Source organism: Bifidobacterium sp. LH_743 (genome assembly GCF_056355775.1).
In genome coordinates, this window is record NZ_JBKESZ010000002.1 from 228,142 (window position 1) to 343,484 (window position 115,343).

A 115,343-nucleotide genomic window follows, 5' to 3' on the forward strand; every position below is an offset into this window, starting at 1 on the left:
GTCCTTTTCGCTCTCCGACGTGCCGACCCGGAACCGGTCGTAGCGTTTGCGGAGGAACAGCGCGTAGGTCTTTTCCTTGGTGTACGGCGCGAACGCGAACTTCGGCAGCGATATGACCGCCTGGATCTCGCAGGTGAGCATCAATTCCTCGCGGAAGCTTTTGAACGTGGGATTCTCCAGGACTCCGTCAGGAGTCACGATGCACGCCTTCCCGCCTATCTTCAGAAGGTCGATGACACGGCAGATGGCGGCGACCTCCATTCGCTTGCTGGTGACGAACACCGTATCGGCCGGAATGGTTCCCTGCCCGTAGGGAGGATTGGTGATGACGTAATCGTAGGAGTCGTCCATGAGTATTCTCTTCCCCTCGGCCTTGCGGGGAACGAGGGAGTCGTCGCTGTAGATGTGGTTGTGGCCATCGCCGACGAGGAACATGTTCAGTTTGGATCGAGAGGCGTTCTCGCTTCTCAGATCCACTCCGTAGAAGCATTTGCGGGACAGGAAGTCCCTTGCCTTGCCATCGTAGGTGCCGCTGTCCCTGTAGTTGCCGCGCAGCACCTTGTATGCTTCGGTGAGCATTCCTCCCGTACCGCAGAACGGGTCGATGATGGTGAACTCGCGGGCCTCGTCGTAGATGTCCCTGCCTTTGAGCAGCAGCTTGGCGAAGATGTGCGTGTAATGGCGGCGGGTGAAGTATTCGCCGAAATCCTTCTTCTCCTTGGAGTTGGCGAACGCCTCGTACACGGCGCCGAACAGGTCGAAGCCCGTGCCGTGCAGGGGTCTCATCGAGTCGATCACCCCGTAGACCTCTTTGAGCTGTTCGGGCTTGACCAGCGGGTTGACTCCGCGGATGCTGGATTCGACCACTTTCACGGGTTCGGAGAATTCCTTGAAGTCGGAGGCGTCATCGACGAGACGGCTGATGTAGGCCAGCATGTCGCCCGCGACCTGCGCTCCGGATTTCTCGCTTCTGGCCTTGGACCACCAGACGAGGTTTTCGTCGTAGGTGTTGTCCATGATGGCTTTTTCCTCATAGTATTCCATGGAGATCAAACCGATGGTGAAATCGATCTTCCTCATGTTGTTCTCGAAGTCGATGCCCCGGTAGATGTTCTTCAACTGCCAGAGCTTGGCGTTGAACACCGCTTCGCTGACCGCGGTCAGCGAATCCACACCCATGTCGATGTCGGTCGTGGCGTGGTTCTCGTCGGTCGCCCGCTTCATGATGCGCATGACGTCCATGGTCTGGAATTCCGTGATGGGGTTCCCGTTCAGGGAGAGCCGTTGCCCGTCGAGGTTGTAGAAGTATGTGATGGAGCAGTTCGTCACCGCGAAATACGCCAACCCAAGCTTGGGCGCTTTCTCTTGGCCTTGCCGGATGGCGTCCTTCCAGTCGGCGTCGCCCACTTTGCAGCTGATATCCTTGGCCTCGGCATAGCAGATGAGGTTGTTGATGAAATCCTCTTCGTTCCGCATGTCGCCGGGATTGTTCAGATAGGCGGCATTGGAAATGAGGATGTCCGGTCTCCGGGAATCCGTGTAACGGCTGAAGGCCGCGTCGTTGACGATGTTATGGGATGGAATGCCCAGTGTTTGCACCAACACTTCGTTGATGAGACGCTGGACGGAAAGCGCTTCCTTGCGTTGCCTCGATTTCCTGTTCCTGCCTGCCATGTCCTTCTCCTTGCGTTCGGTTCCGTCCGGCCGGTCCCATCCTCACATCGGACGGCGCCTTTCTCCGGCCTTGACAGAGCCATCTTATATGGAGTCGGCCGGTCCCTCTGCCTGGGTTTTCATAAGAATGGCGGGCTGCCGTTTCGCAAGCGGGATGGACGGTACGGCCGAGAACGTGCACGGATGGATTCGTCCATGGTCCGTGAATAGGATCGCATGGACCTTGAAACCCGACCCCGTTTTGGTCGTGGGCGGGGTTTCGGGTCCGGAACAGATGGCATGCTGCCGCAGGCGTCCGATGACGATGGCCGCGTCATCCGCGATAGCGGGACGTCTCGTCCAGCGGCTGGACCAGATGGCCGGAACGGGCCGAAGCCGTTCATCCTCCCTGACAAGGGGTGCGTCAAGTCACGCAGAAGACTGTAAAAAGACTTGCCGTCCGCTTCCGAAGGGGCGTTGGTTCGACGCCCCTTCTTTTTTCGCGGGAGGGTCGGGCTTGAACGTCGCCAAGGAGAAGGAGCGCATGCATGGCGTCCCGCGACTCCTGTTTTCCATCCACAACCGTTTCCCGGATTCCGAACTCCACGGGCGGACGTTCCTTCCGGGCCGCCAGACCGAAAACCCATGACTCTCCCCTGCCGATATTGTCAGGGGGTTATGTGGGTAGTATGAGCATATCGGAAAGACATCAAGGAGAACCATCATGGAAGAGAAGAACACTGTCCCGGCCGCCATCCCGCCGGCCGGCACGGACGACAATCCGGCCAGGAGGAACCGTAGGCCGGTCGTGATCGGCGTGGCCGCGGCGGCCGCCGTCGTATTGGCCGTGGGCGGCGTGTGCGCCCACCGGGCGTACGAGGGCCATCGGGTGTCGGTGGCGCGCCAGGCATGCCAGTCGGCCGTGGCGGACCAGTCGAAAGCCGTGAAAGCGTACGGGGCGCTGCTCGCCGCGGATGATACCGTGGCCGCGTTGAAAACGGACGCCAAGACCGTGAAGGATTTGAGGACCGTCGATGCGCTGTCCAGGGCGTCCAAGGCGGACCTGCCGGCCATGGCCGAGTGCGACGCGTCGAAGGCCGCCGACCTGGACGCGGCCGCCGCCAGGGCGTCCAAGGCGGCCAAGGACGTCAAGTCGGATACGAAGGCGTTGGAGGCGGCGGTCAAGGCGGTCGAAACGTCGAAGCTCGACAAGACCGTCGATGATGCGGACGCGTTGTACAAGGCGACGGACGGGAAGGTCCAGGACAATAAGACCCGCGAGGCGTTGGCGAAGGCCGTCAAGGCCCGCGACGCCGACGCGATCGCCAAGGCCGTGAAGGCGGTGGACGAGTCGAAGACGGCGAAGGAGAAGGCGGACGCCGAGGCCGCCGCGAAGGCGAAGGCCGAACAGGAGGCCCAGGCGCAGGCCGCCGCGGCGGCGGCGCAGGCGCAACAGCAGGCGCAGTCGTACACGTACACGCCGTCCTATTCGGGCGCCCGGTCGTCGGGTTCGGCGGGTGGCTACTCGTATTCCAACACGGGTTCGGGCTCGGCCGGCGTGTCCTCGGGTTCGGTGGGCTCCTCGTCCGGCGCATCGTCCGGTGGGTCCGGCTGGTCGGGGCCGGTCAGCGGCGGACACGGTGATCCAGGCGCCTGTAGCTTGGAGGATTGTTCCATCCCGATCCAGCATTAAGCCAGTCGGCTCCTTTTCTTCTTTCAGGGCCGTTCCGCGAACATCCGTGGGACGGCCTCTTTTCATGCCTCCGGCACCCCCGAGTCCATATCGTCCATTGTTCCGGGCCGTGCGCGTGAAGGACTCGGACGGTGAGCGAACGCGCGTTCCCACGGTCCCGTCCCCAGTCCGCATAGGCAGGGGGCGTATCTGCAGGCAGAATCTCTGAAAGGAGAGGAACATTGGGTTCCACCAATAACAAACGGAGGAAGGCGTTGGCGCTGCTGACGGCCGCGGCCACGTTGGCCGGCGGGCTGACCGCCGGCACCGCGTACGCCGGCGGCGAGGGCGGCAACAGGCCCGGCATCGACGGTGGCAGCGGCGCGGCCCTGCAATTCTGGCAGTACAAGGATTCGGCGGACGGTTCATGGGGTCCGGCGACCAAGATCGCCAGCGTGAGCGCGGCCATGGCCGCGGCGGGCGTGACGATGGACGATTCGGACGGCAAGGCCGCGGGAGCGTTGAAGGACGCGAACGACCGGTGCGAGGCTGGATTCAAGCAGCGCCATCCGGGCGAGGGCGACGGCGACTGCCGCGTCGTCGCGGTCGGCGCGGTCGCGGGCAACGGCACGACCACCAGCGTGTGGGACGGGTCCGGCCACTACAGCAAGAGCGTGTGGAAGGACAACTGGAACAAGTACGTCGCACCAGGTGACTACAACTACGCCGGATCTCGTCACTATAAGACCTCCACCGCGTTTGACGACGATCCGTCCATGAGCGTGGACAAGATCATGGAGAATTATATTTCCGACACGGCCAGCATCGTGGTCATCGCGCTCGACAAGTACCAGCCCGCGCCGCCGAACTACAAGCTGACCGTGACCACGCAGCAGCAGTCCGCGAAACTCGTGGACGGCAGCACCGACCCGGTCCACGACACCGTTAAGGCCGACAATGGCGGTAGCGGCATCAGCGAGAACCTGAACGCGACCGTGATCCTCAACTACGACGGGCATCCCGACGGATACCTGCCCTCCAAGAGCGCGTCCAAGACGTTCACCATGAAGAACAACGGCGACACGGACACCCCGGAGTTCAAGCCCTCCGACCTGGGCATGGACCACTGGCAGCACGGCAACTACTGGTTCGACATCAAGGTCGCCAAGCAGGGCGGCCTGTCCGACGCGGTCGACACGACCGACCGCGAGGCGTCCGAGACGATCACCGTGCCCGACACTCCGCCGACCCCGCCGAAGAAATCCATCGACAAGGGCACCAGCGCGTCCCGCATGGTCAACAGGACCGTCATCACGTCCGGCACCGGCAAGGGCGGCTGGGAGATGACGTTCAAGGACACCATCACCCCGAACGGCGTGAACTACGAGGTGTCCAACTACAAGCTCGTCGACAAGACCGACGGCAGGGACGTGAGCGGCGAGTTCACCGTCAACTGGGACAAGACCGCGAACACCGTCACCGCGGTGCGCACCGCCGACAAGGGCGAAATGCCTTTGGACCACGAGTACGAGTTCAGCTTCGATATCACCGTGAACAGGCCCGACTTCAGCAAGATCCACGACGAGGCCACGGTCTGGTGGAACAAGACCGAGCAGAAGACCGACGGCCATGACTTCCCGACCTGGCGTCCGAACCCGGACAAGAGCTGGATCATCAAGGGCGCGGACGGCAAGTGGTCAGCGGTCGTCGACCCGGAACGCACCAACCGTACCGGAGCCGACACCATGACGTTCCTCGACCACAGCGCCGTCGCGTCCGTGGTCAACGGCACCATCGCCGCGGACCTGGTCCAGGCTCCGACCAAGGTCGAACTGACCGACGACTGGGCCAAGGCCGACTACCTGTTCGACGCGACCAGCGACAAGAGCGAGATCCGCGTCTACCAGAAGGACGTCGCCACCGAACGGCAGACCAGCGCGAACGACATCGCCAACACCGGCAAGGACGTGACCGACCAGTTCGACATCACGCTCAACGGCACCACCGCGACCGCGACCGCCAAGGCCTCCTATCTGAAGACCCTCAAGGGCTTGAAGAGCGCACGCCAGATCACCATGCTCATCCCCGGCGAGACGAACTTCGCCAACGGCAAGGGCGCGGGCCAGGTCCGTGAGGACTTCAAGAAGGCCGCGGGCGACGAGCTCACGTTCTGCGACGACCCGTCCTCCGGCGTGAAGCTCACCAACTCCGGCGCGGAGACCGTCAACGACCACAGGATCGACACGAACGAGCCGTACATCTGCGGTTACGTGCCGCCGGTCAAGAAGGACGTCGTGTCCGAGGCCAGCCAGGGCGGCGATCAGGACAGCGTGCAGGGCAAGGTCGTGTTCCCCGGCCAGAAGGTCGAATACCAGCTGACCACCCAGCCGAAACTGCCCGAGAACCTCGCGTACGACGTGACCGACGTGGCCGTGACCGACACGTTCGACAAGTACCTCGAGCCGGACAAGCAGACCCTCGAGGTCCGCGACCTGTCGACCGGCAAGACCATCTCGAAGAAGCGGTACACGACCAAGTGGGACGACGAATCCCACGCCTTCCGTCTCGACTTCGATGACGAGTACGTGAAGGCGAACTGGGGCAAGGGCACGAACCCGAGCGTTCTGGTCCGCTTCGAGGGCACCGTCTCCAAGCAGGCGCCGACCGACCACAAGGTCGGCAACCAGTGGGGCCTGACCCTGAACAATTCGCTCACCCCGTCCAACAGGGTGTACAACACGCCGCCGGAACTCACCCCGAAGAAGGAGGACGTGTCCAGCAAGGACCGCACCGTCTCCATCGACGGCAGGACCCTCCTGCTCGGCGACACCGGCAGCTACGTCATCACCCTGGACGCTAAGAACATCTCCAAGGACTCCACCGCCTACAAGGTGCAGCGTCTCGGCATCGTCGACGACTTCGACGAGGAATACCTCGACATCGACGAGTCCAAGATCGAAGTGCTCGACTCCAAGGGCCAGGACGTGACCGGCAAGTTCAACGTCCAGATCAGGGATGGTGTCGCCTACATCTTCGCGAAGACCGTGGATACCGAGATTCCGGCGACCGGCGAGACCGTGAAGGGCGACCCGCAGCCGGCCGACCTCAAGGAATACTCCACCCGCACGCTCGACCCGCTCAAGGATCCGAGCATCGACCAGAACCTTCTCGGCCAGGAATACCAGGTCGTCATGCCGTACAAGGTCTCCAAGGTCGAGGACGGCTACACGGTCAAGAACAAGGCCATCCAGATCACCAACGACCTGACCCGGGAGACCAACGAGGTGTCCAACCCGTTGAAGCCGATCAACCCCGCCAAGGACGTGACCATCAAGGTCGCCGGCGACAGCATCGACGGCAAGAGCGTGTACCAGGGCCGCACGTTCCTGTACCAGCTCGACAGCTCCATCATCCCGGCCAACCGCGCCTACCCCGAGGTCGACCAGTGGAGGATCGTGGACCCGCTGAACACCGAGTTCGACCAGTACACCGGCCAGTGGGCGGTCTACGCCTCCCGCGACCTGTACAAGGACGGCCAGGTGCTCGCCGCGAAGGGCGACAAGCTCGCCGGCAACGGCTTCGACTCCACCACGTTCGGCGGCGACCTGTTCACCGCGGCCGCGGACGAGAACGGCCAGGTTACCATCGAGGCGACCGACCTGTACCGCGGTCTCGTGTCCGCGGACAACGAGCATGAGAACGGCTGGCGCGCGTACATCCAGTGCAAGCGCCTCAAGGTCGGCGAGAGGATCGAGAACCAGTTCACCGAATACTTCAACGACAAGGAACTGCCGTCCAACATCGTGTGGACCCGCACCCCGGACATGACCCCGTCGATCCACATCGAGAAGTACGACGTGGCCTCCGGCGAACAGGCCGGCGACCGCGACGATCCGAAGGACGCGTTGAAGATGCTCGGCGACAGCCAGGAGATCGCGTTCAAGATCACCAACACCAGCAAGGTCGACTCCTCGACCGGTGAGGGCGCGTACTACCTCGCCAAGGACCTCAAGATGATCGACAAGACCATCGCGGGCGAAGGCGACGTCGTGGACCTGAAGTATCCGGACAACTGGGACACCCTCGTCCTCAAGCCCGGCGACTCCACCATCATCACCGGCACCCTCAAGGGCGTGTCCATGGGCGGCAAGCACACCGACCGCGTGAAGGTCACCGGCACGCCACTCGTCGAATGCCCCGTCACCGACCAGCTCGGCGACCAGCAGCCCGCCGACGGCGATCAGACCGGTGACGGCCAGACCGCCACCGACGGCACGGCCGACGGTGATACGAAGACCGACGGCGACGCCGACGACACGACCGGCCTGAAGCAGGTCCAGGTCGGCGACAGGACCCTATGCGAGGACACCACCGTCGAATCCAACACCGACGACTGGAACGGCTACCGCGAGACCCTCGCCAAGACCGGCGCGACCATCGCGGGCATCCTGCTCGCCGTCATCGCGCTCGGCAGTGTCGGAGTGGCCCTCATGGGCGCACGCCGCAGGACCGCGGCCGGCACCCACGCCGCGCACTCCGGCAAGTGATCCCACCGATCCGGCATGACCGCCGGACCGGCTCATGACAGGAACGGGCGGACGGGCCAGGGAGGAACATCGAATCCTCCAGCCCGCCCGCCCGTCCTCATTTCCCACGACCAATCGAAAAAACACAAGGAACAACACCAATGAGAATCAGCAGACCAATGGCCGGCATGCTCGCCGCCATCACACTCGCCACGCCCGCCATCACGCTCACGGCACAGACCGCCCTCGCGGACGACGCCACCACGGCCACCACATCCACATCCACAGACGCGCCCACCAGCACGACGGACATTCCCGCCGACGTGCGCGACCTGCTCGACGCGTCCACGCTCACCATCAACGGCCAGCGGACCGACCTGGCCTCCATGATCCACGTGGACGGCAGCCACCGGTACGACGGGCGGGACTGGTACGGCCTCTCCTGGACGGGACCGGCCATCCCCGACAACGCGCGGCTCGAGACATCCGGCCGACTCCAATACGCACAGGACGACTGGACGATCCTGACCCTGGAAAACGACAAAACCAGGATCGACCTGGATCTGACCTGCGAACGCGACGGGAACCTCAACCGCTCCTTCTCCGCGAAGGGACTGGAAATCTCCGGTAACATGCTCTTCAAGGACGCGACTGGCCGAACCCTCATCAACGGCGGAACCATCACCAAGGGCGACGCGTACGTCATGTACGGCACGTTCGACGGGAAGGCCACGGACAAGTCCTCCTTCGTGAACGTCTCCCGGTACGACGGCCTGATCGTGAGCTACCACCATTCGGACGACGGATCGGCCGCATGCTACGACGTGACCGACCCGCATAGCGGCATGCGCGCCACGGTCCTGTTCGTCGCCTCCACGAAGGACGAGGTCACGAGCGGGGGCAAGGCCCTCATCGACGACCGGATCGACTCCCACACGCGTGACTTCGGCGGCGTCGACGTGCACGAGCTCACCGCTCCCACCGACAGGCCATCCATCCCTTCGACCCCATCCGACGGCGCGGACACGCCGGCCACTCCGGCCGCTCCATCCGGCGCGACCGGCACCGGCCAATCCACACCGTCGGCAGACACCGGAACAGCCGCGTCCACGGCGACGGCCGCGACGGCCCCCGCATCCGCGTCCGACGGCACCGGCCGGTCCGACACCCTCGCCACGACCGGCGTGGACGTTGAAAGCCTCATCGCCTGCATGACGGCCGTCGGCATCGCGGGACTCGCCATGGGCCTGCGCCGCGTCCGGCATTAGACGGGAACGCACCGAGACAGGGAGTGGACGCATGCTCGGCCGACAACAGGGGGCCGGACCCGCGTCCGCTCCCTGTCTTTCATTCCCACATACCCCCATTCTGGTATCCGGCATTATCTCTCCCGCTCCACGTGGGTATGGGGACGGGACCGAACGGTCTTGGTCCGATATTCCCCTCCCGGCTGGGACCGGGGATATCGGAACGGGCCGTACCGGATTCCGGGGACGCGTCCCCGCTGGGAGGAAGGCCCAGGCCGACAAGGCCCAGGCCGACGAGCGTGTCAGCATCCTGACCGACGCGGAGAACGCACTGTCCGCCGCCCAGAACGACCTCGACGCGAAGACCGAGGCGTACCGGCAGGCCGCCACGGCCCGCGATGACGCCGCCAAGCAGGTCGAACAGGCCAAGAGCGACGTCAAGAACGCCGAACAGGCGTTGACGGCCGCGAAGGCCAAGCTCGAACAGGCCCGGAAGGACGCGAAGGACACCGACGCGGTCAAGACGGCGCAGGCCGCCGTCGACAAGGCACAAGCCGACCTCGACGCCGCCAAGCAGGCGTTGGCGGACGCGCAGGCCAAGCTCGCCGACGCGAAGACCACGCAGGCGAAGGCCAAGAGCGACTACGACAAGGCGCAGGCCGCGCTGGCCGCCGCGATCAAAAACACGTCCGGCAAGACCGACGGCACCGGTTCGACCGGCGCCGTCTCCGGCCCACAGGTCGAGCAGACCGGCCTGAAGACCAGCGAGAAGGCCACGTCGGACGCCGCCGCCAAGGCCGACAAGGTCATGGCGTCCACCGGCGCCAACACGAACGGCATGCTCCTCGCGGCCGTGGCCCTCACCGGCATCGGCTGGACCGTGCTCGACATGAAGCGCCGCCGTATGGACGTGACCGCACGCCACGGCACGCGCTGACCCGATTCCCCCTCCAAACAAACAGGCGGCCGGAACAGGACGACGGAAACCCATACAAGGTTTCCCGACCCTGCTCCGGCCGTTTTTTCGTCCCTCATCCTCATATCCCATAACTTGCGTCCCGCATGTTTCCCGTCCAATGACGGTCGGGAACTGAAAAGGAAAGCTGTCCCCACACGGCCGCGCACCCTCACAATCACCCCCGTAACGGTATCGGACGGGGTGCATGTGGAAAGAACGGCACAGGGAACGAGAATCCCCGATGCAAGGAGGGAACACGATGGGCGTAATCATCATCATCGCCGTCTTCTGGCTCCTCGGCCTGCTGATGGCATGGAGCATGTGCGTCGGCGCGGCACGCGCCGACCGGAGTATGGAAGAAATCCGCCATACCCGCACGGACACGGATATCAGCCGGCCTGCCGACACCCGCCATGTGGAATAGCGGGGACGTCTCCCCGCCCGTCATCACCGTCGTCTTCCATATCAACGACGGCGGCACCGGCATGGGCACGCCAATCCCCCTGTCTGATATCGCAGTCATGTCATGTGGATTATCCGGGAACGGATTTCCTGTAAGAGATTTCGTTCCCGGACATGTCCGAATTTAGGGAGGATTTATGGCTGCAACTCTTTGCATCCTCGTGCTGATGGTCCTCGCCGCCTCATGCCTGTACGAGGCTGTCGTGTATCTGGCCGTCAAGCAGAAAAGCACCTTCGTGGGCCGTAGGACCAAGGACAAGGTGATCGCCATGGGACGTAAGGCCCGTCAAGGCAAGGCCACCCTGTTCATCGTGCTCGCCATCGTCTGCTTCGCGCTGATGATCGTGGCCGGCATCCTGATGGCCCACGCTGGTTACAGCGTGTGATCCGGAAGACCATCTCCCGTTTCACCAGCGGACGGCGTGTCCGGCCTGTCGCCGGCCGCCGTCCGCTTCATTTCCCTGCGTTTTTTGGTTTGGAGTGAGCAGCATGCCGGTCGAGGACACCGAAGACGAGTATTTGGACGATGACGTCCCGTCGGACGGGCGGGATGACACGGACCCGTTCGTCCCGTTGCTGGAGGACGACGGGCACAGGCTCGGCCGTCCGGCCCGCCGTGGCGTCGGCGTGGTGGGTTTCGTGCCCGCGCCGACCAGACTGTCCATTCCAGAACTCGATTGGCTCATGCGTGTGCGTGACGGCGCGGAACGCACGGTGCGTGTCCCCCGCCACCGGTATTCACGTTCCGACCGCGACGCGGTCGAGCAGGCGCGCCAACGCCTGTATTCGCTGGCGTCGAAGCAGGTCGAGCAGACGAAACGCCTGTACAAGGCCCGCCAGCGTGACGAGGAAGGCATGCTGCCGTTGGGCTCGGCCTCCCCGTTGGACATGATCACCAAGGATTTCGCCGAACGTCCCCTGATTCCATGGCATCAGACCAGCACGGGACGGGCTGGCGTGCTCACCACGTTCGTGGCCGGTTCCGGCGCCCAGTTGATTCCCGGACCGCCCATCGGCATCGACGCGCTCTCCCGCGAACTGTTCCAATTCGACTGCTGGGGCACGTACGACGCGCACATGACCACCAGCCCCGACCTGTTCTTCAGTGGCCTGCGCGGCCAGGGCAAAAGCTATTGCGCGAAGACCATCGCGGTCCGTGAGATCGGTTTCGGACGCAACATCATCGTCCAATCGGACCGGCAGGGCGAATGGAAGGCCATCGCCCAGGCCATTCCCGGCGGCCAGGTCGTCTCCCCCGGCAAAGGCAATTACCTGAACCCGTTCGCCATGCCCGACATGTCCCACCTCACATCCGAGGAGGATCGCCGCGCGTTGCGCCAGGAGGTCCTCTCGGGCAGGAAAAGCGCCATGATGGCCTTGGCCGAGGCCGTGAAGGAGCCGGACCGTCCGTTCCCGTTGGACAAGGACATGCTCTCCCTGATCGACCAGCTCATCGCCTCGTACGACACCGGCCCGATGACGTTGGAGAAGGCCGTGGCCCGTCTGTCCGACTGGGATTGGGTCGATGGCGTGTACCGGAACATCCATGGTTTCGAACATTACCGTGATCTCGCGCGCGAGAAGGCCAGCGAGGCCGCACGCGTGTTCTCCCCCATGGTCGAGGGAGGCACCATGAGCGGCATGTTCGACAAGGAGTCCACGATCACGTTGGATCCGGCCGCCCCGATCATCGTGTTCGACACGTCCGGTCCCGTGTTCCAGGATCCCACGTTGAAACGCGTGTACACCGCGGCGGTCAGTTCGTGGATCGACCGCCTGCTGCAGGCGCGTGACGGACTGCGCCGCATCATCGTGTGCGAGGAGGCGTGGGATCTGCTGTCGAACCCGCAATTGGTCGACTCGTTGCAGACCCGGCAGCGTTCCGCGGGCCATTGGGGGTGCGCCACATGGCTGATCGTGCATGGCGTCGCGGACATGACCCAGGTGTTCACCGCCGGTTCCGGACTGCGTGGCAAGGTCGAACAGCTGATGAATCTGATGGAGACCAAGATCATCTACCGTCAGGGCGGTGAGAACATCCCCCTGTTGAACCGTCTCATCCCCGATCTGAGCGAGGACGAGCTCGACCAGATCCCACGCCTGGGCCAGGGTTTCGGCATCTGGCGCATCGGACACGAGCATCCACGCCTGATCCGTCCCATCGCCGGGCCCATGTGGGCGGACGTGTTCGACACGTCGAGCCTGCGCAAGGCCTCCTGAACAATCCAATCGAAAGGAGAACGTATGTCGGAACACCGGATCACGGCCCGCCGCGGCTACGACCGTGAGGAACTCAACGCGGACAACCGCAGCCAGGTCATGGGCGTGTGGCGGAGATTCGAATCGTCGAAGACGGGCGAATGGCTCGCCCGCCACACGAACCTGCTGGAACGGTTGAGCGACGAGGAAAGCCATCTCGTGGTCCGTGCGGGCGCGCTCGTATGCGTGCTCGCGTTGATCCTGTCGATGGTCATGTTCCTCGCCGCCAGGGGCGACATGCTCGCCTGGACGCTGCTCACCCTGCCCGTATTCGCCGTCGCGTTCCTGCTCGTCATGGTCCTGTGGATCTTCTGGGACGCGTACCGTGATTCCGAGGAACGCGCCGCCGACTGGATCTCCACCCGTCCGGGCATCGCATCCTGGCGTCAGATCGCCGCCGGCTACGGGCCGCGGGCCATCAACCGTGACGTGGTCCCATCCGTCCTGCCGCGCATGCTGGCGGATTTCCGCGACCGGAAGCCGGGCGCCGTCCACCCGCGCGCATGGCATGCCGCCTGGTATGTGGGCAAGTCATGGAACATGGAGGTGTGGCTCGGTTCGGAACGCCACATCTACGTGCTGGGGCCGACCCGTTCCGGCAAGACCGTGAGCGTCGTCATCCCCGCCGTGGTCGAGGCGCCGGGCTTCGTGCTCGCGACCTCCACGCGAGGCGACATCATCAAAGCGACCCGTTATCTGCGCGAATGCGGTGTGAAGGACCGTGTCCGCGGCGCGGCGTTCGGTAATCGCGGGCCGGGAACGACGCACATCTTCGATCCCGAAGGCGTCGCGGAGAACGATCCGGACACGCGGCACAACATGCGTTGGACGCCATTGCAGGGTTGCGACGATCCGGCCGTCGCGATGCGCCGCGCGCAGACCATGGTCGCGATCGGCGGCATGGGAAGCGGCTCGAACAACCAGGAGTGGGGCGTCTCCGCCGCGCAGTACGTGCAGGCCATGCTGTACGCGGCGGCCATCGCCGACCGGACCATCAACGACTGCTACCGCTGGAGCCTGTCGCCGGAGGCCGCGCAGGAGGCCGCCGACCTGATCCGCAAGTACACGCCGGAACGCGAGATGGACCGTTGGGCCGCGACGTTGAACGCCCTGCCCCACGTCGATCCACGCCAGAAAGGCTCGGAATGGTTCGGCGTGAAGAACGCGTTCAGCATCCTCGCCGACCCGAACGTGAGGGCGCGCATGAACCTGAGCCCCTCCGACCCGCGACTGATCGACCCGAAACGCATGGTGCTGCGCGGCGACACCGTGTACGTGCTGTCCAAGCCCCGCCGTGACGGCGGCGTCGCCGGCAACGCGGGCATCTTCGTGAGCCTCCTGCTCGACACGTTCCAGGAGGCGTGCCAGGACCTCGCGTTCGACAAGGCCTCCGGCTCGCGCGGCAAGATCGAGCCTCCCGCACGGTTCGTGCTCGACGAACTGTCGAACATCGAGAAATGGCCCGGCCTGCGCAACGCCATCACCCAGGGCGGCGGCAACGGCTACCAGCTGATCATCGTGGAACAGTCCCGCCAGCAGATGGCCGACGAGAAGGACGGGTACGGCAAGGCCGTGGAGCAGACCGTCTGGGAGAACTGCCATCGGATCATGCTCAAGGGCGTGTCCGACGACGAGACGCTGAAATGGTGGATCAGCCAGATCGGCACGCACCACCATACCCGCCGCGAATCCTCCTGGAATCCGGGACAGGGACCATTGGGCGGTCTGACCACACGCCACGAACGCGAGGAATCCGTCACCCAACAGGAACTGAGCCTCCTGCCCGTCGGATACGCGCTCGTGGAACCATTGGGCCAGGCGCCCGCCCTGGTGCACATGATCATGTTCCACGACCGCGACTGGTGGCGCGAGGGATTGGAGGACCTGCGCCCCTCCGCGGGCCAGGCATGGCATGAGACGGAAGGAGCGACCGCATGAGCGACGACGCCGTGGACAAGTTCTTCGACGAGATGGTCTCCCCCGCGTCCACGCCGACGGAATCCACCCCGCCGGACGAGGCCGACAAGCCCGGGGAACCGGATGCGGTCATGGACGACGCCACGGGACGGGACGAGCCGGAGTATGGGCCGTCCACCCCGGGTGGCGTGACGGACGGTTTGGAACGGCCGTCGTTCTGGACCGACGACATGGAACGCGACTTCCAGGAGGAAGTCAGGACCATGTTCGACGACATGGTGAACAGGCAGCGTGGCGAACTGTCCGTCAGGGAGCAATGCGAGCACGCGTACGAACAGCTGACCGCCGCCGTGAACGGCAAATACAAGGAGCTGACCGGCAGGGACCTGCCGTCCTCCATGGCGCGCAACCTGGACCAGCTGCTCACGCAGATCACCATGGCCCCGCTCAACGAGCCGGAGCATGGTCCCGGCCTGTGGGCCAAACTTCCGCAGAACTCCCTCGCCACCATGGTAGAGGCCCGCCCGTTGGACCTGACCGGCTCTCCCACGCGCATGGACATCGATCTGATGATGCTGCACACCATCCGCATGGGCCGGTTCCTCACCACGCATTACGTGGATTGGGCGCGCACCCTGCCATCCTGTTGGATCCGCCACGACGACGTGGTCCAGGAGGTCTACTCGCTCAAATGCTACATGGACATGATCGTCGCGAGCCCGAACGGCGGCCTGTACGCGCCGACATTGCAATCGTTGATCCACTCGTCGTTGGAACGCGTCAAGGGATACCTGTCCTCGGCCGACACGTCCAGCGCGGACCACAAGCACCACCTGTCCATGGCGGACGACCGTAAACGCGAACAGGCGCGATGCGACGAGTACAGGCATTGGTTCGAACGCGACGGCGGTTGGGCCGGAGAGCCCGGCTTCGGACCGTCCTGGCGGTTCGCGAACGCGTCCGAGGGATTGGACGCGGTATGCGATCTGATGACACCCACCCGCGTCGATGACGAGGATGATCGGGACGACAAGGCATTGTCCGACCAGGTCGACAAGTGGCGCGCCGGATTGGAAGGCCTGCGCGGCAACTATGCCATGGACCACAAGCCGGAGCATCTGGCCGCCGCGAGGAATGACGAGGAACGGATCCGTCGCGCCCTCCTGGACTACACGACACGTGAACGGTCGAGCCGTGACCGGCTCGACCGTGCTGTCACGGCCGCCGTCAGACTCACGCGCGGCCAGGAACGCTCCATGCTCATGACGGACGAGGACCGCCGCGAGCTCGCCGATCTGATCAACCAAGGACGGAGTATCCTCCGCGAATACGGAAGCAGCCAGTTCGACGACGCCTACCAGCCATGCTCCATCGACATGCAGGACGATCTGACCGAACGGTTGAACCGGCTTGTGGACGGTGATCCAGCCAACGTGTTCGACCGTTGCGACCGTATGCTCGACCAGTTCGACGACGTGTTCGAACGTGGAAAGGACGGACGATGAGCAGCGAACAGCCCAGCCTGTTCGACCAGTTGACGCCGTCGGACTCGCTGCGTGACGACCTCGCATGGATCGACTCCCTGCAGGAAGACACGCAGGAGGACGGCAAGCCCGCCAGGCAGGAACGCAAGCCACGCAGACGCCGCGGCCGGAAGAACATTCCAACCGAGCACGAGCCTGAACAGCCCACTCCCCCGCCACCGCCGGCCAAGCCCGAGCATGAGCCTGAACAGCCCATGCTCATCGTGCCCGACATGATCCAAACGGATGAGCCCATCCCACCGGCCGGATTGGAGGTTCCGACCACCGTGATCGACCAGCCCGACCCGGAAACGCCGGATGGGAGTCCGGCCGAAACCACCGTGATCGGACCGGAACCCGAATCCGAAACGACCATCCTTCCGGAAGAGGTGTTGGAGGACGTGGCCGACCCCGACTCGCCCTCCGGCGACCCGAAGGCCATGACCTGGGTCAAACGCGGTCTGATCATCGCGGGCGCCGCCATCGTGCTGCTCATCATCCTCGCCCTGGCGGGCTCCCACTCGACGGCCGTCAAGGAGAAAAACGCCTATGAGCGCGTGCAAGCGTCCATGAGCCAACTGGCCGCATGCAACGGCAAGGCGAAAACCACGGTCGGCGACGCCGACAAGGCCGGCGTGGACGATAAGGACGTGGACACGCTACGTGACCTCGTCGCATCGAACGGCAAACTCATCCGGTCCAAACGCGCCGGCCTGTCCATCAGCGAGTCCGAACGGCTCTCCACCAAGGCCGACAAGGCCACGAAACGAACCCGCACACTGGCCGGCAAGGTCGACCGGCTCGTCAAAGCCAAGCCGTTGACGGACGCGAGGAGGAAATGCCGGGACGCGTTGGACAAGGCCGTGAAAACGTCGACGGACGCGAAACCATCGGATGATGCGACCCGCGCCGCGAAGGCCACGTTGGACAAGCTGATCGGCCAGGCCCGCAAGCTCGATGCGAAAACCACCGTCGACACGTGGAACGACATGGCATCCAAGCTCGACAAGGCGCGCGGGAACCTCTCCCAGGCGTTGGACGCGAAAGCCAAAGCCGACGAGGAAGCCAGACGGCAGGCCGAAGCGCAGGCGCAAGCCCAACAGCAAGCCCCGCAACAGCAACAGCAGACGATGCCCTCGCCGACGCCGCAGTACCGCCGCTCTTCCGGCTCAGGCTCCACCAGCGTGCCGCAAGGCAACGGCGGAGGAACCACGAACAACAACAATGGCGGAACATCCAACGGCAACTCCGGCGGATGGTACGTGCCACCGGAAACCAACGACAACAGTCTGCCGAGCAACGACTCAAGCCTCTGACAAACGGGAAAGGAGCACACAATGGGAAAGAACAAACATCGTCAGGCGTCCACGCCCGAATCGAAGAAGCAGGCGGCCGTCTGGTGCGCGATCGCCATCATCGCCATCACCGTCATGGTCCTGGTCGCCAACCCATGGAAACAGCAGACGTCCGCGACGTCCACGCCGCAATCCAGCCAATCCGCGCAGACACGATCCCACAAACAGAACAAGAAAAAGAAGACGACGAAACCGTCCGGCACCCTGCAACAGCAGGCACAATCCATGTTCATCGGCGACGCGGAACAGATCGCCGACGACGTGCGCGACCTGTTGAACGCGCCGGAGAACTCGAACGTCGACACGCTCGGCAACCTGCTGTACCGGCACGACCGGCAGGACCTCGCCGAAGCGACGGACCTGTACGACGCGATCGGACAGCAGAAGGACATCGACACGATCCGCAGCCTCGCACGCGAATGGTATCCGCAAGCCATGCAGGCCGGCATCGAGGCGAGACGTGACGACCTCTCGTCCGGATTGGACAACACCGCGCGCGAGGTCGCCACCATCGAACGGGACGACCTGTCCGGCACGCAAGGCTGCGGCGATCTCAAAGCCGCGTACGAGACCGCGAGACGACTCGTGGACTCCAAGTCGGATGATTACGACGCTTTGACCAAAGCCCAGCAGAATCTGACCACGGCGATGAGCGGCTGCGCGACCAACCTCGATCCGACGGACCGGGAGAAAGTGTTCGGCCAGCCGCAGGGAACCCTCAAGGAAGACAAGGAGTAGGAGAACATGGCCACCAAGAACAACCGCTCCTGGAAGGCGCTGCTGCCACGGAATGGCGGCCTTGGAGTCTGCCCGCAGATCGGCAGGGTGAAGATCCCGCCCGTCTGCCCACGTCCCATACTCAACCTCACCGGTGGCAGACGTATCAAAACCGTCCGCGCCTGCTGGTTCGAAGGCGGCGAGGCGCGTTTCGTCTCCCTCATGCCGTCGACCGGCCGCATGCGCAAGGAACTGGAATCATTGAAGGGCGGCGAGACGGTCGAATTCATCGGACGTCCCTGCGAATGGCATGACATGTCTGGACAGAACTACTACATCGTCATCGTCACCGACATGGACGTCATCGAACCGGAAAGCTTCGGAAACATGTCCAAAGCTTAAATATGGATGGGCTCGTCTCCGCACGTAACGCGGGACGAGCCCAATCTCAGAATGTTGGAACTGGTTCAACGGAGACAATAAGTAAATATACCTTTACTTGTTAAGTAAATAGGTGTAGACTATTTTATGGAATGCGAGGCATCATCCGACGTCCTGAAAGGAACCGAAATGAGAGGACCAATGAACGTGACCGCCGCAGCCGAACGTTCCGGTGGCCGGTGGTCCGTGGAGGTGCCGGAGATTCCCGGACTGTTCACGCAGGCCCGGCGACTCGACCAGGTTGACGCGATGGTGCGCGATGCCGCCGGCATGCTCGGCTGCGAGATTGGCACCGTCACCGTGGAGCCGAAGCTTCCCGAACGGGATGAGCGCATGCTCGCCGAGCTGCTGGACGCACGCAAGCGGGCCAGCGAGGCGCAGTCGCGCGCGTCCTCGCTCACCCGCGACGTCGTGGATGCTCTACGGGCCCAAGGCATGACCGTGCGCGACGTAGCCGCCGTCATCGGCGTCACCCCGCAGCGGGTCAGCGCCCTCGCCAACACCTGAAGCCAAGAAACCGAAAGGAACGTATCATGACAGCGATAGAATCCCTACCCGCATACAGGGAAGCCGAGGTCGCGGCGAAACGCCGTGGAGAGAATCTTGGCTCCCTCATCGACGCGTTCCTGGCCGGCTACGCCAGGGGCGCCTCGACGAACAGCCTCGCCGCGACACCGCAGCCCGGAGACACCGTGCTGCGCGACGAAGCGGACTGGCGCATGCTGCGCGACGAGATGCACGGGGAAAAGCTATGAGTCTGACCATCGCCTTCTCATCCGAAGCCAAGCGCGATCTGAAAAGGCTCTACAGGCGTCATCCGAGCTATGCGGACGAACTGCTCGACATGCTCCACGACGAGGTGCGAGTCCAGGGACGCGTGCCCGACGCCTACGACCCTCACATACTGGACAATCCGCGGGCGGCATACAGCGGAGCCCTCGAATTCCACTTCATGGACGACGTTCTCGTGATCTGCTCTCCACCCACGCCGCGCGAGTTCCTGCGCATACTGCATATCTGCACCCATGCCGAGCTTAAAGCCGGGCGATGCTCGGACGAATGGCCTCGTGGCTGACAGCCGATCATCATCCCCATGACGGTCCCCTCACCAATACGAACAGTCTAGGTGTGGGACCGTTCCATGCTTGACAACTTGCCCCACGATCTCTTCCGTTCCTTTCATACTCCGTATTGAAATTGGTTCATTGTAGCTGTAAAAACCATGGTAGCGCCCGCGATAATGCCCATAAAGGCTCTTCCCCTTCAATCATGAAGGATTCTATCTTCCATCATCCCGATCCCACTCTTCCAGCAGGTAATAATTACGGACAAGTGTTTCTTGGTCCAGATTATCCATTTCTCTTGTAGCGCCATCAAGCTCATCGTATAGAGAGCCCAGATAGCGGTCCCCGCGTTTGATGGCGTCGACGAGGTCGTTGATGGCTTCGGCGGTGATTTCGGGAATCGGGAATGGCCAGTCTTTCGGCCTGCGAATGAATGGTATTTGTTCCATATGGGGCTTCTTTCCGGTGTAGCTGCTTGATATCGTCTCAATCATATTCATGTGGTGACGTGTAATCCTCCAGTTGTTGCAGGAACCACTGTCTTTCCTCCAGCTTCCGCTGGAGGTCTGCGATATCCCGCTTCTCCTTTTCGACCTCCTCCGACGTCCGGTCTATGATGTCACGCACCGTAAGCGTCTTGTCATGGGAAGCGGATACCGAATCGGCCCGTTCCAACGACGGAAGTGCGGCATCGTTCCCGGAGATCAACGCCCGGTCGACCGAATCATCGGAGGAAACGTGCTCGGCGGTCCAAATGAAACCGCAGAACACCCTTGTGACGATCGACGCAATTACGAGCTTGGGGCGTGCCCTCGATCGTCCCGTCTCCCTACACCAGTCGGCGGCGTCTCTGACACTGTCGAACTCACGGTCGGGCAGTCCGCCGCCTTTTCTTTTCACGATGCAGGCTTTATTGTTGGCTCTAACGTGATCAATCATGATGTCTCCCCTATGATCCCTAAGCGAGTGGCCCACGGCGGATCCCATTCGCACCGGTAGACGTGGATTCGACGACCAGCGGGCAGGCTATCTCCATCACGTAGAAGACCGCGCAGAATCCCAGGAATGCGAATACAGCGGGAATCCACTGGCCGAGACGCGCCAGTATCACCGCCAACGGCAGTAGTCCAAGAAGCAGAAAGCCCTGCCACACGCCTTCCGGACTCCGAACCTCCGGGAAAACCCGCACGATGAGAGCCGCTGCGGGAAGGATGGCGAGGGATCCACCCGCGCACACCCTGAGTGCCATGGTGGGAATCTTGATGTCGAGGAAACGGAACGAGCCGAAAATGAGCCAATTGAATAATCCGTATGCAAAATCAAAAAGGCAGAAGCAGAACGGGATGACCTCACTGGTGTAGGCGAGGATTTCACCTGCGGCAATGTCCGAAAGGACGTTCCAGTGTTTCGCCAAGCGGCAGAAGAGCAGTGGTACGACGACGCCCATCAGACAGCCACAGCAGAGTCCTATCAAATCCTTCATCATTCATCCCTTCCGGTGGTCTTCAATGCCTTGCCGTTCGCCTTGTATAGGCCAACCTTGCTGCCTTTGATGCGGATCCCATTCGCACCGGTGGACATGGATTCGACGACGATGCGGCCTCCGAGTGCGTTGACGACCTTGACGATGGTGCGGAAGCTCGGATTACCTTCCCTGTTGAGGCTTTTGTAGAGGCTTTCGCGGCCGACGCCGGCCTCTTTGGCGATTTGTCCCATGCCGCGCGCCTTGGCTATGTCTCCTATGGCCGCCTGCATAAGAGATGGATCGCCGGTTTCCGCCGCAGCGTTGAGATACGCAATGGCGTCCTCCTCACTTTCAATGTATTCGCTGGCATCGAATTCGCTGATGTTTACCATTGTCCCTCCCTGACTAGTGATGCGAGCATCTCCTGTGCCTCCTTTATGGACTGTCCTGCCCGGTTTTGTCTCCACCGGCGAGCAGGAGCATGATCCGGTCGCCTTTCTGGGCGAAGTAGACGCGGTAGCCGGGACCGAAGAAGAAATGCAGTTCATTGATGCCCTTACCTCATACCAATCATTGTATCCTATAAGATACAGCAATACAAATGCTGTCCTTAAAACCAGCAGCACTCTGCAATGTGTTTTGGGTTATGGCCTCTATCGTATTAGACGAAAAAACAGGGCCGATTTGGATTTCTCGACCCTGTCTTCTTTTCGGTTTTTGGACGATGTCACTCGCCCGGCTGGTTTTGCCCGGACTGTGCCGGAGCCTGAGTCTGCTGCTCGGCTTGCGTCTGCTGGTTGGCGAGCATCTGCTGCTGGATGAGCACGCTGTTGGCCTGTGCGGTGTACTGCTTCTCGGCCATGTGCATGCTTTCCTCATGACGCAACTGGTCGGCGTCCGTGAACACGCGGGTCTGGATCTCCTGGGCGAGACTCATGAGCTTGTCCTTCTCGAGGATGCTCACGGTGATGGCGTTCGCCCCGCCGGACGGATCATGGAAGGTCAGGGTGGCGCTCATCACGTTCGCGAAGTTCGCGACGGCGACAAGCAGGCACACGATGGCGACCAGGGCGTTGGAGTCAAACATGCCGAAGCCGACGAACAGGAAGATCAAACCCCAGACGAGGCTGCCAAGGTTGAATCTCGTGTTCGTATCGACGCTGGCGATGTTGCGCAGCGGGATGGTCTTGGTGGCCGCGCCCAACGGGATCAGCCCGAACAGGGTGTTCGGCGCCTTGTACTGCACGCGCGTGCTGGATGCGGCGATCGAGGTTTTGAGCCAGAAGATGATCACGCTCGGACTGAAACGGTCTCCGACGATGTTCTTCTCGCCGGGCGCGTAAGTGAATTCGGTCATGGTCTGTGCGGTTTCGGCCATGTTCTTCTCCTTTGCTTTTCATTGTGTTTTTCTGCCCCTCTCTCTTTCTCCCGTATGGGCGTCGGAGAGAGGGAACGGTCTGGTTGGTTCCGCCGTGCGAACCTATTGGCGGATGATGGCGGCGGATCTGAGTTTCTCGAAGTCCCGCCGGCTCACGTGTCGTTTCGCCCGGGTCCAGAATTCTCTGAGCTCCCTGCCATCGGATGCCTTACGTCGGTTTCCGCTTGTTTCGTTTGTTCTCATGGTTCAAGTCCTGGATTGTCCGGTCCGTTCGCCGCCGCGTCCTGGTCGATGGCCGGGTCCGGCAGCGGAACATTCGATTGGATGCTTGGGAATTCCAGAAGTTCCCGCTTCGGAACGGGAGTCTCCTCCGAATCGACGCCGAGCCGGTAGATTCGTTCGAATCTCTTGCCCAGATAGGTGCCGTCCGTCGTTTCCTCCAAAACGGTGCAGTGCAGTAGGTCCGGGAGGAACACCTCGCTTTCGTTGGACACGTCTCCCCTGCTGCCGACCATCGGCACTCCCTGGGAGGCGCCCTCGATTACGAGGAGGATTCCCCCGCCCCCGAGCCAATGCGGGGTGGTGACCGTCGTGGACAAGCCCGGTCCCATGGTCACCCGGTCTCCCACGTTGAAATCCATCAGGGCGAGATAGTCGTTCGTTTCCGGGGTGTCATGGCCCTTGCAGCTTCCCGTGGCGAGCGTGCGCAATAGTCTCAACCGTGGGTCGAGCTGTCGGACCTGATGCTGCCGGTATGCCTCCTCGGCGGCTTTCCTGCCCCATGGGGTGGGTGGCAGCATGCCTTTGGGATTGTCTTGCGGAACGAGACGCATGTACGACATCCCATCGGTCACTCCGGCTTGTTTCCTGACGTTTTCCCTGTACTCCGGATCGGTGTCCAGGGATTGTTCGACCAGGTCGAGGACCAGTTCCAGGGAGTTGGTGGAGGTTGCTTTGTCGGCGATGATGTTGACGTCCTCGAACAGTCGTTCCGTGAGATGGTTCAGATCGTATCTGTCACGCGACATCGACGTTTGCTCGTCTTCGATCTCCGTATGCAGCCGGTTATGCCTGCGCATCTTCATGAAGGACCATGGATGTTCCGGCGTCTCCGACCGCATTTCCTCTTCCAGGTCCTTGATCGTCCGGTCTTGTTCGGCCAGACGGTCGGATAAGTCTTTGATGGTTTCTATCCGTGATCGGATTTCCTCGGCTTCGGCCATTTTGGATGGAAATACCTTTCTGTTCGTTCCATCCGGTTCACGTGCGGGCATGCCGATATCGGAGAAGGACCGGAAAGGATTGGTTCCCTTTCCGGTCCTTCTTCTCTGGATGCCGTCCGGGCGGACGTCACATGCACAGTCCCGACATGCCTGTGCCACCGTTGCACGGATCGACGCATGGATCGGGCATCGGAACGTCGGTCGTCTCCACTGTCGCGGGGAAAGTGGCCGGACCGGATGGGCCGGATTCCGCGGCTACGTGCGAGGTCTGGGGTTCCTTCGGCCCGTCGGAGTGGAACGAGGCCTCGGCGAGATCGGCCTGCCCGTCCTCTCCGGCCGACGTCGTGTCCTGGCCGTGTTTGATTTCCAGGTTCATTTTTGCGATCTGGTCGGTGAGGTCGTCGTACTCCTTCTGGCCTTCCCATGGCTGGTTCAACGCGTTCCACGCGCTTTCCAGGCTGGCTTTCGCATTGCCGAGTTTGACGCCGAGGCTTTGCGCGGTGTTGGTGTTGTTGGAGATGATCCGGTCGAGCTGTCTGATGACGCTGTCGGCGCTGTTGTTGATGTCCGGCGCGCTGGTGCTGGCCCAATGCTCATGCTCGCCTTTCAATCCCACGAACGGGCGGAACACGTTGAGTCCGTTGACGGCCATGTTCCGTGATGCGACCATGACGGTCAGACCGCAGTATTCGCCCACTTCCCGCGTTTCGCCGCGGTCGAGCCCGCGCGCGATGCCGACGAGGTCGTGGATGGCCTGTCTGCGGTCCGCGATCGGGCCGTCGCCGAGATCGAGGCCGCATATTCCCCGGGTGAGATGCCGGCCGCGGATCTCGACGGCTTCGCGGAATTTCGGCTCGTCGTCCAACGCCTCGTCGTGGAGTCTTTCGAGATTGTCCACGGTCGGCTGCAGTTGCATGTCGATCTTGAACCGGATCGATCTCTGCTGGTCCGCGTGGGCGCGTTTGAGCAGCTTCATCTGGGTGAGCTGGTTCTCGAGTTCCATACGTTTGGCGATGTTCGGGTCTCCTGTGGCGATGGCCTTCATGTCTGCGAGGCTGAGCACCGTGGCGTCCACGTCGGACGCTTCGCGTGACGGCGAGCCGGAGCTCATGATCTGGCTGATGAACCGCGCCTTGCGCTCGACCGTCTGGAACATGTAGCTGTCGAACGTGCCGACGGTGACGTACCGGTAGTCCTGCACGTTGTCGAACATGTTGCCCTGCCTGCGGACACGGCCCTGGCGTTGTTCGAGTTCGGCGGGTTTCCAAGGGCAGTCAAGGTCGTGGATGGCGAAGAGCCTGTCCTGCACGTTCGTACCGGTGCCCAGGGTGCCGGTCGAACCGATGAGCACGCGCACCTCGCCTTTGCGGACTTTTTCGAACAGGGCCTGTTTCTTCTGTGGATCCTTTTCCTGCGCGGCGAACATGATCTCGTCTTCCGGAATTCCCAGGTCGACGAGCCGTCGTTTCAGATCGGATTGGATGTTCCACTTTCCGGACGCCGTGGTCGACGAGTCGCAGAACACGAGCTGTGTGGCCTTCTCCTCGGCATGCTCCCGCCAGATCTCGTGGATCTTCTCGGCGCAGACCTGCACCTTGCCGCCTTCCATGGGCTGGATGTCCGGATCGGACACGTCGAGCAGTTTCGGATCGAGACTGACCTTCCTGCCGTCGTTCGTGATGTTGAGCATGTTGTCGTCCGACGGGTCCACGGCTCCGTCGCGCACCAGTTCGGCCCGTTCCACCAGCGCGTCGACGGCCTGTTTCTGCGCTTCGGTGGCTTCGACCGCGACGGACACCACCTCGCAGTCCGGCACGTCGAGGTCGAGCTGGTCGGCGGTCAGCAGGTCCGCGTAGTCGTGGAACGTGCTCATCAGCTCGGGAAGGTTATGGAATTTCGCGAACCGTTGCTTGATCTGGTATCCGCTGCCTTCCGGCTTGACTTCGACGCTTTCGACGATGCTGCCGTACGTGTTGGCCCAGCTGGTGAACGCCTCCACGCCCTGCGCCCTGAGCAGGTCGGGAGCGAGGTAGCGTTGCATGTTGTACAACTCGGCCATGGAATTGGATACCGGCGTGCCGGTCGCGAACACGATGTTGCTTCCATGTCCTGCCTCGCGCAGGTACTCGCACTTGTCGAACAGGTCCTCGCATTTCTGCGCGGCCGCGACGTCCACGCCGGGCACGCTGATCGTGGTGGCGATGGCGAGGTTCTTGTATTGGTGGGCTTCGTCGACGAACAGCATGTCCACGCCGAGGTCCTCGAAGTCGATCCACTCCTTGCTTTCCCCGCTGTCGCGCAGCGCCTGGAGTTTGCCGTCGACGCGCATGCGGTCCTTCTCGGCCTGTTTGACGGTTTTGCCGAGGTTCTTCTCCATTTTGCCGATCTCGTCCTTCAGCTTCTTCGCGGAGAAGTCGTTGCCGTCCGACTTCGCGGTCTCGATGCTGTCGAGCATCTCCGCCTTACGCTGTTCGAAATACTTCTCACGGCGTTCGGGACTGACGTGCATGCGTTGGAACGTGTCCTGCCGGACGATGACCGCGTCCCAGTCGCCGGCGGCGACTTTGGCCCAGAAGCGTGCCGCGCCCTTGCCGGTGCCGTCGGCCTCCGTCATGGACAGGATGTTCGCGTCCGGGTAGAGCGTCAGATAGTCCTTCGCCCATTGTTCGGTCAGATGGTTCGGGACGACGATCATCGGCTTGGTGGCCCGGCCGAGGCGTTTCGCCTCGTGGCAGGCGGCCACGCCGGTGAAGGTCTTGCCCGCTCCCACGACGTGCGCGACGAGTGTGCCCTCCTCGGATTGCAGGATCCTCGCGACGGCCTTGCGCTGGTGAGGATACAGGTCGATGTCGGCGCTGATGCCGGGGAATGTGAGATAGGAGCCGTCGTATTCGCGCGGGTGGATGCGGTTGAACCGTTCGTTGTACACGTTCTCCAGCATGCGGGTGCGGTCCGGGTCGGTCCACACCCATTCGGCGAACGCCTGTTCGACGGTGTGGCGCTTCTGGTACAGCAGCGCGGTGGCCTGCGGGTCGCGGATCCTTCTCTTCCCGGTCGGGTCGTTCGGGTCGGGTTTGGTGAGGTTGCTGGTGGTCGCGTTGAGCGCTCCGGACACGACCTCGAACGGGTTGCGTCCCGCTCCGGTGCCCAGACCGTATTTCCGGATGGTTTCCTCGTCGAGTTTCGATCCGAGCGACGCGTTGACCTGCCAGTTGCCGGTCGTCTCGTCATGGCTGACCGTGAGGCTGCGCAGGCCGCCGTCGGTGATGTTGGGTTGGGTGTCAAGCCCGAACGTGTCGACCATGAAGTCGCGGATCACTCCGGTCGGGATCCACGCGGAGCCGAGTTTCGCGGTGATGTCGTCATGGGTGAGGCGGGCGGGCAGCGATCGTGCGAGTCGTTCGCGCAGGGATTGCAGGCTCTTCACACGGTCCATGTCGGCCGGTTCGGCCGGATGGGAGTCCATCCATGCGTTCCGGCGGCTTCTCCACTGTTCCAGGCCTTCCATGCTGGCCATCTCGTCCAATGGTTTGAACGTCTTCTGGTCCCATGAATTGTAGCGTCCGTATTGTTTCTCGATGGTCGGATGGTTCAACCGGTCCACATCCATCGCGTACAGGTATTCGCAGGTTTCCGGATGTGCGCGCAGTTCCTTGGCCAAGGCGAGGAAATCGCACTTGGTTTCCTTGTAGTAGCCGTGGTCCTCCACCTCCCACAGGCTTGGATCGGTGATTTTTCTCAACGCGTCGCATGCCGGACCTCGTTTGAAGCTGCCGGCGTTGAGGATCGTGGCGATGACCTTGTCGTCGATGACCTCGGGATCGGCCGAAACGGCCTTGTACAGCATGCGCATGGCACTGTTGGACGCTCCTTCGTCATCGCTTGACCAGCCGTTGTCGAAGACCGTGTCGAACAGGTCGTTGCCCGTGGGTTGTTGCGCGTTCCAGTTTTTGCCGAGCAGGTTCACTCCGGGCTTGCAGCCATCCAGGAACATGGCGGCGAAGGCCCTCTGCTGGCCGTGTCCGTGTTCTTTGAGCACGTTGGAGAACCAGGGGGCTTCAACCACGGACTTGTTCGCGTGGATCGGGTCGGTGGCGCTCTGCCATGCCCCGGTTTGGGTGAGTTCCGTCCGGCATCGTTCGACGGACACGGGCGGTGCCACGTCCTCGAGCCCGTTGTCGGCGAGCCATTCCCTCACGCGCGCATGTTCGGGCTGGTCGACCAGGTCCCGGAGCAGTCCGTCGACGTGGTCGAGTTTTCCTCCCACGTCGCCGGACAGGTATTCGTCCGCGGGCAACGGCATCCCGGTGTCCGGATCCATAACGATGAGGTCGCCGAGTTTTTCAATGGTTTCGATGTCGTCCCGGGTGTTGAGCAGTCGTCCGATGAGGTCGAGATCCACATGTCCCACACGGTCGAGGCTGACGGCCATCGCGTCGACGGGTTCATCCACGTGTTCGGGCATCGGAGGCACCGGCGTGACGACCCTCTTGGAAAGCATGTCTCCTTTGGCTTCGAACCCGTTGGGGCCGATCTTCTCCAAACTGTAGAGCTGGTTGAGGCTCGGATCGGAGTTGTTCGGGTCGAACACGCGCAGGTTCTCTTTGGAATTGAGCCTGCCGTAGGATGCGACGAACCGGTCGTACTCCCCATCGAGGTCCCTGATGCCTTGGGCGACCGCGTCGTCCGCGGCGTTCGGGTCGCGTTCGATAGCGAGCAGGCGTTCCGTCCGGTCGCGCAGGCGCAGCATGGCGGCCATGCGCTCGTCCCCTCCCTTGGCGACGCGGGAGTGGACTGGGACGAGCTGGCCGTTCATGTCGCCGTACCAGATGTGGTTGTTGGCGTCGATCGTGTAGCGCATGGCCGTCCGCTGGGTCTTGTCAGGCGCGACGATCGGCTCGTTGGCGCGTTCACCGAGTCCGTCGTGCAGGTCGATGCCATGTTCTTCGAGCTGGCCGGCGAGTATGCGTTCGACCTGTCCGCCCAATTGGGCGATGTCGCTGGTTCCGGTGACGTCGATCTGCGGGCCGAACGGTCCCGAGCCGATGGTCATGGTTCCCGCGACGTATTCGGGATGGTCGACGAACAGTCTGTTGGCGTTGACTCCGTCGCGGAATTCGGTGGTGTTCTCCCATTCGGCGTCCGCGTCGGCCAGCGGCTCGTCGCGTTTGCGCAGGATCAGGATGTCGGAGACCACTTCGGTGCCGGCCTGTCTGCCGAACGTCTCCCTGGGCAGACGGCATGCGGCTACGAGTTCGGCTTTGCGGGCAAGTTCGCGGCGCATGTTCGACGTGTTCTTGTCGAGCGTGTACCGGCTGGTGAGCACGGCGACGAGGCCGCCGGGGCGGACCGTGTCGAGACTGTGCCGGATGAACCAGTCGTGGATGACGGTGCCGTCGATCCTGATCGCGTCGCTGTATGGCACGTTGCCTATCGCGAGGTCGAACGCGTCCGTGGGCAGGCCGGTCCGTTCCATCCTGTTGTTGATGATGTCGTCGTCCGGGCACAGGTAACGTGCGATGCCGGCGCTGATCGGGTCGGCTTCGATGCCGGTGAACGCGTAGGAGGATCCGGCCGGGGTGGATCGGATGAAGTTGCCGGTTCCGCAGCCCGGCTCCAGCACCATGTCCGGGTGCTTCGGATCCCTGCCGAAACCGGCCTTGTCGAGCGCCTGCCACATCGCGTCCGCGACGGGCCTTGGCGTGTAGAAGGCCGTGAGCGTGCTGCTGCGCGCGTCCGCGTATTCGGAGTCGGTGAGCAGTTCGCGCAGACGCGTGTTGATCCCGCTCCATGCCGGATCGGCTCCATCCTCCTCGAACGCCTTCTGGGCGCCGCCCCATCCCGCGTACGCGGCGAGGGCGCGGATGTCGTCGTCGGTGGGTTCGCGGCCGCTGTCGTCGAGGTCGCGCAGCACCTCGATGGCATGCACGTTCGCGCGCGCACGTTCGAGACTGGATCCCGTGGCCTGCAGGTCCGGGTCGAGCAGACCGCGCTCGATGTGGGTCAGAGGGCTTCGATCACGTTCCTGATGGCGATCTCCTCGGCCTGATGCTCCGCCATCTTGAGTCCCTTGAACCACGGATCCCAGTTGCCCGGCTGCTTGAGATGCTGGTGTGTCCTGTCCCAATGGTTGACGTACTCGGTGATCGTCCGTCCGTAGTCCTTCTGGACCTGGTCCATGTAGGCGTCCAGCGCCGGCATCCCTTGCCTCTTGAGTTCCCTGAGTTGTTCCGGCAGATGCTCCGCCATGAACAGGTACCTCATCTTCTTGATCCCCTGGTACGGGCAGTATTTGACCGTCATTTCGGGTCGTCTCCTTTCTCGCATCGTTTTCTTCCGTTTCGTGGGAAGAGCCCGAATTAGACACTATGTCTAATTTCGTTTGGCTATTATTCTCCTCCTGGTTTCGAGGGGAGTCAAGTTCGCCCGGCATGTCATCGAGGTCGAAGGCCAGCTGCTCCGCCTCGATGGTGGCCGCGACCGTCGGCCGGGTCGGCTCATCCGTATCCGTGGACTTCGCAGCTTCCTCCGGCGTCGGTTCGTCCGCACCGTCGGAAACACCCTTTCCTTCCTTGGCGTCGGGTTCCGTTGCGATGTCCGTTTCGGCCGCGTATCCATGCTCGCGCTCGGCGGCCGTCCCGTCCTCCGTCGTTTCCGCCGTATCGGATTCCCTTCCGGCTCCGGCCGACGCCGCCAAAGCTTCTGTGTCCATCTCGTCGCGTGCTATCCGGTCGAGTTCCTCGTCGGAGAAGTGTTCGCGAACCTCCTGGCGAGTGCCGCCCTCCTGCATGATGACCTCCGCTGCGAGCTCGCGCTCCGGTGAGCCGAAATCCACGTTGGGCTCAATGTCGCCGGAGGTCTCCTCCGTTTCGGTCTTGGCATGGGCGCCGTACGTGGATCCGGATCCGGCGGTTGTGTCCTTCGGGCTGTCCTCCAGGGTTTCCGCGGTTGCGGAATCGTCGTTGGATTCCAGGTATGCCGCAAGTCCGTCGATGTCGTAGCGTCTGTTTCCGGCGATGAGGTCGTAGACCTGCCCGGCGATCTGGTCGACTGCGTCGGGGCCGCTGATGGCTTCCGTGAGACCGTCGGACTCTCTGCCCGCCATGGACGTGAGCGCCGTGGCGACGGCGGCGCGCAGACGGCCTTCGTCCAGCACGGTCTTCTTATTGTTGCCGGGGTTCGTTATCAGAGCGTTCGTCGCAGAGTCCGCGGCGACGATGTCGCTCACGGCGTTGACGGCGCGGGCCTTCGCGACGGGATCGTCCTCTCCGATCCGGATGCGGTTCAGACGCTCGACGGTTTCCTCCATGTCGTAGCCTGTGATGTCCGGAGCGTCGGAGTCCGTGGACGTCGCCGGCGTCTCCCCCATCTTGTCCGTTTCGACGGTCTCGGTGTCATCGCCTTTCGTTTGGATGTTCGCGATCCTGCGGTACACGGTCTGGGCGAATCGTCCGTCCGTCACGTATCCATCTTCGGCCATGCGCGCCATGTCGGGATTCTCGTGCGAGACGACGTCGATCTCATCGTCGATCAGCTGTCCCAGTCCGGCTTCCGCAGCATCCTCCTCCGACGTCGTCTCCTTCATGATGGTCCGGACGTTCGGATTGTCGGCGAGACGGTCGGACACCCGGGTGATGAGTTCCAACATCGATTGGAACTCGTCCGGCGTCCACAGGGTCTCGGTCGTTCCGGTGACGGCGCGGCCGGACGTGTCGAACCGGCGTCCATCGTGGACCATGTCGTAGATGAGGTCCGCAAGCCGGTCGTCGTCCATGAGATGTTCGATTCGCGGCTGGTCTCCGATGGCGTCCTTGAGACCTGTTTCGAAATCATGGCTGCCGATGGCGATGAACCTGTCGGCCTCGCGGATGACGGCTCTCAGACGCGGGTTGGAGGCCATGCGGCCGGCGATGGCGTTCACCGTGGCGAACGATTCGCCATCGCCGCCGAGCATGTCCTCGATGTCGTGGCGCATGCGCGCGCTTTTCGTGCCGAGCAGGGTCGGATTGAGGCTCTTGCGGTGCAGCCACGCGTCGTAGATGTCCGAATATTCGCAGTCGAGGCGACTGGACAGTTCCTCGAACACGCGCCCGCGTACGATGGAGTCCGTCGCGCCGGTGGTTGCGTAGAAGTCATGGCCGTCGCCCATGGGGAACGATTCGACGGCCTCGCGGAACGTGGTCTGCGGGTCGATGCTTTCACCTTCCGGGTCATCCGGGAATTCGTGAACGTACCAGTCGCGGATGCCTGCGTTGAGGCCATCCACCCCGTTCCAGTCGAAAGGTTCCGCCACCGCGTCCGTGTCCGTGGCCGTGTCGGATATTTCCGGCTCTTCGGTTCCGACTGCGGTGGCGTCGTGTCGTTCCGTCCGGTCGGTGGCGGCCATGATCTCGTCGGCGTCCACCTGGTGGCTTCCGTCGTTCGTGACCATGGTGACGGGCAGCACGTCCAACAGTCTGCTGATGTTCCCTCGACGCCGTTCCCGCTCATCATCGGACGGGCTGGTCTGCGCCACCATGGTCTTTTCGGCGTCGGAGAGGATGTCCGAAACCTGTTGCGCCGCGTCATCGTCCAGGAGGTTCACGGCTCCTTCCGGCATGCCATGCCCCGGCGACAGCGAAGCGAACACGATCTGCGGCCCACGGCTTTCCACGGGTTCGGGTTTCTTCTCGGTGACCACCGCGGCGGCGGGCGTAGAGGATGCCGTGCCGAAGGAGTCCCAGGAGTCCGGGCTGTCGAAGATGCCCTCCCTCATCTGTACGAGTTCCTTCACCGTGACCTTGGGACCTTCGTGGACCAGACCCTCGTCGTCGAACCAGTCGAGCCGGTAGGACATGGGCGCGCCGTTTCCGACGCGGTCGGTGACCTTGTATCCGGCGAACTGGCTCGCGCCGTTCTCGTTGGCCCCCGCGTCCGGGTCGTGCGTGTCGATGTATCCGATGATCGCGTTCTCGAACGCGGCGTACTGGCCGGACAACGCGGCGTTGAGGGCGTCTTCGATCCCGCCGTCCGCCGGTGTCTTCATCTCCCGTTCGGTTTGATCGATCCATTCCGTGGTGAACCATTCGGGACGGTCTTCCGGCCTGATGGTCCCGTCGATCTCGCGGAGTTTCGCGATCTGCGCGTCCACGCTGCCGGCCCATAGGTATTTCTCCGCGTGGGATGGTCCGAGGAAGTAGTCGACGTCGTCCTTGAGTCGTCCGAGCAGCCGCAGGTTGAATCCGTATGTTCCGTCGGTTCCAGGAGACGCCGTCGACGTCTGGTCCTCGTCGGCTCCGGACGACATGTCTTTGTCTTTCCCGAGGCGTTCGCCGAGGATGGCTTTGGCCTGGTCGTTACCCTCCGACTGGACTATGAGGGCGAGCATGTTCGGACTGATCTCGTCGACGTATTCCGTCGCCGCCGTGTCGATGAGCGTGCGCCAGTTCTCGTCATCGTCGTCGGGCATGCTGAGGATCATTCCCACGGGGGCGTGCTCCAGCATGGTCCGTGCGGCCTGCCGGACGACTTCCTGCCGGGACTGGTCGAGACTGTATCTGCGGTTCATCGGATTGGTGTATGCCGTGAGGAGGCCGGGTGAGGTGATGACGCGCCTGATGGCTTTGATTTCGCCATCCATGTCGAATTCGCCTGTGCCGATCAGTGCGGAGACCACGTCCGGGTGGTTCTCCGTTTCGATCATTTCGGACAGTCGCGCCCGGTCGAGTCTGCCGGATTCGACGGCGTTCTTCCTGGATGGCCACCAGTCGCGGCCGCTGAGACGGTGGAGCAGCCTGTCCGAGGCTTTCGGCAGCATGCCTGCCGCCAGTCGGCTGTCAGTCTGGTTCCAGCAGCACAGGTCTATGGTGTTCTGGCTGAGTTTGCCTGATTCGACGAGCATCTGCAGCAGTCTCGTGTTGCTTTCGGTGCGGGCCATGTCCTCGAGCAGGCGGGCCGGCGTGCCCTTGTAACGGATGACGGCTTGACGGAGTTCCGGCAGACCGCTTGCCGCGAGGGTTTCCAGATCGTCCTCGTCGAGGCTGGAAAGGTCCGCGTCGTGGGTCATTTCCACGAGTTCGTCCAACGCGTTGTAGTCGCGGTCCCGCCATTGCGGGTCGAGCAGATGCCGTGCGATCTGCCGCGGGGTGGAATGCTCGCGCGCCCAACGCAGGTCGGCCCAATCGTCGGAACGGTAGAGTTCTTCGGCCTGCCGGCTGGTGTTTTCGTCGATCATTGTGGTTGTTGTTCCTTCCATTGGACTCACCTCATGCCTTCCAACGTGGGGCATGGCTTGCCGTCCGTCGCGCCGGCCGATGCCGGATTCGGATACGGGAGCATGTCGGAGAGTTGTTTCGGTTTTTTGTTGCTTCCCATGTACGGTTCGTCCGGCAGGCTGTCGCCGTCGAACGCGCGCGCCCAGGGGTTCAGCGATGCGGGTGGACGCCACTCGTCCGTCGCCGAAGATTCGGGTTCGGTTTCCCTTCTTCGTGTTGGAATGGTTCTCGCCATGTCGGGAGTGTCCCGTTCCTCGTCCGTTCCGTTTCCGTCGTCGCGCATGATGTCCGTCTCCTTTCACATTCCGATTCCGGGTCCGGTGGCTGGCATGGCGCCTTGGTCGATGCCTGGATCCGGGTCGGGCAGGGTGTTCGCGTCCGGGAAGACCGAAGCCCAGGGATCCGCGGCCTGTGCCGGTCGGGTCTGGACGGCTTCCGGCATGGTGGTGGAGGGAATGTCCGTCATGGCCGCCCATGGGTCGTCGGCCGCTGTGGTGGAATACCGGTCCTCGATGGCCTGCAATAGGCTTCTGATGGCCGAGAAGCGGTTCGGCTCGTGGCCGATATATTCGGCGATGGGGCCTTCGGCCGGTTCCGTACGGTTCCATTTCTCTCCGGCGAGACGCCATAGCCATCCGCCGTTCGATGCCATGATGCTGCCGAGGACCTGCCCGTCGGGTAGTTCCGCGTCGGTGCGTCTCGGACCGTTCGCCCATGCCGGGCCGGATCGCAGTTCCACGTCGTTGATGGTGAAGTCCTTGCCGTCGATGCTGAGTTTTTTCACGTCTTGCATTGGTTGTTCCTTCGTTGTCTCGTGTTGTGTTTGGAGTTCAGGCATGTAGTCGATGGGATTGAGTTGGAATGAGGAGCACAGTTGCGCGAACGCCTCGAGGGTGACGGCCGAGCCTTTTTTGATGCGGGTGAACATCGCCGGGCTCACTCCCGCCTGTTCGGCCAGCGCGGACCAGGGCACGCCGGTTTTGAGCCGGTACCGGTTGATGTCCTCGCGGAACCGTTCCATATCGATGGATGACATGGCCGTGGTTCTCACATTCCGATTCCGGGGCCCATGCGATCGGCGCCTGCGCTTGGGTCGATGCCGGGATCCGGATCGGGGATCCGCCCATGGTCCGCCATCGGATACGCGTCGATGCCGGTCCACGGGTCCGGCGCTTTCACGAGTGCGGCTGAGGCGTGTTCGTCCATGACGCAGACGCGGTCGACGAGGGTGTCGGGCATGTCGTCCGCGTACGCGCCGACGCTTTCCAGAATCGGTGTCCGGTTGTCCCATACGAGCCGGTCCGCGGTGGTCTGGCCCATGCCGACCCAGTCGCCGTCCTTGTTGACCCTCAGATACCGGTCCTTATCGGGATTCCATCCGCCGTACATGGTCTTCTCCGCGATCTCGCCATCGGTGAGATGCTCTCCGACGGTTTCGCGGGCGGTCGCGGACGGGTAGGCGCGGTAGTATCCGAGGTCGCTTTCCGGGTCCATGTCATGGACGGTGTCGACGATGTCGTGCAGCAGACGGATGTTTTCCGGCGTGCGTTCGATGAGCGCGTCGCCGTCCAGTTCCACGGCTATCTGCGATGCGGCGACGGCGCGGGCCGTGACGGCGTCCGACGGGTCTTCGTCGCGGGTGGTCCAATAGGCGCCGTCGTTGCTGGACCATAAGGCATCAGCCGCGGCATCATGCCAGTATCCGGGGTCGTTCCAGTTCGTGGACCATTCCTTGATCTCGTCGTCGAAGCTGGCCCCGTTCGTCATGGCGATATACCGGTCGTGTTCGATTCCCGGCGGGAGGACCGAGTCGAACTGGTCTTCGGTGACCCAGCGGAATTGGTCGTACCTGTCGGGCTTGTAGCAGTCCTCTCCGAGCTGGTAGCATTCCTCGCCGATTCCGATCGGCTCCTCGATGGCGTTGCTTCGTGCGAAGAGCGATAACCGTTCGGTCGCTTGGTCGCGCCATGCTTCCATCTGTTCCAAGGTCGGGTTTTCCATGTTCGTCTCCTTTTCGATCTCGGCCGAGGTGGCCTTGCTTGATACGCGCGCTTCCCTTGCTTCCGTTTCGGGTCCACGGAAGCCGGTGGATGATTGGTTGACAAGGCACTCCGGGCGGCGTATAATGATGTCAAAGTCAAGGTTTGAGTAGTCCCCAAGCAATTGGAGTTTGGATAGGCGCTCTAACTCTTGGCTTTTTTCTTTGCTTATGTATATGAGCGAACCCGGTTCACATAGCATGTTGAAGTAACGGCCGAAGTTCCGTTTTCCGTAGATGCTCAGGACCATGTTGGTCTCGATTTCATTCAGTTCGTAGTTGCCTCTGCCGTCTGGCTTGATCCCGGCGATAATCGGCAATCCGTCCGGGTCGGTCGCACATAGCACGGCCAGCAGGACGTCCCCTCGTGCGGGACTGTTGGCAAGCATTGCGGGGGACTCGAACAGTTCCGGAAAACGCTTCACCTGTTCTATGGGGAGGCCGTGCCTGTGGGGGTCGTCGTCGATTTTCGGGGCAATCGCCCGGAGCAGGTGCCTTTGCGTATAGAGCATGGGCTTCTGTTCGAATCCAGCATCGAGCAGTATCTGCGGCGTAGTACAGATCTTCAGGGCGTCATGGGAGTTGTATCCACCGCAGGTGGCGAGGTCTATCTCATCTCCAAACCGTACGTATTCCGCGCATTTCATCGCATATTCCGCATAATCCGCGGCTTTATCGTCTCCGACTTTCAAGTGCAACCCACCACGAGGGTCGAGATAGGTGACGCGTTCCTCTTCGGGCATCGCTACCGAGTTTTCGTATTCACGAATGGTGAGTATGGCATTCTTTTTGTCGTTCATGTAAGGGTATGCTCTCGCAGTCATACGAGACTCCTTCCCGTCACATTCCGATTCCGGAACCCATGGGGTTGACGCTGGCGCTTGGGTCTATGCCGGGATCCGGCATGGGAAGCCCGGCATCCGGCCGTTGTTCCGGGCGGACCGGCAGCGGGACGGCCCTCATGCGTTCGATGGCGTCGGCGGTGAGTGATTGGTCGAATTCCTTGGACAGTCCGGGATCGGTGGCGATCTTCGCGAGTGTGGACGCGGTGCCTTGGCCGACGTTCGGATAGGCGGCCTGCAGTTCCTGCGGGGAATACAGTTCGGTCCAGTCGGCCAATTCCCCGTGGCTTTCGAGGAACCGGTCCGTCACCTGTGCCAGACGGTTCGGGTCGACGCCGGACCATCGGCCGACGTCCTGCGGTGGCGTCGTGTATGCCTGTTCCGGTGTGGATGCCGGTGTTTGGGCGGCTGGCGCGAACGAGTTGGCTTCGGCCGGCGCCGTCTGTCGTTCGAGGCCAAGCCCGTTTCTCAGTTCGTCGAGCAGGCTTGGATCATCCTCGATCTTCGCGAGTGTGGACGCGGTGGAGAAGTCGATGCCCGGATATCTCATGCCGAGTTCCCGTTGCGTGTAGAGGATGGTCCAGTCCTGGATCTCCTCATGCCGGTCGAGGATGTTTTCGATGGCGCGCGTGAGAGCGTCGTGGTCCAGGAGGGACAGTTCCGAACGTTGGGTTACGTCGACCATGATGGTTTCCTTTCCGACGGGCCCATCCCGTCTTCCTCCCGTTCACATGCCCCCGGTTTTTTCGCCGCCGATATTTTTTTCGAGGATGAAAAACCGATATCGGTTGGGATGCGTGTGGAAGAGACGCACCATTCGATATTGGGAAGGAATTGAAGTGCGTCTTGTGATCGCTGAGAAACGTTCCGTGGCTTTCGCCATCGCGCAGGCGTTGGATGATGTGAAACAGGGTGATGGGTATGTTTCGGCCGGAGGGGCGCTCATCTCGTGGGCGCAGGGTCATCTGGTGGAATTGTCGGATCCGGAGGAATACGCGGACATGCCCTGGTCCGCGCGCAAATGGACGATGGAGTCCCTTCCCATCGATCCGAAGTCATGGCGTTGGCGCTTGAGCGGCGCGAAGGGCGCGGTGCAACGTTACCGTTCCCTCGTCGAACTGCTTCGTTCCGACAAGGTGACCGAGCTGGTCAACGCGTGCGATCCGGACCGTGAGGGCGAGGCCATATTCCGTCGTATCCTCATGGCCTCGAAGGTCTCCAAACCGTCCCTGCGCCTGTGGGTCGCGTCATTGGACGAGCAGGCGATCCGCGACGCGTGGAACCGGATGCGTCCGGAATCCGATTACGACGGTCTGGCCGACGCGGCGGACGCCAGGGCGAAGGCCGACTGGCTGGTCGGTATGAACGCGTCACGCGCCCATACGCTCGCATGGCATCGCAGCCTGTCGCTCGGACGCGTGCGCACACCAACGTTGACCATGGTCGTGCAACGTGATCTCGCCATCGAATCGCACAAGCCGACGCCGTTCTGGCGTCTCGTAGTGCCGATGGATGGTTGGACGCTCGAAAGCGGGAAGATCGAGGACCAGGCGATGGCGCGCCGCATACTGGCCGACGCGATGGGGCTTCCCGTGGAGATCCTGGAGGTGAAACGGCGCCGCGAGCATGCGAAGCCGCCGACCCTGTTCGACCTGACCGGCTTGCAGAAGGCCATGAGCGACCGGCACGGGCTGACCGCCGAGCAGACGCTGGACTGCCTGCAGCACTTGTACGAGATGAAGGTAGCGACCTATCCGCGCACCGATTCCAAATACGTCACCCATGATGACGTGGACGGGTTGAAGGAACTGCTGCAGCCGAAATACGCGTTGGGTTTCCTGGACCAGAAGCCCGTCGACGCGATCCACGACCTGTATTCCGCCAGCGGGTTCGACCCGATGCGGTGCGTCGCGGACGACAAGGTCCAAGGCCATACCGCGATCCTTCCGACTCGGCGACTCACCTACGACGTGTTCCAGCATGACCTGACGGACATGGAACGCAAGGTCATGACCGTGATCCTGACTCGCATGTGGGCCGCCTGCGCCACGGACCGTGTCCACGACACGGTGAAAGTCGATGCCATGTTGGACGAACGTCATGCCGACGGTTCCACGGAACGGGTCGCGTTGTCCGCGTCGAGCGACGTGACCATCGACGCGGGTTGGACCGCCATCGAGCACACGTCGAAAACGGATGATACGGAGAGGAAACCCATGAACCGGATACCGGACTCCCTCGGAAAGGGACCTCTCCCCCAGTCCGGCTCCCCTTCCCTCGCCGAGGGCATATCCGCGCCACCGAAACCGTTCACGGAGGCCACGCTACTGTCCGCCATGGAGCATGCGAGCCGTTTCGTCGCGGACAGCGATCTGAAAGCCGCCCTGGATGACGACACGAGCCATTCGGGAGGCATCGGCACGCCCGCGACCCGCGCCGGCATCCTCGAAAGCCTGGTCAAAAGCGGCTACCTGCAGCGCAAGGGCAAGCAGATCCGTAGCACTACCGCCGGGCGGATGCTCGTCGGTGTCGCCATCGACGAGTTGAAGGATGTGAAGCTCACCGCGCAATGGGAGCAGAGCCTTGCCGACATCGAACATGGCAGGGGCGACGAGACGGTCTTTCTGAACGAGATCCGCACGGCCTTCGCGGCGATGCCCGGCCGTGTCATGGAGATGACCCAGCGCGACAACCTGCGACAGTTGGCTCGGCAGGCAGGCGAACGTGAGTCGTTCGGACCGTGCCCGCGTTGCGGCAAACCCGTGGTCAAGACCGGGAGCGTCTGGCAGTGTTCGTCGAACAAGAGCGTGAGGGATGATGCCGGTGCCTGGAAGCTCGGCGAGGGTTGCGGCTACAAGATCTTCGCGGAGAAGTTCGGCAAGAAGCTGACCGACAGCATGGTCCGCCGCACGTTGGAGGGCAAACGTCCGAAGGTGTCTGGCCTGAAGTCGAAGGCCGGCAAGACGTTCGACGCGCGCCTGGTACCGGACAGGCAGTACGGCATCGGATTGTCGTTCGACGATCTGAACAGGAAAAGGAAGTAGGTCACCGTATGAGCACTTATTTACCACCTTCTCTTTCGATCACCTGCATAGCCATGGACAATGTGAGAAAGATCCTGAAGGACAGACACCTCAATGTAAATGGATTTCTGACTTTAATCCACGACAGGCATCCCGATTGCGGCCTGCCATACAGCATTTTGCGTAGGCTTGTCTCCCATGAGCGAAAGATGACTATCGATGAGGCGATCCTGATTTGCGACGTCCTTGACGTCCCGTTCACGTCCTTGCTCAGTTTCGCGGGAGAATTTCCTCACGGGCAGCTCAAGGGCATGACGGCGGTGGATATCTACCACGCCATTGAACAGGATGATCAGACCAAAGAAGGGTCAAATAATCACTAGATACTGGGGATATACTCGAATTGTTCGACAGACGATTTCACCTGCCTGGCATGAAAGGACTCTGGTTTGCTGCCTGAAGACGTATATTATGTATCAACCGATGAGGGAACCCCGGCGACTCGCTCCAACGCTTGGGATATTGGCTTTGGTCTGCAGGCCGCGGACGGACTTACCCCGTCAGACTACGCTATAGAACAGTCCAAGGAGCAGATTTCGGGAAAAGCCTCCTATGCCGAAGTCGAGCATCGTCTACGTGAATACCATTCCGCGGATAGTGAAGAGGCGGAGCATTTTGAAGCTGACATCGTATCCACCAGAATCAGTTCCCTCCTCCAGACTGAATCATTCGTCTTCGCTCCCCCGATGCTCAGGCAGATTCATCGTCATCTTTTTGACGGCGTATTCAAAAATGATTGGGTTGGACAGTGGAGGCAGGTCAATCTGACCAAAAAGGAGCCAGTTCTTCAAGGAGATTCAGTTTCTTACGCTCCCTTCCATCTGATTGGAGAGATGCTGGATTATGATTTCGGTCAAGAAAAAGGACGACAGGCCAAGTATCCCCAAATCGGCAGGCATGAAATCGCTTCCTCTGCATTTGGATTCATTTCTGGAGTATGGCAAATTCATCCATTCCGTGAAGGAAACACTCGAACGACTGCTGTATTCGCGATACTGTACCTCAGACAGCTTGGATTCATAATCGGCAATGAGCCTTTCGCGTCCAACGCCCAATATTTCCGAGACGCTCTTGTACTTGACAATACTTTCGACCCCGACTTCAAGGATCCGGCTCCTCTTCGTCGTTTTATGGAAAAGGCTCTTTTCAATTCGTCTATAGAATTGGAAAACCTGCGAGATTCTTATTTTGCCGTCCAAAGTACGCAGAGCGATCCTTTACCAGAGCCCGATCCATCAGTGGATAATGAGACATCTGCCGGCATAGCAACTCACGAACTCAATTAAACTAGGAAGTCAAGCAAAAGCGGACAACATATGGTGGACTGATCTTTTTATGTGTTGTGGATTACACTGCCACAACGCATAAAAAGATCAGTCCATGGTCAACACGAGCGTCGGAACCTCCATGCCAAGTTCCTCCAACCCCCACAGTCTTATCGAGCGGAGTCTTACGCCAAGCTTGCCGAGACCAGAGCCACCGCGTTCTCAATAGTGGTCACGGACGGACAGAATGCACAAGTCGTCGTCCTCAATCATGTATACCAGGCGGTTTGCGGAATCGATGCGGCGGCTCCACGCACCCTGCAGTTCCCATTTGAGCGGCTCTGGCTTGCCGAGGCCAGCGAATGGAGAACGCATCGCATCACGTATCAGCGCGTTGACCCGCTTGAGGGTTTTCTTATCCTGGACCTGCCAATACAGGTAATCGTTCCACGCGTCATCAGTCCAACGCAGCATTATCACTCTCCGACCAGATCATGTGAATCGGTGGAACCTGAGCGTACCTGTGCCATGCCACGGCGGACTTTATCGAACAATCCGGGATTCTGGTAAACGCGCAATGTCTCCATAAGCGAATCGTAATCGTCGGCGCTCATCACCACCACGTTGTCCCTCGGATCCTTGTTGGTGATCAGAAGCATATCCGCGTCATCGTTCACGCGACGTAGATATGACTTCAGATCCTTGCGGAAATTGGTGTACGCGACCGCCGTGACCATGCCATCCTCCTTCAACGACAATTACATGTACAGAAAATGGTACAACAAAAGTCGGAAAGACTCAAGCATGATTCATCTATACTGTTTTATAGAGCTTTATAGAAGCATATAATGTTTTATATATGTTTAGATTGTTTATATTCTAGGGAGTCCCATAAACGACAATCCACCGACCCAATGCTTGGTCGGGGGATGGAAATGAAACCACCCCGCCGGTTTCGGCTCTCCCAAAAGACTTCTTGCTCGCCGTGAAGAACGGGAGAGGTTAGCAATGCCTCAACCGGCACTTCCCTGTTAGCCGATAGCATCGTTCATGTCGAGAAAGCCTTTTTGCAGGAACTGGAAAAGTCCGCACGGCGGTCCCATGGTCCAGATGATGGCGGTGCATCTCGACCGTCCAGAATGCGATGCGGGATACAGTGGCACACTTCTTAGCAAAGACGAGGAAAGTGAGCCAAAAGAACTCCGCATGCCGCAAAATATCAATGCATTATTACTATGCTTCGCGGAACAGTATGAGGTTATGAAAAACGGAATCATCCAGACCGGCAGATTTGGACTCGATGGGAAAGTCTAATGAATCTATTCGCCTATTGGATTGGAGGAACTGCGAACAGTTCTTCCTGATTCGTGTGGATTGGTTTGATTCTTCAATCAGGACTGTTTTTTATGTGTTGCAGCACATATTGCTGCAACATATAAAAAGGTTATTCCATGGTTAGCTTGAGCGTTGGAACCTTCTCCGAGTTCCTCCAACCCCACAGCCTCTTCGAGCGGGACCGTTCCTCCGCTTACCCGGTAACGAGCAGCGGCTTGCGTTGTAGCATGTTCTGGATGAGCGTGCCCATGTCCGCGACCGGCAGGTAACGGGCGATGATGGTCCAGATGATGGCGACTTCGATCAGACCGAGGATGACGGTCACCGTTCCCCAGACGAGTTGCATCCAGAGTCTCGGCCCGGTAGCCGCGCGGCCGGTCACGCCGGCGATCACCGTGAGGATGATGAGCGCCGGCACCAGTATTGTGATGTCCCAGCCATCGAACCATCGGCTTACTGAGACAAGCCATTCTGCGATGGCTTTGAGGAATCCTGGAATGGTGTATGCCATGTCGTTGTCCTTTCTTGACCGGTTTCCAATGCCGTCTGTTCCACGTGCGGCTGGGCCTGTATCGGCTGGTATGCCTGCATGCGTTGCGTTTTCGTGGTCTTGACCGTGGTGAAGGTGTGGTTGATGCGTCCGTTGAGGTTGGCCCAATGCTGTTCCTGTCTGCCGCTTTCCGCAGGAGGCCTCTCCCCTAGCGGATTGTCGGCGTCCTCCACACTCCACATGGCGCGGTAGACGACGACGTCGCGCAGGAGACGCTTGTCGGAGTCCCCGGCCGCGGCGAGTACCTGGCCGACCCATGCCTGCTTGGTTCGGCGCGCTTCCTGTTCGAGGCTGTCGATCCTGGTTTCGATGATCCGTTCGTTCTGTCGCACCAGGTCGAGGGCCGCGTCATGCTTGTGGGAGCGGATTGGCGGCAGGATGCCACCCACCCAATCGTCGTGCACGCTGCCGTTGACCCGGTCCAACAGGTTGGCGTTCAATCGTCCCGCTATGGTCGCCGCCCAGTCGGGTTCCACGGGCCGGTTTTTCTTTTTCAGGTCCGGATCGTCGTTGATGATCCCGCGTGCGGTTTTGCGCAACGCTTCCCATTCGGGGAACATGGACTGGTCGATATCGTCCCGGGCCTGTATATGCGCGTCGAGCATGGCCTTGACCGCCGGCGTGTACCGCTCGTCCATGCTGAACCGGCTGCGGCCGGGGTCCAGGGATGGTTCCTCATGATATGGGATGCCGGTCTCGTCCATCATGTGCCGGACTGTTTCGATCATGTCGGATGGCGCGTCCATGTCGAGCGTGAACGTGCCGCCTGTTTCCGTGCCGGCCGCGGGCATCATGCCGCGTGCCGCGTGGATGGCGGCATGTTCGGCCTTCTCCGCCGTGAGCCTGCGTGGCTTCTTCTCAAGGCTTTGTCTGATGATGGCGGTGGCACGTTTCGGGTCGGTCATGTAGGCGCGGGACCAGACTCCACGGAGCCATTCGAAGCTTGGACTGCGTTTGATCTTGTCCACGGTCCTCGCGTCGTGCGTCTTGCCGAGCATGGCGAGCAGGTGGGGGCCGGCGATGAGTCCGGCCGCGTAATCGTGTTCGCGGAGCAGTCGTTTCAGATCGTACCGGTCCTTGTATTCCTGTTCCATGGTTTCGGTCGCGGTCATGGTCTCCGTGTGGGTCAATAGCGAGTCGAGCATACGGCTCATGGCGATTTTCCTCGGGTCCTCTTCCGCACCGGTGAGCATGTGGTCGATATGACGGTCCTCTTCGCTTTTGCATCCGAACAGGAAATGGTTTTCCTCCTTGCCACGCGAACCCGCGACGTATTGCAGGTTGCATGCCGTGTTCTCGTCGGATGGGAACACCGCGGCGCACCGGTCCACGGTCATGCCCTGGCTGCGGTGGACGGTGGCAGCGTATCCGGCTTCGCATGCTTCCTTGAGCCAGTCGTTCGGGATTCTGCATTCGACGCCGTCCGCGAGGTTCACGCATCTCGCGCCCGCTTTGCCGGTGGAGATGATTTTGAACGTCATGCCGTTTTCGATGGGCCGGCCGATCTGGTCGCGCACGTTTCGCGAATTGGTTCGGCAGACGATCTGGTCTCCGGTTCCGACGTCGAGTCCGTCGCGCAGACGACAGAGCTTGGCAGGATCGCTTTCGCTTCTTCCCTGCGCGCGTCGTTCGAGGATGAACCGTTGGTTGATGTCGCGTACCTGCGCGTTCGTGCCGGCGAGCAGAAGCGTGGATTTGCCGAGCGCCTGCCATTTGATGCACATCTGGTACGCCTCTTCCTCCAGGTCGACGTCCTCGCCCCAGTGGATGCGGTCGTGCTCCATGTATTCGTCGATGAGTCGGCGGCATTCGTCGACGCTCGACTCGTCCAACCGGTCACCGCCCTCACGCAGCCGGAGCGTCGCGTCGGCCTCGCCTTCCCAACGTCGTCGGGAAGCGGGACCGTCCGGATCGTCCGCCCATTTCTCGGCTTTGCCGGTGAACCGCCAGAGGCTGGTCAATCGTTCGCATTTCCCGTGCCGGTCGGCGTAGCCGAGCATGCCTCCGGCTCCGGAGACGGAGTCGAGCTGTTTGGGGTCGCCGGTGAGGATGACCTTGGCTCCATGGAATTCGGCGAGTTTGGTGATCCATTGCAGGAGCCTGGTGTCGGTCATGCCCGCCTCGTCCACGATGATCAGCTGGTTCGGCCGGATCGTAGACGAGTCCGTGATGTGACGGGTCGCTATCCTGGTGCGGATGAACAATCGTTCCAACGGGTTGGACGCGTTCCTCAACTGTTGTTGGAGTCTGCCTTCCTGTTGGATCTCGGCTTTGATCCGTTCGGGATTGTTGAGGGTCAGGAGCATAGCGATGGTCATGCTTTCGCATCCGATGCTGTCTTTGAGCTCACCCACCGCCCTGGCGCTGGTCGCCAGGCCGATGACGCTGTCGGCACCGTATTTGGCCTGCCATGCTTGCGCGACCGCTTTCATGGTGGTGGTCTTGCCTGTGCCTGCCGGTCCGATGATGCTGCTGACCAGGCGGGGGTTCTCCAACGCGTATGCGGCCGCACGCTGCTGGTCGGGTGCGAGCGGATAGCCGCCTTGTGCTTTCATCCGCTCGTTCCACTGGTCGAGCCATCGGTTGCCTTGCCCTGGCTTGTATCCGATTCCGGTGGTTTTGTCGAGGCTGGCGATCATGTATTGTTCGGCTTCGAGCACGTCGGTCGTCGTGTACTGTTCGAGGTCGGCGTCCTCGAACACGTTTTGCCCTTGGCGTGTGGCGATGCTCAGATCGTCCAACGCGCCGTCCGGGAGTTTGTACCGGTCCGGTGTGAGTTTGACGCATTGGCCGAGCGCCCTGTCGGCGATCTTGTTCGCGACGATGATGCGCTGTGCGGGGTCGATGCGCACCTCACGCAGGAGACGTTCGGCTTCGGCGCGCACGTTGGTGCGTTTCCATACGGTGTGCGCGTTGACTGTTTTCCGGATGGCGGCGCGTGCCTGACGGTCCAGATATTCGTCGCCGCCTCCGGCGAGCCGGGTGAGGTCGGCGAGCTGGCCGAGCAGGAGTCGTGCGATGTCGTCCTCGCCTTCTGCGTCCACATGCATGAGGCCGGTCTTGTGTGAGTTGACGTCTTTGAGCATCTGGTCGATCTGGATGCCGGGAGCGACTTCGCCGAGTTTCCGGAACCAGTGGTCGCGTTTCGCTTTCAGGGATGGTTGGATCTCTGGCTTCGCCTTGCGGGTGGCGAGCCATGCTTCCTTATGCAGTTCCGCTTTAGTCTTCCAACCGGCCTGCTTGCCCGTGGAGGTCTCGTATTCCTTGATTTTCTTTTTGAGCAGGAGATCGATTTCCGCGTCCCTGCTGCTGAACGCGTTGATGAGTTCCTGTGGAACGCCTTCGATCTCGTTGACCATGGCTTTGGTGTTGGTGTCCTGTTTGAGGGTCCATGACCAGCCGAACCGTTCGGTGAGCAGGTCCTGCAGCAGGTTCTCATGCACTTCGCTGATCTCGACCATGCTGGCGTAGATCTTCCGACCATCCAACGCGGTCCATATCTTGTCGGACGAGCGGCGCACGCGGTTGCTGATGACGATGTGCTTGTGTGGCTGCGGGTCGCCGTTGCGGTTGTCGTAGTGGTCGAACGCGAAACCGGCCACGCCGTCGGCCGCGACGCTGGCGACTCCTCCTTGTCCGGCGCGGGTCGTCGCATACTCGTTTTCGAAATAGTCGATGGTCATTTCCGCGGCCTTGCGCATGCACTCGTCGATGCCGTCCCTGGTTTCCTTGTCTCCGAACGCCCAGAGGATGCTGATGCTTTTCGGCTGGCGTGTGGTCAGGTCGAAGCCGGCGACCGGCGCTTCCCCGTTGTCGCCTTCGCTCATTTTCACGTCTCCGAGGTATTGGCCGTTGGACGGGTTGCGTCGTTCGTTGATGAGTGCGCGGACGGTTTTGCTGGAGGCCGTGGTGCCGACCTTGCCGCCGACGAGTTCCGCGCCCTTGCCGATCCAAACGCCTGGTGGGTTGCCGGCCGCCGTGTAGTAGGCGCTCGGATCGGATGGGTTCAACGCGTTGTCACCGTCGATCGCCTCCCGCGCGTCACGGAGCGGGTATTCGGCGTTGGTGAGTTTGGTGAGGTTCATTGCCATGGTTTGTTCACTTGTCTCCGGTGGGTATCGGCCCCGTGTATCCGAGGTGCCTGAGCATGCGTTCCGCATCACCCTGCGTGCCGTGCTGGTCGATAGCGCGCATGAGGTTCGCGACGTATCCGTTCGCCGTCGCCTGTTCGATGAGTTCCGGCTTGCATTCCAGGATGGTTTTCAGTTGGAACATGCATGAGAACCGACTGGCTTTTCTGACGCTTTTGATTTCCTTGTGCGCGTTCAGGGTGGATTCTCGTTTCCCGTCGGCCCTTTTCCGATAGTCCCCGCCTTGCCTGTTCAACTGGTCCAAGGCCAGTTCCGCCGACTTGTTCTTTTTGAAATCGATCGCGTCCTGTTTCCGCCGGGCATACGCCGCTCGGCACGACCTGCTGCAGAACCGTGCGGTCGGTCCTCGTTTGGGCTTGCGGATCAGTTTGCCGCAGATGGGGCATATTCCATCGATCAGCCCGTATCTCTCGTCCAGTTCGTGCCGTCTGCGTTTGATTTCTGAAGCCCGCATGCGCAGTCCGATGAGCTGCCGGTCTTCCTTCTTTCCCATGACCGATCCTCACTTGTATGTCCACGGACCACGATCGTCGGCCCATCGGCCTCCCGCGATGTTGTCCTCGCGCCAGATATGCTTCAACGCGGTCTCATAGGTGACCGTCGTCTCCTTGTGGTCCAGGTCGCCCGTGTATTCGTCCTCGAGTTGTTCGCCCGGTTCGTCAATGCGTCCCATGAACGTGCGTGGCGCTCTGCCTTCCGGACTCACGTCCGGATCGTCGTTCCACCGTCTCACGCCGTTCCAGTGGACGCTGTCGGCTATCAGATTCATCCCGTCCGAACCGATCTCGGCGGACAGCCAACGGAAATCGTCGCCGTAATCGATGGGGATCATCGGATTGATCTGGAACATCAATATCGCCTGACGGGTGAGCTCGTAGACCATTCGGACCACCGCCCTGTCATGCCCGGGAGCGAACCCGTTGTAGTCGGCGATCTCACGACCCAAAGATTCCAAGGCGTCCCGCCGGTCGAGCCACGCCTGCAGCAGACGATCATCCCGTTCCTTCTCAATACGCCGACACTCGTCAGTCTTTTCCATCCGAATCTTGCGTTTCGAATAAGCCTTGGCACATTTCCTATGCCACCGCCGATACTCGCCCTTCCTTCCCGCCTCCGTGGTCCTCTGACAGACCTCGCTTTTCTGGTTGACCAACTTCCCGCACACCGGGCAACGGGGATATTTCACTGCCTTTTCCATGCCCAACCCACATTCGCCACGCTCTTAATTCGCCGATATCGGGTCGAAACCCCGGCGGCGAATTAACAGACCCTATAAAACGGCGGTATTCCGCCGTTTTCAGGCGCCAGCCGCGGAGCAGGGTGCAAGACGCCCGTGGTTTCTTTTTGGTAGGTATAGTTTTTGGTTTTCTGCTTTGGTTGTGGGTATGGATGTTTTTTGTCTGTTGTTGGATTGCTTGTTCTTTTGGTTTGCTTTTGGTTGTGTATGGCTTCTTTTTCTGTGTGTTCTCTTTTGGCTTGCCTTTCGTTTTGCTTTGTTTCTTGTCCGTATATCCGTTCTTATCGCTTTCCCGGTATGTTCCGTATCCGTTCCGGAGCATGGCATGCAAAAAGCGCCGCGGCACTCAGGTGCAGATCGTTTCCCGAATCGATTCGCCGCCACCGGCGCGACCGGCGCGATATCGATCCGATGGCCGGCCCAGAATCATCTCCGATATCGGACGGTCACGTGGAAGACCATCCATTCCCCCAGAGGATCGATTTGGTCCATTGGGTTCGGAACCGGCCTGGCCGTCCGCCGCCGCATTTCTTCTCTTGGACCGATATCGGTTCCAAATGATCCGAAATGGTCCGTCTCCGATATCGGAGCCTTAAGGTCCATGTCATATCGATGAACCATATGATCACGAACTTGGTCTTAGACCGATATATCGGCAAATGGGCCGATCCCGATATCGGTTCGGATAAGTGGTCCAAAATTGAGCCTTTGGCTTCATTCCAACGATTCACCGTTATTTGGACCATTTGATCCATGGTCCAAATGGTCCTGGCTCATTTATTCTTTTGAACCGATATATCGGTAAAAGGACGGAATCCGATATCGATGTCGGCATCCCGCTTCGTCGCTTTTTGGTCCGTCACGTCATTGTGGTCTTTGGGCTGATGAATGGCCCTCGATTCCGATATCGGCAGGGTTTGTTTGACCTTTTGAGCCGGTGGCCTATCATGTGGACCATGCGATTCGTCGGTGCGCGTAGGCCGATATCGGCTTTCGGACCACCGGATGCGACTCATTTTTATGTGTTGTATCAATTTTTGCTACAACACTTATTTTTCATACCGGAAGCGTCACTTCCCATCAAGGACGACGCGGATCTGGGCGGTGCCGTTCCGTTCCTCCAGCACGTCCAGCAGCCAGGCGTCACCGCTGACGCGCTGGATGGTGACGCGCAGTTCGGCCCTGTGGCGCGGCTCCGTTTGAGTTCGAGGCGTCGTGATTCCGCAGAGGTGATGCCGCCTGGCAGTCTTCCGATGGCGTTGTCCTTCAACCATGAACGGAATGGCACGTCATCGTTCGACTCGTAGTAGCGCAATAGCCTGGTCGTGAATTCTCGTTTCAATGATGGGCTTATGGAAAACACTCCGACGCCGGCGTTGATGAGCGCATGGTTCGCCGTCATGAGCGCGGTTCGCTCGTTTCCGTCATTGAACCATTGTCCTCGCGTGATCTTGCAGAACATGAGCAGAGCACGGTCCTCGGGTGATTCGATCTTCATCAATGAAGAGATCCCGTCATGGGAAGATTCCATGGTCGGAAGCTCCGGGATCCAATCGGTTCCTCCGATGCGCACATCATTGGTCCTGAGTTTTCCTGCGTCACGGATGAGACCCTCGCCAAGGATCCGATTGTATTCGGACATGTATTGCCAGTTGACGGGCTGGTCGACGTTCTCGAAAAGGAACATCCAGGCGCGTTTGATGTTGTTGACGACGATGATGTCGTCCACCGCCATGTTCGCCGGAGCACGGCCCTCAAAGATCTCTTGAGTGTCGGGGAAAGAGATCCCGTCGACCTCGATGCTGGCGGTCTTCCATATGGCATCGACCAGTAGACGTTTCGCCAACTCCACGGCCATCAGACGGCTCTCATCATCCTTTGACATCACGTTCCCCCCTCTCATTGATTCGCCCATCCTACCTGGATCGATCTTCTTTCCTGGAAACAGTTCGGGCCCATGACGATCGGTCGGATGTCATGGGCCCGAGAATTCTTCTTTTTCAGAAAGCCGGTTCCTGTGGTTCGGCGAAATGGTCCTGGACCACGTTGGGCCATGGATCGTCTTTCGCCTCTTGGGTTGGTTGAGCAGGTTGGGTCGGCTGCGATTGGGGTGCCGGTGGCGTGGCAGCAGATTCATTGGCTTTGGTGATCTGGACCGTCGCATAGCGGACGGAGGCACCGATGTCGTCGGCGTTGAGTTCGAAGCTGCTGCGCTTCTCCCCCGCCTCGGTCTGCCAGTCGCGTTGCACGAATCGTCCGGTGACGACGACCCTGGTTCCCTTGCGGATGCCGGACGCGATCATGTGGTCCGCCAGCGGACCGTATGCGACGCAGCGGATGAACGTGGTCTCGCCGTCCTCCCATCTGCCGTTTCTTTCGGTGACGCTGGTCTGCGCCACCCGGAAGGCGATGACGGTCTTGCCTCCGGCTGTCCGCTTGGGTTCAAGGTCTTTGACGATGTTGCCCATGATGGTCATGGGGATCTGGTTGATTGTCGCCATGGATCGTCCTTTCTGGATGTTTTCGGCCCGTCGTTCGGGCTTATCCGTTTCACCTCATCATGAGGTGATATTCCGTGATGATCCGCGAATCATCTTCCAACGGGTGCGCTGTCCGTCCGCTTCGATCATCGCGTACAACATCTCGCTCGCGGGACGGTGCCGATAACTGGGGCTTCCGTTGCCGGTCATATCGTACAGGGGCCTGAGCTTGTCGCCCTTCTTGGATGGGACGAGCACTTGGTCGATGTTCCTCGGCAATCGATGGGAGACACGCAGCGTCTCGGCAAGCTCCACTGTGGTAACGAGATAGTTTAGATCACCGTAAAAGGTCAGTCCATGCCCCGACTCGAAATCGGCCAGACAGCTCTTGACTTCATAGCATTCGAATCTTCCCAATTCCACACTGACGGGTTCGACCGCGTAATTCGGTGTGTATGGTTTGAATCCCACGTAGTCGATGCGCCGCCAGTTCTGCGTGCCTTTATCGAAGCTGACTTCGGAAGCCCAGTAGGCCACGCGATTGTTGAGCCGTTTCTCCACCAAGGAGGACAGCATCATCGTTGTGTCTCTCCTGCTCATCTCACATCCTCGCTTTGCGACACTTCGGAAGGCATGGAATCGGAATGACCGAGCATTTTGTCGCATTCCGCCGCGCATTCGGCAAAAGCCTGCAGTTTTCCGCGAAGGAATATGATTCTTTTTTCTTCCGATGGAACACAGAAATCATCCCCTTCCTCCTCCGAATCGAGTACTTCATCAACCAGATCATCAAGGATTTGACGGTAGTGCCTATACTTTTCCTCGCACATATCGATGATCTTGCGCAGTGTCTCGTCTTTTTGACCCGCGTTCGCATCCATGTCAATTCTTCTTTCTGGCTGATTTGGCGGTGAATGCCACTAGGCCGGTCTCTTCGTCGAATACCTTCACCACGCTTCCGTTCAGCTCCAGCGAAAGCTTTCTGGCATATTCGGCTGCTTCGGCGATGTCCCGGAACGTTCGGGCCGTTCCACCCAAAGAAATGCGATAGCTCATTCCATGTCCTTTCCGACTGCGTTTCTGGCGGCCTGGAGCACACTTCGCGCGATTTCCCCGAAACGGTTCGGGTCGATGAAGCATGCGGAGGGGCCGAACAGCCCGGGATTGTCCTTCAGATGTTTTGCGGCCGCCTCGATTTCGCTGTCCGTCACGGGCGCTGTTCTTCCATCGCAGTAGGCTTCGTAGACCGCGTCGCCTACCGTGTAGGCTCCTTTGATGATCTGGCAGCAGTCATAGTCGCGCGCATCCTCGTAAGCTTGCGCCTCGTCCAGCATGATGCTCATCGTTCGATCCACTTTCCTCGCATAGTGGCTTCACGGCAGAGCGCCTGGTAGATCATCTGTTCCTGGATCGCGTCGGCGAGGGCGCGGTGCTCCTCGGTGTCGCCGATGTGGTAGTCGGCGATGAGGTCGGTCACGCGATGGTGGCGTTTCTGCGGGTTGAGTTCCCAGCTCATCTCCTTCGTGCACAGCCACTGGCAGTCGAACATGCTGGCCGTCGGATCGTAGACGTGTTCGGCTGCGTCGAGGAAGCTGACGTCGAATTCGGCGTTGTGGGCGATGATGGTCAACGGCTTCCCCGCCGGCCAGACTTGGTCTATCCATTGGTGGAAGCGGAGCATCGCCGCGCCGATGGTCGGCATTCCCTGGAGCATTTGGTCGGTGACGCCGGTGAGCCCGGTGATGAATTCCGGCAGTGGCTGTTGTGGGTCGATGAGCTGTTCGAATTTCGGCCGGCTGTTCTCGTTGCCGGGTTGTACGAGGAACGCGCCGATCTCGATGAGTGCGGCGCCTTCCTCGGGATGGAGTCCCGTGGTTTCCGTGTCGAGCATGACGTACGTGTCGTGTGGCCTGGCGAGTGGTTCGATGCGGCGTGGATTGTCGCGGTGGATGTAACGGTCCCAATACATGGGGTGTCCTTTCTGTCTGGCGACCGTATCGTATGGATGCGGCCGAAACGCTTATTTTGTTATCGCTTCTCCAAGGTCCAGCTGCCGGCCTGTCCGGTTTCCTTGAGACCGATCGCCTGGCGTGCCCCGTCCTGCCTTCCGTGCCGGTATGCGGCCTGGCTGGGTCTTGTGGCTTTAGGGAAGTTTGGTTTCTTGGAGCAGAATGTGACATGGGTTTCGACCCATTGGTCGACCTGGCTGCCGCGCACGGTGATGAGTTCCTTGCCGGTGCCGTCCGATTCCATCTCACGTCGAAGGATCTCGTATCTGTGGGCGATTTCTTCCTGGAAACCGCGATAGTAGCCGTTTCTCCATGCCGCGTTGGCTTTCGCGCGGGGCGTGGTTCTGGCCCTTTCGCGCCACATGACGGCCCGGCTGGTCTCCATGGCGGTCCAGATGGCTTCGGTCCTGTCGACGTCGGCGCGGACGCCGTAGATGCAGACGGCGCTGACAACGTCACGGCCGTTCCCGGCACGGCGGCAGGTGCGGGTCGCCCTGCACCTGTTTCCCTGGGCCACGATGTTCGCGAGGATGGCCATGTCCCGATTGCAGGGATTGGTTTCCAATCGGATCCTCCGTCTGATGATCTCGACGTCGTCGTGGTTCTCTTCGAGCTGCCATTCCTCGATGGCATGCCTGTCCATGAGTCGTTGCGCCTGCTCGAGGGCGATGCGCTGCTCGTTGTCGGAGGCGGCCGGATCGTTGGCTATCGCCAAGAGCCGGCGGACGCGTTCCATGACACGTTCCGTGTCCATATGGTTCCTTTCGGTTTCGGGTTGGGCCGGAGGATGGATGGGCATCCTCCGGCCGGCTGGGTCAGTAGCGGCGGAGACCGAGGTTGGTCGAGTCGATGAAGTCGAGCAATGCCTGCTGGTAGGAAGGGAGTTGTTCGCCTTTGGCGCCGTCCATGGTCTCCCACCACCACCAGCGCAGGCCATCACGGCCCCTCGTCCGGTTGAGCCATCCGGTCTGCTTCGCGCCCTTGCCTCCGGCCGGCTTGAGCATGATTTTCGTGCGGTCCTCGATATTGCACCAATTGCACCAGATCGTGCCCTTGTCCGTGTGGCAGGGGTAGTGGAAGGTGTCCGGCAGACCGCCGCGCCTCAATTCCTCGCCGAGAGCGCGTTTGACGTCGCGTCGGTCGAGTCTCTCAAGCCGATGCGCCTTATACCGGTCGAGACCGTATTCCAGTCTTCTGGTGGTCGGTCCCACCCAGGTCGGATGGTATCCAAGTCTCCGATCCGCCTCGTCGGTCTCTTTGACCATTTCCTTGATGGTCTTCCTGCGTCCGTCCAAATCGCGATAGGGTACGAACGCGTCGCCATAGTCCTCCGGGGCTACGCCGAATTCCTCGTTGGCGTCGATCTCTTCGTCGAGCGGCCACATCCAGGTCTGCCCCGTGCGCTTGTCTCGTGCGACGCCCATCCACCCGTATTCGTTGTCCTGGAATTCGATGGCGATACCGCTTTTCGACGTGCGCGTGTTGGTGAGTGGAGGGTTTGTCTGAAGGGCGAGGCATATCAACGCGTAGATGGACAGGGTGGGATCGTGATGCTGGACGCGGTAGCGGGCGATGATGTCGTGCATACTGGTGTTCGGGAACACCGGGTCGAGATGTTCGACCGCGGTCTCGTCGGCTGGTTCCGCAATGTCGGCGATGCCGACCGACTCGTACCATGGTCCCATCGTCTCCTCGTCCCATATGTGGGCCTCGCCCCACTGGTAGCGGGCGAGATGTTCGATGTCGCCTTCCAGTCTTTTCATGAAGAGGATGTTTCCGCCGACGATCGTGGTCTTCCGGCCGAGGGAGTTCAGCGCGTAGTTGGAGGGGACCTCCACATCCATGGTGTCGCCGTCCGCGTATTCGGCGTGGGCGATGCATGGATCCGTGCCCGCGTCCAGCATGCCGAACACTTCCTGCAGGTTCGTGATTCTCATTCGTGGTGCGTTCGCGCGTGGTTGGCGGTGGCCGTTTTCGTCTTCGATCCAATACATGGTTTCATTCCCTTTCGTTATGGGGTTTCGGCTGGCCTGTTGCCTTGCCGACAATCCCCATTATATCACAGTATTGTGATATACGTGTCTTTTTCAGGTTTTTGTCTGCGGTCATGAGGTGAGGAAATGCATGGCGGCGAGTGGCGGGCATGCCCATCGCCAGAGGGCGAGGATGATCGCGGTCCACATCACCAGGAAGACGATGGTCCTGGTGACGGTGAAGACGATGGTGTTGGACGGCATGATGCCGGCGTTGATCCTCCACAGCCAGGTGATGGGTCCTCCGATGTCCCGTTGGCGCCAGTAGTCGGCCATGCGGTCGTGCGAGCACATCCATCCTATGGCGTCGAGCAGGATCCAGATGGCGAGGGCGCAGATACCGAGCACTCCCGTGACGGGCAGGTCCGTTTTCTCGCTGACGGTGACGATCCTGCGGCTGACCTTGTCGATCGTCGTGTCGGTCGATTCTGCGTATTCCGCGGGCACGCCGTCGCTCTTGGGCGCCCAGCCGTCGAACCCGCCGTGGACGATCAGCCTGTGGGTGACGTTGCCGCCGGTCATGATGGGCCAGCAGGTCTGCAGGGTGAGGCCGCGCTCCACGCCGGCCGCGTCCGGGTCGATGACGTCGGTGCGCGACTGGTCGACGATCTCGGGATTCGAGTTGACCTTGTATCGGTACCAGTAATCGGCCGTCTCTATGTAGACGACGTCCCCGGGCTTGAGCAACCGGATGTCGGCCATATCGGCGTAGGTGTTGTGTCCGGCGTACGAGCTGTTGCCGATCTGGCCGGGCATGGCGGTGGACGCGTAGTGGCCGGCGCCCATCTTGTCGAGCACGGTCTTGGCGGTGCCCTGCCAGATGGGCAGGCGGAATTGTTTGCCCCAGGAGGGGACGCGCAGGTAGGCGAACAGTTCGCCGTCCCCCGGCTCCGCCTCGGCGGGCGGATCGGTGTGGCGCATGGTGGCGGTCTTGCCGGGTGCGGCCTTGTGTATCTTCCTGTGGCCCACCTGTTCCTGACGGTGGCTGACGTAGGACTGGTCGAGGCCGCTGGCCTTCGCGTCGTAGGCGAGGTAGGCGCCGAGGAGGATGACGGCGAGGGCGCAGACTTCCGCGAGGATGCCGCAGATGATGTTCACGGCTTTTCTCATTGGTCCTCCCCCTTTTGTTTTCCGTCGTCGGCTGTTGCCCGGCGGACGGTCGACGCGCTGACGTCGAAGATCTGGGCGACGGTCCGGTCGCTGAATCCGGCCGACTTGGCTTCCAGGAAATCGTTCCATGCCGCGTCCTGGCCCTGTTGTTCGTTGGCCATTGTTGTTTCCTTCAGTCGATGGCGAGGTTGATGGTGATGGTGGGCATGTCGATGTCGGGCACGCCCGCTTCGGGCCAGTCCACGCCGGCACGGCGCATGATCTGGTTGACGCAGGTGCTGTGCGCGCAGGCGAGCTCCCACTGCCAGCATTGCGTGTTGCACAGGCCGTAGCAGCGGTCCCACATGAGGTAGCCGTCCTCGTCGACCGCGACCTTGTCGCCGTTGAGCAGGTCGCGCAGGGCGAGGACCTGGGCGCGGTCCTTGGCTTCGAGGAGGGTGGACTTCCGCCAGGTCATGGAGGTGACCCAGCCACCGCCGTCCACGATGTCGCTGTTCTTGCCGATGGTCACGGTCAACTTGTAGTTGCACATTTTTACCTGCTCCTTGTTTCGTTCTTTTCACGGGTGTCCGGCCCGATATGGGCCGGACACGGCGTCTTGGCTTCAGTCGGCGAGTTCCTCTTCGAGGTGTGCGATGGCGTTGCCGGCGTCTCCCCATCCCGCGTCGCAGAAGTACTTGCATCCGCCCTCCGTGCTCCTGGTCGTCCAGTAGCCTTCCCCGCCGTCCACGCCGTCGGCGTTCAGGACCCACCAGTATTCCCGGGCGCCGTTCTTCTCGACCGCGTGGAGGCGGACGTCCCAGCGGCCACGGAGCCCCTGGACCTTGATGTTCTTCGGTTCGTGCTGCGGATAGTATTCGCAATGGTTCACGTTCATGGTCGTCTCCTTTATCCCGTCTGGTCCCTGAATTTTTTCTTTTGGACCGTTTGGTCGAGCGAAGCGTTAGCCGCCGGAACGTCCGCGAGCACGCCGAACCCCTTGGGGTTCGACATTGCGTGGCGCGGACGCGAGGGCGGTTACGATCCTTGCCGTAGGCAAACGGCCCAAAAGAAAATCAGAGGGTGCGGCGCACTGGTGCGCCGCTCCGTTGAACGCCGTGGCCATGCTCCGTCATGGCCGGCGGCGTCCTATGAAGGTCCGGAAACATGGGGTTTCCGGCGGTGGGGAGGTCCGGAGGGCGGCGGAACGTCCTCCGGCCCGTCGACGCGGGGCGCGCGGGATGCCGTATGGCGCGGGATCGATTCCCGCCATACGGCGCATCGGGCGCCCGATGTGCCGGACTCCCCCGCCTCAATCGATGCCCCATGGGATTTCCGCGGGCTTGTCGTAGACGGTCACGGTGCGGGATGGGGTTGTGTAGGTGGACGGCTGGTACACGCCGTGGAACCGGTTCCGTTCCGTTTTGTCCGGCAGTCGCCACTTGCCTTCCTCCGCCCCGTCCCGCCTGATTTTCTCGGCGGCTGCGCGCAGGCGGCGGCATATGCCGCCACACCATCCCGCGGTATCGAGCTGATAGGCGAGGCATTCGCATGAGCCGATTATCTCTAGGTCGTCGTACGCGCGGCGCTTGGCCTGGTCGACCGGCTGGTGGACGGTCGACCCGATGGCGCGCGTTCCCGTCGCGGTCTCGTTCGCCATGCGGAGCAGGGTGGACAGCAACTGGACGCTGTCGGAATATCCCTCGCAGCGGGCGATGCCTTCGGCCGCAGCCATGGTGGTCTGGTCTCCGCAGATGTATGAGCTCATTCTGGTTCTCCTTGGTGTTGTCCGGTCCCTGGATTTTTTCTTTTGGACCGTTTGGTCGAGCGAAGCGTTAGCCGCCTGAACGTCCGCGAGCACGCCGGGCGTAGCCCGGGATGCGTGGCGCGGACGTTCAGGTGGTTACGATCCAAAGGCGCAGCCGAACGGTCCAAAAGAAAACCAGAGGTGGCGGCGCACTGGTGCGCCGCTCCGTTTCCCGGCCCCGGCGAGCCGTGGCCTCCGTGGCGCGGCGAAGCCTTCCTGGGTCCGGGAACTGGTTCCCGGCGCGTGGAGTCCAGAGGACGGTAGTCGTCCTCTGGCCGCCGGAGGCGCCGCCCGCGGGTGTCGCGGGCGGATTCGTCCGTCTAGCATTCGATTTGCTGGCGGAGTTCTTCTATCTCGTTTGAGAGGATGGTGAGGAATTCCCGGTAGGTGTCGAGTTCGACCGCCATGTCGATGGCTTCGGACTCCAGCTCGAACCGGCAGTCGCCGTCGTCGGTGAATGTGAGCTCGGGGAAGTCGAACCATTGCCAGCTGTAGCCGTCCGGGTCGCCGCGCCATCCGTCTTCGGTTCTGACGAGTGCGTAGTGTTCCGTGCCCTGGTGTTTTCCGTGAGTGTGCTTGTCGCTGCCGTTCATAATGTCGCTCCTTGGTGTTTGTCCGGTCGAGGGAAGGGCCGGAGGGCGTTCCGCCGTCCTCCGGCCCGCCGACGTCCGTGGGCGCCGGCGGGATGCTTCTAATAGGCGTTGGCCGCATGGCCGACGATGACGCGCGGCCGGTCGGTGCCGTAGCGCAGTCGGCGCAGGAAGGACCGTATCCGGAGCGAGAGCGCGTACGCGCCTGCGGGGATGACGAGGATGAGCGCCTCGACGACACCGCCGACGAGTTCGGCGCGGGATGCGGGGTCCGCCATGAGTTCGTTGAATGCTTCGAGCATTGTTGTCCCTTTCGCTTTGGGGTTTCGGCTGGCCTGCCGCCTTGCCGATAACCCCATTATATCACAGTATTGTGATATTTTCTAGTTGTTTTGGCTTGTTATCTCTCAACGGTTTCCGTGTTTTTTCGCCGGTGCGGGCATGCCGTAAACGTCGCGGACGCGTGGCCCGAGGGGACGGCTCGCCCTGAGCAGGGCGCGCAGGTCGTTCTCCTCGATGGGTTTCTCTCCGCGTCCGTCGGTCTTGAGCTCGCGGAAGGTGCAGGTGTTGACTCCGTCGTGGTGGACGCCGATGTATCTCAGGTCGTCGTCGTCGATCTTCCAGGTCTCGTATTCCATGCCGGTCCATGGGCTGTCGGAGATGATGTCTCCGATGTTGTCGAACTCCACGACGCTGGCGATGGCGCGGCTGTCGTTCCAGAGTCCGGCCTTGCCGAGGATGATGACGGGATGCGCGAGCTTGAGGTGCTGCAGGTTGTCCCGCTCGTCGGCACGGTATTCAGTGTTGAGGTCGTCCGCGGCGATACGGACGTTCGCGTCGTATTCGTCGATGGATTCGATGGCTTCGACGAGTCGCTGCGGGGTTGGCAGCTCGTACTCCCCCACGACGTGTTCCCATGCCTTTTCGAGGATGGTGTCCACGCCGTACGTCGCGTCCGCCATGGTCTCTTTCGGGTTTTCGGCCATGGCCGTGGCGAGGTGCGCCGCCTCCTGCTTCCAGTCGTCGATGATGGCGTCGATCTGGTCGGTGTCGTTGGTCCAGATGATGTTCTGCTGCATGATGTCGCTCCTTGATGTCCTGTCGGTCCCTGGATTTTTTCTTTTGGACCGTTTGGTCGAGCGATAGCGTTAGCCGTCGGAACGTCCGCGAGCACGCCGAACCCCTTGGGGTTCGGTATCGCGTGGCGCGGACGCGAGGGCGGTTACGATCCTTGCCGTAGGCAAACGGCCCAAAAGAAAATCAGAGGGCGCGGCGCACCGGTGCGCCGCTCCGTTTCCCGGCCCCGCCGCACCAGGCATGGCGGGGCACGATCCGCTGTCGGAATCGTCCCGGAGCGGTAGCGGAGGGGCCGTTATCCCCGGCGCCTCGCGCCGGGCCGGGTGGGGTCCGGCGGCTTTGGGGCCGGCGATGCCTGATAAGGGGCGGATGCCCCTTATCATTGGTGTCATTTGGTTTTGGCGATGCCCAGTTCCGTCAGTAGTCCGAGGAATGTCTTGTCGGTTGTGAGTCGTATCGGCTCTCCTTTCCATGTGGCGTAGGTCACGGGGGTGTCGTTGGCGGGCAGTGGACATTCGTCGCTCCACCACAGGTCATGCAATTCCTTGAGGGCGTCGAACTCCCAATCGATGTGCATGCCGTTGATGTTGACGCTGCCGAATCGTAGCGCGGGTTCCGCGTGGATGCCGGTCGGGTCTCCGTTGTCATCGTCGGGTTTCAGGAGCATGGCCGCGTGTTGGATGATGTCGTCGTACGTGGCGGTACGGCTGTAGGCGGTCGCTACCGTCACGCCGTGCATTCTCGTGAGGATGGATTCGAACGCATCGTTGATTTCCTGGGCTTGGGAGAACAGGCATTCGCATTGCGTGGTGGGAAGCTGTCCGAGACCGTTGGCTTCGAGTATGGCGTCGAACACTTCGCGTTCGCGTCCTTCCACGGTGCCGATGTCGGCGCTTCTCCAACCGTCGGCAATCCACCTGTCGAGCCATTCCGCCGCGTCCTCGTGGTATTCGCCGTACGCGCGTAGGCGTGCCGCCTGCTCTGTGACGTTGGTTTTCTGTACGGCTTTCCGGCATCTGAGGTCTTCCTTGATGACGTTGATTAAACCGTCGTACACGTCGTGGAGCACGTCCCAGCCGGTTTCAATCATCTTGTCTTGGATGTCTTCGACGGGGAACTCGTTTGCCTTCAGCAGGAAGTCCACGTTTTTCTCGCTGGGTTCGATGTCCTCTTCGCGTAGCATGTCGCGGAGGTCTTCTCGATTCCATGCCACGATGACGAAGGTCTCCGGATTCTTGGCTATCTTCGAATAGAGGTCTTGCTGTTCCTGGGTGAGCATTCTATGCGCCTTTCACTACTTGTTTCGAATTTGGTCGTGGATGGGAACCGTACCCATATGGGGGTACGGTTCCCATCATCGTGTTTTGGTCAGTCGTGGAAATCGACGAACCAGACCTTCCGGTCTGCGTCTTGTTCGAGTTCCGCGAGGACGGTTTCGGTTTCCGTGTCGTTCCACAGTCCGCCGTCGTACCAGCCTTGCTCGCAGATGACGCAGAGGTCTTCGATGATGTGTCGCACGTTTTCGTCGCCTTGCCTGTAGCGTTCGAGCAGTTCGTGGCAGGTGACTCCCTGCATGCCGTTCACGTCGGACTGCCATCGTCCGCCGATTTCGTACCAGTCGTAGAAACTGTCCCTGTTGAACGTGCTGACGGCGTCGCCATTCGCGTTGAGGGTGAGCCCGCAGTATTCGGCGTATGCCTTGAGCGCCTTCTTGTCGTCGAGGGCGACCCGTTCTGCGGCGGCTTTTCTCGCGTCCATGTCCTTTCCGTGTTTCAGGTAGTCCCGGTCTTCCGCGCGGCCATTGGAGAGGATCTCATCGCGGGTCTGCGCGATGTATTCGTCCACGTCCGCGTATTCGCTCCAGTCGGCGAGGATATCCTCGACCCCATCCTCGTTTTCGGCTCCGATGACCGCTCCCAGGAAATGCATGGTGTGCTCCTTTGGCTTGTCGGGATTGCTCCCTGAATTTTTTCTTTTGGACCGTTTGGTCGAGCGACAGCGCTGGCCGCCCGAACGCCCGCGAGCACGCCGAACCCCTTGGGGTTCGGTATCGCGTGGCGCGGACGCGAGGGCGGTTACGATCCTTGCCGTAGGCAAACGGCCCAAAAGAAAATCAGAGGGCGCGGCGCACCGGTGCGCCGCTCCGTTTCCCGGCCCCGCCGCACCAGGCATGGCGGGGCACGATCCGCTGTCGGAATCGTCCCGGAGCGGTAGCGGAGGGGCCGTTATCCCCGGCGCCTCGCGCCGGGCCGGGTGGGCTCCGGCGGCTTCAGGGGCCGGATGCGGCAGAGGGTTCGATGCCCTCTGCCGCGGGTTTCCTTCCGTGTCGTTCAGTCTTTCATCTCGTTCAGCATGGCCCGGTACATTTCATGCATCCATGCCGTGCGCGTCTCCAGGTCCACGCCGTCGGCGGCGAGCTGGCTGTCCTCTTCGGCGATGTAGTCCTCGAACAGTTCGAAGAATGATGGCGTGATGGCGTTCAGTCCGGCCTGTCTGACGGTCTCAGCGTCCTTGACGGCCTGTTCGCCGTCCGGTTCGATGCCTCGCGGGCGCATTTCGTTTTCGAGCCGTTTGCGGGCGTTGGCGAGCATGTCCGCGTCGCGCAGCTCGTCGAACGTGATGCCATCGTCCACGCCGGGCACGCTTCCGTCACGTTCCCACCAGATGGGCGTGTTGGACCAGATGGTCTTGATGGATCCGATGATTGATTCGAAGTTCGGATAATCGTTTCCATCGTCCGGTTCGAATCGTCGCATATCGTCACCGCCTTTGAAGATGGTGAGGAAGTAGTCGGCGTAGCCGTCCCCGCGTTCCTTCGGAGTGCTTGCGACGATATGCGCGTAGTGCATGAGTCGGCCGTATTCGTCGAACGTGTAGAGGGTGATGCCGTGTCCCGATTCAAGGGCGTCGGTTTCGGCCTTCAGATTAAGGGTTTCGATGCGTTCCATTTCCAGGTTCCTTTCTTCCTCCGGATAGATGGGGCCGTCATGGTTGAACGGCCCCCGGTGATGGTTCAGACCTATGCCTGCTGGCCCGCCCACGGATCCTGTTCCGGGACCGCGTTGGTGTATTGCGGCAGGCTGGTGGACTGCTGGCGGCTGGCGCGACGCTGGTTGACGAGCTGGTTGGGGATGATGCGCGTGCCGTTGATGACGGGCGTGGCCTGCGGGTTTCCGTCACGGTCGGTCCACGTGTTGGGACGGTCGGAGAGTTCTCCCCATGCGACCACGGCGGTGCCTTTGGCGAAGACGTCCGGCTGTTGCTGGATGGTCTGTGCGAGACGTTCCGCGGTGGTGCCGTAGAAGTTCACGTCCACGGTGGTGGTGCGGCCGTCCTCCCACTGGTTCGTCTGCGGGTTGAGTTTGCGGTCGGTGTGCATGATGCGGAACACGATGCGTGCCACGTACTGCCCCTTGGGGAAGTATTTCGGCTCCTGCGCGAGGTTGCCTTCGATGATGTTGGTGGTCTTGATGGCGGTCATGATGTTGCTCCTTGGTCTTGTGTGGGATTGCTCCCGAAAATTTTTTCCTTGTGACCGTTTGGTCAAGCGAAGCGTTAGCCGTCGGAACGTCCGCGAGCACGCCGAACGTCAGTTCGGTATTGCGTGGCGCGGACGTGGAGACGGTTATGATCCAAAGGCTTTAGCCGAACGGCCGCAAGGAAATGCTTTCGGCGGCGGCGCGCTTGTGCGCCGCTCCGTTTCCCGGCCCCGCCGCACCAGGCATGGCGGGGCATGTTCCGTTGTCGGGCTTGCCCCGAAGCGAAGCGGAGGGTCCGTTGTTCCCGGCGCGGGCGCGGTTCCCTGCCGCGCGTGCGCCGTCCGGGTGGGCTCCGGCGGCTTCAGGGGCCGGCCCGTCCGCAGGGGTTCGACGCCCCTGCGGCGGATTCTTGTCAGCGGGTCAGGTCGTTGAGGTTTTCCACTCCAATGATTTCGACGCCGTCCGGTCTCCCGGCCTGTGCGAGGTCCGCGGCGGGGAGGATGACGCGTTGGATGCCCTGCTCCCGCGCGTGTTCGATGAGGGCCGTCAAATCCACGTCCTCGCCGAGTGGCGGGATGGTCCCGTCCGCGTTCACGTCGCCGAGGATGACGGTGTTCTCCAAGTCGGGGATGCCGATTGTCCCGGCTGTGGCCATTATGCAGACGGCGGTGGCGAGGGCGCATAGGCCCGGTCGCCTCGCACGCCGTTTGGACGCGTTCGCGGATGTGACGGTCCTCGTCGTCGATTCCAATTGCCGCGAAATACGGCAGTCCCGGGGTTATGTACTCTGCGGCTTGGATGAGGTACGGGTTTCCCGCGATAGTCGTTCCCATGGACAGTGTTGTCGATTGTTTCATTCCTGTTCCTTTCGTTCCTGGTGTCTTCACGCGTCGGGGAAGGTCAGATAGTCGAAGCCGGACAGCGAGTAATGCGTGTCGTACCGCATGGTCCCCTTCATGCGACGGGGCTTCCCGTCCTCATCCTCGGCCAGCCGGCGCAGGTCGTAGACCACGCAGATGTAAGGGTCGGCCGCGTTCGGGTCTGACCATTCGCAGGCGTCGAAGTCGGCCACCTCCCAGTTGTCGCGGATGGCGGGCACGGATTCCTCGCCGTCCATGAGGTCACGGCGGACGATGGCCGTGTCGACCAGGCCGAAACGGCCCAAATCGTTCATGGCGGCGATGATGCGATGCCATTGCTCCGTGTCGAGTCCGTACGTGAAAAGTCCCGCGGGCAGGCAGTCGTCCCACCGCCACGGGGAGGTTTCCGCCGCACGGAGATAGGCGGGATTCGCGTACGGATGCATGGGCGGCTTGGCGGCGGCCTTCCAGTTGCCCCACGCGCAGTCGAGGGCGGTGAGCAGCAGCCCGTCGATGGTCTCCCTTCCCGTGCCGCAGGCATCCAGCCATGGGGCCAGTTCCTCTTCGGAGTGTGCGTGGTCGGTCAGCTCATAGATGGGGTTCATGATGTCGTCCTCTCCTTCGTCAGTCGTTGTGGTCCTCATGGCATCCATACGCTGCTTCGGCCATGTCCATGGGGAAGGCGAACTCGAACGACGAAAGCCGGAGGTACGCGCGTCCGTCATCGAAATGATGCACGCGGTGGGCTTCCTCGTCTCCGGAGAAACGGCCCTCCCCCGCCACCATGGGATAGGCGCGGCATCCGCCCATGTCGTGTCCCGACGTGAAGCGGAGGGTCCGTCTCCCCCGGCGCGGGACGCGCCGGGCCGGGTGGGCTCCGGCGGCTTTGGGGCCGGACATCCGCAGGGGTTCGACGCCCCTGCGGACGGATCCGTCAAGACCGATAGACCATTTCGAAGTCCGTGGAGCGATTGCGGTTGTCGTATTCGACGTCATCCTCGAGCTGCGCGGCCGCCACATAGTCGTCCCAACAGTCCAGCAGGGCCTGCCGCTGCTTCTCCGTTCCGTCGTACATGATGACGAGCCTGTCCGCGAAGGTCTGCACCGTCGCATAGCCGTTCCGCTCGGCTAGTGTCGCCAGCTGCTCATAGGAGATGGTGCCGTCCGGCGTGACGCAGACGTTTCCATTTCCATGGTTCTTCCGTTCCTTGGCGAGCCGTCTGATGCTGTTCCGCGCGTCGCCAAGCCTCCGGTTGATTTCGTCCGCGCGGAATTTCGGAAGGCTGTCGATGAAGCCGAGGATGATGCGGCGTTCGTTCTCGGCCTTCTCGCTGCGTATCGTGCCTTGATAGTTTTCGAGGGCGTCAAGCAGACGGCTTTTCTCGGGATCGTGCTCGCGGTCGCATTCGACGCACTCCCATTCGCCGTCCTTGGTCTCACTCGCGTCATTGTTGCAGACGATGCTGCCGCACGTGGAGCATCGGACGGTGCACGCCTCGCACATGTGCCTTCCGCATTGGGAGCAGGTGTTGCAGCACCGGCATTGGTTCCCGTTCAGATGGACGCCGACATGGCAGTACGTGCCGTACCATGGCTCGGCCTCGCCATCGTCGTGATAATCGGCGGGCTTCTCACGGTCGTACACCCATTCACTGTTCGGACGGTCGTACCATGGCTTGTCGGGCAGGCTGGCGGTGGTCAGCGAGGTGTAAAGGCACTGTTCGATTTCGTCGTATGCGTCGCAGAACAGGTTGTCCTTGCCTGTGTCGATGCTCCCATTGCCGCATTCCGCGAGCAGTGCCTCGGCGTTGGAGTCCGTGGCGCATCTGCCATGTTCCTTCAGGAACGTCTTGACCTGTCCCCACGTGTAGGTGACGGCGCAGACCTCGTCATCGTCGGAATGCTTGATGCTGTCGTCCATGTCTGTTCTCCTTGAATCTGGTCGGTCCCTGTTTTTTCTTTTGGACCGTTTGGTCGAGCGTTAGCGTTAGCCGTCGGAGCGTCCGCGAGCACGCCGAACCCCTTGGGGTTCGACATTGCGTGGCGCGGACGCGAGGGCGGTTACGATCCTTGCCGTAGGCAAACGGCTCAAAAGAAAATAAAAGGGTCGCGGCGCACCGATGCGCCGCTCCATTCCCTGGCCCCGCCGCGCATGGGCATGGCGGGGCATAATCCATTGTCGGAATGGTCCCGAAGCGAAGCGGATGGTCCGTCTCCCCGGCGCGGAACGCGCCGGGCCGGGTGGGCTCCGGCGGCTTCAGGGGCCGGAAAATGATGGGGGCCGGACATTCCATTGACTGGAATATCCGCCCCCCATTCGATACGCTCACCTATCAGAGTGTGTGCCGTCCGCGCCTTTCATCGGCCTTCAGGTAGGCTTCGCCATCCGTTCTGACGCCTACGACGATGATGACCATGGCTCCTTCCTTGAGAACCGGCTTGTATACCACTCTGATTCCAAGGTCCCTGAACTTGATTTTGCATAGTCCGGCCAGATGGGCTCGGTTCGCGTTGCGCAACGGCTTGCCGTATCCGCCCTGGCTGGATGGCAGCGGATTCTCGCTGACCTTGGCGATGCCTTTGAGCACCTGCTTCTGTTCGGCCTTGCCCAGTCTGCGCATGTCCTTCGCGGCTTCTTCGAGCCATTCGACCCGCCAGCTCACGCCATCTCCGGGGTCGGCGTACCCGCGATGTCCTCTTCGGTCAGGCCGAGCTCGGCCATCAGGTCGGCATTGGGGATGGTCGCCCGGCCATTGTTGTCCTCGATGCGTTTTTCCGCGAGGCGGGAGTCCTCCGTGTCCTCAAGACGATCGAGGAGGTCCTGATAGTCGTTGATGCCCATCAGCACATAGGACGGCTTGTTGCGTTTGATGATGATGACGGGCGCGCGGTCGGCCTTGTTCAGCACGGCTGAGGTCCGCCCGTTGCTGAGCTCGCTGACTGGCACGAGGTCGTCAAGCACATCCAACGAATTGAACATGACAATCTCCTTATCTGGTATCTATACCATATTTAATACCATTTTAGCATGTGTGGACTCAATCCATGCATGTCTGCCGTGAATCCGGCCGATTGGGAGAGGTGGCGGGCCACCGGAATTTCCGGTGGTCCGCCACGGCGTTCTCCGCATCGGCCGTCACTGGTTCAGCAGCTCGTCGATGCGGCCCAGTCCGATGACCTCGACGCCGGTGGGGATGGTCGTTCCGGCGAGGTTCTCCGATGGGATGATGATGTGGTGGATTTCCAGCCTGTGCGCGGCGTATGCGATGAGTCCGGCCAGGTCGGCGTCGATGGGTGGGATGGTGCCGTCCTCGTTCACGTCGCCGAGGATGATGGTGTCCTCCAGTTGGTTCGCGGATGGGATTCGGCCGTCGGCGGCGAGTATGCTGACGGCGCATGCGAGAACGCATAATCCCGGCAGTTTGGGCGTGCCCGTGGGCATGAGGTTCACGGTCGTCCTGCAGGCCGGCAGCTCGTATCCCACGGCCTTGCATGCGGCCCGAATGCGGTCGCGTATGCGACGGTCCTCGTCATGGAGTCCGATAAGCGACAGGTACGGCAGTCCCGGGCTGATGAACGTTTCCAATTGCACGAGGTACGTGGCTGGCATCAGTCCCATGGACATGGTCTTCGAATGCTTTCTCATTGTCTTGTTCCTTTCATCCGGTTCGTCATGTTCGTATCCTTGGGTTCCTGTCGGTCCCTGAAATTTTTTCTTTTGGACCGTTTGGTCGAGCGGTAGCGCTGGCCGCCGGAGCGTCCGCGAGCACGCCGAACCCCTTGGGGTTCGGCATTGCGTGGCGCGGGCGTTCAGGCGGTTACGATCATGAGGCTTTAGCCGAACGGTCCAAAAGAAAATAGAAGGGTTGCGGCGCATCGGTGCGCCGCTCCGTTTCCCGGCCCCGCCGCACCAGGCATGGCGGGGCATGGTCCGTTGTCGGAATCGTCCCGAAGCGAAGCGAAGGGTCCGTCTCCCCCGGCTTCGCCGCGGCCTCCGTGACGCGGCGAAGCACCTAGAACCTGCCGAGACGTCGGTGCGCCTGCCCTTCGTCTATCCGTTCATCTATCCGTGCCTTCTGTTCGGCTCACATCCCGAGCGTTTCCGCGTACCGCATCTCGTCGTTCTGGGCGTCGGGGATGGGTGTGGGGACGAAAGACATCGCCACCTGTATCTCCCGCACCAGTTTCGCGAAGCAGGACGTGCGGTCCGGACCGGGTTCGGGTATGGGAAAGGCCGGACGCCCATCCGTGACGGATGGATGTCCGGCCTTGCGTTTTCGTGTGTCGGATAGCGGAACGATCAGCGGCCGCTGTGATGTGCGGTGACGGTCTCGCGGCGGCTCACCTCGTGTAGTCCCACGCCGGCGGTGCCGAACGCGAACAGAGCGAGGGTAACCAGGCTCGCGTCCACGCCGGTGGATGCCATCTGCCGGTCGGCCGTGCGGCTGGCGGCGAGGACCACGGTCTGGCTGTCCTTGCGGGACGCCTCCTCCTTCTTCGCGAGTTCGGCTGCTTCCTGCTTCTTCTTGTTGTCCTGTTCAAGCTTGGCCTGTGCTTCCGTCAGGTCCTTGACGGCCTTGTCATACGCCGTCTGCGCGGCCTGGGTCGCCTGCTTGGCCTCATCCAATGCGGATTGGGCGGCGGCCAATGCCTGCCGGGCCTGTTCGGCCTGCTGTTGGGCGGCGGCCAACGCGGCCCGGGCGGCCTGCACGGTTTCGGTGTCGGCCGCGGCCTTGACGGCCTGATCATATGCGTTCTGCGCGGCCATGAGCTGCTGGTCGGCCTGTTCCTTCGCGGACTGGGCGGCCTGTACGCGGGCTTCGGCCTCGTTTTGGGCGGTCTTCGCGTCCGTCAATGCCCGGACCTTCGTGTCGTAGTCGTCCTGCGCGTCGACCAACGCCTGGGTCCTCTCGCTCAATTCGGCTACGGCCTGCCGCAACGCTTGCTCGTCCTGTTCGGCCTGGGCGGAAGCGGCCTTGGCTTGGTCGTATGCTGTTCGGGCCTGCTCCATGGCCTGCTGGGCCTGTTCGGCCTGCAGTTTGGCTTCGTCCGCGGCCTGCTGCTTGGCCTTGTAGTCGGCCTTGGCCGTCGCGAGGGTGGCCTGTGCGTTGGTAAGCACGTCCACACGCATGTGGGCCTGCTGTCGCTGGTTTTCCGCTTCCGTAAGCTCGGTCTGGGCCTGCTCCTGCGTCTGCTTGGCCGTGTCGGCGGCCTGCTGGGCCTGCTTGTAGGCCTGCTGCTTAGCTTTGTAGTCGGCTTTGGCGATGTCCAACGTGTCGGTGGCCGCGTCGAACTGCTGACTTGCCTGCAATGCGGTGTCGGTCGCGGTCGCGAGACGGCCGGCCTTGTCGCTCACATCGGCCTGTGCCGCCGTGAGCGTGGCGTTCGCGGCGTCGGCCGTCGTCTTGGCGTTCGCCTGATCGGTCTTGGCCTGGGCCTTCGCATTGTCGGCGGCGGTCTTCGCCTGGTTGGCCCTGTCGAGCGCGGCCTTGGCCTCGTCGACCTTCCTCAACGCCTCCTCGTAGGTCTTCTGCGCGGTGTTGATCTTCTCGATGTATGCGGTAAGCTTCGCACGGTACTCGGCCACGGTCATGGCGGGAGTGTCCTTGTGCATCGTGTACGTGGTGAACTCCTGGCTCCACACGGGATCCCACATGCCGCCCTCTTTGTTGTTGCTGACGGCCATGCCCACGGTCTTGTTCTCGGGCACGGTGATGTTCAGATAGTGTCCGATGCCTTCCATGGTGTCCCAGTTGAAGTACAGGTCAGGGTATGTGGAGTACACTTCGCTGGCGCTCATATGTTCCAGTCCCGGATAGTTTCCGGAGGCGACGGCCGCGTCGTAGATGGCCTTCTCGTGGTCCCACCAGCCGTCGTACGGGTCGTTGTAGTTGAATGCGAGGTTCTCGTTGGCCTGCCCGTACTGGTTGTTGTGATACACGTTGGAACCGAGGGATGTCGCCCAGTTCGCGTTGACCATCGCCATGGCCATGTCCGCGTCGGACACCAGCACGGGGTCCAATCCCACCGATGCGCGCAGCTCGTTGCACTTGTCGATCATGTCCAAAGCCTTGACCATGTTCTCCAGGCTGGTCGCGTCGCCCTTCGCGCCCAGATGCGTGTATTCGAGGTACTTGCTCACGTTGCTGTCGGTCAGGATCGCGTACGCGTAGTCGGCGCCCTTGTCGTCGAAGAAGCCGGCAGCGCCCTGCGCCTGCTTCCTGGCGGCGTCGTCGGCCGCGGCCTTCGCGTCGTTCGCGGCCTTCACGGCGGCATCGTACGCGGCCTGGGCGGCCTGCCGCTCGCTGTCCGCGGTTCCGGCGACCGTCTGAGCGTCTTCAAGTTTCTGGTTCGCCTTCTGCAACGCCTTCTGTGCCTGGTCGGCCTGCTGTTGGGCCTTGGCGAGCTGCTGGTCGCTCGTGGTCTTGTCCGCCTGGGCCTTCTGCAACGCCTTCTGTGCCTTCTCGTTCTCGGTCTTGGACTGGTCGGCCTTGGATTGCGCGGCTTCCAGCTTCCGGTTGGCCTCGGAGGCCTGTTCCTTCGCGGCGTCGGCCTTGGCGGCCTTGCTGGCTGCGTCCGCCTGGGCCGCGGCCGCGGCCGTCCTCGCTTCGGCGGCGGCCTGGTCGGCTGCCTGCGCGGCCTGCTGGGCCTGCTGGATCTTGGCCGGATCGTTCGCGTCACCCGCGATGGCGGCGGCGTCGTCGTAGAGGCGTTTCGCGTCGTCGGCTTTGGCCTGTGCGTTTTGGGCGTTCTCGTCGGCGTTCTTGGAGGCCGCCTGCTTGACGTCGAGCTCGTGCTTCGCCTGGGTTTCAGCCTCCGTCAACGCGGCCTTGTCGTTCGCGTCGGCTTTGGCCTGGGCCTTGTCCTTCACAGATTGCGCGTTGTCCTTCGCGGTTTGGGCGTCCTTGAGTATCTGCTGCGCATTGTCCGCGGCGTTCTGTGCCTTCGCTACGTTGTCGGCGGTCTTCTTCGCTTCGTTCTGGGCGGTTTCGAGGTTGGTCTTGGCCTGGTCGAGCGACTCCCGGGCTTGGGACAGGTCCGATCGGGTCTGCTTCACGGTCGGATCGTCATCGATGGCCTGCTGCACGTCCTGGGTTTTCTGCTCCACGTTCGCCTGGGCCTGGTCGGCGCCCGCCTGGGCCTGGTCGGCCGCGTCCTGTTTCGCCTGCTGGTCGGACTTGGCCTGGTCGAGCGCGGACTGCGCGTCCGACACGTTCTGCTGCGCCTTCGCCACGGCTTCGGAACCACCATTAGCCTCGACGGCCTGGCCCACGGCCTCCTGTGCCTGGGCCACGGCCTGTCCGGCCTGTTCCTCCGGCGTGACGGCGGTCTCGTCGGCCAATGCCGGCGATGCGACGGTTCCCGCCGTGGCCAGTGTGGCGACTGCGATTACGATGCCCTTGCTCTTCTTCATGATCCATCCTTTGTCCTGTTGTGTGCGGAAATCGGAATCCGGCATCATGTCGCGTCCGGATTCCCTCAGTCCCTCGGATTCCCTCAGTCCCTCACACGTCATGGAACCGATATCGGCGTTGATGTCGACCCGGGGGATGTGATGCATGTCCGCACAGCCTCCCTCTCCCCTATCTAGAGGGTACCCCCACCCATGTATCGACCGCGGGCGTCTCCCGCACGGATTCATTCAAGGCATGGAAAAGGGCGGATCATGGGGAACCGCATCGGATCCCCATGATCCGCCCTGTCCGTCCTACGGCGTTTTCACGTCCGGCTGCCGTGGACGCCCTCCATGCCTATTCGCCGGAATGCTCCGCTTCGTCCGGGACGTCCGGCGTGTCCGTCCGTGGACGGCGTAGGAGCAGTATGGACGTGACGATGGACGCCAGACTGCACAGGAGTAGCAGCGGCAGCACTGTTCCCATGCCCGTATGGGGCATGCTGGCGAGCCATGCCTTCTCGGGCAGCACGCCCGCGTCCACGTTCGATTTGTTCGGGTTCGCGGCGGTCAGCGTGATGGTCACGGTCGACTGACCGTACGTGGCTTCCGCCGTGCCTGCATCGGAGTCCGTGATGCTGCCGTCCGTGGCGGGCGTGGAATCGTTCGCGTCCGGTTTGGTGAAGTCGCGGCGGTCGACGCGGCTGAACTGCACCGTGTATTTGTTGCTGCCGATGGTGAGGTTGTCGAACCTGTAGGTGCCGTCCGTTCCGGTGGTGGTCATGCCGACCTGGTCTCCGTCCTGGCTGTACAGGTAGACCTTCTGTCCGGAGAGCCGTTTCGTCTCACTGGTTTGTCGGATGCCGTCCCTGTTCGTGTCCTCCCAGTACAGGCCGCTGATGGTTCCTCGCGCGGGTGATATGACGGTATTGCCGGGGATGATCGCGCCGACCTGGTCGCATGAATCCTCGGCGCTCGTGCTGAACCAATGCTCCATGTCCGCGGTCCTGTAGTCCGAACCGGTACGGCAGGACGCGTTGCCGGTCACGTCATGGGATGTGGTGTCCAGTTTCGTGTAATCCGGTTTCGACGGAACGCTCACGCCCGCGGCGCGCGCGTTCGGCGTGCCCGAATACGGTGTGGACGGACTGTCGAACCACGCCTGGTTCACGACTGTCTGATCCTTGGAGGCTCGTTCCACGACGCCCGTGAAATGGAACACGACGCTGCCGCCGGGCGCGATCTCGAACGGGAGGTTGTATGTGCGGGTCACATAGCCGGACGCGGTGGTCTCGCTGGTCGGCGACACCGGCACTGCGGTCGGGTCGACGTGGATTCCCGTATCAGCCAATGGTGCGGCAATCTCCACGGGGGTCTTTTGGTCGACTTTTGTGCCATCGCCTAGCACCGAGTCATTGGAGTTGAGACCCCAGCCCCAGAGATGCCCTTCTTCGTCCCACGCATACGCGGACGAGTCACCAGCCATAACGCTTGTTATTCGTCCTTCGATTTTGACCACAGTCGGATTGTCCACGGTACGATTGTTCGTGGTGCCGTCGCCGAGCTGTCCGGAGGTGTTTCTGCCCCATGCGTATAGGACTCCTTCTTTCGTCAAGGCGTAGGTAGTATGATCTCCGGCACTAACTTGAACGAAGGTCTGGTTTCTTCTGATCATCATCGGCGTGGGCGCGTCCGTGATCATCATCGGCGTGGTATTATTCGGATCTACTTTGATGGTTCCGTATGCACTAACTCCCCAGCTCCAGAGATGCCCATTGGTGTCCAGCGCGACAAAATGAGTATAGCCTCCAGCAACTTGAACGAAGGTCCGGTTTTTGGCGATCATGACCGGTTTGTCGCGGTCGACTGTTCCATCTCCCAGCTGGCTTCCGCCGTTCGAGTCGCCCCATGTCCAGATGTGTCCGGCTTCATCCAATGCCGCGAAGGTGGTTACTCCTGTGGTCCTCGTCACCGAGGTGAACCTGGTGCCCTCCTGGAGTTTCGTCAGTTCGCCGGCGCTGGTAAACGTCCATAGTTGGCCGTTCTGTCCCAGTGCGACAGTGTATTTGTTATACGAGCCTCTTGCGTTAACCACGTCCTTGAAGGTTTCATTGGTTTCGTATCGTGTCGGATTGCTGGATGATGTCCACCTCCAGAGATGTCCGCCCGAATCCAGTGCGATTGTGCCCGAAAGTGAGTCAGACTCGATCTTCTTCACTTTGATATCCCAGTCGACCTTGGACACATGACGGTCGAACGCGGACGTGTACTGTGGTTTGAATCTACCTTCCGTTTCGCCGGCAAAGTAAAGATATCCTTCGGCATCCGTGAAATAGGTTCCTTTCAACGATCTGAAAGCTTTCAGGATTCGTGCGTTCCTTGCCTCTTTCATCGACGTTGTGCCGGCTGTGACGGTCACGTTTTTCGCGTTCTCCTTCATCCGGTCGGTCAGGGTCGACATGGTCGGGAAGCTGGTCTTGCCGGCATTGTCGACCTTCACGTCCCAGCTGATGGTGCATTTGCCGTTGCCGGCGTTGGCACAGTCGACGTTGGTCTGGGTTTTGTCCAACACGGCTTTCGGATCGGTCTTGTAGTAGCCGAAGTCCACACGGGTCTTCGCGGTGTCCACGTCCAATGCGAGCTGGTCGCCCAGGTCGGTGGCTTGGGAATAGTATTTCCGGTTCCAGCTGACGGTGTTCTCGATGCCGCCGTCCTGGTTGTAGTAGGTTTTGACCTTGGTTTGCACGCCGCTGCCGGTCGTGGTGCCTTCCTGTCGGGTGACCTCCACCCGGTAGGTGCCGGAATGCAGGTCGTCGAACAGGTAGGATCCGTCCGGGCTGGTCTTCACCGTCCTGTATGGGCTTAAACCTTGCTTGTTGCCGTCCTGGCCGGTTTTCCAGAGTTTGATGGTGATGCCTTCGATGCCGTTTTCATCCGCGCCCTTGTCGGCGTCGCGGTTCAGATCCCACCAGACGGTGCCGGCGATGGAGGATTTCACGATGGTGATGCGTCCCGGGAACGGGATCGTGTTCAACCGTTCGCCCTTGGCGTTCCTGTTGGATCCGATCCACAGGTTGTACCGGTCATTCACCTTGTTGCCCGTCGGAGTGAGGGTGATGGTGCCCTTAGAGGCGGCGAGTTTCATGCCGGCGCTATCGATGGGCTCGCTCCGCACGCGGATCGCGGTGATCTTGCTTTTATCCGTGTCGGTGAGCTGGCTCCATGATTTCCATGTGTAGTCGGCCGGATTGTCGCTGGTTTTCACGGTGGTGGAATAGGCGAGCGTGGTCGTGGTGGAGTCGTCCGCGTTCAACGCGGGCTCGCTGTCGAGTCTCCATGTGCCGTTGTATTGCGAGTGGCCGAGCGTGTAGTCGCCCCATGTGCCGTCGAGGCCGGTGTTGTCCGTGCCGGTCATGCCCGAATCGTCCAGGGTGGGCATGTGCAGGACGGTGGTGATGGTGCCGACGCTAACCTGGCGTCGGTCGATGATGTTCCATTCCCATTGCAGGGTGTCACCGATCTCGCTTTTCGGTTTCAACGCACGGCTGCGGCCGCTGCTGATCTGCTGGGTGCTGACATAGAACGGTGCAGTCGCGGCCGGACTGGTCACGTCCCACGCGCTGACTGGTCCGTTCGCCGCGCCCTGGATGCGGGTCCGGGCTGTCGCGTTGACGGTTCCGCCCGTAAGATTGCCGACACGGCCGGTGAATTGGATGTCTGGTAGCTGGTCGTAGTCGCCCATGCCCTGCACGTATGCGGTGTTCGTCCCGGCTTTCAATGTGAACGTGAGGGTCTTGCCGTCAGAGCCTGTGCCCATGGTCCAGTCGGAGTATTCGTCGCAGGTCAGGTCGGCGAGTTTCGAGTTCAATGCGACGGTCACGGTCGGCGTGATCTGCGTATTGGTGATCTGGATGTTCCTCACCTTGGGGTGGATGGTGTAGGTTGCGTGATCGCCGGGGTTCACGTTGCCTGTGGATACGGCCTGTCCGTCATCGTCGGCGACGGCGAGGCTGATGGTGTTCTCCGCGGCGGTTCTGCCGGGCGCGATGATGGTGGCGTGTGTGCTCACGGACTTGTAGCCGTTGACGTATTGTTCGCCGGTGAAGTCGCCTTCGGTCGCGTGGAACGAGGTGATGTTGCCTCCCGACGCGTCGGCGGTGATGCGCGTGTAGTAGACGATCTGGTAGGTTCCCGCTCCTGACGCCGACCCCAGGGGGATGGTGTTGTCGAGGAAGTGGATGCGGAAGCTGCCCGCGTTCGCGGGGGGCGTGCCGCGGGTCCAGCCGCTGGTGGTGGCGAAGATGCTGGTCTCGCGTTTGTTGGAGTCGAACAGGTAGTTGGGATTCCATTCGACCCAGTATTTGCCCGGATCAACCTCATTGCCGGACGGGTCGAGGACCTTCAGGCCGCCATCGTAGGATTCGTATTTCGGATTCCATGTCTCGCCGATGCCGAGCCGGCATGCCTGTCCGCAATCCGCGGTGATCTGCTGCGCGTATATGAGGCCGTGCTGTTCGAGGCGAGTGCCTTTCGCTGCCTTGTCGGCCCATTGCCTGCTGTCGTTGGTGAAGTCGAGCGCGGATGGTTCGAAGTAGGTGCCGTCCGTGTATGGCTGGTATTCCTGTCGGCCGAAGATCTGGCCTTTGGCGTCCTCGCGTACGACCTTGACGCGGCTCCAATCGTTGTTCTTGTACGGGTAGCCTTGGATCGCGCCGGTCTTCTCGTCCTTCGTGGACTGGTCGCGTTGCGTTCCGCTGCCGGGCTGGCCGCCCGATCCCAGATTGAGGACCGTGGTCCCGTCGTCGTCGGTGTTCGCGAAGATCGTCTTGTCGGGCACGAGCCGGATGTCGTACGTGCGTTCGCTCAGGTTCGCCTGGCTGGCTTCGTATTTGAGCTTGTACTCCAGTTTCCGGTCGCCCGAACCGCTTGGGATGTGGATACGCCCGTTATGGACGGCAAGGGTTTTGCCGTCCATGCTCCATGCGGTGCCGGCCGGGAAGCGGCTCACGTCCACGTCGGTCTCCCATGGAACCGTGGTGGATGCGCCGTGCGACGTGTTGCAGCCGGGATAGTTGAGCGGTTTGACCTTCAGGTCGAACCATCCGCTCGCGGTGCCGCCGTTGGTCCAGTTCGGCAGGGTACGTTCCATGCTCGCGCCGTCGTCGCCCAGACCGCCGTTGTCGATGACGAGGTCCGAGGACGGCGCGGACACGATGGTCAGGTCGCCGATCTTCACGCTCGCCTGGGTCTCGCCGCCGACGCGACCCATCGTGTAGGAGACGCTCTGTCCGGCAACGACCTTGCCGGCGGTGTCGCCGGCGGTCAAAAACATGTTCTGGCTGATGGTCTCGGCGACGCCCGCGGGCACGGTGTACGTGCAGGAATCATCCGAATTCAAAGTGGCGGTGACCATGCTGCCCGCCTGGCAGAATGATCCCTGGTCCTTCGCGACCTTCAGCAGGCCGCTTTTCGTCCAGGAGACCTTGATCTGGCGTTTGGCGGCCGCGTTGAATTCGAGTTCGAGCCGGTATTCCACGGTGTCGCCGCTGGATACGACTCCATCGTCCTTGGTGTTGTCGCCGACACGGAACCCGTTCTTCGCATTCACGAACGATTGGGCCGCGGTGCCGTGTCCGGTACCGTCCGCGATCTTGGTGACGCGTGCGGTCGCGTACGCTTTCGCGGGGCTTGCGGCCACGGCCCGTTGGGGCAGGACGTTCGCCTGGGTGCCCAGACCGCACAGCAATGTGCCGGCCGCAGCCAGCATCGCGAGGGTCCTTCTGCGGATCGCTTTTATGGCCGTCGCGGCTTCTTCCCCGTTCCGGTTCGTATGGCTCGTGTGTTTCATTGATTTCCCTTCCTTGTGTTCGTGTCTGTGTTCGCGTGTCTTTTTCTTCCCGCCCGCGACGTGTCCGGTCCAGATCCGGGTCTTCGTGCCGACTTGGGGCGTGGAGCGGGCGTTGAGTGTATGTGCCGACCCCCGTCTCCTTCCGCCGCGGGCCGGTGCCGTCCGGACCGGATGACACCGAGCTGGACGAGAACGACCAGTCCGATCACGGTCCAGAAGCAGACGGCGTACAGGATGAACAGCTGGTTCGTATGGTCCCTGGGCGCGTCCTTCGGTTCCGGTGCCTGCTGGGGTATGGCGGCTCGTTGCCCGGTAACCAGGAGGCGGTGGTCGTTGACGCCGTACGGCGTGCACGTCAACAGGGTGACGAGGTCCTCGCCGGGCCGGATGGTGAGCTTGCTGAAGTCGTCCGGTGTGACGATGTTGATGTCGGTGACCTTGTAGGCGAGGGTTCGGCCCACGACGGAGATGTAGAATATGTCGCCTTTCTTGGCCTGGCTGCCGAAGCCGCGCAATTTGTCGAACATGAGCTGGTCGGCGAGGCCCGTGTGCGCGGAGATGACCGCATGCGTGTTCTCGCCGCCGACCGGCAGGCTGGTGCCGTACAGATGGCCCGCTCCCGCGGACAGTACGCTGTCGGACGTGCCGTGGCGGATGGGCAGATCGATGCCGAGCCGTGGATAGCGGATGGTCGCCATGATTCCGTCCTTCGGAAAGTCGAGCTGTGATTGGTAGGTGGTGTCCAGGTCGGCAAGGCTTTCCCCGCCGTCCGTGTCGTCCCACGGATCGTGGGCCTCTCCGATGACCTGCTGCTGTTCGGACGCGAGGCGCGTGTTGTAGTCGAGTGCCCGTTCGAGCGCCTCGTGGAGTCGTTGCCTCTGTTCGCTTGCGGCCTGGCTGGTCTTCCGTTCGTGGGTGCTGGTGGCGGCCGCGGTGGTGTTGGATTGGACGACCATGAGCAGGAACGGCGTTGTGCCGCACAATGCGCCGAGGATCAGGCATAGCAGGCCCGCGATGGTGCGCCCGCCGATCGTGCGGGCGTGTGGCTGTCTTGTGTGTTTCGGCACGGTTCCCCCGGTGTTCGTTCCGTCATGAAGGAGACGGAAGTGTTCGTGTCGGCCGGTATGGTTCGGCCGTGATGGTTGGGAGGGGACGAATCCGGAGTGTTCCCCCAGGTCCGTCCCCTCCCGGTTTTTTCTGCAGTTATTAGGTTGGTGTCTTTGCCGTTCGCGTGCTTTTAGGCGCGTTTGCGGAGGATGATGGTGCCGGCCGCGACGAACAGGACGGTCATGGCCGCGAAGATCGTCATCCAAACGCTACCGGTCTTCGGCATATCCAGAATGGAACGCGCGTTGATGACGGTGGTCTGCGCGTTGGAGCCCTTCGGAGTCGTGTTGGACGCGAGCTTGTTGGAATCCTGGGTAAACGGGTTGAACGTCGTGATGCCGGTGGACTGGTTGACCTTGAGCGTATAGGAGAAGTTCGGCAGGATCGTGATGCCGGTGTACGGGCTCTTGGTCTCCTTCATGGTGTACGCGCCGTCGAGGCCGGTGATGTTAATGACGCCGTTGTTGCCGGACACGGACGTGATCGTGTCGGTCGTGCCGGTCGTTTCGGTCCGGTCGGCCTTGCGGTACGTGTAGCCGTCCGAGCTCTTGACGAACGCGACGGCGGCCGTGCTGCCGCTCTCGAAGATCTGGAAGGTCGCGCCGGCCAACGGCTGGTTGTTGGTGTCCTTCTTGACGAGCTGGAGCTTGCCGACCCACACCTTCACGGTGTTGCCCGGGGTGGTGGTGTGGTCGGTCACGGTGTTCGGGTTGCGAGAGTATTCCACGTTCACGGTGTTCGTGTCGGCGGTCTGCGGGACGGCGTTCTTGTTGACGGTCATGGTGTAAGTGACCTTGACGGCGGTCTGGATCGGATAGGATGCGGCCATGGCGACGATGTCGGACACGGTTCCCGCGGCCTCCGCGTCGGCGGTCGGCGCGAAGATCACATGGAACTTGCCGGACTCCGTGGTGACCTTCCAGTACGTGTGGCTGGAGTCGTTGACGAGGTCCTTGCCGTTCACGTTGACCTTCACGGTGCTCGGGTCGAACGTGAGGCCGGCCGAATACGTGTCGTTAAGCGCGTAATAGTATTTGTCGAAGCCGGTCCAGTTCGGCACCTGACTGGTGAGTTCGAAGCTCACGGTCTTTCCGATGGATGTTTCGGCGGTCGCGCCGCCGCCTTCGACGGTGCCGCGGCTGGTCGCGGTGATCTTTTTGCTCACGGTGGTGCCGTGGGTCTTGTAGGACACGGTGCCAAGCGTGTAGTTCGTGCTGCCGTTCTTCAGCGTGGTCTTTCCGTCGATGCCGGTGCCGTTGAACATGACGATGGACGCCTGGCCCGTGGTGGTGCGGTCGATGATCGCGTACACGCCCGGCGTGACGCTGGCGGTCATGGTGTTCGCATTCGCGCCCTTGGCGAGCTTGACGCCCGCGTCACCGGTGATCGCGCTCTCATGGTTGAGCTTGTTCAGGAAGTTGCGCAGCTGGCCGGTCCATGGGTTGTTGGTCGAGTCGAGCAGGTTCTGCACGACCCAGATCATCGGATTGTTCGCGTTGTACGCGTACGCGCCGCTTTTGGTCGTGGACGTGTTGATGCCCGCGTTCTTCAACGCGTTCGCCACGGCGGTCTTCTTGCCGGAATCGACGAGGTCGAAGCCGGTGATGTTGGTGCCGTCGGTCTGCGCGTACGAGTATTTCGCAAGCTGGACCGCGACGAGGTTCTTGCCGCTGATGTCCATGTTGGACGTGACGGTGATCGGCTGGGCGACAGCGAGCTTGCCGGCGTCTATGCGGGTGTCCGCGGCCACCGCGGTCCCGGTGAATCCCATGGCGAGTGTCGCCATGGCGGCCAACGCGCCGACCGCGGTCTTGAATGGTTTCGGTACCATGCTGGGTATCCTTTCCTTTTTTGTTCTTCGTGAAAATGGGCCACTGCATCCTCAGGCGGATGCGTGGTCTTGTTCCTCCATGTCGTTCACATGGCCGGATGGTTTCCGGCCCGATATCGGCACTGTTATTCCCGCCCGCCATAGGAAGGTCGTGCGGGCCCGCACGCATGGTTCGCCCTCAACGGTTTCCCGCATCCATGTCAGGGGGTTTATGTGACAGCACCACCGCCCTTTTCCTTCCGTGCCGGACTATGAGGGGGAAGACGATGGCGGCCGGCCTCTCCCTGTCGGGAGGATGCCGGCCGCCATCATGAAAACGGGAACGCCTTGTGCGTCACGCGCGCCCGGACCGTCGTCGTCCGATCGTCCATAACGCCAGTCCCGCGTCCGCGATGGGTGGTCGGACGAGACTACGCTGCAGAAGATAAGCCAATATCGTCGTGGGGACGGTCCGGATCAGTGGGCTTGCTGCTGGTCCGCGTCGGTGAACATGAGTTTCTGGAGTTCCTGAGCGAGCTCCGTTTCCCGGCCCTGCCGCGCATGGGCATGGCGGGGCATGGTCCGCTGTCGAAATAGTCCCGAAGCGACAAGCGGAGGGTCCGTTGTTTTCCGGCGGCGGGATTTTGCCGGCATCGGCGTCGTTGCCTAGGGTCTCGTCGGGATGGGTTGGGCCGTCGGTCTTTTCTAGCTGCATCCGGATTATCCGCTTATCCGAACTCCATGGACGTCGTCGTGGCGCATCTCTTCTTTGCTGCTCTTGCGTGTAGAATCAGCGGTTGTCCATTGTTTTCCGGGATGGCTTCGAGGCCGCCTGGTTCCCTCGAGGAAAAGGGGTTTGGAGATCATGGTTTTCACGTGCATCGAGATGGAGACGAGGCGTCGCATGCTTGGTTTGAGCCAGGCCGATCTGGGTGTGATTCTTGGCCTGCTCGTACCGAAGGATCCGTCCGATCCCAAACCGGTGGGACAGCAGACCGTCTCCCGTTGGGAGGAAGGCGTGAACGGCCATGAGGAGCCGCCGTATTGGGTGCAGTCCGCCCTGCCGAAGGTGTTCGACAGGATCAGTGAGATTCAGGAGGCGTTGTTCAGGCGCGTGCTTCCTTTCGTGGAATCATTGGAGGCAAGCGAGGACGGTCTGGTGCATGTGCCGATGTACCGGTCGGACCGGGCTTTCGCGCGTGCGATGCCGAAGATGGCGGGCTGGCCGGCGAGCCTGTGGAACAGCGCGGCGTTGAGGGCGGTGGATTCGTTGGACGATGGCAGGGAGTACCAGTTCGATATGGTCCGCTGACTTTCGGCGTTCCCGACGGTTGTACGGTTCAGTCCAATAGGTCTTCGGCGTGGACGCCTAGCGCTTCGGCGAGGGTGACGGCCGTTTTCAGGGTCATGTTGGCAGTGGGGATGCGTCCGGTTTCGAATTCGCTGATCCTGGATTGTTTGATGCCGGTGGCGTGGGAGAGTTCAATCTGGCTCAACCCTTTTTTCCTTCTCAGTCCGGCCAGTCTTGTTGTTTTGTTTGGCATTATGGCTCCAATAGCGTGTGGTAGCTGCCGACGTAGATGGTTCCGTCGTCGATGAGCTCGTGGATGCGGTCCTCGATGACGTCCTCGTCCAGGTCCGAGAGGGCGCCGTATCCGTCGAGCTGGTCTATGTCCCTGTCGTCGACTCCTTCGCCGGTGTCGCCCATGAGACTGCGGATGGTTTTGCGGATGCCATATCCGAAGCCGAGCATTCGTTCCCGGTCGTACACGAATCCGGCGATGGTCGCGTCTATTTCGGCGAGGTCCAGGCCTTGCGTGCTGGTCTTGGGCTTGGTTTTCTTGGTTTTTCCGCCCGTACTGGACGGCTGGTCGCAGTCCGCGATGTACGTGCAGTTGCCGCAATTGTCGCAGTATTCATCGTGGTCGTCTCCGAAATAGTCGAGGATCACTCCCCGGAGGCATGAGTCGGACTCGCAGTATCCGCGCATCGCGTCGAGACGCTCGAACGCGGCCTGCTGCGCTTTGGAACGGTCTTTCGGATCGTCGAGCGCGTTGCCTGCGTTGTCTGCGAGGCGTCTTTCCCAGTTCATGAAGTCGCTTCCGGCCCAGAGCATGACGCTGCGTGCGGGCTTGCCGTCGCGTCCCGCGCGACCGGCTTCCTGGTAGAACGATTCGAGGCTTTCGCAGGGCCCGTCGTTGAGGACCCAGCGAACGTCGGGCTTGTCTACGCCCATGCCGAACGCGGTGGTCGCGCAAATCACGTGCGGCGATCCGGTGAGGAACCCGTCTTGGATACGGGCCTTCTCCTTGTCTGTGAGGGGCGCGTAGAACGCTTCCGCGTCGATGCCGGCGTCCTGCAGGCATTCGGCGAGTTCGTCGCAACGGCGGATGGTGGTGCAGTACACGATGCCGCTTCCCTCATGGTTTTGGGCCCATTTCGTGATGAATTTCCTGCGTGCTGATGGTTTGAGTTCGATTGAGTCGAACCGAATGTTGGGACGGTCGAAACCGGTGCCGATCATGATGGGCTGTTCAAGGCCGAGGTCTTGGGCGATTTCCGGGACCTGTCGCTTCGTCGCGGTCGCGGTGAACGCGGCTACCACGGGACGTGAAGGCAGGCCCGCGATGAATTCGCCGATCCGCATGTAGCCTGGCCGGAAATCGTGGCCCCATTGAAGCACGCAGTGGGCTTCGTCGATGGCGATGAGATCCACGCGCGTGGATTGCGCGAAGGCGGTGAAATCGTCGGCGAACAGGCGCTCCGGCGCAACGTACAGGATGCGCAGACCTCCCCCATGGGCCATGTCGTAGATGTTTCGACGTTGCTTCGGCGTCACTCCGCTGTCGATCAGCGCGGCGGTCACTCCCCTCGCCTGCAGGGACTTCACCTGGTCGCGCATGAGCGCGCGCAGCGGGGACACGACGAGCGTGAGATGGCCGGCTCGCATGGCGGGAAGCTGGTAGCAGACGCTTTTGCCGCTGCCGGTCGGCATGACGGCGACCAGGTCCCGGCCATTGAGGATGGTGTTGACGGCTTCGAGCTGTCCGACACGGAATGCTTTGTATCCGTAGGCCTTGTCGAGTTGGTTCAGGGCGGCTTGGGACCAGTCCCGTAGTTCGTCCTGCAGGATGGCGCCGGACTCGGTGTCGAGGTAGTTGACGTTCATCATATGCGGTTTCCTTTTTCCGTTTCGGGCTCGGCCTGTGCCCTCCCGATAACACCAATATTATCACACTATTGGGATATTTTATGTTGGCGCCGGTGTAACATTTGATGGTGGAAACCGTCGAACGAACAGCAAAACGGCATTTTTCGCGAATTATTGCGAGACGAGTGGGAAATGGCCGATCGGCCTGTTTCCGTAGACATGAAGGCCTCCGTATCCGTTCCGTTTCCATTCCGCACGCGTGACTTTTGTGGATTGGAGGTCCGGTTTTGCCTCGTTTCTACCGATTCGACGGGTCCACTGGCATGGATCTGCGTCCCGCCGCAGTGTTGGAGGCGGACGCCGCGCGTATAGATGAGTTGCGCCGCCGGCGCGATTCGATGGCCGTGGCCACCCGCATCCGCATGGTCGACCAGCCGCCGGAAGGATTATTACCCCTATCCCTGTTCGACCGGACGCCTTTGCCTGATCGGACGGCGTTGCATCCCCGTACCATGGAGACGGTCGCTCCGGACATCGCCGGCCTGTACGTAGATTACATGACGCGAATCGCGATGGGCGCGCCCAAAAGAGTCGCGTTCCGCATTCCCCTGTTGGGCGCCCGTCTGGTCGGCCAGGGTGAGTATGCGGAATCGTTGCTGTCCAGAACGGTGGATTTCGCTTTTCCTTCGGCTCGCGCTGCGTGCCTGCTGCTTGATTTCGACGCGGCCTCACGACGTGGACCGCAGTATTGGAGACCGCGGCGGATGGTTCCGGATGCGGCGACGTATTTCAATCTGACACGCATGGTCGCCAGGTCCCGCGTGTTCCTCGACGAGTATGGTCCGGCGGTATGGGAGGGATTCGATTTCGAGGGAGGCTATACGGACCGGATCACGAGCGGGTCCGGTGATTTCCTCACCGGGGACACGTTGTGGGATTTCAAGGTGAGTGGTTATCCTCCGAATCCCCGGTACACGCTTCAACTGCTCATCTATTGGCGGATGGGATTGCATTCCGTCCACCCTGAATACCAGTCGATCCGGCGGTTGGGTTTCTTCAACCCCCGCCGGAACGAGGTGTGGCTGTTGGACGTGGACCGGATTACGCCGGAGCTCATCGATTGGACTGACCGTGAGCTGATCGGATATCCGGCCTGATGGCAACTCGTTCAGTATGCGAGCTCCAGACGGTACCCTTTCCTTTGGTTGACGGTTTCAATGAACTGGCTAAGGAACCTTCTCCGTTCATTGTTCATTCCTTTCCTTCGCCGCTTGCCTGCGCCATCGGCTCACGCACCGTTCGATGCGTTTGCGTCCGATGACTTCCGGACCGACGCCCGCGCTTCTGAACACGTCCACCGGCCTGACACCCAACTCGAGCTCGTATTCCACATAGCGGATGAAATACCTGTTCCAGGTGATCCGTTTCTCACCGCACTCGTCAACGGCGTCGAGACCACACAGGTATTGTCGTTCCTCGGCATCGAATGGCTTGTTGCATGGCCTTGCCTTCGGTTTGGCCCGGTTCATTCTGCCCTGTTGCAACGCTTCCTGTTTCAAGAGTAGTTTCACGCCTTCCGCGAGGACCTGGGTTGGCGTCATGTGATGCATCACCGCATACGATTCGATTTGTCTTTTGAGTGAAACGGGCAATCCGAGACCAGTGGTCTCATCGTCATCGTCTGATGGCTCGTCTTGTGATTGCGTTTCGTCTGTCGGTTTGTTCATTGTCCCCTCCCGATTCTTTCTTTGATGAATTCGGATATCTTCTCGAGGCAGAACGCCGCGCCGGAACGGGCCTGCGGGTTTCCGACCATGAGTTGGTCGTAGCAGAAGTCCCCGGTGCAGGGATCGACGGCGATGATGTAGTCGTCGCTGTCGGGTTTGCCGTCGCATCCCATCGGTTCGATCCAGATCGCTTCCGATATCACGAGGGAGGTTTCAGGGTTTCCGGTTTCGGTTCCGAGGCTTCGCAGCGCTTTCGCCATGGCCGTGCAGACGTCGGCGATCAGGAACGCGTCCGGTCCCGCGTGCCGGTCGAGGAAGTGTTCCACTCCGGTGTCCGTGTCGGACAATCGGGTCGCCCGCATGCCGGCGACGGCCATGCGCGCCATGGGCACGGTATGTCCCATGACGGCCCCGAACCAGCATCTGTCCCTGTCGCTCATCGTTTTCCTCCTCTTCCCTGCCGCCATGCGCGGATGATCACGCCCGCGCAGAATATGATGGCCACGGCGAGCACGAGCAGCAGGATGAGCCATAGCCACCCGTATCGTGGCAGCAGCGCGCATTCCGCGCAGACCATGATGATCGCGGCGATGCAGGCCACTATGATGACGACCGCTTTGACGATGGGGTCATGATCCCTGTTCATCATGCTTCTCCTGTTCACGTTGCTTCTCGAGGTTCTCACGCCATCGGGCGGCGCATCGTTCGACGCGTTTGCTGCCGATGATCTCCGGGCCGACGCCGGCTTTGCGGAAGATGCCGCTCGGAGCGTATCCCTGGTCGAGTTTCGCCGTCGCCCACGCGATGAACGCCCGGTTCCAGGTGATCCTTTTCTCGCTGCACGCGTCGACCGCGTCCAGACCGCACAGGTATCGGCGTTCCTCGGCGTCGAATGGCTTGTTGCGTGGCCGTGCTTTCACTTTCGGTCTGTTCATTGTCCTGTCCTCCTTGCCGGCCTCCGGTCCGGCTGTTTTGGCTTTCGTCATATGTCGAGTTCTCCTTGGATGACGGCGTGGCTGCCGTCCGGCCCGTAGTCGGATTCGTCCAACTGCCAGGTCTTCTCCTCGCTTCCGTCGAACGGGCGTTCCTCCACGATGGTCAGTCCGCACACGCCGCAGCGCATCAGCCGTAGTCTGCTTCGGGCCGTGCGGCCTGTGATGCTCCATGGTTTCCACAGGTGGGGCCGGCCCCGGTTCCATCGACGTCGACTGTCGGTGTCGGGGCATGCCTGGAGGGTTCCCAGACGGTTGTTCCCGCAGAGGAACAGCATGTCTCCAATGTTGGTCCAATGGTCGATCCAGTGGATGATCTCACCATCCCATCTGACGGGCAGCCGTTCGTCCAGGAGCGCGCTTCCCACCCGGAGGGCCGCGTCGATCTCCCCTACCGTGGTCTCATCGTTCGCCGTCATAACGTGTTCGCGTCCCATCCTGGCCGGCTTGGTGTTCCACACCGGCGAGGAACGCCTGGCTGATGATGTTCAACGTGTGGTCGATGCCGTACCGGTCGTTCCGATCCGTGACCCGGTACCGTTCCTGCATCCGACGCGCGTAGTCGTTCGCGGGTCCGAGCGCCTGGCACAGCACGTCCTCCCACATCGTTCCGTCGTCGCTCATTCGGTTTCCTCCTTCTTGTCGATCGCCATTTCCGCGCGGATGCAGAACGACAACGCGTCCGACCATGCGCGCTCGTATGCGATGACCCATGCCTGTGCCGGCGATTCGTCGGTCAGGTGGGCTTCCAACAGTGATTTGATGGCTTGGTTCCGCACGTATTCGCCCGCCTCGCTGTTCGCGATGGCCGAAGGCGCGTCCTCATGCCTGAGTTGGAGTTGCACGGCTTCGATGATGAGTTTGTCCACGCTGGTATCACTGTGTTCAGCCTGCTGTTTGAGCTGTCGCGCAAGATCGGCGGGCAGGAACACCCGTATCATGGTCCTCCCGTTCCGGCTTGCGCCGGCCGCGGTCTCCTTCATGGAGAACAGCGTGTCATCGTTCATTTCGCTCCTTTTCCGCTGGGCCTGAGCCGGTCGAGCCGGCCGCGGATGTCGGACAGGCGCCGCTCCATGGTTTCGATGGCGTGGCGTAATTCGAGATCCTCGCTGACCAGGCAGTGCGTCTGCGTGCGTATCAAGTCGATCCCGGATGTTTCGCGTGCCGGTGGGTTGCGTGTTTCCATGTCCGCCGTCCCGTCACCGGTCGGGGATCATGGCGCCGTCGCTGACGGTGAGTTCCGCCCATGCCAGGTTCACGGCCTGCGCCAGCCGGAAGGTCGTGTGGTTTTCGTGTTTTTTTGCTTGTTTGACGAGTGCGTGGTAGAGCCGTTCGGCTGTTTCGCATGCCTGGCTGTGGCTTATGGGCTCTTCGATGCCGTTTTGCCGCGGGTCGATGCCGAGCTCCAGCATGGCCTGGTCCATTCGCGCGGCCGCCGCGGGCAGTCCGTGCGTGTCCCCCTCGCCGAGCATGTCGATGTTCCGGACCGTGGCGTCGAGCTGTCCGGTGAATTCGGCCGCCCGTTGGATGAGTTTTCCCATGTTGCTCCCCTTCCCCTGTTCCCGTCAGGATCGTGATGATGAGGATTGGAATGATCGCCAGGGACACGAAACCGCACACGTCCCCGACCATCCGGCTTGGGCGTATCATCCGTGGGTCGAAGACCGACCAGACGACGGTCGTGATGTAGCATGTGCAGCAGCCGGTGAACAGGTTCATCGCCACGATTGCCATGGTCTTGATCCTGCGTCGCCTGTATGTCCCGTTCCTCATTTCGTTTTCCTTTGGAAAATGAATGATTGGATTGGAGGAAACCGGAAGGGACGGGAGTCTGTTCGCCGTGTTTTGATTGTTGCTATGACTGACCATCGCTCGGGAGAAGCCCCTTCCGGCTTCCTTCGAACATTCCACATGCCCTCTTGTCGATATCTCCCCCTGTTCCGGAAGGGGTGTGTCGTGATGGTCGGTCAGAATGTTTTCCATGGGTGTGGCCGGCCCATGATGTCCTGGTAGTCGGACGCGTTGAGTTCGTTCTCGAGCCTGGCCCTGGTCTCGTGGTATCCGCGTAACGTTTTCGTCGCGAGGGCCTGCATGACTCCCGCCGCGACGGCGAGCATGACCGCGACGACGGTCGGGATGATCGCGAGGATGGTCCGGTTCAGGGCCAGGGCGAAGGCGATGATGAGGAATGCCATGGCTGCCGCGGCGTCCATATCGCGTATGTTCCTCATCATGCGGGCCTGTTCGAGGTTTTGTTCGCTTTCCTGTCTTATCCTGGCCGCTTCTTCGAGACTGAGTCCTTCGGAATGGTGTGGTTCCCGGCTCATGGTTGTTCTCCTGGTGTGTGGTGAAGTTTCATTCCGTCCACATGGGGATCATCCGTTATCGGCCACGCATCCTCGGAGTGTTGTTTTGGTATATGCTTGCCGATATCGGCTCAGCCGGGAAGGTGGTATCGAGATGTCCGGAGTTGATGATGTGCGCTGCGCCGATGTCCGCCAAAGGCCATCCGGCACGGGTGATTTGGGTGAATCTGTGGTTGTCCGCCCTGTGCTGACGAAGGGTGAGGCAAAGAAAGCCCGTATCCTGCTTTCCCAGAACATTGAAGAACTGTCGGATATGCGTGTTCCAGACTTCGTCGGGAAGGATGATGGTTCTTTGCGGCCGACGCTGGTAGGGGCATTTTTCGAAGACCGCATGGTAGGCGCGGCCCTGGTCGGTCCAGTCGGCGATTACGCCGTTGCCTTCGAGCAAAACATCCGTGTCTTCCATCCCTGGTGTGACGCGCGCAAGGCATCTGAGATTCTCCGTAAGTCCGTAGCCGAGGTGCAGGGACTCGTCGTCGACTCCCTCCATCGGGGTAAGGGCATCGGTTTGAGACTCAAGCTGTACTGCGACGTGTGGGCGGCGCAGCATGATGCCGAGTTCATGTTCAGCGTTCCCACGAATGAGGCGGCGTGCAAGATGAACGAGCGTGCCGGCCACATCGTTCTTGGCGATGGCGTCCGCATGGTCGTCCAGGTTCAGGACCGCGAAACCGGGTTCCGTTCCCCCGCGATCGCCGCATGGCAGGACGGTTCCTCTGAGCATCCCGGCTGGAATGCGTTCCGGCAGGTCCGCATAGCGGATCCGCCGTCCGTGCGCGTCGGACAGTGGCCACCCGTCGACGTAATACCGGGGACCAACGGCCTTTATGCAATGGGCGAAGATGGCCGGGTCCGTATGGTGGTCTCCTGGTATGGGTGGCCACGCCCGAAGGAATGCCGAATCGTAACCTGTCCGGTCGATTGATTCCTGGGTTTCCTGTTTTCCCATTGGATTGCCTTTCTTGGTTATTGGAGGTCAATGAGCTTATGGAAGCGTTCGAGAATGTGTTGGACGGTGTCGGGATGGTCGATTCGGTCGTCGATGATGGGAATGATCGTGTTGTCGTCCGGACGGTATCGACGAAGGGTGAGGCAAAGAAGGCGCAGAGGCTTCTTGTCCAGGAGATCGCCGATATGGGGCGTGCAACGTTTCCAAAGGACTGGGTCAACGTGGATGATCGTTTCGGGCCGACGCTGGTAGGGGCATTCCTCGATGATCGCCTGGTAGGCGCGGCCCTGGTCGGTCCAGCACAGGAGTATTCCGCAGCGTTGGCGGCGACATGCCGTGGCGTCTGGCCTTCGCGTCTCCTTGACGACGCATTGTATTTGGTCGGGACGGAAATCGCAGAAACGCCAGGCATCGCGGTCGTTCCCGACCATCGGGCCGAGGGCATCGGATTGAGGCTCAAACGGTATTGCGACCTGTGGGCCGCACAGCATGGCGCTTATCTCATGTTCAGCCGTCCGACCAACAAGGCCGCGTGTCGCCTCAATGAGAAAGCCGGCCACAAGGTCCTTGAGGGCGATGTCTCGTTCGTCACACAGATCGTAGACGCCCAGGACCGTCCCCTTACCGGTGTCGTTCGTATCGATCCCGCCTGTGATGGTTCCTTCCAGGCCTTCCGCCAGTTGACGGTAGCGGATGGGTTGATGTGGCGGTTCCGGGTCGGCCAGTATCCGGCGGTATCCCAAGTGGACGGGACCGGTGACGATCATGCCGTCCGTATCGATCCTGGTCATATCGCCTGGTATGAGTGGGATCGTTCCGGTCTTGTCCGTAGTGTTCTCGCTCCGGCTCCCCGTTTGGAGCATGACGTTTCCATGGGTTTGCGGCGAGTCTCCATGGAGTCGTGATGTCGATCGCTTATTCGTCTTGTTCCCGGTTTCCATCGTCTTGTCCTTTTCGTTCTGCCGCTTGCTCGTTCATCACGGCGTCGATGTTGTCGAGGATGGCTTTGGCGAGATGCGCGCGCCATTCGGTGATGTCATGCGTCCCACATGGGGATCGTCCGTTATCGCCCATCCGTGTCCGTTTCCCCTGGAACGTCATTCATTGGAATCACTGCACCCGAAAGAACACCAGAATCTATGCGGCTGGCGCTGTCCGAACCGCTAAGCTCTCAAGACGAGTTTCAAGTTCCCTTTTCCGAGCTTGGAGTTGTTCGATCTTTTTATTGATCTCGCCGATGGCTTCTTCCACCATTTCAGTGTCTTCCATGGGCAGGTAGTCGGACGCCAGTCGTTCTGCCACCTCGCGTTGGTGTTCCGGGACCACGCGCTGGTAGTAGCCGATTGCGACGTTGATGTCGTGGTGTCCGAGTTCGTTCATGGTTTCCCGCAGCGTGCCGCCGTGGATCATGTACAGGGTCGCATGCGTCGCGCGCAGGGTATGGAACGATATATCGTCTCGTCCTACCTTCCTTCGAGCCACACGGAACTGGGCTTGCAATGTGGGCGGTGGGAGCACTCCTCCCTTCACGGCCGTGAACAACATCGAGTCGGGCTCTTTCACGGGGCAGAATCGTTCGATGTGTTTTCTGATCATCGGAATGAGGATGGATGATACCGGCAGGACACGTTCGCTTTTCCGTGTCTTGGGCGGACATAATTCGTACGGACCGCAATCGTCCGTTCCTCTATCGACGCTGTGGCGGACATAGAGCAGTCCGTTTTCGAGATCCAGATCCCGGAGTTGCAGGCCACAGACCTCTCCGATTCTCAATCCTCCCACCAGAACCGACAGCCACACGGCCAGTCTTGTGTATTCCGGGAACGCGTCCGCGAGCACGTTTATTTCGTTCTTGTCCAGTGGCCGGATGTCCTCTTTTTTCGGTTTGCTTCTGGTGAGGGAATATTTGCAGGGATTCTCGACTTTGAGTCCTTCTTTGACGGCCGCGTTCATCAGTCGTTTGAGCATGAACGAGGCTTTTTCGTATCCATCCGGAGATGGTATCTCTTTTTTCGCTTTCCTTCTCCATCTCGCGACTTCGTTTTCGGTAATCTCGTTCAACGGCATAGTGCGGAAATACGGCATGAGTCTGTTGACCGCTAGTTTCGTGCGACGCATGGTGCGTCCGCGCATTTGCCCGTTCTTCTCCTTATACCGGTTGAAATAAGCCCGCGTCCATTCCTCGAACGTCATCAAAGAATCGGTTTTCCTCTTGTCTCGTTCGTTGGGTGGTGTCCACTGCTTGATGCCCTTATTGTGCAGGATGACCAGGTAATGCTCCTCGTCGAGCCATTCGTATGCCTGTGCTTCGTATTCGGGTTTGAACTGCTTGCCTATTTTCTTGTTTTTATCCAAAGGACTCACGTATCGTGCGACGTACGCGATGACCTGTCCTTCATCGTCTTTTCTTTTGATGACCGTGCCCCAGCGGCGGCGTCCATGTCGCTTCTTCCTTGTGCCATCCTCCATCGTCGTACCTCTTTTCGGTTGTCTGGATTTACACCTTTGGTTTTATCGGGTGTCGCGTTTCCAGCATGTCATTCCCTATTTAAAGACGTTCATTGACAGATGGAACAGTAAGCAGAATCGTGATATTCCATACTGACGCCGCTGCGAGCATGGCTATCCAAAAGCCGGAGAAATCACCTTGCCGCTCCGGGCCGCGGAGTGCTAATCGGTTCGTTTCTGGCATAACGAAAAAGCGAGGCGATTCAGGCCGCTATATACCTGCAGCTACACGGGAACATGGCAGCCACTGGCTTGACATCAACACGAGAAAAAGCATGTTGGGGAGATGCTCGAGGGTCCAACATGCCTGGCCGGAAACAATGGATGAGCCGCTTAATCATAATGCTGATTAAAACTGCCTTATTCCATTTCTATCCATTTCTCTGAGATATTTGACCGGCCATGGAAGGACGCTCGGCAAATAAGTGCTTCTCACCCAATCCACATTGCACATGTCGATGATTTGGTCGTCGAAGTTTTCGCCCTCGACCTGGATTATTCTGCGGATTGGAACCATTCTGGGCATTCTTTTGTTCAGATTGGTATTCTGGTATCCGACTGAATATAGGGTTGTTCCATCATCGTCTTCGCCGATGTTTATTCCGAGAAGACTCGGGTAGTTCTTCCCCGCGAATTCCTTGCTTCTTGGATGGGCGGTTTTTTCGGATCGTGGACGTCCTGCCTCGCTTCGAATCGTGTCGATTTCCTTTATCAGCCTGTTTAGATTCGTGGGCATCGCATGCATGCTGGTTCTTGTGATGGCGGCCACGTTTCCATCAGGATTCCGTACCACGCATTCGACTCTCTTTCGGGTTCTGGCCCCATACATTTCACCGGCGGACGCGACGGCCTCCCGCGTCTCTATCATGAAATCTCCCATTTCGAATGAGGGCTGGGAGGGTTGGCTGGTGTCCTTGTGGAATTCGAATCTGCCGTTGAGTCCGATTTTCAGATATAGGTACGGTTCAGGTTCGTCTATTCCTTTTGTTTCCTGACTCTCGTCGGTCTTGCATGGGACGGCGAAGCAGTATCCGCGCACACTGGAATCATCGGTGGTTCCCGTCACTACTTCTTGTTTGATTCTCAGCTCATTGAGGGCCGATGCCACGAGGGCTTTCCTCATGGAATCGCTTTTCCGAGCTTTTGCCCTGTTCCACATTTCGACGCTGATGCATTGGGTGGGGATGCTTCTGTCAAGCATCTGATACGGGTCTTCAACCGTATTCGTGTCCTGATCACGGTTCGCGTACCGGTAATAATCCGCTTCATGAAGAATCATGATTCTCCCCTGCCGACTGCCGTTGGTCTCCACGCCCGCGTCGTGCAAGGCTTGCCGGACCTCATCGACCGCCTGCCCGCAATCTTCCAGACCGTCCACCGTTATCTTCCCGTTCGCCTTGCGGAGGCTTTTGCCTATGACGTTGATCGGGATGGAATCTTTTTGCGGCACGCCAAGCCATTCGAGCCGTGCGAATTTCCCGTAGCAGAGATCGAATAGTCGTAGTATGTCCCGCAAGGCCATGAGTTTCCCTTCCTTGGTTTCTCGGGCATCGAAGGCGAGGGCGTCCACCATGTTGCGTTTACGGTTTCCCTTCCGTACTCTGAGCAGGTATGAGTTATCGTCGTTGACGCGTTTGTCCTTTTGATGCGCCCATATGATCTTCCCCTCGTGCAGCATGAAACGAGGATAGGTCTCCTTTGGCTTGCTCTTGCTGAAATCGCGGTCCCTCAGATAGGAAACTTGGGTGAACGTCTTCACATCCGCGTTCCAGACAAGGGCGTCACCTTCACGTGTGATGGAATGCTCCAATGTGACGACGGCATTGCTTTTATCCTTGATCTCGACGATCTGTCGTAACGCGCCATCCAGATTGAAATGGGTCCATTCATCGCATTCCGTCTCGTCCGAACGGTCGGCGAGACAGGAGAACAGCATCCGCAGGGCGTCGCACTCGTCCAGGTCGCTCCATCCGACCCGCCGGATGGTCGTATTCTCAGGCTCCTGCAGGTTTTCCTCTTTTGCGCGTCCATGTTCGGTCGCGACGTATGCGGCACGGTAGCCGCGAATCATTCCTCTGATACATGCCTTTCCGCGGAAGACCTCGAACATTTCCTCGCAGGACACGTATCTTTTCCTTGGATCGGCTGTCCTCTTCCTGCACAGCTCCCATAGGTCGTATTTCTTGTCGGCTTCGGTTCCATTCAGATGGAGACGCACCTTGGATGTGTTGATGATGTTCCTCTGTTCCAATTCAATGCTCCTAGTCCAGATTGTCGATTGCATCGCACAATATTCTGATGTTCCGTTCGTGCAGGTGTCCGTCCGGCTGGATCAGACCGGGTATGGTCAGTATCCGCGAATCGTAGAGATGCGGCTCGCCTCGTCCTGTGAACAGGCTGTTGACGATGACCGCAAGGACGGTCGGTTTCACTTTGTCGACTATGGCGAGTTTTTCCGTTATCCATTCGATGTAGTCATCCGCCTGGCGGCCGGTCTTGTCGTAGCCGGACCAGTGTTTGAAGTCGAACATCACTCCGGAGTTCCGGCCGGAGGTGGGAGGAAGATAGGCGTCGAATTTTTCGAAGGCTTCCGGACAATCATCCAGAGTGTCGAGTTTTCCATAGAGTTTTTCGACGATGGCAGTGCCGGCCGCTTCTCCGAGGGCTCCTTTGTAGATGTTGTTGTACGCGGACGGGACCATCCAGAACTCGTTGTTCTCGTTCCAATGTTTGGCGTATCCATGACGGTCGAAATATTCCGAGACCGTCGGATTGAGCATGAGGGTCGGCAGTTTGGAGTTTGCCTCGGAGATCATCGACTGTATCTTCCTGTCGCGGTTCTCCGCCCGTATGAGGTCCGGGAACGGTTTGAATGACACTTCGGTCGCCTTCCGGTAGTCCTCCGCCTTGCCTGTGCGGTAGTAGATGGTCTGTGTGCCGGAGGGCACTGACGCGTACATTCCCATGGAGAGATTCAGCATTCCAAGACCGAACAGTTTCTGACGGCTGATTGTCGGATCCCGCATCGCTTGTTCCCGCATCTCCCTCCAATTGCCTATGACGGCGTCATCGTTCCATCCGGAGGTTGAAGCAATCTTCTGAAGGTAGGCTCCTACATTGCTGGACCGAACCGCGATCTTCCGCGCCATCCTCTTGTCCATCGTGGTTGACGGCTCCGGTGCATCCCAATGCATGGTGTTGAAGATTTCCTGGGCCTCATAGGTGAGCGGAGTGTCATCGAAGGCCGACGCATCGGCGGTCTTGACCATTTCCGGGTCAAGGACGATGGTGATGTTCCGTCTTCTCCATGCCGACCGGGTGGTCCTGCCGATCGCCTGATAGACGATTCTGGACGTCCACGCCATGGAGCTGGGCAGTCTGTTGTATGCGAAGAAATTCGTGTCTTCCATCTCATCGCCGTCCGGATTGCTCCGCGCGTATGCCGGATCGACGAGCAGGTTCATGCAGTAGAAGTATTCGCCACGTGAGATTTCGCCTCTTTCCATCAGCTCGCGCACCTCGACGATGGATTTGAGCTGCTGTTTCGTATCGGCACACACCGAATCGTTTATGGTCAGGATGTGAGTGGGCTTTTCCAGATAGGTGAAATCGATGTCCCTGTGATCCTCGTCACCTCCGGATATGTGGGCATACTCGTCCATATGGCCGTTATGTGGCAGCAGGATGTCCTTGCCTTGTCCGGCGGTCTGATAGGCCGTGATGATGAACACTGGCTTCCGGGCGGAGTCCTTCTGCACCTGCGGAAAAACGTCGTTCCACGAGCCGGCTCTCAGACTTCGCGCGCATTTCCAATAGTCCCTGTCTTCCGGCTTGAGTTCCTTGGCGAGTCTTTCCATCAGGGATATGGTCGCTTCGATCTCAACGCGGTTGAGGGACGCGACGAACATCAATCCGGCGCTGCCATCCGATTTGAGGAAGGTCTTGAAGGCGTCGAGACGGTTCCGTATACGGACTTTCCTGTACACGCCGTTGGTGTCTTCTTTGAGTCTTCTATCCCAGCTGCAGGCCGCGAGGATGTTCTCCGTCTTGCTGAATATGCTACCCCAAAACACGTCCGGTTCCATCTTCATCGCAGTGGCCATGTCGATGCCGGGGATCTTGGACACGTTGATCCGGTACTGTTTCCTCAACAGGTCGTTCGCCTCATCGGCGGTCCTCATGATGCTGGAATGCTCGGACTCGTCTTCGTCCATGAAACCCCTTCCGAGCCGGGCTCGTATGTATCCCTTCTTGTCGACGGGGAAATTCTTCACCGAATCGACGCCCGCGGTGGCGGACACCAGTATGACGTTGGTTCTTTCGGCGCAACGGCATAGTATGTCCGCCGGCGTCTCCTTCAATTCCGACAGTCTGACTTCCACATAGGAATCGTGTGACGCGTGCTGCAGCACCCTGGCCAGAGACACGCCGCACGAATAAACACTCATATCTCCCATCCTGTAGCCGTATTTTCTAACCGAATTGCCGTTCGCGTACCCGTTCTTTCTGGCTGTGGATGCCATTTGACGAATCGTCTTGTATTCCCCGATATGGAGGTCGTTGAGGGTCGTTTCGACGGCGGAGACGCTATCCACGAGCCTTTCACCTGACGTGCTCCCCATGCCGTCGGTCTCTCCCGCAGAACTATTCGTCAATGAGTTTTTGCCGTTCTCATAGGCTTTCGCCGCATAGCCGAGGAAGGCGCCCAGCCGGTGGAGGACGACTTGGCATTCACGAATGATGCGGTCGAGCCGGACGCCTTCCTCTTTCTCGTTCTGCTTCGGTTCGGGAATCTTGAGGACGTTCTGCCCGTACTTTTCATCGTAAACGACATAGGCTTTTCTTCCGCATAGATTGACCGATTCGAATGTGAACATGAATCCTTTGCCCAGACGCGTCCCGCTGTCTTCGTCCATGACGAGGTTGCAGCCAAGATGGTATTTTTCATAGACGTCCCGGATTTGGCCCATGATCTCGTCCAGGTTTCTGGAGACGCTCTGCCATCCGTTTCCGTATTCGGCGAAGCGCAGGAATCTTGGTGAGAACCATTCCTCCGCGGTCTTAGCGCCGCCCATCAGCTCGTGTATGACATGCAGCAGAACCAGCGGATCATAGTCCTGATCCGCCGCGGCCTTACACAGACTGTCCAGCATCACGTCGTTCACGTAATCCGATTCGTCTATGACGATTCCACTCACGTTCTCAAGAAATGAGTCGCCTGTAAGATCCAAGACTCCGTCGAAGATGGTATCCACAGGAGAGAGGAATTTCTGCGGAGTCATGATGAGCACATCGTAATCCGAACGGGAACGACTCATGGGCCAGAACTTCTCGATCCACCCCCATTCCTCCTGTCCTTTTCCTTTCACATATTGGCGGGCGTCGATTCGTCCGGATTCCTTGTTTCCTTCGTTTAGTTCCCGCGCCTCATTCTTGATGCTTTTCTTGACCCATTGGCGGAATTCCTTTTCGTACTTCTGACCCGTCTGCTCATCGGCCGCTTTGTCATCGCTTTTCTGCCAGTTCAACAGAAATCTTCTGAGTCTTCTGTACAACACGTCGTTTTTGATGGAGGGCGGAATTTCTAGCTTGCCCTGATCTACTAGGGAGATGGCGTTTGAGACCGCGTCAAGCGTGCCCTCAACAGAAATGACCCTACGTCTGATTTCCTCATAATCCGGCAGATGGCAAGTGATTTTCTCGAAGAACTCATCTCTGTTCACTTTCGATGGCGTCAGATAGATGAAGATGTGGCGTTCTTTCCCATGATTGAGCTTCATCTGTTCGGCTATGGTTTCCGCAGTCGTATAGGTCTTGCCGCTACCGGTCGGCGCCTCGATGACCGTCAGCCCTTTCTCTCGTCCGAACGCCTTTGAAAACCTGCTCTTGATTATGGGATAAAGCGGACTTGACATTTGCGAATCCTTTCATGATTCCGCGTGTGTAGGTGGGTTGGCCTCATTGTCCTCTCCAAATCAAACATGGGTGTGACGGCCCTGAGCATTGTCTTAACATGTGTGTCGACCGAACATCCTTTGTGAAATCGAATGTTAATTGTGAGCGTTAACAGAACACAAACTACCAAAACACGCCAAAATTCCACCGCAACGTCACCTCACGTCGCTACTATGGGAATCGCAATGTGAGGGCGTCATGCGCTCGGCACAAGCCGGATACGCGGCCCGACCAATTGGAAGGAAAGTAATCCATGACCGAATTCAAGGAGACCGAGCTGGACGAACGCGCCATCAAGATGGCCAAGGTCCTGTCGGCCGACGCGGTTGAGCGTGCGGGACACGGCCACCCGGGTTCCCCCGTCTCCCTGGCGCCTATCGCCTATACCCTGTATCAGCATTTCATCAAGCACGATCCGAATGATCCCAACTGGGAAGGTCGCGATCGCTTCATCCTTTCTGGCGGTCACGCCTCCCTCACCCAGTACGTCCAGCTGTACTTCTCCGGCTACGGCCTGACCCTGGACGATCTGAAGAACTTCCGTGGCGGCGCTGACACCCGTACGCCGGGCCACCCGGAATACGGCCTGACCCCGGGCATCGAAATGACCACTGGTCCGCTGGGCCAGGGCTTTGCCTCCGCCATCGGTTTCGCATATGGCCAGCGCTTCCAGCGTGGTCTGCTCGATCCGGAGGCCCCGGCAGGCGAGTCCCCGTTCGACCACAAGATCTGGGTCATCTGCGGTGAAGGCGATATCGAGGAAGGCATCTCCGGTGAAGCCGCTTCCCTCGCCGCCAACCAGGAACTCGGCAACCTGACCGTGATCTTCGATGCCAATCGCATCCAGATCGAAGGCGACACCAACCTGGTGCTGGCTGAGGACGTGCTCAAGCGTTTCCAGGCCTACGGTTGGTACACCGACGAGTTCAGCTTCATCCAGCCCGACGGCTCCTACAAGGAAGACGTCGAGGGCCTGGCCGACACCATCGCCAAGGCTCAGAAGGCCGCTCCGAACCAGCCGAAGCTGATCAAGGTGGACACCCTGATCGCTTGGCCGACCCCGGGCAAGACCAACGATCCGTCCGCTCACGGCTCCAAGCTGGGCGCCGAGGCCGTCGCAGGCCTCAAGAAGCTCCTCGGCTACGATCCGGAAGAGACCTTCCATGTGGACGAAGAGGCTCTGGCCCACGCCCGCAAGGTCGCCGAGCGCGGTCTGGAAGCCCACAAGGAATGGGACGAGAAGTACAACGCATGGCGCAAGGCCAACCCGGACAAGGCCGCCCTGTACGACCGCATCAAGGCCGGCGAGCTGCCGGAAGGCTTCGACAAGGCCATCGATGACCTTGAGGCCACCTTCGAAGTCGGCAAGAATGTCGCCACCCGTGGCGCCTCCGGCTCCACCCTGAACGCCATCGCCGCTGTCATGCCGGAACTCTGGGGCGGCTCCGCCGACCTCGGTGGTTCCAACAAGACCGACCTCAAGGGTGCCGCTACCTTCGCTCCGGCGAAGTGCGCCACCAAGCAGTGGCCGGTCTGCAGCCCGTACGGCCGTCAGCTGCACTTCGGCGTGCGCGAGTTCACCATGGGCACCATCACCAACGGTATCCTGCTGGGCTCCCACACCCGTCCGTACGGCGGCACCTTCTTCATGTTCTCCGACTACGAGCGTTCCGCCGTGCGTCTGGCCGCCCTCATGCAGATCCCGAACCTGTATGTGTGGTCCCACGACTCGGTCGCCGTCGGCGAGGATGGCCCGACCCACCAGCCGGTTGAGCATCTGGCTTCCTTCCGCGCCATCCCGCAGCTTGAGGTCGCTCGTCCGGCCGATGCCTACGAGACCGCTGAGGCCTATCGCTACTTCTTCGAGAAGAAGAACACCCTGCCGACCGCCATGGTTCTGACCCGTCAGGGCGTCCCGGTTCTCGCCGAGACTGCTGAGAAGGCCAAGGACGGCGTGCGTAAGGGCGCCTACGTGCTCGTCGACACCGAGGGCACTCCGGATGTCATCATCATGGCTACCGGTTCCGAAGTCCAGTGGGCCGTGGCCGCGGCCAAGACCCTGGCCGGCGAAGGCGTCAAGGCCCGCGTCGTGTCCGCACCGTGCCTCGAATGGTTCGAGGAGCAGGACGCGGAGTACAAGGAGGCTGTGCTTCCGGTCGCCGTCAAGGCCCGCGTCTCCGTCGAGGCTGGCGTTGCCATGCCGTGGTACAAGTACCTCGGCTCCTACGGCAAGCCCGTGTCCATCGAGCAGTTCGGCCTGCAGGGTGATGGCGCTCAGAACATGATTGATCTGGGCATCACCGCCGAGCACGTCGTGGAAGCTGCCAAGGCCTCCATCGCCGAAGCCGAAGCCGCCAAGTGATGTCACGGGGAGAGGCGCGGACATGTACGCCTCTCCCCTTTCACTGATAAACAAAGATTTGATCCAAAAAGGTATCAAGGAGAAAAATAATGACTGAAGCAACTCAGCGCACCTCTGATTCCGGTGTCTCGATTTGGCTGGACGATCTGTCCCGCTCCCGTATCGAGTCCGGCTCTCTGCAGGATCTCATCGCCAACAAGAACGTTGTCGGCGTGACCACCAACCCGTCCATCTTCCAGAAGGCTCTGCACGAGGTCGGCCCGTACGATCCGCAGCTGAAGGAACTGGGCAAGGTCGATGTCGAGACCGCAGTGCGCGAGCTCACCACCACTGATGTCCGCAACGCCACTGACATCTTCCGCGAGGTCGCTGAGAAGTCCGACTTCGTTGACGGCCGCGTCTCCATCGAGGTGGATCCGCGTCTGGCTCACGAGACCGAGGCCACTGAGAAGCAGGCTGAGGAACTCTGGGCAAAGGTGAACCGTCCGAACGCCATGATCAAGATTCCGGCAACCCTCGAAGGCCTGCCGGCGATCACCGCCACCCTGGCCAAGGGCATCTCCGTGAACGTCACCCTGATCTTCTCCCTGGAACGCTACGAGCAGGTCATCGACGCTTACATCGAGGGCATCGCCCAGGCTGCCGCCAACGGCCACGACCTGAAGCACATCGGCTCTGTCGCTTCCTTCTTCGTCTCCCGCGTGGACACCGCCGTGGACAAGCTGCTGGAAGCCAACGGCTCCGATGAGGCCAAGGCCCTCGAAGGCAAGGCCGCCGTCGCCAACGCTCGCCTCGCTTACGAACTGTTCGAGAACAAGTTCGCCAACGATCCGCGCTGGGCCGAGCTCGAGGCCAAGGGCGCCAAGAAGCAGCGTCCGCTGTGGGCCTCCACCGGCACCAAGAACGCCGCTTACTCCGACTGCAAGTACGTCGACGAGCTGGTTGCTCCGTTCGTCGTCAACACCATGCCGGAGAAGACCCTGAACGCTCTCGCCGATCACGGCAACGGCGCTCCGTCCATCAAGGGCACCTACGAAGAGTCCCACGCCATCATGAACAAGCTGGCCGAGCTGGGCATCAACATCAAGGATGTCACCGACAAGCTGGAAGCTGACGGCGTTGCCGCCTTCATCAAGTCCTGGGATACCGTCCTTGCCGACGTCCAGGCTGGCATCGACCGCGTCAACGGCTGAATCATTCGCTGATACAGCTCCGTTAAACGGATAGATCAAAGGGTTCCCATTCCATATCGAATGGGAACCCTTTTTGTATCTATGGAAATTCCATAGGGGAAAGAAAAGGCCGCGATATTACGATCGCGGCCTTCAGCGGGGAATCGAAGCAATCCGAAAATCACGCCTGCCAGTATGTGCTGAAAAAGTCGCCGATTTCGCCGATCGTTTCCTTCAGCATGCTGATGCGAGGCAGATACACCACGCGGAAATGATCGGGTTCGTGCCAGTTGAACGCACCGCCATGGCTGATGAGAATATGCTTGTCATGTAGCAGATCCAACGCGAACTGCTCGTCAGAATGGATATTGAACTTTTTCACATCGATCTTCGGGAAGATGTAGAACGCAGCCTTCGGCTTGACTGCGGTGATTCCCGGGATGTCATTGAGCATGTTGTACACCAGTTCGCGCTGATCGTAGATACGTCCGCCGGGAACCAGATAATCCTTGACGCTTTGATGTCCACCCAATGCGGTCTGCACGACCGATTGCGCGGGCACATTCGAGCACATGCGCATGTTGGCCAGCATGTTCAGACCCTCGATGTAATCTTTGGCGAGCCGCTTGTTGCCACTCAGCACCATCCATCCGACACGCCAACCCGCGATCATGTGGGATTTAGACAATCCGGAGAACGTCACACAGAACAGGTCGGGAGCAAGGGACGCGATGGATACGTGCTCCAAACCATCCATGACCAAGCGATCGTAGATCTCATCGGAGAAAATCATGAGCTGATGTTCGCGTGCGAGGTCGACGATCTGCTGAAGCACTTCCTTCGGATACAGGGCTCCGGTCGGATTGTTCGGATTGATAATGACAATCGCCTTGGTCTTGTCGGTGATCTTGGAACGCATGTCGTCAATGTCCGGATACCATTCGGAGTCCTCGTCACAGATGTAATGTACGGCGGTGCCGCCAGCCAGGTTCACACATGCGGTCCACAGTGGATAGTCCGGAGAAGGGACAAGTACCTCGTCGCCATTGTCCAGCAATGCGGACAAGGACAGATTGATGAGTTCGCTGACACCGTTGCCGGTGTAGATGTCATCGATGGACACGTTGGGGATGTTCTTCAGCTGCGCATACTGCATGATGGCCTTGCGTGCGGAAAACAGACCCTTCGACGGCGAGTAGCCTTCGGTGTCGGGCAACTGCTGCGACATGTCGTAGACGACCTCGTCTGGCGTGCGGAATCCGAACGGCGCCGGATTGCCGATATTGAGCTTCAGGATATGGGTTCCGGCAGCCTCCATGCGCGCAGCTTCGTCGGCGACCGGTCCACGAACATCATAGAGAACATTGTCAAGCTTGTGGGATTTGGTAAAGGTGCGCATGGTCTTTTTTCCTTCTGTCGATTGCTCGGTCGTTACATCATCACTTTGGAAGTCCACGTCGGAAGGCTCTGGCAGATTGGCGATGTGTTCCTCCATGGGAACGTCCGCGCCCATCAGCCAATCCTCATTGACATGCAGATATGCGGCAAGGAAATGCGCGATATCCGCACGGGGAACGGTCTTTCCACTGACGTACTGGCTCATATGGCTTTTGCCGAGCTTGATATTGAACTTTTCGGCGGCGCGTACAAAATCAATCTGCTTGAGTTCGCGCAATGCCATGGCATTGTTCAATCTGATTGAGAATGATTCCGTCATGCCTATCCTTTCGGTTCAATTTCGTCAAACACCAGTTCAAAGAATAGCATGATGCGCCACCATAAAACGCGGGAAGTTCAATTCATGGTCGAATATAAATCACATCGCCAAGCAGGAAGTTCAATTGCGTAATATGTATCAAAGAAGATTGTGCTCAATCCATTGAGCCACACCGTCATCGTTGTTCGTGGGACATATGTCGTCGGCTATTTTCAGCACATCGGGATTGGCGTTGGCCACAGCCACTCCCCTGCCGGATTCACGCAACATGGCGATATCCACCAAATCGTCACCGAACGAAACGGTCTTCTCTAATGAAGTGGACATATGGTCGGCGAAAATACCCAGAGCCCGTTCCTTATTGGCCTGAGGATTCATCAGCATCCATAATGAACCCTCGGAGATGTGCACGTCGAAATCGTCGGGAATGATTTTGCCTACTTGATTCCATTGTTCCTTGTTCGGGAACAGGATCAGCTTGTCGGCGGTACCTTCCGGCACATCGTTGAAATCGGTATAGCGCCAAGTCTGTGTCTTCCAATATTTCGTGACATCGAAATTCGTGTACCTGACATCATCCATGACGATGCCCACCTCCATGCCGGGCAACTCGTCCAGTAGATACTTGCAGACTTCGCAGGCACGTTTTGAGGAGAAGCCGATTTTTTGCAGGTGCCCATCATCCGGAAGTCTCGGTGATGTGAGCATATCGTAATCGGAGGCTGACGGATCGAAATCAAGCAGGGCCCCGTTGAGATAGGCCACGGCATCGACGGGGAGCTTCTGGATGAATGAATAGCCGGTACTGACCGGTCGGGCCGTCTCCACCACGAATTTGATACCTGCGTCATGCATGCGGTTGATGCTGTCGATGGAACGTTGCGTCAGGAAACGGTCTTCGAAGGTCTTTCCGTCATGCAGCAACGTGCCGTCCAAGTCGGCGACGACCATGGTCACGTCATGTCTGTTGTTTGTCGAGTTCATATCAGTCCTTTTATGAAAGTCATGCCCAGAAAACGAGTTTGGCCCATGACCGCGGGAATCGGTCATGGGCCAAACTCGTTGCATTGCTCAGATAAGGTTGAATTTCGTCATCAGGCCAAGTGCGATGATGATGGCCACCCACAGCAGAGCAATGATGACGGTCCAACGGTTCAGGTTCTTTTCCGCGACGCCGGACGAACCTGCATTCTGGGTGAGACCTCCACCAAACATGTCGGACAGGCCACCGCCCTTGCCCTTGTGCATAAGAATGAGCAGGGTGAGCAAGAGGCTAAGAATGACGAGAAGAATCTGCAGCACAAGCTTAACGGTAGCCATAGCGGACACGGGTGAACCTCCAGTTCGTAAACACTCCTATTAACAATAGCGCATGGTGTTGAAAAAAGCGAGCATCATACCGGGTTTCCCAAAGTTTTTTCAGGATGTCGCGTCCATGGTCAACTTGCAAATTCGAGTTAGTTCGTCGACTTTCAACGCAGCTCCGCCAATGAGAAAGCCGTCCACATCAGGCTCTCTGATCAATTCCACGGCGTTCTTCGACGATACCGAACCGCCGTACAGAATTCGTACCGTCTCGCCGACTTCCGTGCCGAACGTGGCCGATAAGTCATTCCGTATGGCTTCGGCCGCGTCTTGCGCTGATTGCGGTGTGGCCACCATACCGGTGCCAATGGCCCATACCGGCTCATATGCCACAATCAGTTTCGCCGCTTCTTCATCAGATAAGTCACAGGTCACGTCATGCACCTGACCGACGGCGAAGTCAAGTTCGATTCCTTTCCGGCGTTCCTCATAGCTTTCACCAACGCATAGAATCGGCTGCATACCGGCTGCAAGCACCGCACGTACCTGATCGACGATGTTCGCGTCGTCCTCAGGATGGTATTTGCGTCGTTCCGAGTGACCGACGATTACATATGAACATCCAAGATGCGCGATCATATCCGCGGAGACATCGCCGGTGAAGGCCCCCTGTGATGTGACCGACACGGCTTGCGCACCGTATCGGATTTTCAGGTTGTCCGATTCGACAGCCACTTGCACGCTACGCAATGAGGTGAATGATGGCATCAGCGCGATTTCACAGCGCCTATGGTCGAAGTGGATGGCACGGAGCTTCCAGGCGAATTGCTGGATGAAATACGTTGCCTCGAGATGGTCGAAATTCATTTTCCAATTGCCGGCCACCAAAGGGATTCGTTTTGACGTCATAGTAATCGCCGCTCCCATCATCCATATTCATCAGGACGAAGATTTCGCCCTGTGACATTGTACGCGAAGTACGCAAAGAGGTGCTCCCCACTTGACGATGAGGAAGCACCTCTTCATGATTTGAAAATCAGGCGAGCACCTTCAGACCAGGCAGTTCCTTGCCCTCGAGGAACTCGAGGGAAGCGCCACCACCGGTGGAGATATGGGAGAAGCCGTCCTCCGGGAAGCCGAGGTTACGCACCGCGGAAGCGGAGTCGCCGCCACCAACGATGGTGAACGCGCCGGCTGCAGTGGCGTCGACCAGAGCCTGAGCCACGGCCTTGGTGCCTTCGGCAAAGGTCGGAACCTCGAACACGCCCATCGGTCCGTTCCACACGACGGTCTTGGAGTCGACGATCTTGTCATGGAACAGCTTCTGGGATTCCGGACCGATGTCCAGGCCCATCTTGTCGGCCGGGATGGCGTCGGCGGCTACGACTTCCGGAGCGATGTCCTCATCGGACTTCGGGAAGACGGGGTTGATGACGACATCGGTCGGCAGCACGAGCTCGACGCCGTTCTTCTCAGCGCGCTCCATGTAGCCCTTGACGGTCTCGATCTGATCCTCTTCCAGCAGGGAAGTGCCGACCTCATAGCCCTTGGCCTTGAGGAAGGTGTACGCCATGCCGCCGCCGATGACCAGACGGTTGGCCTTGTCCAGCAGGTTGTCGATCACGCCGAGCTTGTCGGAAACCTTGGAACCGCCAAGCACAACGGTCAGCGGGCGATCGGGGTTCACGGTAGCGCGGGACAGCGCCTTGACTTCCTTCTCGACCAGCAGGCCAGCAGCGGCCGGCAGATCGGCTGCGACGTCATAGTTGGAGCCCTGTGCACGGTGTACGACACCGAAGCCGTCGGACACGAAGACCTCGCCGAGAGCGGCGATCTTCTTGGCGTATGCGGCGCGTTCCTCCGGATCCTTGCTGGTCTCCTCCGGATTGAAACGAACGTTCTGCAGCAGCACGACATCGCCGTCGTTCATCGCGGCGACCTTGGCCTGTGCGTCCTCGCCGTAGGTATCTGCAGCCAGCGGAACGGTGATGCCGAGCAGCTCGCCGAGACGGGCGGCCACCGGAGCCAGAGACAGTTCCGGCACGACCTTGCCCTTCGGACGGCCGAGATGAGCCATCAGAATGACCTTCGCACCCTGCTCGCGCAGAGCCTTGATGGTCGGCAGGGCGGCCTTGATACGGCCGTCATCGGTGATCGTGGTGCCGTCCAGCGGAACGTTGAAATCGGCGCGAACCAGAACGCGCTTGCCCTTGAGATCTCCAAGATCCTTGAGTGTCTTCATGTATATCCTTTCCTAGCCGCTTGTAAGCGTGGAATGGCCATATTGCCACTTATGCATAATACAGCCCAAACGAACAAAAAACACCATGCGTTGGAAAACACGCATGGTGTTTCGTATCCACGGCCTTTCGAATCAGGCGGCTTGACGGCGTGCCTTTTCCGTTTTCTCCGCCAATTGGAGCAGTCGACGGATACGTCCGGCGACTGCATCCTTGGTGATCGGCGGCTCGGCCAGACGGCCCAACTGCTCAAGGGACGCATCCGCATGGTCAAGTCGAAGCTGACCGGCGGATTTGAGATTGTCCGGAATGTCGTCGCCGAGGATTTCGAACGCCTGACGGACCTTGTCGCAGGCCTCCGCGGCAGCCTTGGCACTACGACGCATGTTTGCGTCGTCGAAATTGGCCAGACGATTTGCCTTTCCACGGGCCTCACCGTCGGAACGCTTGCCGGTCCATTCGCGGGCGGAATGCGGGGCGCCCATAAGGATGAGCATGCGTTCTATCGCATCGGGGTCACGCAACGTCACGCGTTCGGAACTGCGCAGTTTGCGCGGCTTGGCGGTGATGCCCAGACGCCGTGCGGTGGATACCAGAGCCAGAGCTGCCTCATGATTCGGGCAGACGATTTCAAGATAACTGGCCTTGCCTGGATCCGACAAATGTCCCGCTGCGAGGAACGCGCCGCGCCAAGCCGCTTTGATTTGGGTGATTTTACCGTTGATGATATCGCTCGGCAGACCCAGCACCATGGTCTTGGTGTACCTGCTGTACAGGCCGGTCTGCAACACCAGCGCAGCGCTTCCTTTGGGCACGCGAACCACGAAACGCTGCACTATGCCCGCGGGGGTCTGCCTGGAGACCGGAGTGAACGTGGCTTCGTGGCCATAAAGGTTCCTGATGGTGTCCTGCAGCCACAAGGCCGCATCTTGGGAGTCGAACTGCGCCTGTACGAGAATGTGGCGGTCCACTGAGTGCAAGCCGTTGCCGAACCGAATCATCGCGGTCGCCTGCGATTTCTTCGCGATGGGCAATTCGTTGTCGATCGCGGCCAGTTCGCTTTTGACGTCATCCAGAAGAGCCAAGAGCCAACCTCCTACTTTCCTGTTCTTCCCTATAATTTCAGGCGAGTCGCAAGGTCGACTCGCATTGCTACCGGCTTACTGTGATACCGAATATCTTGGACAAAGATGAAGTGTTTTCCGTATATTCGGACCTTGTTTTCTCATAATGCGGTCATTGTTCCGTCGCGCGCTTGTCCAGTTCGCGTGCCGAAACGGAGACAGTGAGACCTCTGGCACGCAAACGCTTGGCCAGCGCTTCGCTCATGGCCACGGAACGATGCTGTCCTCCGGTGCATCCGATGGCGATGGTCACGTAATGCTTGTCCTCCTGCGCGTATCCTTCGATGGCGATGGCGATGGCTTTTTCATACGCGTCCAGGAATTCCTCAGCTCCTTCGCTGGACAGCACGTAATCGCTTACGGGCTTGTCCTTGCCCGTCAATGAACGAAGCTCGGGCACCCAGAAAGGATTGGGCAGGAATCGGACGTCGGCCACAAAGTCCGCATCGATTGGAATGCCATACTTGAAACCGAAGCTGAAGATATGCACGGAAACCGTGGTCGGACCGGAGCCAAGCAGACCTTCATACAGTTTCGTGGATAGCTGATGGATGCTCAGCGTCGAGGTGTCGATGACGATGTCCGCATGTTCCTTGAGATTCTTCAGCAGGTCACGTTCCTCGAGAATGCCGTCGATAAGGCGATTGCCCTGCTGCAGGGGATGCGGCCGGCGCACGGACTCGTACCGTTTGATGAGCACTTCGTTGCTGGCGTCGAGGAAGAGGATACGGGTCTTTACGCCGAGATCGTCCAAATGACTCAGCACGGCGGACAGATCGTCGAAGTAGTCGCGGGACCGCACGTCGACGACCGCGGCGAGCTTATGGATGTTCGATCCGGAACTGGTCATCATGTCAACCAGCGGAACCAGCAGTTTCGGGGGTATATTGTCCACCACATACCAGCCCATATCCTCAATGCTGTTGGCGGCATGGGAACGTCCGGCACCGCTCATACCGGTGATGAGCAGCACTTCGAAATCCTTGGCGGGCGGCGTTGGACTCACATGTTTGCCCGTCTGATGGATGGTATCTTTCCGGTCACTCATCACAGAGCCTCCTCAAGTGCGGCGCGCATGTCATGTTCCAGCGCATCGACTTTTTGTTGATTGATTGGATGACTTGGCGGATCGTCATCCCATATGCCGGTCATCAGCCAGACCTGGACCATGGCCTGGTACAGCAGCATTTCCTCGCCGCCTATGGCCGTGCCGCCGTGTGACTTCCAGGCCTGCATGAGTTTGGTGGGGCGGGGGTCGTATACCACGTCAAGCAGGGTCCCGTGCACAAGGAAACCCGCCGAGGCGAGCGTTTCGGCGATTGGGTCGGCGGCGAGTCCCGGAATGGTGTTGATGACGACGTCGGCATGATTCAGCTTTCGTATCGCTTGATCCATGCCGACGATGTCTAGGGAACCCTCTCCCATATATTTGCCGGCCAAAGGCTTGAGCGCGGCGTTTTTGTCAGGGTGCCGCGCCACGACGGTGACATGTCCGATCGACGGCATTGCGGTGCATGCGGCCAATGCCGAGGTGGCGGTGTTTCCGTTGCCGAAGATTACCGCTTCGCCTGTGTGTTCGGATTCCGGTCGTGCTCCACGTTCCATATATGAATGCTGAAAGGCGAGCTCGATGCCTTTAACATCCGTGTTGTAAAGCTTGATGGCGGGGATGTCGATATCGCCGTTGCGGCATGTGCCGGTCCAGTCGAAGATGGCGGTGTTGGCCACCTTGAGCTCTCTGGCCCAGGTGTTGCATGGCACACCATACGGTTGGATGGTCTTCTTCAACGGCATGGTCAGGCTCAGTCCCGCCCAGCTGTCATCAAGCGATTCCAGGAAACCCTCAAGTTCGGACTCCCCTACCTCATACTTGTCATAGAACCATCCGTTCAGTCCCAACGCCCGGTAGGCGGCATTATGCAGCACGGGGGAAAGCGAGTGCGCGATGGGCTTGCCGAGGACCGCGCACCGATGGCCGACATTCGTCATGTTCCCTCCTTGATGTTTTCCACCATCATGCTAGCAACGTGAATGTCATTTTGCGTGCTTTGCTCCTGTTTTTATTCCATCTTTCGGACTTGCATCCGATCCATTGCCAGGATTCCCATTTTCGGCAACATTCTCGCCGGAAGCATGCAACGCCCGGTGTATGGCTTCCGCTTTGGCATGCCCGATGCCTTTGACCTGTTCGAAATCCTCGACGCTTGCCTCACGCATGGCACGTACGGAGCCGAAATGGTTGAGCAGACGCTTTTGATAGGCTTCGCCGATACCTGGAATATCATCCAGAGCGGAACGCAACATGCCCTTACGTCTTGTCTGGCGATGGTAGGTGATGGCGAAACGGTGCGACTCGTCACGTACCCGTTGCAGCAAATACATGCCTTCGGACTGACGCTTGAGAATGATCGGGTAATCATCGTCCGGCACCCACACCTCCTCCAGACGTTTCGCCAATCCACAGACCGCCACATCATCCACGCCACAGTTGGCAAGCGCTTTGGCCGCGGCCATGACCTGCGGCTTGCCGCCGTCGACGACGACGAGATTCGGTTTGTAGGCGAAATGGTGACGGTCCGTGTTCTGCTGCACGGACGTCGTTGTGGATGCGTCCGTCTCATCCGGCAAGCCGTTCCGCCTGGATACGCGTTTCTCGTTGTCCATGCTCTCTCCGGAATCGCCTGCGATGTTGCCGTGACGGAAACGACGAGTCAGCGTCTCGTACAGTGCGCTCAAATCATCCAACGCGCCCTGCCCATCCGCGCCACGGATGGCGAAACGGCGGTACTCTGATTTTTTCGCGATGGCATCCTCGAATACCACCATGGACGCCACCTGATACGCGCCGCCGACGGTATTGGAAATGTCGTAGCATTCGATGCGCAACGGCGCCTGTTCGAGACCAAGGGCCCGCGCCACATCGTTCATTGCATCGGAACGGGCTCCCATATCGCTGATGCGACTCATCTTGCTGCGCTGCAACGCCTGCTGGGCGTTGTCGTTTGCGCGGTCCATGAGCTGTTTCTTGTCTCCTCTGCTGGCCACTCGGATGGTGACGGCTGCTCCGCGCAATCCGCTCAGCCACTGTTCAAGGTCCTCACGCCGGGCAGGCTCAATCGGGACGATCACCTCACGTGGTACAGGAGCGATTGGAGCCAGAAGATCCGCACGTCCCGTCTGCTCCTGCCTTTCGTTGCGTTCCTTCGTGGCCTGTGCGCGGGCGGCTGCATCCACGGCTGTCACGGTCTGCGTCGAACCGATCGCGTTGCGCTGCTCGGTGACGATGGTGGATGTGGATGAGGACGCGGAAGCATTTTCCCCTGCGGTTTCCGAATACACCTGTGTGATGAGGTCCGAAATCAGTTCCTCATCACTGATATCCTCGACCCGCTCGACGCTCCAATTGCGTTCGCCTCGTATGGAACCGGCGCGCACGAAGAACGCGTGCGCGCTCGCCTCAAGCTCATCGGAGGCGATGCCAAACACGTCGGCGTCAACGTCCGAATCGAACACCACGGCATTCTGCTCAACCACAGTCTGAAGCATCTGGATCTGGTCACGCAGACGGGCGGCCTTCTCGAATTCCAATTCGTCGCTCGCCAGCTTCATCTCACGGGTCAATTGCGCGATGTACGACTTGCCGATTCGACCGGTCAGCACGCCCACCAGCTGCTCGCACATCCTGCGATGTTCCTCGGCACTGATCCGCCCTACGCACGGTGCCGAACACTTCCCTATCGATGCCAGCAGGCAGGGCCGGTGCGTAATCTCTGCCTTATGGAACACGTTCTGCGAGCAGGTGCGCACGGGAAAGGTTTTAAGCAGCCGATCGAGACTATGCCGAAGATCCCATACTTTCGCATAAGGTCCGAAATACCGGGTGTCTCGGCGTTTGCGGCTGCGTGTCACCCATATGCGCGGCACGCGCTCACCGGAAGAGATGGCAAGGTACGGGTAGGTCTTGTCATCGCGGAACACCACATTGAACCGTGGATCGAATTCCTTGATCCACGTGTACTCTAGGGTGAGTGATTCCAATTCCGTGCCGACGACCGTCCATTCGAGACTTCGTGCTGTCAGCACCATGGTCTGGGTGCGCGGATGCAACTGGTAGAGCGGCTGGAAGTAATTCGTCAGCCGGTTGCGCAGGTTCTTGGCCTTGCCGACGTAGATGACGCGGCCTTCCCCGTCGCGCCACTTGTACACGCCCGGCTGAGCGGGGATATCGGAGGTCTTCGGGCGGAACAGATCGCGGGTGTCGCCCAACAGAGGCGCGCCGTTCCTGTTCACTCCCCTGCCTTCCAAGTCCGAGCGAACATCGGCGGTTTGTCCGGCGGCCTCGCGCAACGAGTTCGCCGTTTTCCGCCATACTTCCGGACTGTGCCGTTCGAAATCGCTCACAGCATGTCCTTGAGGAACTTGCCCGTCCAGGACTGCTCGCACTGCGCGACCTGCTCCGGAGTGCCTTCGGTGACGATGGTACCGCCGCCGTCACCGCCTTCGGGACCCAGATCGATGATCCAATCCGCGGATTTGACCACATCGAGATTGTGCTCGATGACGATGACCGTGTTGCCCTTGTCCACCAAACCCTGCAGCACGAGCAGCAGCTTGCGCACATCCTCGAAATGCAGGCCGGTGGTCGGCTCATCGAGGATGTACACGGTTTTGCCGGTGGAACGGCGTTGCAGCTCCGTAGCGAGTTTGACGCGCTGCGATTCACCTCCGGACAGCGTTGGCGCCGGCTGACCGAGACGGATATAGCCGAGACCGACCTGTACCAAAGTGTCAAGATAACGCGAAATGGACGGATAAGCCTTGAAGAACCGTGCGGCCTCCTCGATAGGCATGTTCAGCACGTCGGCCACGGATTTGCCGTTGTATTTTACCTCAAGGGTCTCGCGGTTGTAACGCTGTCCGTGGCATTCCTCGCAATCCACGTACACGTCCGGCAGGAAGTTCATTTCGATCTTCAACGTGCCGTCCCCGTGGCAGGCCTCGCAGCGGCCGCCTTTGACGTTGAACGAGAAGCGTCCGGGACCGTAGCCTCGCACCTGCGCTTCGGGCGTTTTGGCGAACAGTGTACGGATCTTGTCCCACACGCCGGTATAGGTGGCAGGATTGGAACGTGGCGTGCGGCCGATTGGATTCTGGTCGACGTGAATCACTTTGTCGCACTGGTCGATTCCCTCCACGCGCGTATGCTTTCCCGGCACGATGCGGGCGCCATTGAGCTTGTCGGCGAGCACGGGATAGAGAATCTGGTTGACCAGCGTGGATTTGCCGGAACCGGACACGCCCGTCACACAGGTGAAGACGCCCAACGGGAAGTTGACATTGAGGTTCTTCAGATTGTTCTCACGGGCGCCCACCACACGCAACTGCTTGGTTTTGCGTATCTTGCGACGTGTCTTGGGCACTTCGATGCGCCTACGGCCGGCGATGTAGTCTCCCGTGATGGAACGAGGGGCGTCGATGAGCTTCTTCGCAGGGCCGGAATAGACGACCTCGCCACCATGCTCACCCGCTCCCGGACCGATGTCGATGACCCAGTCGGCGCTTTTGATGGTGTCCTCGTCATGTTCGACGACAATCAGCGTATTGCCGAGATCGCGCAGATGATGCAGTGTGGTGATCAGCCGTTCGTTGTCGCGTTGATGCAGACCGATGGACGGCTCGTCCAGCACATACATGACACCTACCAGACCGGATCCGATCTGGGTTGCCAGACGGATACGCTGCGCCTCACCACCGGACAGGGTCTTTGCCGCGCGGGATAGCGTCAGATAATTCAAGCCGACGTCGTTGAGGAATCCGAGCCGGGCGCGAATCGCCTTGACCACCTCGCCGGCGATCTGCGCGGCGGAGCCCTCAAGCTTAAGACCGTTGATCCATGCGAGACTGCGTTCGGCCGACATGTCGCACACGTCCGCGATGGATTCTCCTCCCACCGTGACGGCGAGCACCTCGGGGCGGAGCCTCCGGCCATGACATGCCTGGCATGGCACTTCACGCATATACGACTCGTAATACTGCTTCATCTGATCGGAATCGGTCTCGTCGTGCCGGCGCATCAGCGTGCGGACCACGCCTTCAAATCCCGTCGAATACTCGCGGACGCGCCCCCAACGATTGCGGTATGAGACCTGCACTTTGAAATCGCGTCCGTACATGATGGCATCGCGCGCGTCTTTGGGAAGATCCTTCCAAGGCGTGTCCAGGTCGAATCCCATCTCCTCGCCGAGACCCTCAAGCACATGCCGGTAGTATTCGCCGGTGCCCTTGGTCATACCCCACGGCTCTATGGCGTTCTCGTTCAGTGTTTTGTCCGGATCGGGAATCACCAATTCAGGGTCAATCTCCAGTTTGTAGCCAATACCCGTGCATTCCGGGCAGGCTCCATACGGCGCGTTGAACGAGAAGGTTCGAGGCTCGATCTCGTCGAGCTCCAACTGGTGGCCATTCGGGCAAGCACGTTTCTCGGAGAACGGTTTGCGCCGGTTGGGATCCTTCTCGTCCAGATCGACGAAGTCGGCGACGATTACGCCCTTGGCGAGTTTCAGAGCCGTCTCCACCGAATCGGTCAGTCGCTGGCGGATGCCGTCCTTGACCACCAGACGGTCCACCACCACTTCGATGGTGTGTTTCTTCTGCTTGGTGAGCTTGATGTCATCCGACAGCTGCCGCATCTCGCCGTCGATCAGGGCGCGCGCGTAGCCGTCACCGCGCAGCAGCTCGAGCAAATCCTCAAACTCGCCCTTGCGTCCACGTACGACAGGCGCGAGAATCTGGAAACGTGTGCGCTCCGGATACTTCAGCAGTGTGTCCACCATCTGCTGCGGTGTCTGCGCGCTCACCAAAGCTCCGCATTCCGGACAATGCGGAATGCCGGTACGTGCGAACAGCAGTCGCAGGTAATCGTAGATTTCCGTAATCGTGCCGACCGTCGAACGAGGATTGCGGTTCGTGGTTTTCTGATCTATCGAAACGGCAGGGCTCAGACCTTCGATGAAATCGACGTCGGGCTTGTCCATCTGGCCCAGAAACTGACGTGCGTACGCCGACAGCGATTCGACATAACGACGCTGCCCTTCCGCGAACAACGTATCGAACGCCAACGAGGATTTGCCCGAACCGGACAGACCGGTGAACACCACCATGCGGTTACGGGGAAATTCCAGATCGACGTTCTTGAGGTTATGCTCGCGGGCGCCTTGAATGACGATTTTGAGGTCGTTGGGCAGATGCTTCAGATCCGCTACGAGCGAACCGTCTTTCATCCGCATCGGCGCTTTCTTGATTTCGCGTGTCAAAAACGCGTCGCTGGTGAGGACGCGTTCAACCACGACTTCATTATGTGCGGTGCTGTTTCGTTTGGCGGCCACTTTCCCCTCCGCTTTTGTTTGCCTGTTCTAGGTGTATAGGATAGCGTATTTTTGCGCCGGTTTCGAACAGGTGTTCTATCTGGTGTTGTCGGGCATGGCGATGGGCCATTGGTATTGGTCGTGCAGAATGACCGTGGCATCCGCAATGGGGATGCGTTCCTGCTCGATGCGCAGGTATGTCGCATTGGTTCCAG

General features: G+C 60.4%; 101 protein-coding genes and 1 pseudogene (2 of these 102 only partly in view). 25 read left to right on the plus strand and 77 right to left on the minus strand.

Annotated elements, in window-relative coordinates; all coding sequences use genetic code 11:
• On the minus strand, positions 1 to 1,674 hold the 5' portion of the coding sequence (locus AC1ATL_RS04200) for an N-6 DNA methylase (protein WP_476568713.1). It extends 1,104 nt beyond the left edge of the window; only the first 1,674 of its 2,778 coding nucleotides appear in the window; its start codon is at positions 1,672 to 1,674; its stop codon lies off the left edge, out of view.
• Positions 1,675 to 2,377: 703 nt separating this feature from the next.
• Here AC1ATL_RS04200 and AC1ATL_RS04205 point away from each other — a divergent pair.
• The 15 genes from AC1ATL_RS04205 to AC1ATL_RS04275 all read left to right on the plus strand — a co-directional run bounded on the left by AC1ATL_RS04205 (position 2,378) and on the right by AC1ATL_RS04275 (position 19,805).
• On the plus strand, positions 2,378 to 3,346 hold the full coding sequence (locus tag AC1ATL_RS04205) for a hypothetical protein (protein WP_476568715.1): 969 nt from the start codon (positions 2,378 to 2,380) through the stop codon (positions 3,344 to 3,346).
• Positions 3,347 to 3,567: 221 nt separating this feature from the next.
• Positions 3,568 to 7,872, plus strand: a complete 4,305-nt coding sequence (locus tag AC1ATL_RS04210; RefSeq protein ID WP_476568717.1) for an LPXTG cell wall anchor domain-containing protein — start codon at positions 3,568 to 3,570, stop codon at positions 7,870 to 7,872.
• 140 nt (positions 7,873 to 8,012) lie between these two features.
• A complete protein-coding gene (locus AC1ATL_RS04215) occupies positions 8,013 to 9,119 on the plus strand; it encodes a hypothetical protein (protein WP_476568719.1) in 1,107 nt (368 codons plus the stop codon).
• Between the two features lie 31 nt (positions 9,120 to 9,150).
• Positions 9,151 to 10,035: a hypothetical protein gene (locus AC1ATL_RS04220; RefSeq protein WP_476568721.1), complete on the plus strand. Its 885-nt coding sequence runs from the start codon at positions 9,151 to 9,153 to the stop codon at positions 10,033 to 10,035.
• Positions 10,036 to 10,315: 280 nt separating this feature from the next.
• Positions 10,316 to 10,480 carry a hypothetical protein gene (locus AC1ATL_RS04225; RefSeq protein WP_204442758.1) on the plus strand — a complete coding sequence of 55 codons (165 nt, stop codon included), beginning with the start codon at positions 10,316 to 10,318 and terminating at the stop codon, positions 10,478 to 10,480.
• Between the two features lie 175 nt (positions 10,481 to 10,655).
• Positions 10,656 to 10,904, plus strand: coding sequence for a hypothetical protein (locus AC1ATL_RS04230; RefSeq protein ID WP_476568723.1), 249 nt, complete (start codon positions 10,656 to 10,658; stop codon positions 10,902 to 10,904).
• A 103-nt stretch (positions 10,905 to 11,007) separates the two neighbouring features.
• The gene (locus AC1ATL_RS04235) at positions 11,008 to 12,738 is read left to right on the plus strand and encodes an ATP-binding protein (protein WP_476568725.1); all 1,731 of its coding nucleotides are present in this window, start codon (positions 11,008 to 11,010) and stop codon (positions 12,736 to 12,738) included.
• A 24-nt stretch (positions 12,739 to 12,762) separates the two neighbouring features.
• Positions 12,763 to 14,715: a type IV secretory system conjugative DNA transfer family protein gene (locus tag AC1ATL_RS04240; protein ID WP_476568727.1), complete on the plus strand. Its 1,953-nt coding sequence runs from the start codon at positions 12,763 to 12,765 to the stop codon at positions 14,713 to 14,715.
• Entirely contained in the window at positions 14,712 to 16,199 is a 1,488-nt protein-coding gene (locus AC1ATL_RS04245; protein ID WP_476568729.1) for a hypothetical protein, read from the plus strand. The genes AC1ATL_RS04240 and AC1ATL_RS04245 overlap by 4 nt, the downstream gene beginning before the upstream one ends.
• Positions 16,196 to 17,533: a hypothetical protein gene (locus AC1ATL_RS04250; protein ID WP_476568730.1), complete on the plus strand. Its 1,338-nt coding sequence runs from the start codon at positions 16,196 to 16,198 to the stop codon at positions 17,531 to 17,533. The genes AC1ATL_RS04245 and AC1ATL_RS04250 overlap by 4 nt, the downstream gene beginning before the upstream one ends.
• A gap of 21 nt (positions 17,534 to 17,554) precedes the next feature.
• A complete protein-coding gene (locus AC1ATL_RS04255) occupies positions 17,555 to 18,310 on the plus strand; it encodes a hypothetical protein (protein ID WP_476568732.1) in 756 nt (251 codons plus the stop codon).
• A gap of 6 nt (positions 18,311 to 18,316) precedes the next feature.
• The gene (locus AC1ATL_RS04260; protein ID WP_476568734.1) at positions 18,317 to 18,691 is read left to right on the plus strand and encodes a hypothetical protein; all 375 of its coding nucleotides are present in this window, start codon (positions 18,317 to 18,319) and stop codon (positions 18,689 to 18,691) included.
• Between the two features lie 168 nt (positions 18,692 to 18,859).
• Positions 18,860 to 19,237, plus strand: coding sequence for an XRE family transcriptional regulator (locus tag AC1ATL_RS04265; protein ID WP_204442751.1), 378 nt, complete (start codon positions 18,860 to 18,862; stop codon positions 19,235 to 19,237).
• 26 nt (positions 19,238 to 19,263) lie between these two features.
• Positions 19,264 to 19,485, plus strand: a complete 222-nt coding sequence (locus AC1ATL_RS04270) for a hypothetical protein (protein WP_204442750.1) — start codon at positions 19,264 to 19,266, stop codon at positions 19,483 to 19,485.
• Complete coding sequence (locus AC1ATL_RS04275; protein ID WP_204442749.1) at positions 19,482 to 19,805, plus strand: type II toxin-antitoxin system YafQ family toxin; 324 nt, start codon at positions 19,482 to 19,484, stop codon at positions 19,803 to 19,805. The genes AC1ATL_RS04270 and AC1ATL_RS04275 overlap by 4 nt, the downstream gene beginning before the upstream one ends.
• Before the next feature lie 204 nt (positions 19,806 to 20,009).
• Here AC1ATL_RS04275 and AC1ATL_RS04280 read toward each other — a convergent pair whose 3' ends face one another.
• The 11 genes and pseudogenes from AC1ATL_RS04280 to AC1ATL_RS04330 form a co-directional block, all read right to left on the minus strand.
• Complete coding sequence (locus AC1ATL_RS04280) at positions 20,010 to 20,243, minus strand: hypothetical protein (protein WP_151905541.1); 234 nt, start codon at positions 20,241 to 20,243, stop codon at positions 20,010 to 20,012.
• A gap of 37 nt (positions 20,244 to 20,280) precedes the next feature.
• Positions 20,281 to 20,733 carry a hypothetical protein gene (locus tag AC1ATL_RS04285; protein ID WP_476568738.1) on the minus strand — a complete coding sequence of 151 codons (453 nt, stop codon included), beginning with the start codon at positions 20,731 to 20,733 and terminating at the stop codon, positions 20,281 to 20,283.
• 19 nt (positions 20,734 to 20,752) lie between these two features.
• Entirely contained in the window at positions 20,753 to 21,280 is a 528-nt protein-coding gene (locus tag AC1ATL_RS04290) for a hypothetical protein (protein ID WP_476568740.1), read from the minus strand.
• Positions 21,281 to 21,378: 98 nt separating this feature from the next.
• Positions 21,379 to 21,651, minus strand: a pseudogene (locus AC1ATL_RS04295) (addiction module antidote protein); the annotation flags it as partial.
• A gap of 335 nt (positions 21,652 to 21,986) precedes the next feature.
• Complete coding sequence (locus AC1ATL_RS04300; RefSeq protein WP_476568742.1) at positions 21,987 to 22,637, minus strand: hypothetical protein; 651 nt, start codon at positions 22,635 to 22,637, stop codon at positions 21,987 to 21,989.
• 239 nt (positions 22,638 to 22,876) lie between these two features.
• The gene (locus AC1ATL_RS04305) at positions 22,877 to 23,860 is read right to left on the minus strand and encodes a hypothetical protein (RefSeq protein WP_476568744.1); all 984 of its coding nucleotides are present in this window, start codon (positions 23,858 to 23,860) and stop codon (positions 22,877 to 22,879) included.
• Between the two features lie 127 nt (positions 23,861 to 23,987).
• Positions 23,988 to 34,073 carry an LPD11 domain-containing protein gene (locus tag AC1ATL_RS04310; RefSeq protein WP_476568746.1) on the minus strand — a complete coding sequence of 3,362 codons (10,086 nt, stop codon included), beginning with the start codon at positions 34,071 to 34,073 and terminating at the stop codon, positions 23,988 to 23,990.
• Positions 34,074 to 34,099: 26 nt separating this feature from the next.
• Positions 34,100 to 34,396, minus strand: a complete 297-nt coding sequence (locus tag AC1ATL_RS04315) for a hypothetical protein (RefSeq protein WP_476568748.1) — start codon at positions 34,394 to 34,396, stop codon at positions 34,100 to 34,102.
• A 15-nt stretch (positions 34,397 to 34,411) separates the two neighbouring features.
• Positions 34,412 to 35,149, minus strand: a complete 738-nt coding sequence (locus tag AC1ATL_RS04320; protein ID WP_476568750.1) for a helix-turn-helix domain-containing protein — start codon at positions 35,147 to 35,149, stop codon at positions 34,412 to 34,414.
• A gap of 11 nt (positions 35,150 to 35,160) precedes the next feature.
• Positions 35,161 to 36,975: a MuF-C-terminal domain-containing protein gene (locus AC1ATL_RS04325; RefSeq protein ID WP_476568752.1), complete on the minus strand. Its 1,815-nt coding sequence runs from the start codon at positions 36,973 to 36,975 to the stop codon at positions 35,161 to 35,163.
• 16 nt (positions 36,976 to 36,991) lie between these two features.
• Complete coding sequence (locus tag AC1ATL_RS04330) at positions 36,992 to 37,678, minus strand: hypothetical protein (RefSeq protein WP_476568753.1); 687 nt, start codon at positions 37,676 to 37,678, stop codon at positions 36,992 to 36,994.
• Between the two features lie 154 nt (positions 37,679 to 37,832).
• On the opposite strand from AC1ATL_RS04330, the gene AC1ATL_RS04335 reads away from it, so the two are divergent.
• From AC1ATL_RS04335 to AC1ATL_RS04345, 3 genes are all read left to right on the plus strand, one after another.
• Positions 37,833 to 40,037, plus strand: coding sequence for a type IA DNA topoisomerase (locus AC1ATL_RS04335; protein WP_476568755.1), 2,205 nt, complete (start codon positions 37,833 to 37,835; stop codon positions 40,035 to 40,037).
• Positions 40,038 to 40,045: 8 nt separating this feature from the next.
• The gene (locus AC1ATL_RS04340; RefSeq protein ID WP_476568757.1) at positions 40,046 to 40,399 is read left to right on the plus strand and encodes a hypothetical protein; all 354 of its coding nucleotides are present in this window, start codon (positions 40,046 to 40,048) and stop codon (positions 40,397 to 40,399) included.
• Between the two features lie 66 nt (positions 40,400 to 40,465).
• Positions 40,466 to 41,362 (plus strand): Fic family protein, encoded by an 897-nt coding sequence (locus AC1ATL_RS04345; protein WP_151913027.1) that lies wholly within the window; start codon positions 40,466 to 40,468, stop codon positions 41,360 to 41,362.
• A 201-nt stretch (positions 41,363 to 41,563) separates the two neighbouring features.
• Here AC1ATL_RS04345 and AC1ATL_RS04350 read toward each other — a convergent pair whose 3' ends face one another.
• Both AC1ATL_RS04350 and AC1ATL_RS04355 read right to left on the minus strand, forming a co-directional pair.
• Positions 41,564 to 41,815, minus strand: coding sequence for a Txe/YoeB family addiction module toxin (locus AC1ATL_RS04350; RefSeq protein ID WP_229026171.1), 252 nt, complete (start codon positions 41,813 to 41,815; stop codon positions 41,564 to 41,566).
• Between the two features lie 2 nt (positions 41,816 to 41,817).
• A complete protein-coding gene (locus AC1ATL_RS04355; RefSeq protein WP_046999516.1) occupies positions 41,818 to 42,078 on the minus strand; it encodes a type II toxin-antitoxin system Phd/YefM family antitoxin in 261 nt (86 codons plus the stop codon).
• Between the two features lie 364 nt (positions 42,079 to 42,442).
• Between AC1ATL_RS04355 and AC1ATL_RS04360 the strand changes: the two genes are divergently transcribed.
• Positions 42,443 to 42,655 (plus strand): hypothetical protein, encoded by a 213-nt coding sequence (locus tag AC1ATL_RS04360; RefSeq protein ID WP_055054403.1) that lies wholly within the window; start codon positions 42,443 to 42,445, stop codon positions 42,653 to 42,655.
• 214 nt (positions 42,656 to 42,869) lie between these two features.
• Here AC1ATL_RS04360 and AC1ATL_RS04365 read toward each other — a convergent pair whose 3' ends face one another.
• From AC1ATL_RS04365 to AC1ATL_RS04540, 36 genes are all read right to left on the minus strand, one after another.
• Complete coding sequence (locus AC1ATL_RS04365) at positions 42,870 to 43,187, minus strand: hypothetical protein (protein ID WP_476568760.1); 318 nt, start codon at positions 43,185 to 43,187, stop codon at positions 42,870 to 42,872.
• The gene (gene mobF / locus AC1ATL_RS04370; protein ID WP_476568762.1) at positions 43,130 to 47,317 is read right to left on the minus strand and encodes a MobF family relaxase; all 4,188 of its coding nucleotides are present in this window, start codon (positions 47,315 to 47,317) and stop codon (positions 43,130 to 43,132) included. Before mobF ends, AC1ATL_RS04365 begins: the two co-directional genes overlap by 58 nt.
• Before the next feature lie 7 nt (positions 47,318 to 47,324).
• Positions 47,325 to 47,870, minus strand: a complete 546-nt coding sequence (locus AC1ATL_RS04375) for a hypothetical protein (protein ID WP_476568764.1) — start codon at positions 47,868 to 47,870, stop codon at positions 47,325 to 47,327.
• Between the two features lie 9 nt (positions 47,871 to 47,879).
• Complete coding sequence (locus AC1ATL_RS04380) at positions 47,880 to 48,416, minus strand: hypothetical protein (RefSeq protein WP_476568766.1); 537 nt, start codon at positions 48,414 to 48,416, stop codon at positions 47,880 to 47,882.
• Positions 48,417 to 49,644: 1,228 nt separating this feature from the next.
• Complete coding sequence (locus tag AC1ATL_RS04385; protein ID WP_476568768.1) at positions 49,645 to 50,499, minus strand: Fic family protein; 855 nt, start codon at positions 50,497 to 50,499, stop codon at positions 49,645 to 49,647.
• Positions 50,500 to 50,614: 115 nt separating this feature from the next.
• Positions 50,615 to 51,115: a single-stranded DNA-binding protein gene (gene ssb / locus AC1ATL_RS04390; RefSeq protein WP_476568770.1), complete on the minus strand. Its 501-nt coding sequence runs from the start codon at positions 51,113 to 51,115 to the stop codon at positions 50,615 to 50,617.
• A 57-nt stretch (positions 51,116 to 51,172) separates the two neighbouring features.
• Positions 51,173 to 51,694, minus strand: a complete 522-nt coding sequence (locus tag AC1ATL_RS04395) for a hypothetical protein (protein WP_476568772.1) — start codon at positions 51,692 to 51,694, stop codon at positions 51,173 to 51,175.
• Entirely contained in the window at positions 51,691 to 51,975 is a 285-nt protein-coding gene (locus AC1ATL_RS04400; protein ID WP_476568774.1) for a hypothetical protein, read from the minus strand. Before AC1ATL_RS04400 ends, AC1ATL_RS04395 begins: the two co-directional genes overlap by 4 nt.
• Position 51,976: 1 nt before the next feature.
• Complete coding sequence (locus AC1ATL_RS04405; RefSeq protein ID WP_476568776.1) at positions 51,977 to 52,150, minus strand: hypothetical protein; 174 nt, start codon at positions 52,148 to 52,150, stop codon at positions 51,977 to 51,979.
• Positions 52,147 to 52,437, minus strand: a complete 291-nt coding sequence (locus tag AC1ATL_RS04410) for a hypothetical protein (RefSeq protein ID WP_288649383.1) — start codon at positions 52,435 to 52,437, stop codon at positions 52,147 to 52,149. The genes AC1ATL_RS04405 and AC1ATL_RS04410 overlap by 4 nt, the downstream gene beginning before the upstream one ends.
• Entirely contained in the window at positions 52,434 to 53,063 is a 630-nt protein-coding gene (locus AC1ATL_RS04415; RefSeq protein WP_476568778.1) for a 3'-5' exonuclease, read from the minus strand. The genes AC1ATL_RS04410 and AC1ATL_RS04415 overlap by 4 nt, the downstream gene beginning before the upstream one ends.
• A 59-nt stretch (positions 53,064 to 53,122) precedes the next feature.
• On the minus strand, positions 53,123 to 53,857 hold the full coding sequence (locus tag AC1ATL_RS04420; protein WP_239459166.1) for a DUF2786 domain-containing protein: 735 nt from the start codon (positions 53,855 to 53,857) through the stop codon (positions 53,123 to 53,125).
• 61 nt (positions 53,858 to 53,918) lie between these two features.
• Complete coding sequence (locus tag AC1ATL_RS04425; protein WP_476568780.1) at positions 53,919 to 55,040, minus strand: hypothetical protein; 1,122 nt, start codon at positions 55,038 to 55,040, stop codon at positions 53,919 to 53,921.
• Positions 55,041 to 55,208: 168 nt separating this feature from the next.
• Positions 55,209 to 56,246 (minus strand): sortase, encoded by a 1,038-nt coding sequence (locus AC1ATL_RS04430; RefSeq protein WP_204442720.1) that lies wholly within the window; start codon positions 56,244 to 56,246, stop codon positions 55,209 to 55,211.
• Positions 56,243 to 56,407 (minus strand): hypothetical protein, encoded by a 165-nt coding sequence (locus AC1ATL_RS04435; protein WP_204442719.1) that lies wholly within the window; start codon positions 56,405 to 56,407, stop codon positions 56,243 to 56,245. The genes AC1ATL_RS04430 and AC1ATL_RS04435 overlap by 4 nt, the downstream gene beginning before the upstream one ends.
• Before the next feature lie 11 nt (positions 56,408 to 56,418).
• A complete protein-coding gene (locus AC1ATL_RS04440; RefSeq protein ID WP_204442718.1) occupies positions 56,419 to 56,778 on the minus strand; it encodes a hypothetical protein in 360 nt (119 codons plus the stop codon).
• A 72-nt stretch (positions 56,779 to 56,850) separates the two neighbouring features.
• A complete protein-coding gene (locus AC1ATL_RS04445; RefSeq protein ID WP_476568783.1) occupies positions 56,851 to 57,123 on the minus strand; it encodes a hypothetical protein in 273 nt (90 codons plus the stop codon).
• A 414-nt stretch (positions 57,124 to 57,537) separates the two neighbouring features.
• Positions 57,538 to 57,993, minus strand: coding sequence for a hypothetical protein (locus tag AC1ATL_RS04450; RefSeq protein WP_476568785.1), 456 nt, complete (start codon positions 57,991 to 57,993; stop codon positions 57,538 to 57,540).
• Positions 57,994 to 58,352: 359 nt separating this feature from the next.
• Positions 58,353 to 58,625, minus strand: a complete 273-nt coding sequence (locus AC1ATL_RS04455) for a hypothetical protein (protein WP_476568787.1) — start codon at positions 58,623 to 58,625, stop codon at positions 58,353 to 58,355.
• Positions 58,626 to 58,723: 98 nt separating this feature from the next.
• Entirely contained in the window at positions 58,724 to 58,924 is a 201-nt protein-coding gene (locus tag AC1ATL_RS04460; protein ID WP_204442714.1) for a hypothetical protein, read from the minus strand.
• A 105-nt stretch (positions 58,925 to 59,029) separates the two neighbouring features.
• Positions 59,030 to 59,701 (minus strand): hypothetical protein, encoded by a 672-nt coding sequence (locus tag AC1ATL_RS04465; RefSeq protein WP_476568789.1) that lies wholly within the window; start codon positions 59,699 to 59,701, stop codon positions 59,030 to 59,032.
• 386 nt (positions 59,702 to 60,087) lie between these two features.
• On the minus strand, positions 60,088 to 60,978 hold the full coding sequence (locus AC1ATL_RS04470; protein WP_476568791.1) for a hypothetical protein: 891 nt from the start codon (positions 60,976 to 60,978) through the stop codon (positions 60,088 to 60,090).
• An 89-nt stretch (positions 60,979 to 61,067) separates the two neighbouring features.
• Entirely contained in the window at positions 61,068 to 61,628 is a 561-nt protein-coding gene (locus AC1ATL_RS04475; protein WP_476568793.1) for a hypothetical protein, read from the minus strand.
• Between the two features lie 401 nt (positions 61,629 to 62,029).
• Entirely contained in the window at positions 62,030 to 62,647 is a 618-nt protein-coding gene (locus AC1ATL_RS04480) for a hypothetical protein (protein ID WP_476568795.1), read from the minus strand.
• 71 nt (positions 62,648 to 62,718) lie between these two features.
• Entirely contained in the window at positions 62,719 to 63,180 is a 462-nt protein-coding gene (locus AC1ATL_RS04485) for a single-stranded DNA-binding protein (RefSeq protein ID WP_476568797.1), read from the minus strand.
• A 410-nt stretch (positions 63,181 to 63,590) separates the two neighbouring features.
• The gene (locus AC1ATL_RS04490; RefSeq protein WP_476568799.1) at positions 63,591 to 63,833 is read right to left on the minus strand and encodes a hypothetical protein; all 243 of its coding nucleotides are present in this window, start codon (positions 63,831 to 63,833) and stop codon (positions 63,591 to 63,593) included.
• Positions 63,834 to 64,061: 228 nt separating this feature from the next.
• On the minus strand, positions 64,062 to 64,682 hold the full coding sequence (locus AC1ATL_RS04495) for a hypothetical protein (protein ID WP_476568801.1): 621 nt from the start codon (positions 64,680 to 64,682) through the stop codon (positions 64,062 to 64,064).
• Entirely contained in the window at positions 64,663 to 64,848 is a 186-nt protein-coding gene (locus AC1ATL_RS04500) for a hypothetical protein (protein ID WP_476568803.1), read from the minus strand. The genes AC1ATL_RS04495 and AC1ATL_RS04500 overlap by 20 nt, the downstream gene beginning before the upstream one ends.
• A 124-nt stretch (positions 64,849 to 64,972) precedes the next feature.
• Positions 64,973 to 65,959 carry a hypothetical protein gene (locus AC1ATL_RS04505; RefSeq protein WP_476568805.1) on the minus strand — a complete coding sequence of 329 codons (987 nt, stop codon included), beginning with the start codon at positions 65,957 to 65,959 and terminating at the stop codon, positions 64,973 to 64,975.
• 412 nt (positions 65,960 to 66,371) lie between these two features.
• Positions 66,372 to 66,701, minus strand: a complete 330-nt coding sequence (locus AC1ATL_RS04510; protein WP_476568807.1) for a type II toxin-antitoxin system RelE family toxin — start codon at positions 66,699 to 66,701, stop codon at positions 66,372 to 66,374.
• Positions 66,698 to 67,018: a type II toxin-antitoxin system Phd/YefM family antitoxin gene (locus AC1ATL_RS04515; RefSeq protein WP_476568809.1), complete on the minus strand. Its 321-nt coding sequence runs from the start codon at positions 67,016 to 67,018 to the stop codon at positions 66,698 to 66,700. Before AC1ATL_RS04515 ends, AC1ATL_RS04510 begins: the two co-directional genes overlap by 4 nt.
• A gap of 156 nt (positions 67,019 to 67,174) precedes the next feature.
• The gene (locus AC1ATL_RS04520) at positions 67,175 to 67,684 is read right to left on the minus strand and encodes a magnesium chelatase domain-containing protein (protein WP_476568811.1); all 510 of its coding nucleotides are present in this window, start codon (positions 67,682 to 67,684) and stop codon (positions 67,175 to 67,177) included.
• Positions 67,685 to 68,338: 654 nt separating this feature from the next.
• A complete protein-coding gene (locus AC1ATL_RS04525) occupies positions 68,339 to 71,599 on the minus strand; it encodes a CAP domain-containing protein (RefSeq protein ID WP_476568813.1) in 3,261 nt (1,086 codons plus the stop codon).
• Positions 71,600 to 71,789: 190 nt separating this feature from the next.
• Positions 71,790 to 77,279: an SdrD B-like domain-containing protein gene (locus tag AC1ATL_RS04530; RefSeq protein ID WP_476568815.1), complete on the minus strand. Its 5,490-nt coding sequence runs from the start codon at positions 77,277 to 77,279 to the stop codon at positions 71,790 to 71,792.
• Positions 77,276 to 78,346, minus strand: coding sequence for a class C sortase (locus AC1ATL_RS04535; RefSeq protein ID WP_476568817.1), 1,071 nt, complete (start codon positions 78,344 to 78,346; stop codon positions 77,276 to 77,278). Before AC1ATL_RS04535 ends, AC1ATL_RS04530 begins: the two co-directional genes overlap by 4 nt.
• Positions 78,347 to 78,516: 170 nt before the next feature.
• A complete protein-coding gene (locus tag AC1ATL_RS04540; RefSeq protein ID WP_476568819.1) occupies positions 78,517 to 80,217 on the minus strand; it encodes an isopeptide-forming domain-containing fimbrial protein in 1,701 nt (566 codons plus the stop codon).
• 844 nt (positions 80,218 to 81,061) lie between these two features.
• Between AC1ATL_RS04540 and AC1ATL_RS04545 the strand changes: the two genes are divergently transcribed.
• Complete coding sequence (locus AC1ATL_RS04545) at positions 81,062 to 81,508, plus strand: transcriptional regulator (protein WP_065440778.1); 447 nt, start codon at positions 81,062 to 81,064, stop codon at positions 81,506 to 81,508.
• A gap of 28 nt (positions 81,509 to 81,536) precedes the next feature.
• Here AC1ATL_RS04545 and AC1ATL_RS04550 read toward each other — a convergent pair whose 3' ends face one another.
• The gene (locus AC1ATL_RS04550; protein WP_144164341.1) at positions 81,537 to 81,740 is read right to left on the minus strand and encodes a helix-turn-helix domain-containing protein; all 204 of its coding nucleotides are present in this window, start codon (positions 81,738 to 81,740) and stop codon (positions 81,537 to 81,539) included.
• Positions 81,740 to 83,368, minus strand: a complete 1,629-nt coding sequence (locus AC1ATL_RS04555; RefSeq protein WP_476568822.1) for a RecQ family ATP-dependent DNA helicase — start codon at positions 83,366 to 83,368, stop codon at positions 81,740 to 81,742. Before AC1ATL_RS04555 ends, AC1ATL_RS04550 begins: the two co-directional genes overlap by 1 nt.
• 302 nt (positions 83,369 to 83,670) lie before the next feature.
• Between AC1ATL_RS04555 and AC1ATL_RS04560 the strand changes: the two genes are divergently transcribed.
• Positions 83,671 to 84,504, plus strand: coding sequence for a hypothetical protein (locus tag AC1ATL_RS04560; protein WP_476568824.1), 834 nt, complete (start codon positions 83,671 to 83,673; stop codon positions 84,502 to 84,504).
• A gap of 87 nt (positions 84,505 to 84,591) precedes the next feature.
• Here the strand turns inward: AC1ATL_RS04560 and AC1ATL_RS04565 are convergent, their stop codons facing one another.
• The 10 genes from AC1ATL_RS04565 to AC1ATL_RS04610 all read right to left on the minus strand — a co-directional run bounded on the left by AC1ATL_RS04565 (position 84,592) and on the right by AC1ATL_RS04610 (position 88,393).
• Entirely contained in the window at positions 84,592 to 85,074 is a 483-nt protein-coding gene (locus tag AC1ATL_RS04565) for a hypothetical protein (protein WP_476568825.1), read from the minus strand.
• Complete coding sequence (locus AC1ATL_RS04570; protein ID WP_476568826.1) at positions 85,071 to 85,514, minus strand: hypothetical protein; 444 nt, start codon at positions 85,512 to 85,514, stop codon at positions 85,071 to 85,073. Before AC1ATL_RS04570 ends, AC1ATL_RS04565 begins: the two co-directional genes overlap by 4 nt.
• Entirely contained in the window at positions 85,511 to 85,723 is a 213-nt protein-coding gene (locus tag AC1ATL_RS04575; protein WP_204442223.1) for a hypothetical protein, read from the minus strand. The genes AC1ATL_RS04570 and AC1ATL_RS04575 overlap by 4 nt, the downstream gene beginning before the upstream one ends.
• Positions 85,704 to 86,060: a hypothetical protein gene (locus tag AC1ATL_RS04580; RefSeq protein WP_476568828.1), complete on the minus strand. Its 357-nt coding sequence runs from the start codon at positions 86,058 to 86,060 to the stop codon at positions 85,704 to 85,706. The genes AC1ATL_RS04575 and AC1ATL_RS04580 overlap by 20 nt, the downstream gene beginning before the upstream one ends.
• Positions 86,057 to 86,485, minus strand: a complete 429-nt coding sequence (locus AC1ATL_RS04585; protein ID WP_476568830.1) for a hypothetical protein — start codon at positions 86,483 to 86,485, stop codon at positions 86,057 to 86,059. The genes AC1ATL_RS04580 and AC1ATL_RS04585 overlap by 4 nt, the downstream gene beginning before the upstream one ends.
• Positions 86,469 to 86,690: a hypothetical protein gene (locus tag AC1ATL_RS04590; protein ID WP_204442220.1), complete on the minus strand. Its 222-nt coding sequence runs from the start codon at positions 86,688 to 86,690 to the stop codon at positions 86,469 to 86,471. Before AC1ATL_RS04590 ends, AC1ATL_RS04585 begins: the two co-directional genes overlap by 17 nt.
• Entirely contained in the window at positions 86,687 to 87,073 is a 387-nt protein-coding gene (locus AC1ATL_RS04595; RefSeq protein WP_476568832.1) for a ribbon-helix-helix domain-containing protein, read from the minus strand. The genes AC1ATL_RS04590 and AC1ATL_RS04595 overlap by 4 nt, the downstream gene beginning before the upstream one ends.
• Entirely contained in the window at positions 87,070 to 87,252 is a 183-nt protein-coding gene (locus tag AC1ATL_RS04600) for a hypothetical protein (protein ID WP_204442218.1), read from the minus strand. The genes AC1ATL_RS04595 and AC1ATL_RS04600 overlap by 4 nt, the downstream gene beginning before the upstream one ends.
• Before the next feature lie 13 nt (positions 87,253 to 87,265).
• Positions 87,266 to 87,607 (minus strand): transporter, encoded by a 342-nt coding sequence (locus AC1ATL_RS04605; protein ID WP_204442217.1) that lies wholly within the window; start codon positions 87,605 to 87,607, stop codon positions 87,266 to 87,268.
• A gap of 426 nt (positions 87,608 to 88,033) precedes the next feature.
• The gene (locus AC1ATL_RS04610) at positions 88,034 to 88,393 is read right to left on the minus strand and encodes a hypothetical protein (RefSeq protein WP_476568835.1); all 360 of its coding nucleotides are present in this window, start codon (positions 88,391 to 88,393) and stop codon (positions 88,034 to 88,036) included.
• Here AC1ATL_RS04610 and AC1ATL_RS04615 point away from each other — a divergent pair.
• Complete coding sequence (locus AC1ATL_RS04615) at positions 88,392 to 89,357, plus strand: GNAT family N-acetyltransferase (protein ID WP_476568837.1); 966 nt, start codon at positions 88,392 to 88,394, stop codon at positions 89,355 to 89,357. The two genes, AC1ATL_RS04610 and AC1ATL_RS04615, sit on opposite strands and share 2 nt — an antisense overlap.
• Positions 89,358 to 89,419: 62 nt before the next feature.
• Complete coding sequence (locus tag AC1ATL_RS04620) at positions 89,420 to 90,286, plus strand: GNAT family N-acetyltransferase (RefSeq protein WP_204442214.1); 867 nt, start codon at positions 89,420 to 89,422, stop codon at positions 90,284 to 90,286.
• A gap of 10 nt (positions 90,287 to 90,296) precedes the next feature.
• On the opposite strand, the gene AC1ATL_RS04625 is transcribed toward AC1ATL_RS04620, so the two are convergent.
• The 4 genes from AC1ATL_RS04625 to AC1ATL_RS04640 all read right to left on the minus strand — a co-directional run bounded on the left by AC1ATL_RS04625 (position 90,297) and on the right by AC1ATL_RS04640 (position 97,804).
• Entirely contained in the window at positions 90,297 to 90,455 is a 159-nt protein-coding gene (locus AC1ATL_RS04625; RefSeq protein WP_476568839.1) for a hypothetical protein, read from the minus strand.
• A gap of 63 nt (positions 90,456 to 90,518) precedes the next feature.
• On the minus strand, positions 90,519 to 91,850 hold the full coding sequence (locus AC1ATL_RS04630) for a tyrosine-type recombinase/integrase (RefSeq protein WP_476568841.1): 1,332 nt from the start codon (positions 91,848 to 91,850) through the stop codon (positions 90,519 to 90,521).
• 388 nt (positions 91,851 to 92,238) lie between these two features.
• Positions 92,239 to 93,648, minus strand: coding sequence for a hypothetical protein (locus AC1ATL_RS04635; protein ID WP_476568843.1), 1,410 nt, complete (start codon positions 93,646 to 93,648; stop codon positions 92,239 to 92,241).
• Between the two features lie 502 nt (positions 93,649 to 94,150).
• Entirely contained in the window at positions 94,151 to 97,804 is a 3,654-nt protein-coding gene (locus tag AC1ATL_RS04640) for a hypothetical protein (RefSeq protein WP_476568845.1), read from the minus strand.
• A gap of 293 nt (positions 97,805 to 98,097) precedes the next feature.
• On the opposite strand from AC1ATL_RS04640, the gene tkt reads away from it, so the two are divergent.
• Positions 98,098 to 100,206, plus strand: a complete 2,109-nt coding sequence (gene tkt / locus AC1ATL_RS04645) for a transketolase (RefSeq protein ID WP_476568847.1) — start codon at positions 98,098 to 98,100, stop codon at positions 100,204 to 100,206.
• Positions 100,207 to 100,295: 89 nt separating this feature from the next.
• A complete protein-coding gene (gene tal / locus AC1ATL_RS04650; protein WP_204442211.1) occupies positions 100,296 to 101,399 on the plus strand; it encodes a transaldolase in 1,104 nt (367 codons plus the stop codon).
• 160 nt (positions 101,400 to 101,559) lie between these two features.
• Here the strand turns inward: tal and AC1ATL_RS04655 are convergent, their stop codons facing one another.
• The 11 genes from AC1ATL_RS04655 to AC1ATL_RS04705 all read right to left on the minus strand — a co-directional run.
• Positions 101,560 to 103,095, minus strand: a complete 1,536-nt coding sequence (locus AC1ATL_RS04655) for an aminotransferase class I/II-fold pyridoxal phosphate-dependent enzyme (RefSeq protein ID WP_476568849.1) — start codon at positions 103,093 to 103,095, stop codon at positions 101,560 to 101,562.
• A gap of 138 nt (positions 103,096 to 103,233) precedes the next feature.
• A complete protein-coding gene (locus AC1ATL_RS04660) occupies positions 103,234 to 104,079 on the minus strand; it encodes an HAD family hydrolase (protein WP_476568851.1) in 846 nt (281 codons plus the stop codon).
• Between the two features lie 87 nt (positions 104,080 to 104,166).
• Positions 104,167 to 104,415, minus strand: coding sequence for a preprotein translocase subunit SecG (secG, locus tag AC1ATL_RS04665; RefSeq protein WP_003809205.1), 249 nt, complete (start codon positions 104,413 to 104,415; stop codon positions 104,167 to 104,169).
• A 99-nt stretch (positions 104,416 to 104,514) separates the two neighbouring features.
• A complete protein-coding gene (tpiA, locus tag AC1ATL_RS04670) occupies positions 104,515 to 105,309 on the minus strand; it encodes a triose-phosphate isomerase (protein ID WP_432624508.1) in 795 nt (264 codons plus the stop codon).
• A 127-nt stretch (positions 105,310 to 105,436) separates the two neighbouring features.
• The gene (locus AC1ATL_RS04675) at positions 105,437 to 106,642 is read right to left on the minus strand and encodes a phosphoglycerate kinase (protein ID WP_476568853.1); all 1,206 of its coding nucleotides are present in this window, start codon (positions 106,640 to 106,642) and stop codon (positions 105,437 to 105,439) included.
• A 132-nt stretch (positions 106,643 to 106,774) separates the two neighbouring features.
• On the minus strand, positions 106,775 to 107,725 hold the full coding sequence (gene whiA / locus AC1ATL_RS04680; protein ID WP_476568855.1) for a DNA-binding protein WhiA: 951 nt from the start codon (positions 107,723 to 107,725) through the stop codon (positions 106,775 to 106,777).
• A 151-nt stretch (positions 107,726 to 107,876) separates the two neighbouring features.
• Entirely contained in the window at positions 107,877 to 108,812 is a 936-nt protein-coding gene (gene rapZ / locus AC1ATL_RS04685; RefSeq protein WP_476568857.1) for an RNase adapter RapZ, read from the minus strand.
• Entirely contained in the window at positions 108,812 to 109,753 is a 942-nt protein-coding gene (locus AC1ATL_RS04690) for a shikimate dehydrogenase family protein (RefSeq protein ID WP_476568859.1), read from the minus strand. The genes rapZ and AC1ATL_RS04690 overlap by 1 nt, the downstream gene beginning before the upstream one ends.
• Positions 109,754 to 109,798: 45 nt before the next feature.
• Positions 109,799 to 112,165, minus strand: a complete 2,367-nt coding sequence (gene uvrC / locus AC1ATL_RS04695; RefSeq protein ID WP_476568861.1) for an excinuclease ABC subunit UvrC — start codon at positions 112,163 to 112,165, stop codon at positions 109,799 to 109,801.
• Complete coding sequence (uvrA, locus tag AC1ATL_RS04700) at positions 112,162 to 115,149, minus strand: excinuclease ABC subunit UvrA (RefSeq protein WP_476568863.1); 2,988 nt, start codon at positions 115,147 to 115,149, stop codon at positions 112,162 to 112,164. The genes uvrC and uvrA overlap by 4 nt, the downstream gene beginning before the upstream one ends.
• A gap of 75 nt (positions 115,150 to 115,224) precedes the next feature.
• Positions 115,225 to 115,343: the final stretch of a Wadjet anti-phage system protein JetD domain-containing protein gene (locus AC1ATL_RS04705; protein WP_476568865.1), read on the minus strand. It continues 1,099 nt past the right edge of the window; the window shows 119 of its 1,218 coding nt (coding positions 1,100-1,218); its start codon lies off the right edge, out of view — the gene reads right to left on this strand; the stop codon is at positions 115,225 to 115,227.

Coding starts and splice junctions, on each gene's coding strand:
- AC1ATL_RS04505 (WP_476568805.1), bottom strand. CDS start 65,959: ATGGACGACAGCATCAAGCATTCCGACGATGACGAGGTCTGCGCCGTC.
- AC1ATL_RS04315 (WP_476568748.1), bottom strand. CDS start 34,396: ATGCGCGACGACGGAAACGGAACGGACGAGGAACGGGACACTCCCGAC.
- AC1ATL_RS04410 (WP_288649383.1), bottom strand. CDS start 52,437: ATGAGCATCATGCTGGACGAGGCGCAAGCTTACGAGGATGCGCGCGAC.
- AC1ATL_RS04250 (WP_476568730.1), top strand. CDS start 16,196: ATGAGCAGCGAACAGCCCAGCCTGTTCGACCAGTTGACGCCGTCGGAC.
- AC1ATL_RS04420 (WP_239459166.1), bottom strand. CDS start 53,857: ATGGACACGGAACGTGTCATGGAACGCGTCCGCCGGCTCTTGGCGATA.
- AC1ATL_RS04325 (WP_476568752.1), bottom strand. CDS start 36,975: ATGACTGCGAGAGCATACCCTTACATGAACGACAAAAAGAATGCCATA.
- AC1ATL_RS04275 (WP_204442749.1), top strand. CDS start 19,482: ATGAGTCTGACCATCGCCTTCTCATCCGAAGCCAAGCGCGATCTGAAA.
- AC1ATL_RS04265 (WP_204442751.1), top strand. CDS start 18,860: ATGAGAGGACCAATGAACGTGACCGCCGCAGCCGAACGTTCCGGTGGC.
- AC1ATL_RS04240 (WP_476568727.1), top strand. CDS start 12,763: ATGTCGGAACACCGGATCACGGCCCGCCGCGGCTACGACCGTGAGGAA.
- AC1ATL_RS04340 (WP_476568757.1), top strand. CDS start 40,046: ATGAGCACTTATTTACCACCTTCTCTTTCGATCACCTGCATAGCCATG.
- AC1ATL_RS04475 (WP_476568793.1), bottom strand. CDS start 61,628: ATGCATTTCCTGGGAGCGGTCATCGGAGCCGAAAACGAGGATGGGGTC.
- AC1ATL_RS04565 (WP_476568825.1), bottom strand. CDS start 85,074: ATGAACAAACCGACAGACGAAACGCAATCACAAGACGAGCCATCAGAC.
- AC1ATL_RS04495 (WP_476568801.1), bottom strand. CDS start 64,682: ATGAGGACCACAACGACTGACGAAGGAGAGGACGACATCATGAACCCC.
- AC1ATL_RS04280 (WP_151905541.1), bottom strand. CDS start 20,243: ATGGAACAAATACCATTCATTCGCAGGCCGAAAGACTGGCCATTCCCG.
- AC1ATL_RS04595 (WP_476568832.1), bottom strand. CDS start 87,073: ATGAACGATGACACGCTGTTCTCCATGAAGGAGACCGCGGCCGGCGCA.
- AC1ATL_RS04305 (WP_476568744.1), bottom strand. CDS start 23,860: ATGGCCGAAGCCGAGGAAATCCGATCACGGATAGAAACCATCAAAGAC.
- AC1ATL_RS04465 (WP_476568789.1), bottom strand. CDS start 59,701: ATGCAGCAGAACATCATCTGGACCAACGACACCGACCAGATCGACGCC.
- AC1ATL_RS04520 (WP_476568811.1), bottom strand. CDS start 67,684: ATGAGAAAGCATTCGAAGACCATGTCCATGGGACTGATGCCAGCCACG.
- AC1ATL_RS04225 (WP_204442758.1), top strand. CDS start 10,316: ATGGGCGTAATCATCATCATCGCCGTCTTCTGGCTCCTCGGCCTGCTG.
- AC1ATL_RS04460 (WP_204442714.1), bottom strand. CDS start 58,924: ATGCTCGAAGCATTCAACGAACTCATGGCGGACCCCGCATCCCGCGCC.
- AC1ATL_RS04615 (WP_476568837.1), top strand. CDS start 88,392: ATGGTTGTTCTCCTGGTGTGTGGTGAAGTTTCATTCCGTCCACATGGG.
- AC1ATL_RS04580 (WP_476568828.1), bottom strand. CDS start 86,060: ATGACGAAAGCCAAAACAGCCGGACCGGAGGCCGGCAAGGAGGACAGG.
- AC1ATL_RS04205 (WP_476568715.1), top strand. CDS start 2,378: ATGGAAGAGAAGAACACTGTCCCGGCCGCCATCCCGCCGGCCGGCACG.
- AC1ATL_RS04490 (WP_476568799.1), bottom strand. CDS start 63,833: ATGGCCACAGCCGGGACAATCGGCATCCCCGACTTGGAGAACACCGTC.
- AC1ATL_RS04320 (WP_476568750.1), bottom strand. CDS start 35,149: ATGTCATCCATCGATATGGAACGGTTCCGCGAGGACATCAACCGGTAC.
- AC1ATL_RS04350 (WP_229026171.1), bottom strand. CDS start 41,815: ATGCTGCGTTGGACTGATGACGCGTGGAACGATTACCTGTATTGGCAG.
- AC1ATL_RS04405 (WP_476568776.1), bottom strand. CDS start 52,150: ATGAGCTATCGCATTTCTTTGGGTGGAACGGCCCGAACGTTCCGGGAC.
- mobF (WP_476568762.1), bottom strand. CDS start 47,317: ATGGCAATGAACCTCACCAAACTCACCAACGCCGAATACCCGCTCCGT.
- AC1ATL_RS04380 (WP_476568766.1), bottom strand. CDS start 48,416: ATGGAAAAGACTGACGAGTGTCGGCGTATTGAGAAGGAACGGGATGAT.
- AC1ATL_RS04375 (WP_476568764.1), bottom strand. CDS start 47,870: ATGGGAAAGAAGGAAGACCGGCAGCTCATCGGACTGCGCATGCGGGCT.
- AC1ATL_RS04480 (WP_476568795.1), bottom strand. CDS start 62,647: ATGGAACGCATCGAAACCCTTAATCTGAAGGCCGAAACCGACGCCCTT.
- AC1ATL_RS04600 (WP_204442218.1), bottom strand. CDS start 87,252: ATGGAAACACGCAACCCACCGGCACGCGAAACATCCGGGATCGACTTG.
- AC1ATL_RS04590 (WP_204442220.1), bottom strand. CDS start 86,690: ATGAGCGACGACGGAACGATGTGGGAGGACGTGCTGTGCCAGGCGCTC.
- AC1ATL_RS04440 (WP_204442718.1), bottom strand. CDS start 56,778: ATGTGCAACTACAAGTTGACCGTGACCATCGGCAAGAACAGCGACATC.
- AC1ATL_RS04430 (WP_204442720.1), bottom strand. CDS start 56,246: ATGAGAAAAGCCGTGAACATCATCTGCGGCATCCTCGCGGAAGTCTGC.
- AC1ATL_RS04435 (WP_204442719.1), bottom strand. CDS start 56,407: ATGGCCAACGAACAACAGGGCCAGGACGCGGCATGGAACGATTTCCTG.
- ssb (WP_476568770.1), bottom strand. CDS start 51,115: ATGGCGACAATCAACCAGATCCCCATGACCATCATGGGCAACATCGTC.
- AC1ATL_RS04675 (WP_476568853.1), bottom strand. CDS start 106,642: ATGAAGACACTCAAGGATCTTGGAGATCTCAAGGGCAAGCGCGTTCTG.
- AC1ATL_RS04690 (WP_476568859.1), bottom strand. CDS start 109,753: ATGACGAATGTCGGCCATCGGTGCGCGGTCCTCGGCAAGCCCATCGCG.
- AC1ATL_RS04570 (WP_476568826.1), bottom strand. CDS start 85,514: ATGAGCGACAGGGACAGATGCTGGTTCGGGGCCGTCATGGGACATACC.
- AC1ATL_RS04455 (WP_476568787.1), bottom strand. CDS start 58,625: ATGAACGGCAGCGACAAGCACACTCACGGAAAACACCAGGGCACGGAA.
- AC1ATL_RS04270 (WP_204442750.1), top strand. CDS start 19,264: ATGACAGCGATAGAATCCCTACCCGCATACAGGGAAGCCGAGGTCGCG.
- AC1ATL_RS04285 (WP_476568738.1), bottom strand. CDS start 20,733: ATGATTGATCACGTTAGAGCCAACAATAAAGCCTGCATCGTGAAAAGA.
- AC1ATL_RS04215 (WP_476568719.1), top strand. CDS start 8,013: ATGAGAATCAGCAGACCAATGGCCGGCATGCTCGCCGCCATCACACTC.
- AC1ATL_RS04385 (WP_476568768.1), bottom strand. CDS start 50,499: ATGTCAAAGGATGATGAGAGCCGTCTGATGGCCGTGGAGTTGGCGAAA.
- AC1ATL_RS04620 (WP_204442214.1), top strand. CDS start 89,420: ATGGAAGCGTTCGAGAATGTGTTGGACGGTGTCGGGATGGTCGATTCG.
- AC1ATL_RS04400 (WP_476568774.1), bottom strand. CDS start 51,975: ATGGATGCGAACGCGGGTCAAAAAGACGAGACACTGCGCAAGATCATC.
- AC1ATL_RS04235 (WP_476568725.1), top strand. CDS start 11,008: ATGCCGGTCGAGGACACCGAAGACGAGTATTTGGACGATGACGTCCCG.
- AC1ATL_RS04560 (WP_476568824.1), top strand. CDS start 83,671: ATGGATCTGCGTCCCGCCGCAGTGTTGGAGGCGGACGCCGCGCGTATA.
- AC1ATL_RS04245 (WP_476568729.1), top strand. CDS start 14,712: ATGAGCGACGACGCCGTGGACAAGTTCTTCGACGAGATGGTCTCCCCC.
- tal (WP_204442211.1), top strand. CDS start 100,296: ATGACTGAAGCAACTCAGCGCACCTCTGATTCCGGTGTCTCGATTTGG.
- AC1ATL_RS04485 (WP_476568797.1), bottom strand. CDS start 63,180: ATGACCGCCATCAAGACCACCAACATCATCGAAGGCAACCTCGCGCAG.
- AC1ATL_RS04415 (WP_476568778.1), bottom strand. CDS start 53,063: ATGTATTGGGACCGTTACATCCACCGCGACAATCCACGCCGCATCGAA.
- AC1ATL_RS04540 (WP_476568819.1), bottom strand. CDS start 80,217: ATGGTACCGAAACCATTCAAGACCGCGGTCGGCGCGTTGGCCGCCATG.
- AC1ATL_RS04470 (WP_476568791.1), bottom strand. CDS start 60,978: ATGCTCACCCAGGAACAGCAAGACCTCTATTCGAAGATAGCCAAGAAT.
- AC1ATL_RS04450 (WP_476568785.1), bottom strand. CDS start 57,993: ATGAGCTCATACATCTGCGGAGACCAGACCACCATGGCTGCGGCCGAA.
- AC1ATL_RS04230 (WP_476568723.1), top strand. CDS start 10,656: ATGGCTGCAACTCTTTGCATCCTCGTGCTGATGGTCCTCGCCGCCTCA.
- rapZ (WP_476568857.1), bottom strand. CDS start 108,812: ATGAGTGACCGGAAAGATACCATCCATCAGACGGGCAAACATGTGAGT.
- AC1ATL_RS04300 (WP_476568742.1), bottom strand. CDS start 22,637: ATGGCCGAAACCGCACAGACCATGACCGAATTCACTTACGCGCCCGGC.
- AC1ATL_RS04500 (WP_476568803.1), bottom strand. CDS start 64,848: ATGGGCGGATGCCGCGCCTATCCCATGGTGGCGGGGGAGGGCCGTTTC.
- AC1ATL_RS04365 (WP_476568760.1), bottom strand. CDS start 43,187: ATGGCATACACCATTCCAGGATTCCTCAAAGCCATCGCAGAATGGCTT.
- AC1ATL_RS04655 (WP_476568849.1), bottom strand. CDS start 103,095: ATGACGGAATCATTCTCAATCAGATTGAACAATGCCATGGCATTGCGC.
- tkt (WP_476568847.1), top strand. CDS start 98,098: ATGACCGAATTCAAGGAGACCGAGCTGGACGAACGCGCCATCAAGATG.
- AC1ATL_RS04425 (WP_476568780.1), bottom strand. CDS start 55,040: ATGAGAATCACGAACCTGCAGGAAGTGTTCGGCATGCTGGACGCGGGC.
- AC1ATL_RS04290 (WP_476568740.1), bottom strand. CDS start 21,280: ATGATGAAGGATTTGATAGGACTCTGCTGTGGCTGTCTGATGGGCGTC.
- AC1ATL_RS04525 (WP_476568813.1), bottom strand. CDS start 71,599: ATGCATCACATCCCCCGGGTCGACATCAACGCCGATATCGGTTCCATG.
- AC1ATL_RS04220 (WP_476568721.1), top strand. CDS start 9,151: ATGCTCGGCCGACAACAGGGGGCCGGACCCGCGTCCGCTCCCTGTCTT.
- AC1ATL_RS04395 (WP_476568772.1), bottom strand. CDS start 51,694: ATGAGCAGGAGAGACACAACGATGATGCTGTCCTCCTTGGTGGAGAAA.
- AC1ATL_RS04330 (WP_476568753.1), bottom strand. CDS start 37,678: ATGGTCGACGTAACCCAACGTTCGGAACTGTCCCTCCTGGACCACGAC.
- AC1ATL_RS04355 (WP_046999516.1), bottom strand. CDS start 42,078: ATGGTCACGGCGGTCGCGTACACCAATTTCCGCAAGGATCTGAAGTCA.
- secG (WP_003809205.1), bottom strand. CDS start 104,415: ATGGCTACCGTTAAGCTTGTGCTGCAGATTCTTCTCGTCATTCTTAGC.
- AC1ATL_RS04625 (WP_476568839.1), bottom strand. CDS start 90,455: ATGGGCGATAACGGACGATCCCCATGTGGGACGCATGACATCACCGAA.
- AC1ATL_RS04550 (WP_144164341.1), bottom strand. CDS start 81,740: ATGCCAAACAAAACAACAAGACTGGCCGGACTGAGAAGGAAAAAAGGG.
- AC1ATL_RS04660 (WP_476568851.1), bottom strand. CDS start 104,079: ATGAACTCGACAAACAACAGACATGACGTGACCATGGTCGTCGCCGAC.
- AC1ATL_RS04515 (WP_476568809.1), bottom strand. CDS start 67,018: ATGTTCAATTCGTTGGATGTGCTTGACGACCTCGTGCCAGTCAGCGAG.
- AC1ATL_RS04610 (WP_476568835.1), bottom strand. CDS start 88,393: ATGAGCCGGGAACCACACCATTCCGAAGGACTCAGTCTCGAAGAAGCG.
- AC1ATL_RS04555 (WP_476568822.1), bottom strand. CDS start 83,368: ATGATGAACGTCAACTACCTCGACACCGAGTCCGGCGCCATCCTGCAG.
- AC1ATL_RS04630 (WP_476568841.1), bottom strand. CDS start 91,850: ATGGAGGATGGCACAAGGAAGAAGCGACATGGACGCCGCCGCTGGGGC.
- AC1ATL_RS04260 (WP_476568734.1), top strand. CDS start 18,317: ATGGCCACCAAGAACAACCGCTCCTGGAAGGCGCTGCTGCCACGGAAT.
- AC1ATL_RS04255 (WP_476568732.1), top strand. CDS start 17,555: ATGGGAAAGAACAAACATCGTCAGGCGTCCACGCCCGAATCGAAGAAG.
- AC1ATL_RS04575 (WP_204442223.1), bottom strand. CDS start 85,723: ATGATGAACAGGGATCATGACCCCATCGTCAAAGCGGTCGTCATCATA.
- AC1ATL_RS04545 (WP_065440778.1), top strand. CDS start 81,062: ATGGTTTTCACGTGCATCGAGATGGAGACGAGGCGTCGCATGCTTGGT.
- tpiA (WP_432624508.1), bottom strand. CDS start 105,309: ATGACGTCAAAACGAATCCCTTTGGTGGCCGGCAATTGGAAAATGAAT.
- AC1ATL_RS04360 (WP_055054403.1), top strand. CDS start 42,443: ATGGTCCAGATGATGGCGGTGCATCTCGACCGTCCAGAATGCGATGCG.
- AC1ATL_RS04530 (WP_476568815.1), bottom strand. CDS start 77,279: ATGAAACACACGAGCCATACGAACCGGAACGGGGAAGAAGCCGCGACG.
- AC1ATL_RS04445 (WP_476568783.1), bottom strand. CDS start 57,123: ATGAACGTGAACCATTGCGAATACTATCCGCAGCACGAACCGAAGAAC.
- AC1ATL_RS04585 (WP_476568830.1), bottom strand. CDS start 86,485: ATGACGGCGAACGATGAGACCACGGTAGGGGAGATCGACGCGGCCCTC.
- AC1ATL_RS04605 (WP_204442217.1), bottom strand. CDS start 87,607: ATGGGAAAACTCATCCAACGGGCGGCCGAATTCACCGGACAGCTCGAC.
- AC1ATL_RS04640 (WP_476568845.1), bottom strand. CDS start 97,804: ATGTCAAGTCCGCTTTATCCCATAATCAAGAGCAGGTTTTCAAAGGCG.
- AC1ATL_RS04310 (WP_476568746.1), bottom strand. CDS start 34,073: ATGATCGACGAAAACACCAGCCGGCAGGCCGAAGAACTCTACCGTTCC.